At 62.0% G+C, this 115,343-nt stretch carries 88 protein-coding genes and 1 pseudogene (2 of these 89 running past the window's edge); 42 read left to right on the plus strand and 47 right to left on the minus strand.

Annotated features, from left to right (window positions below; translation table 11 throughout):
- Positions 1-1,047, plus strand: partial view of a DUF7948 domain-containing protein gene (locus Q5H92_RS15880; protein ID WP_305012528.1) — the 3' portion only. 3,051 nt of this gene lie to the left of the window's left edge; only the last 1,047 of its 4,098 coding nucleotides appear in the window; its start codon lies off the left edge, out of view; its stop codon occupies positions 1,045-1,047.
- A gap of 223 nt (positions 1,048-1,270) precedes the next feature.
- Here the strand turns inward: Q5H92_RS15880 and Q5H92_RS15885 are convergent, their stop codons facing one another.
- From Q5H92_RS15885 to Q5H92_RS15905, 5 genes are all read right to left on the minus strand, one after another.
- Entirely contained in the window at positions 1,271-2,524 is a 1,254-nt protein-coding gene (locus tag Q5H92_RS15885; protein WP_305012529.1) for a lipopolysaccharide biosynthesis protein, read from the minus strand.
- A 204-nt stretch (positions 2,525-2,728) separates the two neighbouring features.
- Complete coding sequence (locus Q5H92_RS15890) at positions 2,729-3,931, minus strand: glycosyltransferase (RefSeq protein ID WP_305012530.1); 1,203 nt, start codon at positions 3,929-3,931, stop codon at positions 2,729-2,731.
- A 24-nt stretch (positions 3,932-3,955) separates the two neighbouring features.
- Positions 3,956-4,708 carry an HNH endonuclease family protein gene (locus Q5H92_RS15895; protein ID WP_305012531.1) on the minus strand — a complete coding sequence of 251 codons (753 nt, stop codon included), beginning with the start codon at positions 4,706-4,708 and terminating at the stop codon, positions 3,956-3,958.
- Complete coding sequence (locus tag Q5H92_RS15900) at positions 4,705-5,949, minus strand: AAA family ATPase (protein WP_305012532.1); 1,245 nt, start codon at positions 5,947-5,949, stop codon at positions 4,705-4,707. Before Q5H92_RS15900 ends, Q5H92_RS15895 begins: the two co-directional genes overlap by 4 nt.
- 127 nt (positions 5,950-6,076) lie before the next feature.
- A complete protein-coding gene (locus Q5H92_RS15905; protein WP_305012533.1) occupies positions 6,077-9,529 on the minus strand; it encodes a TonB-dependent receptor in 3,453 nt (1,150 codons plus the stop codon).
- A 259-nt stretch (positions 9,530-9,788) separates the two neighbouring features.
- Here Q5H92_RS15905 and Q5H92_RS15910 point away from each other — a divergent pair, with 259 nt between their 5' ends.
- Positions 9,789-12,578 carry a TonB-dependent receptor gene (locus Q5H92_RS15910; RefSeq protein ID WP_305012534.1) on the plus strand — a complete coding sequence of 930 codons (2,790 nt, stop codon included), beginning with the start codon at positions 9,789-9,791 and terminating at the stop codon, positions 12,576-12,578.
- 125 nt (positions 12,579-12,703) lie between these two features.
- A complete protein-coding gene (locus Q5H92_RS15915) occupies positions 12,704-14,224 on the plus strand; it encodes a beta-helix domain-containing protein (protein WP_305012535.1) in 1,521 nt (506 codons plus the stop codon).
- 198 nt (positions 14,225-14,422) lie between these two features.
- Here the strand turns inward: Q5H92_RS15915 and Q5H92_RS15920 are convergent, their stop codons facing one another.
- Positions 14,423-14,860, minus strand: coding sequence for an energy transducer TonB (locus tag Q5H92_RS15920; RefSeq protein ID WP_305012536.1), 438 nt, complete (start codon positions 14,858-14,860; stop codon positions 14,423-14,425).
- A gap of 259 nt (positions 14,861-15,119) precedes the next feature.
- Here Q5H92_RS15920 and Q5H92_RS15925 point away from each other — a divergent pair, with 259 nt between their 5' ends.
- A complete protein-coding gene (locus Q5H92_RS15925) occupies positions 15,120-16,022 on the plus strand; it encodes a YicC/YloC family endoribonuclease (protein WP_305012537.1) in 903 nt (300 codons plus the stop codon).
- 381 nt (positions 16,023-16,403) lie between these two features.
- Entirely contained in the window at positions 16,404-16,898 is a 495-nt protein-coding gene (locus Q5H92_RS15930; protein WP_305012538.1) for a hypothetical protein, read from the plus strand.
- Positions 16,899-16,971: 73 nt separating this feature from the next.
- Here Q5H92_RS15930 and Q5H92_RS15935 read toward each other — a convergent pair whose 3' ends face one another.
- The 9 genes from Q5H92_RS15935 to Q5H92_RS15975 form a co-directional block, all read right to left on the minus strand.
- Positions 16,972-18,735, minus strand: a complete 1,764-nt coding sequence (locus Q5H92_RS15935; RefSeq protein WP_305012539.1) for a M28 family peptidase — start codon at positions 18,733-18,735, stop codon at positions 16,972-16,974.
- A gap of 60 nt (positions 18,736-18,795) precedes the next feature.
- Positions 18,796-19,176: a glycine cleavage system protein GcvH gene (gene gcvH, locus Q5H92_RS15940; protein ID WP_305012540.1), complete on the minus strand. Its 381-nt coding sequence runs from the start codon at positions 19,174-19,176 to the stop codon at positions 18,796-18,798.
- A 98-nt stretch (positions 19,177-19,274) separates the two neighbouring features.
- Positions 19,275-26,810: a T9SS outer membrane translocon Sov/SprA gene (sov, locus tag Q5H92_RS15945; protein ID WP_305012541.1), complete on the minus strand. Its 7,536-nt coding sequence runs from the start codon at positions 26,808-26,810 to the stop codon at positions 19,275-19,277.
- Positions 26,811-27,046: 236 nt separating this feature from the next.
- The gene (ruvA, locus tag Q5H92_RS15950) at positions 27,047-27,652 is read right to left on the minus strand and encodes a Holliday junction branch migration protein RuvA (RefSeq protein WP_305012542.1); all 606 of its coding nucleotides are present in this window, start codon (positions 27,650-27,652) and stop codon (positions 27,047-27,049) included.
- Positions 27,653-27,941: 289 nt separating this feature from the next.
- A complete protein-coding gene (locus Q5H92_RS15955) occupies positions 27,942-30,212 on the minus strand; it encodes an NADP-dependent malic enzyme (RefSeq protein WP_305012543.1) in 2,271 nt (756 codons plus the stop codon).
- A gap of 167 nt (positions 30,213-30,379) precedes the next feature.
- Positions 30,380-32,539, minus strand: a complete 2,160-nt coding sequence (locus Q5H92_RS15960; protein ID WP_305012544.1) for a LysM peptidoglycan-binding domain-containing protein — start codon at positions 32,537-32,539, stop codon at positions 30,380-30,382.
- 150 nt (positions 32,540-32,689) lie between these two features.
- A complete protein-coding gene (gene gatA, locus Q5H92_RS15965) occupies positions 32,690-34,120 on the minus strand; it encodes an Asp-tRNA(Asn)/Glu-tRNA(Gln) amidotransferase subunit GatA (protein WP_305012545.1) in 1,431 nt (476 codons plus the stop codon).
- 28 nt (positions 34,121-34,148) lie between these two features.
- Complete coding sequence (locus tag Q5H92_RS26690; RefSeq protein ID WP_369811155.1) at positions 34,149-34,619, minus strand: Sec-independent protein translocase subunit TatA/TatB; 471 nt, start codon at positions 34,617-34,619, stop codon at positions 34,149-34,151.
- A gap of 43 nt (positions 34,620-34,662) precedes the next feature.
- The gene (locus tag Q5H92_RS15975) at positions 34,663-35,022 is read right to left on the minus strand and encodes a Sec-independent protein translocase subunit TatA/TatB (RefSeq protein ID WP_305012546.1); all 360 of its coding nucleotides are present in this window, start codon (positions 35,020-35,022) and stop codon (positions 34,663-34,665) included.
- Between the two features lie 276 nt (positions 35,023-35,298).
- On the opposite strand from Q5H92_RS15975, the gene Q5H92_RS15980 reads away from it, so the two are divergent.
- The gene (locus Q5H92_RS15980; protein ID WP_305012547.1) at positions 35,299-36,243 is read left to right on the plus strand and encodes a GAF domain-containing DNA-binding protein; all 945 of its coding nucleotides are present in this window, start codon (positions 35,299-35,301) and stop codon (positions 36,241-36,243) included.
- A gap of 414 nt (positions 36,244-36,657) precedes the next feature.
- Here Q5H92_RS15980 and Q5H92_RS15985 read toward each other — a convergent pair whose 3' ends face one another.
- From Q5H92_RS15985 to dut, 5 genes are all read right to left on the minus strand, one after another.
- Positions 36,658-38,220, minus strand: coding sequence for a murein hydrolase activator EnvC family protein (locus Q5H92_RS15985; RefSeq protein WP_305012548.1), 1,563 nt, complete (start codon positions 38,218-38,220; stop codon positions 36,658-36,660).
- A gap of 24 nt (positions 38,221-38,244) precedes the next feature.
- Positions 38,245-39,021, minus strand: a complete 777-nt coding sequence (gene lolB1, locus Q5H92_RS15990) for a lipoprotein insertase outer membrane protein LolB1 (RefSeq protein WP_305012549.1) — start codon at positions 39,019-39,021, stop codon at positions 38,245-38,247.
- Positions 39,014-40,834 (minus strand): tetratricopeptide repeat protein, encoded by a 1,821-nt coding sequence (locus Q5H92_RS15995; RefSeq protein WP_305012550.1) that lies wholly within the window; start codon positions 40,832-40,834, stop codon positions 39,014-39,016. The genes lolB1 and Q5H92_RS15995 overlap by 8 nt, the downstream gene beginning before the upstream one ends.
- Before the next feature lie 237 nt (positions 40,835-41,071).
- Positions 41,072-42,082, minus strand: coding sequence for a sugar phosphate nucleotidyltransferase (locus tag Q5H92_RS16000; protein WP_305012551.1), 1,011 nt, complete (start codon positions 42,080-42,082; stop codon positions 41,072-41,074).
- A 126-nt stretch (positions 42,083-42,208) separates the two neighbouring features.
- On the minus strand, positions 42,209-42,646 hold the full coding sequence (gene dut, locus Q5H92_RS16005) for a dUTP diphosphatase (protein ID WP_305012552.1): 438 nt from the start codon (positions 42,644-42,646) through the stop codon (positions 42,209-42,211).
- A 256-nt stretch (positions 42,647-42,902) separates the two neighbouring features.
- Between dut and Q5H92_RS16010 the strand changes: the two genes are divergently transcribed.
- Entirely contained in the window at positions 42,903-43,394 is a 492-nt protein-coding gene (locus Q5H92_RS16010; protein ID WP_305012553.1) for a hypothetical protein, read from the plus strand.
- Between the two features lie 3 nt (positions 43,395-43,397).
- Here the strand turns inward: Q5H92_RS16010 and Q5H92_RS16015 are convergent, their stop codons facing one another.
- Entirely contained in the window at positions 43,398-44,903 is a 1,506-nt protein-coding gene (locus Q5H92_RS16015; protein ID WP_305012554.1) for an oligosaccharide flippase family protein, read from the minus strand.
- A gap of 143 nt (positions 44,904-45,046) precedes the next feature.
- On the minus strand, positions 45,047-45,838 hold the full coding sequence (locus Q5H92_RS16020; RefSeq protein WP_305012555.1) for an enoyl-CoA hydratase/isomerase family protein: 792 nt from the start codon (positions 45,836-45,838) through the stop codon (positions 45,047-45,049).
- A 230-nt stretch (positions 45,839-46,068) separates the two neighbouring features.
- Between Q5H92_RS16020 and mscL the strand changes: the two genes are divergently transcribed.
- Both mscL and Q5H92_RS16030 read left to right on the plus strand, forming a co-directional pair.
- Positions 46,069-46,506, plus strand: a complete 438-nt coding sequence (gene mscL, locus Q5H92_RS16025; protein WP_305012556.1) for a large conductance mechanosensitive channel protein MscL — start codon at positions 46,069-46,071, stop codon at positions 46,504-46,506.
- A gap of 241 nt (positions 46,507-46,747) precedes the next feature.
- On the plus strand, positions 46,748-47,203 hold the full coding sequence (locus tag Q5H92_RS16030; protein ID WP_305012557.1) for a hypothetical protein: 456 nt from the start codon (positions 46,748-46,750) through the stop codon (positions 47,201-47,203).
- A 201-nt stretch (positions 47,204-47,404) separates the two neighbouring features.
- Here the strand turns inward: Q5H92_RS16030 and infB are convergent, their stop codons facing one another.
- The 4 genes and pseudogenes from infB to Q5H92_RS16050 all read right to left on the minus strand — a co-directional run bounded on the left by infB (position 47,405) and on the right by Q5H92_RS16050 (position 56,080).
- A complete protein-coding gene (infB, locus tag Q5H92_RS16035; RefSeq protein WP_305012558.1) occupies positions 47,405-50,497 on the minus strand; it encodes a translation initiation factor IF-2 in 3,093 nt (1,030 codons plus the stop codon).
- Between the two features lie 335 nt (positions 50,498-50,832).
- Positions 50,833-52,065 (minus strand): annotated as a pseudogene (gene nusA, locus Q5H92_RS16040) (transcription termination factor NusA); the annotation flags it as partial.
- Positions 52,066-52,081: 16 nt separating this feature from the next.
- Positions 52,082-52,552, minus strand: a complete 471-nt coding sequence (locus tag Q5H92_RS16045) for an LSm family protein (protein ID WP_305012559.1) — start codon at positions 52,550-52,552, stop codon at positions 52,082-52,084.
- Positions 52,553-52,666: 114 nt separating this feature from the next.
- Positions 52,667-56,080, minus strand: coding sequence for a DUF7948 domain-containing protein (locus Q5H92_RS16050; protein WP_305012560.1), 3,414 nt, complete (start codon positions 56,078-56,080; stop codon positions 52,667-52,669).
- A gap of 310 nt (positions 56,081-56,390) precedes the next feature.
- Between Q5H92_RS16050 and Q5H92_RS16055 the strand changes: the two genes are divergently transcribed.
- The 3 genes from Q5H92_RS16055 to Q5H92_RS16065 all read left to right on the plus strand — a co-directional run bounded on the left by Q5H92_RS16055 (position 56,391) and on the right by Q5H92_RS16065 (position 58,707).
- Positions 56,391-56,948, plus strand: coding sequence for a DUF2911 domain-containing protein (locus tag Q5H92_RS16055; protein ID WP_305012561.1), 558 nt, complete (start codon positions 56,391-56,393; stop codon positions 56,946-56,948).
- A gap of 112 nt (positions 56,949-57,060) precedes the next feature.
- On the plus strand, positions 57,061-58,098 hold the full coding sequence (gene selD, locus Q5H92_RS16060; protein WP_305012562.1) for a selenide, water dikinase SelD: 1,038 nt from the start codon (positions 57,061-57,063) through the stop codon (positions 58,096-58,098).
- Positions 58,099-58,113: 15 nt separating this feature from the next.
- Positions 58,114-58,707 carry a PH domain-containing protein gene (locus Q5H92_RS16065; RefSeq protein ID WP_305012563.1) on the plus strand — a complete coding sequence of 198 codons (594 nt, stop codon included), beginning with the start codon at positions 58,114-58,116 and terminating at the stop codon, positions 58,705-58,707.
- A gap of 143 nt (positions 58,708-58,850) precedes the next feature.
- On the opposite strand, the gene Q5H92_RS16070 is transcribed toward Q5H92_RS16065, so the two are convergent.
- The 6 genes from Q5H92_RS16070 to Q5H92_RS16095 form a co-directional block, all read right to left on the minus strand.
- Positions 58,851-60,260: a hypothetical protein gene (locus Q5H92_RS16070; RefSeq protein ID WP_305012564.1), complete on the minus strand. Its 1,410-nt coding sequence runs from the start codon at positions 60,258-60,260 to the stop codon at positions 58,851-58,853.
- Between the two features lie 124 nt (positions 60,261-60,384).
- A complete protein-coding gene (locus tag Q5H92_RS16075; RefSeq protein ID WP_305012565.1) occupies positions 60,385-61,155 on the minus strand; it encodes a porin family protein in 771 nt (256 codons plus the stop codon).
- A gap of 45 nt (positions 61,156-61,200) precedes the next feature.
- Complete coding sequence (locus tag Q5H92_RS16080; RefSeq protein WP_305012566.1) at positions 61,201-61,959, minus strand: hypothetical protein; 759 nt, start codon at positions 61,957-61,959, stop codon at positions 61,201-61,203.
- Between the two features lie 23 nt (positions 61,960-61,982).
- Positions 61,983-62,930: a hypothetical protein gene (locus tag Q5H92_RS16085; RefSeq protein WP_305012567.1), complete on the minus strand. Its 948-nt coding sequence runs from the start codon at positions 62,928-62,930 to the stop codon at positions 61,983-61,985.
- On the minus strand, positions 62,927-63,628 hold the full coding sequence (locus Q5H92_RS16090; protein ID WP_305012568.1) for a hypothetical protein: 702 nt from the start codon (positions 63,626-63,628) through the stop codon (positions 62,927-62,929). The genes Q5H92_RS16085 and Q5H92_RS16090 overlap by 4 nt, the downstream gene beginning before the upstream one ends.
- Complete coding sequence (locus Q5H92_RS16095) at positions 63,625-64,170, minus strand: RNA polymerase sigma factor (protein WP_305012569.1); 546 nt, start codon at positions 64,168-64,170, stop codon at positions 63,625-63,627. Before Q5H92_RS16095 ends, Q5H92_RS16090 begins: the two co-directional genes overlap by 4 nt.
- Before the next feature lie 172 nt (positions 64,171-64,342).
- Here Q5H92_RS16095 and Q5H92_RS16100 point away from each other — a divergent pair, with 172 nt between their 5' ends.
- The 13 genes from Q5H92_RS16100 (at position 64,343) to Q5H92_RS16160 (ending at position 79,756) form a co-directional block, all read left to right on the plus strand.
- The gene (locus Q5H92_RS16100) at positions 64,343-64,765 is read left to right on the plus strand and encodes a ribosome-binding factor A (RefSeq protein WP_305012570.1); all 423 of its coding nucleotides are present in this window, start codon (positions 64,343-64,345) and stop codon (positions 64,763-64,765) included.
- Between the two features lie 91 nt (positions 64,766-64,856).
- Entirely contained in the window at positions 64,857-65,666 is an 810-nt protein-coding gene (locus tag Q5H92_RS16105) for a class I SAM-dependent methyltransferase (RefSeq protein ID WP_305012571.1), read from the plus strand.
- Positions 65,667-65,769: 103 nt separating this feature from the next.
- Positions 65,770-67,002 carry an ABC transporter permease gene (locus Q5H92_RS16110; RefSeq protein WP_305012572.1) on the plus strand — a complete coding sequence of 411 codons (1,233 nt, stop codon included), beginning with the start codon at positions 65,770-65,772 and terminating at the stop codon, positions 67,000-67,002.
- A gap of 119 nt (positions 67,003-67,121) precedes the next feature.
- Positions 67,122-70,100 (plus strand): SNF2-related protein, encoded by a 2,979-nt coding sequence (locus Q5H92_RS16115; protein WP_305012573.1) that lies wholly within the window; start codon positions 67,122-67,124, stop codon positions 70,098-70,100.
- Positions 70,101-70,349: 249 nt separating this feature from the next.
- Positions 70,350-70,919: a CsgE family curli-type amyloid fiber assembly protein gene (locus tag Q5H92_RS16120; RefSeq protein ID WP_305012574.1), complete on the plus strand. Its 570-nt coding sequence runs from the start codon at positions 70,350-70,352 to the stop codon at positions 70,917-70,919.
- 32 nt (positions 70,920-70,951) lie between these two features.
- Positions 70,952-71,377: a curli production assembly/transport component CsgF gene (locus Q5H92_RS16125; protein ID WP_305012575.1), complete on the plus strand. Its 426-nt coding sequence runs from the start codon at positions 70,952-70,954 to the stop codon at positions 71,375-71,377.
- Positions 71,378-71,432: 55 nt separating this feature from the next.
- A complete protein-coding gene (locus Q5H92_RS16130; protein ID WP_305012576.1) occupies positions 71,433-72,851 on the plus strand; it encodes a CsgG/HfaB family protein in 1,419 nt (472 codons plus the stop codon).
- Between the two features lie 254 nt (positions 72,852-73,105).
- Positions 73,106-74,089 (plus strand): hypothetical protein, encoded by a 984-nt coding sequence (locus Q5H92_RS16135; protein WP_305012577.1) that lies wholly within the window; start codon positions 73,106-73,108, stop codon positions 74,087-74,089.
- A gap of 128 nt (positions 74,090-74,217) precedes the next feature.
- Entirely contained in the window at positions 74,218-74,892 is a 675-nt protein-coding gene (locus Q5H92_RS16140) for a hypothetical protein (protein WP_305012578.1), read from the plus strand.
- Positions 74,893-75,050: 158 nt separating this feature from the next.
- On the plus strand, positions 75,051-75,410 hold the full coding sequence (gene csgH / locus Q5H92_RS16145; RefSeq protein WP_305012579.1) for a curli-like amyloid fiber formation chaperone CsgH: 360 nt from the start codon (positions 75,051-75,053) through the stop codon (positions 75,408-75,410).
- Between the two features lie 4 nt (positions 75,411-75,414).
- Entirely contained in the window at positions 75,415-76,971 is a 1,557-nt protein-coding gene (locus Q5H92_RS16150) for a carboxypeptidase-like regulatory domain-containing protein (protein WP_305012580.1), read from the plus strand.
- Between the two features lie 192 nt (positions 76,972-77,163).
- Entirely contained in the window at positions 77,164-79,167 is a 2,004-nt protein-coding gene (locus Q5H92_RS16155) for an OmpA family protein (RefSeq protein ID WP_305012581.1), read from the plus strand.
- Between the two features lie 148 nt (positions 79,168-79,315).
- Positions 79,316-79,756 (plus strand): SRPBCC family protein, encoded by a 441-nt coding sequence (locus tag Q5H92_RS16160; protein WP_305012582.1) that lies wholly within the window; start codon positions 79,316-79,318, stop codon positions 79,754-79,756.
- A gap of 110 nt (positions 79,757-79,866) precedes the next feature.
- On the opposite strand, the gene Q5H92_RS16165 is transcribed toward Q5H92_RS16160, so the two are convergent.
- On the minus strand, positions 79,867-80,337 hold the full coding sequence (locus Q5H92_RS16165; protein ID WP_305012583.1) for a GNAT family N-acetyltransferase: 471 nt from the start codon (positions 80,335-80,337) through the stop codon (positions 79,867-79,869).
- An 82-nt stretch (positions 80,338-80,419) separates the two neighbouring features.
- Here Q5H92_RS16165 and Q5H92_RS16170 point away from each other — a divergent pair, with 82 nt between their 5' ends.
- A complete protein-coding gene (locus tag Q5H92_RS16170; protein ID WP_369811159.1) occupies positions 80,420-81,616 on the plus strand; it encodes a class I SAM-dependent rRNA methyltransferase in 1,197 nt (398 codons plus the stop codon).
- Between the two features lie 196 nt (positions 81,617-81,812).
- On the opposite strand, the gene Q5H92_RS16175 is transcribed toward Q5H92_RS16170, so the two are convergent.
- Entirely contained in the window at positions 81,813-83,159 is a 1,347-nt protein-coding gene (locus Q5H92_RS16175; RefSeq protein WP_305012585.1) for a hypothetical protein, read from the minus strand.
- A gap of 217 nt (positions 83,160-83,376) precedes the next feature.
- On the opposite strand from Q5H92_RS16175, the gene crtD reads away from it, so the two are divergent.
- The 4 genes from crtD to Q5H92_RS16195 all read left to right on the plus strand — a co-directional run bounded on the left by crtD (position 83,377) and on the right by Q5H92_RS16195 (position 88,159).
- Positions 83,377-84,879, plus strand: coding sequence for a 1-hydroxycarotenoid 3,4-desaturase CrtD (crtD, locus tag Q5H92_RS16180; RefSeq protein ID WP_305012586.1), 1,503 nt, complete (start codon positions 83,377-83,379; stop codon positions 84,877-84,879).
- Positions 84,880-84,981: 102 nt separating this feature from the next.
- Positions 84,982-85,680, plus strand: coding sequence for a carotenoid biosynthesis protein (locus tag Q5H92_RS16185; RefSeq protein WP_305012587.1), 699 nt, complete (start codon positions 84,982-84,984; stop codon positions 85,678-85,680).
- Between the two features lie 105 nt (positions 85,681-85,785).
- Positions 85,786-86,400 carry a TetR/AcrR family transcriptional regulator gene (locus Q5H92_RS16190; protein WP_305012588.1) on the plus strand — a complete coding sequence of 205 codons (615 nt, stop codon included), beginning with the start codon at positions 85,786-85,788 and terminating at the stop codon, positions 86,398-86,400.
- A gap of 37 nt (positions 86,401-86,437) precedes the next feature.
- On the plus strand, positions 86,438-88,159 hold the full coding sequence (locus Q5H92_RS16195) for a M28 family metallopeptidase (RefSeq protein WP_305012589.1): 1,722 nt from the start codon (positions 86,438-86,440) through the stop codon (positions 88,157-88,159).
- A 153-nt stretch (positions 88,160-88,312) separates the two neighbouring features.
- Here the strand turns inward: Q5H92_RS16195 and Q5H92_RS16200 are convergent, their stop codons facing one another.
- The 3 genes from Q5H92_RS16200 to Q5H92_RS16210 all read right to left on the minus strand — a co-directional run bounded on the left by Q5H92_RS16200 (position 88,313) and on the right by Q5H92_RS16210 (position 90,910).
- Positions 88,313-89,818 (minus strand): hypothetical protein, encoded by a 1,506-nt coding sequence (locus Q5H92_RS16200; RefSeq protein ID WP_305012590.1) that lies wholly within the window; start codon positions 89,816-89,818, stop codon positions 88,313-88,315.
- Positions 89,819-89,879: 61 nt separating this feature from the next.
- Positions 89,880-90,248: a hypothetical protein gene (locus tag Q5H92_RS16205; protein ID WP_305012591.1), complete on the minus strand. Its 369-nt coding sequence runs from the start codon at positions 90,246-90,248 to the stop codon at positions 89,880-89,882.
- A gap of 233 nt (positions 90,249-90,481) precedes the next feature.
- The gene (locus Q5H92_RS16210; RefSeq protein WP_305012592.1) at positions 90,482-90,910 is read right to left on the minus strand and encodes a hypothetical protein; all 429 of its coding nucleotides are present in this window, start codon (positions 90,908-90,910) and stop codon (positions 90,482-90,484) included.
- 171 nt (positions 90,911-91,081) lie between these two features.
- On the opposite strand from Q5H92_RS16210, the gene Q5H92_RS16215 reads away from it, so the two are divergent.
- The 3 genes from Q5H92_RS16215 to Q5H92_RS16225 all read left to right on the plus strand — a co-directional run bounded on the left by Q5H92_RS16215 (position 91,082) and on the right by Q5H92_RS16225 (position 96,274).
- Positions 91,082-92,716, plus strand: coding sequence for an NADP-dependent glyceraldehyde-3-phosphate dehydrogenase (locus tag Q5H92_RS16215; RefSeq protein ID WP_305012593.1), 1,635 nt, complete (start codon positions 91,082-91,084; stop codon positions 92,714-92,716).
- Positions 92,717-92,841: 125 nt separating this feature from the next.
- Positions 92,842-94,077 (plus strand): TPR end-of-group domain-containing protein, encoded by a 1,236-nt coding sequence (locus Q5H92_RS16220; protein ID WP_305012594.1) that lies wholly within the window; start codon positions 92,842-92,844, stop codon positions 94,075-94,077.
- Positions 94,078-94,225: 148 nt separating this feature from the next.
- Entirely contained in the window at positions 94,226-96,274 is a 2,049-nt protein-coding gene (locus tag Q5H92_RS16225; protein WP_305012595.1) for a M13 family metallopeptidase, read from the plus strand.
- Between the two features lie 84 nt (positions 96,275-96,358).
- Here the strand turns inward: Q5H92_RS16225 and Q5H92_RS16230 are convergent, their stop codons facing one another.
- The 4 genes from Q5H92_RS16230 to glyA form a co-directional block, all read right to left on the minus strand.
- Positions 96,359-98,314 carry an ATP-binding protein gene (locus tag Q5H92_RS16230; protein WP_305012596.1) on the minus strand — a complete coding sequence of 652 codons (1,956 nt, stop codon included), beginning with the start codon at positions 98,312-98,314 and terminating at the stop codon, positions 96,359-96,361.
- 118 nt (positions 98,315-98,432) lie between these two features.
- Positions 98,433-98,861, minus strand: coding sequence for a ribose 5-phosphate isomerase B (gene rpiB / locus Q5H92_RS16235; RefSeq protein ID WP_305012597.1), 429 nt, complete (start codon positions 98,859-98,861; stop codon positions 98,433-98,435).
- Positions 98,862-99,008: 147 nt separating this feature from the next.
- Positions 99,009-99,890, minus strand: coding sequence for a twin-arginine translocase subunit TatC (gene tatC / locus Q5H92_RS16240; RefSeq protein ID WP_369811156.1), 882 nt, complete (start codon positions 99,888-99,890; stop codon positions 99,009-99,011).
- 182 nt (positions 99,891-100,072) lie between these two features.
- Entirely contained in the window at positions 100,073-101,365 is a 1,293-nt protein-coding gene (glyA, locus tag Q5H92_RS16245) for a serine hydroxymethyltransferase (RefSeq protein ID WP_305012598.1), read from the minus strand.
- A gap of 271 nt (positions 101,366-101,636) precedes the next feature.
- Between glyA and Q5H92_RS16250 the strand changes: the two genes are divergently transcribed.
- Positions 101,637-102,125 (plus strand): RNA polymerase sigma factor, encoded by a 489-nt coding sequence (locus tag Q5H92_RS16250; RefSeq protein ID WP_305012599.1) that lies wholly within the window; start codon positions 101,637-101,639, stop codon positions 102,123-102,125.
- Between the two features lie 189 nt (positions 102,126-102,314).
- Entirely contained in the window at positions 102,315-103,109 is a 795-nt protein-coding gene (locus tag Q5H92_RS16255; protein WP_305012600.1) for an anti-sigma factor, read from the plus strand.
- A gap of 4 nt (positions 103,110-103,113) precedes the next feature.
- Here Q5H92_RS16255 and Q5H92_RS16260 read toward each other — a convergent pair whose 3' ends face one another.
- The 5 genes from Q5H92_RS16260 to Q5H92_RS16280 form a co-directional block, all read right to left on the minus strand.
- Positions 103,114-103,653, minus strand: a complete 540-nt coding sequence (locus Q5H92_RS16260) for a Riean_0653 family protein (protein ID WP_305012601.1) — start codon at positions 103,651-103,653, stop codon at positions 103,114-103,116.
- 525 nt (positions 103,654-104,178) lie between these two features.
- Positions 104,179-106,728 carry an autotransporter outer membrane beta-barrel domain-containing protein gene (locus Q5H92_RS16265; protein WP_305012602.1) on the minus strand — a complete coding sequence of 850 codons (2,550 nt, stop codon included), beginning with the start codon at positions 106,726-106,728 and terminating at the stop codon, positions 104,179-104,181.
- Between the two features lie 536 nt (positions 106,729-107,264).
- Complete coding sequence (locus Q5H92_RS16270) at positions 107,265-107,963, minus strand: metallophosphoesterase family protein (protein ID WP_305012603.1); 699 nt, start codon at positions 107,961-107,963, stop codon at positions 107,265-107,267.
- Positions 107,964-108,123: 160 nt separating this feature from the next.
- Positions 108,124-108,339, minus strand: coding sequence for a hypothetical protein (locus Q5H92_RS16275; protein WP_305012604.1), 216 nt, complete (start codon positions 108,337-108,339; stop codon positions 108,124-108,126).
- Positions 108,340-108,388: 49 nt separating this feature from the next.
- Positions 108,389-108,892, minus strand: a complete 504-nt coding sequence (locus tag Q5H92_RS16280; protein WP_305012605.1) for a hypothetical protein — start codon at positions 108,890-108,892, stop codon at positions 108,389-108,391.
- Positions 108,893-109,034: 142 nt separating this feature from the next.
- Here Q5H92_RS16280 and Q5H92_RS16285 point away from each other — a divergent pair, with 142 nt between their 5' ends.
- The 7 genes from Q5H92_RS16285 (at position 109,035) to Q5H92_RS16315 (ending at position 114,319) form a co-directional block, all read left to right on the plus strand.
- Positions 109,035-109,286 (plus strand): 4a-hydroxytetrahydrobiopterin dehydratase, encoded by a 252-nt coding sequence (locus Q5H92_RS16285; RefSeq protein WP_305012606.1) that lies wholly within the window; start codon positions 109,035-109,037, stop codon positions 109,284-109,286.
- Positions 109,287-109,430: 144 nt separating this feature from the next.
- On the plus strand, positions 109,431-109,922 hold the full coding sequence (locus Q5H92_RS16290) for a TlpA family protein disulfide reductase (RefSeq protein WP_305012607.1): 492 nt from the start codon (positions 109,431-109,433) through the stop codon (positions 109,920-109,922).
- Between the two features lie 21 nt (positions 109,923-109,943).
- Positions 109,944-110,723 carry a 16S rRNA (cytidine(1402)-2'-O)-methyltransferase gene (gene rsmI, locus Q5H92_RS16295; protein WP_305012608.1) on the plus strand — a complete coding sequence of 260 codons (780 nt, stop codon included), beginning with the start codon at positions 109,944-109,946 and terminating at the stop codon, positions 110,721-110,723.
- Positions 110,620-112,389 (plus strand): apolipoprotein N-acyltransferase, encoded by a 1,770-nt coding sequence (gene lnt / locus Q5H92_RS16300; protein ID WP_305012609.1) that lies wholly within the window; start codon positions 110,620-110,622, stop codon positions 112,387-112,389. The genes rsmI and lnt overlap by 104 nt, the downstream gene beginning before the upstream one ends.
- 117 nt (positions 112,390-112,506) lie before the next feature.
- Positions 112,507-113,325, plus strand: a complete 819-nt coding sequence (locus tag Q5H92_RS16305) for an inositol monophosphatase family protein (RefSeq protein WP_305012610.1) — start codon at positions 112,507-112,509, stop codon at positions 113,323-113,325.
- A gap of 307 nt (positions 113,326-113,632) precedes the next feature.
- Positions 113,633-113,854 (plus strand): hypothetical protein, encoded by a 222-nt coding sequence (locus Q5H92_RS16310; RefSeq protein WP_305012611.1) that lies wholly within the window; start codon positions 113,633-113,635, stop codon positions 113,852-113,854.
- A gap of 123 nt (positions 113,855-113,977) precedes the next feature.
- Positions 113,978-114,319, plus strand: coding sequence for a hypothetical protein (locus Q5H92_RS16315; RefSeq protein WP_305012612.1), 342 nt, complete (start codon positions 113,978-113,980; stop codon positions 114,317-114,319).
- A gap of 105 nt (positions 114,320-114,424) precedes the next feature.
- Here the strand turns inward: Q5H92_RS16315 and Q5H92_RS16320 are convergent, their stop codons facing one another.
- Positions 114,425-115,343: the 3' portion of an SPASM domain-containing protein gene (locus Q5H92_RS16320; protein ID WP_305012613.1), read on the minus strand. 101 nt of this gene lie beyond the right edge of the window; the window shows 919 of its 1,020 coding nt (coding positions 102-1,020); the start codon falls outside the window, past its right edge — the gene reads right to left on this strand; it ends in the stop codon at positions 114,425-114,427.

Genomic DNA, 115,343 nt, shown 5'->3' on the forward strand with positions numbered 1-115,343 from the left:
ACGCTGGGCGGCAGCTGCTCCAGCAACCGCCTGGTGACGGTAACGAGCCCGCCGACGGTAGTTTTCAATCCCTTGCCGCAGGCTTCGTACTGCCTGCCGGCCTTTGGCGGCTCGCCGCTGCCGGCGGTGTCTCTCACGGGCACGCCGGCCGGCGGCACATTCAGCGGGCCGGGCGTGAGCGGCAGTTCGGGCACGGGCTTCGCCTTTTCGCCCACCCTGGTGGCCGGCACTTACCAACTGACTTACACGGTGGTGGCCAACGGCTGCACCGTGCAGGCCACGCAGGCGGTGACGCTGGTGAACGCGCCCGCTCCCACCCTGCCGGCTGATACCGTGCTCTGCCCGGGCAGCAGCCAGGCGTTCCGGCTGCGGGGCACGCCAGTGGGCGGCACCTTCAGCGGCACGGGCGTGACGGGCAACGTGGCCACGGGCTTTGTCTTCACGCCGCCGGCCAGCTTCCCCGGCGCCATCACCGTGACGTATAGCCTCGGCAATAGCGCCGGCTGCACGGGCAGCGCCACGCGACGCATTTCGGTGGCCGCGGTGCCGCAGCTGGCCCCCACCTGGACGCCGGTGGCTTGTACTGAAACCCGCCTCGCGCCCCTTACCCTGCGCTTTACTTTAGCTGGCTCGGGCATCCCGACGCCGCCCAACGTGGTGTGGGATTTTGGCGATGGCACGCAGTCGACTGAAGCCAGCCCGACGCACACCTACGCCGCGGTTGGCTCCTACCGCCCCACTCTGCGCGTGCGCTACAACGCCGACCGGTGCGAAATCCAGACCGCCCTGCCCGTGGTGGAAGTGCTGGAACGCAAAATCCCCAACATCATCACACCCAACGGCGACACGCAGAACCAGTTCTTCCGCCTCGGCCCGGACTGCCCGCCGCGTCTGCAAATCTTCTCCCGCTGGGGCCAGCAGGTACTCGATGCCCCCGCCTACCGCGACGACTGGAAAGCCGAAGGCCAGCCCGATGGCGTGTATTACTACCTCCTCACCTACCCCGACGGCCACCGCCTCAAAGGCTGGGTGGAAGTGGTGCGATGATGACGTCTGGAGCGCAGTGAGGCGCCTGTCATTGCGAGGCGGCGCAGAAGCAATCCGTTCTGTTCTCAGCGACTAGCCCAACAATGTGACAAAGCCTAATGAGAATCCCCGGTACTGCGCAGTGCCGGGGATTTTGCTTTCCTAACGAGGGCTTTGTCGCAGAAGGGCGTGGCTGGCTTTGACAGGATGGATTGCTTCGGCGCCGCCTCGCAATGACAGGTCCTCAGTCCTCACCAAGCCGAAGCGTCAGGTCTTTCCAGTCGGGCAACAAATCGGCCCAGGTGGCGCCGATGGCGCGGCGGTAGTGAAAGAGCAAATAGCTGGCGCTGGCCGTGTAGGAAGCCGACATGCCCAGCGCCGCGCCCACCATGCCCAAGCGGGGCACCAGCAGCAGGCAGGTGGGCACCGTCACGGCCAGGCCGAGCAGGGCGGCGCGGTTGTTCACCCCATAGCGGGCCGTGCCGCTGAAGTAGCTGCTGGCCTGCATGCCCACCCCATTGAGCAGAACGCCCGGCGCCAGCGCCAGAATCACGTTGTGCGCCGCCCCAAACTCGGGGCCGAAAATGACGGCCAGCCACGCCGTAGGCACGGCCGCCAGCACCAGCACCGCTCCGGCCGTGGCCAGCAGCGTGAGCCGGCTGCTGCGCAGGGCCGCATGGGCCTGGCCGTGTTTGTCGGCCGCATTCACCAGAGCCACATACTGAATGAGGGCCGTGCTGCGCGGAATCAGCCAGATGGCCTCGGCTAGCGCCACGCCCACGGAGAGGATACCCAATGTCTTATCACCAGATAAATAGGCTACCGCGTAGTAGCCAAAGCGGTAGTTGGCGAAGGTGAGCAGGTTGGAGAAATGGGCGCCCCGGCTGTGGCGCATCAGCTCGCGGGTGACCACCCGGCGCCGGGCGCGGCGGCTGGCCCAGGCATCGGGCAGGCGCAGCAGCAGCCCCGTGCTGATGAGCCATGGCACGCCATTGGCCAAGTAGTTGGCGTAGTAATAGGCATCGATGCTCAGCCAATGCGCCGCCGCGAAGGCCAGTGCCAGCGCTCCGGCCAGCAGCGCTGCCTGCACGGTGGTGAGGACGTTGTACGTTTGCTCGCGCTTGCGACCCAGCAGTAGAAACAGGTTGATGGACAGCAGGATTTGCACCAGCGTGACGGCCGCCAGGTGCAGCACGTATTCCAGCGAAACCGGCCGCAGCAAACCCACCACCCCGGCCCCCGCCCCGCTCACCAGCAGCGCCCAGGCGTAGGCTGGCGGCAGCAGGTGCCAAACGTTACGGCGCGGCACTAAGTATATCAGCGAGGAGCCGCCCAGCAGCCCGGCCAGCAGCACCAGCCCCGACATATCGGTATAAAACAAGCTGACCTGCCCGCGCCCGGCCGCCCCCAAATAACGCGCCGTGAGCCACACCACCGCAAAGCTCAGCCCCGCCGTGAGGACGCGCGCCGCGAAGTGGTGAAGGATGCGTTTGAGCATAGGAAAGTGAATGGAGCAACGCAGACGGGCCAGCAAAAGAACGTCATGCGGAGCGCAGTCGAAGCATCTCGCTCGGTCCGTTCTGACGTAGTGCCTCACCCCCGGCCCCTCTCCAAAGGGAGAGGGGAGCCGGATGATTGATTTAGTTGCGCGGCATAAATGCCTCGCCTGCGCTCAGCATGACGTTTTTTTTACTTTCGTCCATCACCCGCCCAGCACCCGCCGGTACAGCGCACCGAACTGCTGCCCCACCGCCTCGTACCCAAACCGGGCAGTTACTGTAGCGACCATCGCGGCGGCATCGGGCCGGTCTGTTTCAGATTCAGATTTGGCCAACAACTGATGCAACGCGGCGGCCAGCGCCGCTTCGTCGCCGGCCGGTACCAACTGCCCATAGGGGCTGCCGTCGGGCACCAGCTCGGGCACGCCGCCTACGCGGGTGGCCACCACGGCCAGGCCGCTGGCCTGCGCCTCAATGAGCACGCAGGGCAGGTTTTCGACGTTGGAAAACAGCACGAAGCCGGTGGCCTGCTGCATTTCAGCGGCCACCGCCGGGTGGTCCAGCTTGCCCAGAAACACCGCGGTGTCGTCGGCCAGCAAGCCGAGTTCAGCGGCTTGTTGGCGCACCAGGGCCTCGTCGGGGCCATAGCCGGCGATGCGCAGGCGCAGGCCCGGCCAGGCGGCCCGCAGCCCGGCTACGGCGCGCAACAGTCCGCATAGGTTCTTGGCCGCTTCGTTGAAGGCCGCCACGTGCAGCAGCGTGCGCCGGGGCCGGGCCGCCGCCGGGCTCGCCGGATGAAACAGCGCGGTATCGACCACGTTCGGAATCACCACCGAAACGGGGTTGGTGGCCCCGAGGGCGGCCATGGCATCGCGCAGGTTGGCGCTCACGGTGTGCAGGGCCGCCGCCCGGCGCACCACCGCGCCCGTCAACCAGCGCCGCAGCCGCGAGATGCCCGCCGCGCGCGGCGGCAGGTAACGCGTCCAGTGCTCGGTGATGATGAAGGGAATACCGCGCACCACCTTCAGCGCCCAGGCAAACAGGCCCGTGCGCAGCAGCACGTGTACGTGCACCAAATCGGGCGCCTGGCCGCCCCAATGCCGCCGCAGCCGCCGGTAACCGCGCCCCAGGCACCAGAAATACAGCAGCAGCTTCAGCGGCTTATCAAGGAAAGCAAGGCCGGTAGGTGCGGCGCGGTAGTAGTAGCGCAGCGTGGGCCAGGGGCCGGCGAAGTCCTCTTCCGCATCAATCAAACCCGGCAGCGGGCCCCGCGCTACGGCGGCAAACAGCACCGCCACTTCCGCGCCGCTGTGCGCGGCAATGGCCGCCACGTGCCGGCACACGAAGTCGCCGTCCTGGTCGTCGTAGCGGTTGGGGTACCACTTGGGGAGGTGAAGGATTTTCACGGTTTGCGAACTTGATTCCAACCGTTAATCCAGTAAGTCTGCGGGCACAAATTCTACCACTGCTGGCATTGCCCGCATCAATTGGGTAAAGGCTGTCTGCTTTGATAATAGGTCCCGAAGCTCCCGACGGGCATTGGCTATTCGCTGGGCATCACCAGTCGCTTCAGCCCGTTGAAAACGAATGATGGCATGGAGCACCCGGTCATATTTTTCAGCGATTGTTACCCGCAGATGACGCGTATTCTGTTGTGATTCTTCATCGCCAGATTTGCCATTATGCAGCAGGTTCAGCAATTCAGCGGTATTGCAGGCGGGTTGGTCAGTTAAATCATTCGCTTCAAAGCGCGGGTTCGTGCCATTTATGCCAACAGTCGCCAGTAGCCGAGCTGCCACGTCGTCGCGGCAAGGGTCGAGCAGGCCACCGGCGGGCCACTGCCGGGGACGCATCATGTTGGCCTTGTGAGCGGCCGGGAACAGGTTATTCCAGTCGTACTTAAGTGCTTCATTTTGGTTGACGGGCACAAAATGGTCCACGTCCATTTCGTACGAGTCTCCGTGCCACTGTTCGGTGAGGTAGCATTTGCTGAAAAAGTGCGTATTGAAAGCCCGCAATACATCGGAGTTCCGGTAGCTCCCTGGCTTAGCTGGGCGAGGTACCACCTTGGGTTCGGGCGCGGCGGCGCAGGCGGCCGCATAAGCCGCGCAGTCGGCTACATACTGCTGCATTTCCGGCGTGTTCAGCGACGCCGGCACGGGCGGGCGTTGGTAGCTAATCATGCGGCCTGCTCCCGCTGCAAGTGAAGCAGGTGGGCCTGCACATCGAGCCGCAACACCGGCGACATATAGCGTCCCTGTTCCTCCAGCAGCTTTTGCATCCGGGCCAGCGCCGCTGCCCGGTCGGGCATCTGCCCAATTTCGGCTACTTCCTCCAGAATCTTATCGGCCACGTTGGAATACTCATTTTCCAGCCCGAAATGCGTCTGCATCAGCTCCGAAAATGAGGAGCCGGCGGCGGTGTCGCCCAGCGCCTGACCGGTGCTCAGGTCAAACACCGTGGCATTTTTGATGCTGGAAGCTACGGCCGGCGAGTGCGTAGCCACAATGAACTGCAGGTTGGGAAACAGGTTCGTGAGCAGCGGCAGTATCTGGTACTGCATCTCCAGGTGCAGGTGGGTTTCCGGCTCGTCGATGAGCACGAAGCCGCAGGGGTCGTATGTGTAGTCGTTGGCTTGCTTGCGCAGGAGGTCCACGCGCATCAGCAGTTCCGTTAAGATGCTTAGAAACGCGGAGAAGCCGGCGGAAAGCTGATTGAACGTGAAGCGACGACCATCAGAGAGACTTATGTAGAACTCAAATTTTTCTCGAATGAATTCTAACTTAGTTGCAGGGTCTTCAAATATTTTAGCAAGTGTATCTTCCAGTTTAGCAAAAAACAGTTCTTGTTGCTTAGCTCCCTCCCGTTTTCCATCCATTGCGTCAAAAACTTGGAAGACCTTCTTGTTTACTAAGTATTGCTTAAAAAACTCAGCAGGTGACTGACCGGCTTGAGGTTGCGCAATCTGTGCTTCTAGAGCATCTTCTCGGGCAACAGTAACGACCTCTTTTAATTGAATTTTTCGCGTTGCCTCAAATAAAGCAATTACAATTTGAGTATTGAATTTCAGAAAACCTGTATAAGAAGCGCCATTTACACTACTAAATATTGCTTTTATCTTATCTAATTTATCAATTGTTTTATGCCAAACATCAACTATAGATTGGGCACTATTCCCCGTAGCAACTGCTGCTCTCAATTGAGGGATGAGCGTTTCTGCTGTTTGGCCATTAGAAGCATCGTGGCGAATAACTTCGACGAATGCTTGTAATACCGTCGTCTTCCCCGACCCGTTCCGCCCCGTCAGCACTAGGTGTTTAAACTCCTGACCCGGCTCGAACACCGGCACGCGCAGGTTTTTCACGGCGTAGGCATCGTTGATGACCAGCTCTTGCAGATAGGGGAATTCCTGACGGGTAATCATAGAAAATAGCGGTTTGGCAGCCTGACAAAGATAAACCCTGTTGTACCTGTATAGGCACAAGCAGTTCGGCCCCGGCCCCGCCATTGCGAAACCGGGGCCGAAGCCTTTATGAGTTAGCCGACGGCTCTTAGAACGAGTAGCGCAGCCCCAGCTGGCCCTGCCAGCGCGAGGCCAGCTGGTCGATGGAGTAGGTGGCCGGGGTGCCGTAGGTGAAGGCCGGGCGGTTGTAGGTGGCGGCGTTGTAGCCGCTGGCCACGGTGCCGGCGCTGTTGATGTAGCCCACCTGGGTGAGGCCGGTGCCCAGCGTCGAGTTGAAGGTGTTGGGCACGAAGTACTGACGGCCCCAGCTGCTGTTCAGCAGGTTACCGAAGTTGATGATATCCAGCGAAATCTGCAGGGTGTGGCCCTTGGGCGCGATGCCGGCCTCGTTGGCGTCGAGGTTGCCGAGCTTCATGTCCAGCATCAGGCGGATGTCGGCCTGGTTGTTCCAGGGGGTGCGGCCGGCGTTGCGCTCGGTGTACTGGCCGCGGCGGGTGCTCAGGTAGCTGTCGTTGTCCACGAAGCTGTTGAAGGCGGCGTTTTTGGCGGCGTCGAGCAGGTAGGGGCTCTGGTCGTTCACACGGCTCACGATGGCGATGTCGTTGGCCGTGGCCGGGATGTAGGCCAGCTGCACGTTGTTCTGCTGGCCGTTGCCGAAGTTGTAGTTGGTGTAGGTCCAGGTGTAGGGCGAGCCGCTGGCGTAGGTCAGCACCGAGGTGAAGTAGCCGGTGAAGCGCTGGGCGAAGGTTTTGTGCAGGTTGATGGACGCCACCACGCGGTGGCGCAGGTCGAAGTTGGAGAAGGCCAGGGCGGGGTCGTTCACGTTCAGGGCCGGGTTCAGCTCCCAGTTGCTCTGGGGCGAGTTGCGGATGCCGTTGCTGATGTCGTAGCTCTTGCCGTAGGTATAAGCCACTGAGGCATCAATCAGGTTGTTGATGGTCTGGCCCACCGAGCCGGTGAGCTGGTAGCGGTAGCCTTTCTGGGTGTTGGTGAGGAAGAAGGCGTTCGACAAGTTAGTGTTTACGCGGTTGCTGCCGCCGGCCGGGGCCGAGTACACGGGGCTCTGCGTGGGGCCGTTGGCCAAGTAGGTCACGTTGTCGGTGAGGTTGATGTTCTCGAAACGCACGTCCTGCAAGGTCTTGGTGTAGAGGCCTTCCACTGAGAAGCGCGTGCCGGTTTTCAGCTTGAAGTCCAGGGCCAGCGACGAGCGCCACACCTTGGGCATCTTGAAGTTGTTGTCAATCAGGTTCACCTCCGTGGGGCCAGCCTTCAGGTTGGTGGCGTTGTAGTTGGCGGCGGGCAGCTGGGCGTAAATCAGGTTCGGGTCGGTATTCAGGTACACGGTTTTTACGCCGGTGTTGGTCGAAGCCTGGATGTTGTTGTAGTCCACCGAGTTGAAATTCACGCCGTTGTTGTAGTAAGCGTAGCCGAACCAGGCAAACGGCACCCGGCCGGTGAAGATGCCCGAGCCGCCGCGCACCACGAACGACTGGTCGCCGTTCACGTCGTAGTTGAAGCCCAGGCGAGGCGAAAACTGCACCTGGCCCAAGTAGTTGTTGTTCAGCTCGCTCCAAGCAGTGTGGGTGTAGGTCTGGTTCAGCGTTTTGGCGTCGTTCTGCGGGTTATTCACCAGGGCCGTGTTCAGGGTGGGCTTGGTGGGCAGCGAGGCGATGTCGAAGCGGATGCCGGGTGTGATTTTCAGCTTGTCGGTCACGTTCCACTCGTCCTGCAGGTAGGCGCTGTAGAAGTTGATGTTGAAGGCCGCCGAGGGGTTGTTATAGTTGTAGGCGTAGGAGTTATCACCCTGCGTTCCATTGTTATACGTGCCCCGGATGCGGCTCGGCCGGTCGTTCAGGAAGTCGTTCACGTTATTGTACTCGATGCGGCCGTTCCAGGAGTTGATGAAGCCGTAGTCGATGTGGTAGAACTCGTTGTGCGTGCCCAGCGTGAGGGCGTGCGAGCCCACGTAGTAGGTGAAGTTGTCGGTCAGCTCAAACGTCTTCTGGCGGGTGTTGAAGATGCTGGCCTCGCGGTCGGAACCGAGCAGAATCTGGTTCGAGCCAGCGTAGTAAGTGGCGGTGCCGGGCGTGCCCACGGTGGTGCCCACGCCGTTAATCTGCACGGCCGGGTAGAGGTTGCCCTGGCCACCGATGAGGTCGCGGTAGTCGTGAATGTTGGTGTAGCCCAAAATCAGGTTGTTCGAGAACTTGCTGCTGAAGTTGCTCTTCACTTCCAGCACCGTCGAGTTCTGCACGTTGTGCTGGGTGTAGTCCTGCGAGCCGAACTTGAACAGGCTGCCCGAACGCTCCAGGTTGGTGGCCTCCGATTTGATGAAGTTGTGGCGCAGCGCGATGCTGGTTTTCTCGTCGAGGTTCCAGTCGAGGCGGCCGAAAATCTTGTTGCTGTTCGCGTGGATGTTGTAGTCGCCGTACTCGCCCACATTGTAGCGGGCGGTGGTGGTGGCGGCCGTGCCGTCGGCGTTGCGCACCACGCCGCCGGCGCCGTTCGAGGTCACAGTATTGTAGTTGTTCAGCTTGTTGGTAATCTGCTGGGCCAGGTCCGTCGTCACCGGCGAGCCGGCCTGGCCGGCGCCGTAGAACTGCGGCTCCTGACGGCGAGCAATTTCGGCGTTGGTGAAGAAGAACAGCTTGTTCTTGATGATGGGCCCGCCGATGCGGAAGCCCGTCTGGTAGTCGTGGTACTCCGAGCCAATTTTGGTTTTGTCGCCATCAATGCTGCGGCCGGTCACGTTCTGGTTGCGGCCGTAGCCGTACACCGAGCCCGTGAACTCGTTGGTGCCCGAGCGGGTCACGGCATTCACCGAGCCGCCGGTGAAGTTGCCCAGTTTCACATCATACGGCGCTACCTGCGCCTGAATCTCTTGGATGGCATCGAGCGAAATGGGGTTGGCGCGGGCCGAGCCGCCGGGCAGGCCGCTGGTGCCGCTCTGGCCGCCCAGCGAGGGCGAGAAGCCGATGGCGTCGTTGTTCACGGCGCCATCCAAAGTCACGTTGTTGTAGCGGAACGAGCTGCCGGCGAAGGAGCCGTTCGAGTTGCGCGGGTCGAGGCGGGTGAAGTCGGAGAGGCTGCGCGAGATGGTGGGCAGCTGCTGAATGGCGGCCGAGCCCACGTTGGTGCCGGCGCCGGTTTTGGTGGCCTGGGTGTTGCCGGTTACCACCACTTCGTTCAGCTGCTGGGTTTCGGTCACCAGCACGAAGTTGAGGCGGGTGGTATTGCCTAGGGTCAGAAATACGTTGTCTACTTTCTGCTCCTTGAAGCCCACGTAGGTCACGGTCACGGAGTAGGGCCCGCCGGGCGCCAGGTTCGGGATGGTGAAGCGGCCGTCTACTTCGGTGCCGGTGCCGCGCTTGGTGCCGGTGGGCAGGTTGGTGGCCACCACCGTCACCCCAATCAGGTCTTCGCCCTTGTCAGACGTCACTTTGCCGGCCAGAGCCGAGGTGGTGACCTGGGCCATCACAAGCTGCGAACAGCCCAACAGCACCAGGAAAAACAACTGCGTAAATGTGTGTCGAATCGACATAAAAATGAGGGAGTTGATTAACACTACAAAGGTCCGGGCGCCTAACCCCGGCCTCACCCTGCCGGGCGTTTCCGAATTGTTGTATTTCACTTTTTGCCATAACCTGCCGGTAACATGAGCCCTCAAAACCCCGCTTTTCGGGCCGTTTCCGGGCCGGTAATTATTTGGTAATTCAGAGGAAATTTCACCGAAACTTCATCCGGGTACTTTTGTCCCCCGAATGGAAAACTCTATTAATTACCGTTATCTGTGTGCTCTATTGCTGAGCCTATTTTTCAGCAGCAGCGCCTTCGCCCAAACCACGGGCACCATTAAAGGCCTCATCAAGGACGCCGCCACCCAGGAAGCCATCATCGGCGGCACCGTCCGCCTCGAAGGCACCACCCTCGGCACCCAGACCGACGTCGACGGCAGCTTCCGGCTGGAGCGCGTGCCCAAGGGCACCTACACGCTGGTCATTTCCTCGGTGGGCTACGTGACGACCACCCTGCCCGACGTGGCCGTGGAAGCCGGCAAGACCACCGTCATTAACACCACCGCCAAATCGGACAGCAAGGCGCTCGATGAAGTAGTGGTGCGCGGCGTGCGCCGCACCAACACCGAAATCTCGGTCATCACCGAAATTCGGCAGGCCAACGTGGTGGTGAGCGGCATCTCGTCGGAGCAAATCGTGAAATCGCAGGACCGCGACGCGGCCGAAGTGGTGCGCCGCATCCCCGGCGTGAGCATCATCGACAACCGCTTCATCCAGGTGCGCGGGCTGAGCGAGCGGTACAACACCGTGTGGCTCAACGACGTGACGGCCCCCAGCTCCGAAACCGACAAGAAGGCCTTCTCCTTCGACATCGTGCCCAGCGCCCTGCTCGACCGCGTGCTGGTGTTCAAAGACCCCTCGCCCGAGCTGCCCGGCGACTTCGCTGGCGGCCTCGTGAAGGTGTACCTGCGCAAGCCGGCCCTCGACGAGCGCAGCTTCACGGCCAGCTACGTGAGCGGCTACCGCGACGGCACCACCTTCAGCAACTTCAACACCGACAAGGGCAGCAGCGGCGACTTCGCCGGCTTCGGCGCCCCGAGCCGCGACTTGCCCGGTAACTTCCCGGTGCTGAACTCGGCCAGCTCGGCCGCCCAGCGCGATGCTTCGGCGCATGACTTGAGCAACAGCTTCGGCATCAAGAGCATCACGGCCATGCCCGACGTGCGCTTCAACGCTTCCTACCTCGACAACATCAAGCTGGGCGAAACGCAGATTGGCTCGCTCACCTCGCTGAGCTACACCAACGCCTTCACGCGCTTCAGCATAGCCCGCAACGTGTACGACGCCGACGGCCAGCGCACCGACCGCCTGCAGGACGAGCAGGCCACCAATAACGTGCGCCTGGGCCTGATTCAGAACTTCAGCGCGCTGCTGAAGGGCGGCACCAAGCTGGAGTTCCGCAACCTGTTCAACCAGTTCGGCCGCAACCAGATTACGACGCGCGACAACTTCTCGGCCGGCGACAACTCGCTGGTGCGCAAGGCCTACGCGCTGGGCTACCAGGGCCGCACCACCTACACCGGTCAGCTGGCCGGCACCCACGTCTTCAACAGTGAGAAAACCAATTTCGACTGGGTGGCGGGCTACGGCTACTCGGCCAAGAACGAGCCCGACCTGCGCCGCGTGGCCTACCGCAACGTGCTGCTGACCGACGGCAGCGTGGGCCAGGAAATCCTGACGCCCGCCCCCGGTCAGGTCGACGTCATCAACGCCGGCCGCCTCTACCAGAAGCTGAACGAAAACGTGTACACCCTGAACGCCAACGGCAAGCACAAGCTGCTGGGCCTGGGCGGGCGCGAGTTTGAGCTGGCCGTCGGCACCTACCTCGAATACAAGAAGCGTGACTTCACGGCCCGCGCCTTCGGCTACTCGCCCTCGGACCCCACCCGGTTTCAGACCCTGAAAAACCTGCCCCTGGCCACGGTTTTTGCCCCCGAGAACGTGGGCGGCACCGGCTTTCAGCTGCGCGAAGACATCAACTCGACCTACCGCTACACGGCCAGCAACGAGCAGGAAGCCGTGTACGCCTCCATCAACGTGCCCCTCACGCCCAGCCTGAAGCTGCTGACCGGCGCCCGCTTCGAGCGCAACGTGCAGGTCATCAACACCGGCCTGAACGGCGTGCCCGTGAACCAGACCGTGACCACCAACTACCTGCTGCCCTCGGCCAACCTGAGCTACAACTTCAGCGAAACCAGCCTGCTGCGGGCCTGCTACGGCCGCAGCCTCAACCGGCCAGAGTTCCGCGAGTCGGCCCCGTTCTACTACTACGACTTTGACTTCAACGTGCTGAACTACGGCTCGCTGTACCTCAACCCCACCAACCCGCTCAAGGTCGCCACCATCGACAACTTCGACCTGCGCTACGAGTGGTACCCCACCCCCGGCGAGCAGGTGCACCTGGGCGTGTTCTACAAGAACTTCACCAACCCGATTGAGAACGTCGTCATCCCGAGCACCAACCTGGCTTACTCCTTTGCCAACGCTCCCAGCGCCTTTTCCTACGGCGTGGAGCTGGACGTGCGCAAGAGCTTCAACTTCCTCGACGACCTGGTTGGCACCTCGGGCCTGAAGAACATCACGGGCGTGTTCAACCTCTCACTCATCAAGAGCCAGGTCGATTTGGGTTCCGGCATCGTGGCCTGGGACAGCAAGCGCGCCCTGCAGGGCCAGTCGCCCTACGTGGTGAACACCGGCCTCTACTACCAGAACGAGTCGGGCAGCTGGCAGGCTTCGGCCCTCTACAACGTGTTCGGCCCGCGCATCCTCTTCGCCGGCTCCGACCAGTACCCCGACGTGATTGAGGCCCCCCGCCACACCATCGACTTGTCATTGACCAAGAGCCTGACCAAGCGCGTGGCCCTCAACCTGGGCGTGCAGGACCTGCTGAACCAGCGCGTAACCCTGCTCCAGGACTTCAATAAGGACAAAAAATACCAGCGCGACATCGACCCCGCCCTGGCCGACTACCGCCGCGGCACCTACACCACCATCGGGGTGAAGGTGGCTTTCTAAACCGCATGTAGCGTGGACTCTGCGAGTCCGCGCCGGGGCGAACGGCCTTTCCCGCCCAGATAGGCGCGGACTCGCAGAGTCCACGCTACAAACAAACTTCAAAACCAACCCCAACCAATTTTAATATGCAACTCCTCAACCCGTTCCGTCAGCGCGCCCTGCTCGCCTTCGCCTTGTTCTCGCTGAGCCTGGCGGCCTGCAAAAAAGACGACGCCACCACCGTGACGCCTGACCCCAACACCGGCACCACCGCAGGCCAGACCGTGGAAGTGACCGAGGTGAAAACCAGCACCACCTGGACGGCCAGCAACAAGTATCTGCTGAAAGGCTACGTGTACGTGCGCTCCGGCGCCACGCTCACCATCGAGCCCGGCACCATCATCAAGGGCGACAAGGACTCGAAAGGCGCCCTCATCGTGGAGCCCGGCGCCAAGCTCATCGCGGCCGGCACGGCTGCCAAACCCATCGTCTTCACCTCAAACCAGCCCAAGGGCAGCCGCAACTACGGCGACTGGGGCGGCGTGATTCTGGCCGGCAACGCGCCGGTGAATAGCATCGTGAACGGCGTGAAACCCGTAGTGGAAGGCGGCCCCACCACCACCTACGGCGGCACCGACGCGGCCGACAACTCCGGCACCCTGCAGTACGTGCGCATCGAGTTCGGCGGCATCGCTTTCTCGCCCAACAACGAGGTTAACGGCCTGACGCTGTGCGCCGTGGGTTCGGGCACCACCCTCGACCACATCCAGGTTTCCTACTCCGGCGATGACTCCTACGAGTGGTTCGGCGGCACCGTGAACGCCAAGTACCTCATTGCTCACCGCGGCTATGATGACGACTTCGACACCGATAACGGCTTCTCGGGCAAGGTGCAGTTTGCCGTGTCCTTGCGCGACCCGCTGCAGGCCGACCAGTCGGGCTCGAAAGCATTCGAGAGCGACAACGACGCCAACGCCTCCGACAACCTGCCCAAAACCAGCGCTGTGTTCTCGAACGTGACCGTGATTGGGCCGCTGAACAACATCAACAACGTGGGCGGTATTAGCTCGCAGTACGTGGCCGCCGCGCACATCCGCCGCAACTCGGCTCAGAGCATCATGAACTCGGTGCTGCTGGGCTACCCCGCCGGCCTGCTGCTCGACCACGCCAAAACCGCCGCCAACGTGGCCAGCAACGACCTGCGCTTCCAGAACAACATCCTGGCCGGCATGGCCGCCGGCACCAGCGCCACCCGCAACCAGAAGAACATCGTCTACCTCGGCCCGACGGGCGGCGCCGGCTCGCTCACGCCCACTTCGACCATGAGCGCCGACACGTCGGCCTTCGGCACGGCCGTGGGCCCGCTGAGCTGGCTCTACAACTCCAACAACAAGAACAAGCGCTACACCAACGCCGACGAGGTGCGCCTGCTCAACCCCTTCAGCCTCACGGCCCCGAGCTTCCTGCCCCTCACCACCTCGCCCATCGTCTATACCTCCACCACCAACGCCAACCCGGTAGTAGCCCCCGCCTTCACCGACAGCAAGGTATCGGACTCGTTCTTCACCCGCACCAGCTACATCGGCGCCTTCAGCGGCTCGGGCCAAAGCTCGGAAAACTGGGCCACCGGCTGGACCAACTTCGACCCCCAGAATACCGATTACTAGTGTGTTATTTTTATTTGACTGCCATGAAAAAGGCTCCTCGAATTCGGGGAGCCTTTTTTGCGTTTGTTGTAGCGTGGACTCTGCGAGTCCGCGCTTGGCTAGGAGATGCCCCGACGATGCGCGGACTCGCAGAGTCCACGCATCGTCGGGGCATCTCCAGTGTCCCCCTTGGGGGTGAGGTGAACGCGGAGGACCACTCTACCGGCTCAGCCGGAACACAATGGGCAGTGTGCGCTGCACCCGCACCGGCCGCCCGGCCACGCGCCCGGGCGTCCACCACGGCATGAGGCGCACCACGCGCAGGGCTTCCTCGTCGAAGCCGTGGCCGCAGCCCTTGGCCACCTCCGCGTCGCGGACGCGGCCCTGCTCGTCCACCACGAAGCGCACATACACCGTGCCCGACAGGTTTTGCTGGTTAGCAGCGGTTGGGTACACGATTTTCTTCGCCAGGTACTGATGCATAGCGCCGTCACCGCCCGGAAAGGCTGGCATCTCGTCGGCGAAGGAGAGGACCTCGGGAGCGGCGGGCGCGGCTTCGGTGGCCGATGTCGGCACGGGCGCCTGGCTGGCCAGTTGGGCGTGCCCGGCCGTGGCGGCTGCCAGCAACGCGCCGGCCGTTAAAACAATGGTTTTCATAGCTGACACGGCGATATAGGAATTGCTCTGGCAAAGCTACCGGGCCGCATCAGCCACCACGGAAGCCCGTCAATTACGCTTTCATCACCCTTTCATTAATCGAACGAGGTAGAGACGGGGTCGTACCCGGTAGAGCCTGCCCCCACCCCTACCTCGTTCAGGATGCGCCCTGCCCGCAAACTGGCTTGCCGGGCAGTTCGGTCCCGCTAGCCGGCCGTTTGCGTCGTTCCTTTGCAGCCTCAATCAGCCTCTCGCTCCCATGCTTATTTCCATGACCGGCTACGGCCAGGCCCACCGCGAAACCGATACCTACACGGCCACCGTCGAGCTTCGTTCCGTCAATTCCAAAACCCTCGACCTCACCCTGCGCCTGCCCCGCTTCCTGATGCCGCACGAGCTGGAAATTCGCAACACGGTGGCCAAAACCCTGCTGCGCGGCAAGGTCAACCTCAACCTCGACTTCGTGCGCCCCGCCGCGGCCACCCGCGCCGCCACCACGCTCAACAAGGAAGCCTTGGTGGCTGCCTTTCACGAGCTAAAAGCCGTGGCCGAATCCCTGGGCCTTCACACCGGCGAAGACACGCTGCTGGCCGCCCTGCGCCTGCCTGGCGTCATCCCCAGCGCCTCCGAAATGCGTGATGCCGAGCCCGCCGCCGAAGAAACCGCCTGGGCCGAGCTGCAGCCGCTGCTTACGGAGGCCTTGGCCGCCATGCAGCAGTTCCGCCACGACGAAGGCCGCACGCTGAGCACTGAGATTCTGGGCTATGTGGCCACCATTCGGCAGCAGCTGGCCGCCGTGGAGCTGCACGACCCGGCCCGCATTGAGCACGTGCGCCAGCGCCTGGCCGGCCACTTGGCCGAGCTCACCAGCCACGAGCACTTCAACGAAACCCGCTTCGAGCAGGAAGTGCTCTACTACATCGAGAAGCTCGACATTGCCGAGGAAAAAGTGCGCTTGGCTGCTCACTTGGCCTATTTCGAGCAAGCCGTACACCAGCCCGACGAAGCTGTGGGCAAGAAGCTGGGCTTCCTGGCCCAAGAAATTGGGCGCGAAATCAACACCATCGGGTCGAAGGCCAACGATGCCACCGTACAGCACTTGGTGGTGGGCATGAAGGAGGAGCTGGAAAAAATAAAAGAGCAGCTGAACAACATTCTTTAGCCGGCTCTTTTCCACTCAAAGGGGCGCAGTCCGCGCTGAGCGAGCAGCGTCGCCACTTGGTCGAAAAAGGAGTATAAATAGGATTATACTTGTAAATTTTACAATTCAATATACAAAAAAAGGCGTTTTTTGGGGCAATGCGACTTGGATGAATAGCCAATTCAAACTGTCGGCAACTTCTCGAATCTTAGTACGTTAATAAAAATACATGCAGCTTAACTGCTGCAGTTCTGGAAAACAAAGCAATATTTGTGGCACCAAAGTTGGATATTTGATTATTGTATCTAACTTGGGTACCCGAATGCCATTTAGTTACTCCACAACCTATTCCCGATTAATATGAAATCTACATTTTTACTCTGTATTCTGGGGGTGCTTTTAATGGCCGCACGTCCCGCATCCGAAATCGAACTGGTGAAGAAGCGCGTGCTCAGCGAGCGGGTGGAAATCCTGATTCCCAAGGGCTTCGAGGTGATGACCGAGCAGCAGATGGACTTTGCCTACGCCAAAGCCCAGAGCCGCCCGAGTGTGATTTTCACCAACAACAACCTGATTAGCCTTGCCTTCAACTACTCCGACAACGACGCCGACCAAGACATGGTCGACATCTACTCGGCCTCGTTTGGCAAGACCTATCACAAGCAATACAAAGACGCCACCTGGTTTGGCGACGGCGTGAAGAACATCAACAACCGCAAGGTGGGCTACCTCGAATTCATGAAGCCCGAGATGGGCCACGAGGTGTACACGCTGGTGTTTTTCACCGATGTGGAAGGCAAACTCATGATTTGCACCTTCAACTGCGCCGACCGCCAGAAGCCCGAGTGGGAGCCCATCGCTAAGCAAATCATGCTCTCGCTGAAAGCCAAGGGCTAAAAGCACGTCATGCAGAGCGCAGTATGACGTGCCAGCGTAATTCATTGGAGCCGGTAGTTGAACGCAGGTTCGGCTACCGGCTTTTTTTTGCGCTGGGTGCAGCGCCTTCTTCGTTAAGGAAATCGCGCACCAAGCCAAAGGCGCCTGGGAAACCGACGAGCGACAGGGCGGCGGGCTGGTCGTTCACATCGTGGTAAGCGGTGCTGCCGCCGCGCGTGTAAATGAAAAAGGCAGGCACACCGGCTTCGGAAAACGGGTAGTGGTCAGAGTTTGCGGCGCGGCCGCGGGCGGCCAGAGCGGGCAGGTAGTGGTGGGCGTTGTTGAGGGCCAGCAGGCGCTGGTAGGGCGCCTCAAACACGCGTCCATTCACCACGGTAGCGCCTTGCTCGCCGGTACCCAGCAGGTCGAGGTTGATAAGGAATTTGATGCTTTTGAGCGGGATGAGCGGGTGGGCCACAAAATAGCTGGAACCCACCAAACCCGCTTCCTCGGCCCCAAAAAGCAGGAAGACCACCGAATAGGCGGGCCGGTTTTCGGGGCGGGCGTAGTGGGCGGCCAGTTCCAAGAGCAAGGCCACACCGCTGGCGTTGTCGTTGGCGCCGGGGAAGTACACGTCTTTGCCCATCATGCCCAGGTGGTCGTAGTGGGCCGATACGACGAGGAAGGAATCGGGCTGGGCGGTGCCGCGCACCACGGCCGCCAGATTCTGGGTTTGGTAGTTGCGCAGGAACTCTGCATCAATCGTAATCCCTACCGATGAAGCCGCCGCGCTGGGCTTGTTAAGTTCGACCGGCTGCAACAAAGGGTGCGGCAATGCCTCGATGCGAATGGCCGTGCCCGGCGCAGAGGCCAGCGAAGCGGTGAGTTTGGGCACTACGCTGATAATGGCCGCTGCGGAGTCGAGCCGGCTGAGGAGCCGGGCCGGCAGGTGCGCCGGCTGCTGCACGTAGCGGTCAAGCATCGTCACACACCACGGCGTTTGGCGGGTGAAATCCATAAAGTAGGCCAGCCGGGTGGGCGTGACTACTGTCGCGCTATCCAGATAGCACATGACCTGATATATTGGCAGATAACCTCCCGTCGAATGAGGCGCGGCAATGAAATCATGCCCGGCCCGCAGCCGGGTACGGCGGCCCAATTGTGGAAACCAGCTGCGGCTCAGCGCCAATTCCATCCGCCCCGGAAATGTGTTGACATCCAGCGTAAACGGCTGGGTGTAGTCGGGTGCCAGCGGCTCGAGTTTCAGTTCCTGCAGGCGGCCGCGCAGATAGGCAGCGGCCAGGTGCTCGCCCTGCTGCACGTAGCCGCGGCCGTGCATGGCCGGCGCCGCCAGCGCCTCAATGGTGGCGCGGGCGCGGGGCATGTCTTGGGCCGCAGCAGGCCCCGTCAGTATCACCACCAGCAACCCCAGCCCCCACCCGCGCCGTTGCAGCGCAGGCGTAGCCAGATGGGCTAGGCCCAGAGCCAAGGCCGTGCCGATGCTGTCGCTCAGCAGGTCGCTCCATTCGCCGTGGCGGTTGAAGGGTAGGGCCATTTGCAGGGCTTCGATGAGGGCGCCGAAGGCCGTGCAGCCCAGCAGCACCACCCAGCCGGCGTGGCGGGCCAGGCGGGGCCATCGGCGCTGGCGGCGCAACGAAAACCAGGCCAGCAACGCCTGCACGGCAAAAAATGCGGCGTGCGCAAACGTGTCGAAGCTCAGCAGCTCCCACACGGGCTGGGTCGGCAGCTTATCGGCCGGGGCCAGGGTGAGGTAAAGCAATAACGCCGCCCAACCAAGTGGCAGGACGGCGTAGGGTTTCGTATTGGTTGTCAGTTTGTCGTTGTCAGTTGTAGGCATCGAGGTATCGTGAACGCGACTTTGCACAAACAACTAACAACAACCAACTGAAACTAAAAACTAGGCGCCCACCAGTTCGCCGTAGGTTTCGGCGGTGAGCAGGGATTCCAGCTCTTCGGGCTTGGCGATGGAAATTTTCACCATCCAGCCGTCGCCGTAGGGGTCGGAGTTTACGGTTTCGGGGGAATCGGCCAGCTTGCCGTTCACTTCGAGTACCGTGCCGGTGATGGGGCTGAACAGGTCCGAAACCGTCTTCACTGCTTCCACCGTGCCGAATACTTCGTGCTGGGCCACGTCTTTGTCGAGCGTGTCGATGTCGACGTACACGATGTCGCCGAGCTCTTTCTGGGCGTGGTCGGTAATGCCCACGTAGGCAACATCGCCTTCAACGCGAATCCATTCGTGGTCCTTGGTATAATGCAGGGTGGCGGGCAGGTTCATAAGATGGTGGGGTGGTGGAGTAGTGGGTTGGTGGATTTGCCGGTCAAAAGTACGCAGCGAACTTCGCCAACCCACCAATCCATTCATCCACCAACCCGCTACTGCGCCAGGCTGTACCGGAGCTGCACGCCGGCCTCGGTGGTGGAGTTGCGGAAGGCGTTGCTGATGCGCGGCGTGGTGATGGTCTGGCTGTAGTAGAGCTGCAGGTTGAGGCGCGTGTTGAGCAGGTAGTCGACGGTGGGGCGCAGCTGCACGGTTTTCGAGCCGTTGGTGATGGTGCTGGTGCTGGTGCCCTCCGAGGGGGTTTCGCCATCGGCATTGCCGGGGTCGAAGGAGTTGTTGATGCTGCGCTGCACCGTGATGTTGTCGCGGATGCTGAGGTCGAGACGGGCGGTGAGGTTGTTTTTCAACACGCGCTGCTCGCCGCCCACCCGGAAGGGCAGCTTGAGGCTGTTGGTGGCGTAGCCGAAGCCCACCACCACTTCATTGGTGTATAGCTCCGTGACCTGGGCGTTGGTGGTGTTCAGCACCACCGAGCGGTCGGTGCGGTATTCCAGGCGGCCGGTCATCTTGCTGATGGTCTGAAAATTAACCCCGATGAGCGGCGATAGGCGCTCCACAATGCTCACTTGGTTCACAATGTAGTACGGGATGTACTGCCCCGACGAGCTGGAGATGACGGCCACGCTGGGCTCGGCCGTGTACTGGTTCGAGGTGGTGTAGCTGCCCACGTTGTAGAGCGAGGAGTAGGCGTGGTTCAGCGTGAAAGTGCTGAAGTAGCGCTTGATGAGCGGCAGCTGCGCAAACCCGTTGTAGTCGACGCGCCAGTTGGGCAACGGCAGCATGGCAAACGGATTGAACTTGTCGGCCTTATAGCCGTCCGACGACTTGCCGTGGTAGGCGTCGTTGAAGCTCTGGATAAGCACGGCCTGCGAGTTGTAGCCGTAGCCGGTCAGGCTGCTAGCCGGGTTGGTGCGGCTGTCGGACGAAAGCTTTTCCTGTACGATTTTCCGGTTGGCCACGAACCGGTCGAAAGAGGCCGATTTTTCGCCGTTGGCACTCAAATCACCAAACAAGGTCTGGATGGTGACGGTGGACGTGCTGAACGAGCCCGAGCCCAGCGACTGCGGCACAATGTCCTCATTCAGCGGCTCCAGCGTGGTTTCGTTCACCTTGCGGCGGTAGTACGACTCGTTGTTGCGGGCCAGCTGCCGGCGGGCATCCACCTGAACGTTGAAGTCGCGGAAGGGCTCCAGGGTGGTGCGCAGCGTAAGCGTTTCGGTCAGCAGCGAGCTGAGGGCCGTGTTGAGGTACTGGCTCTGGTCGGTGTACCAGCCGCGGCTGCTGGCGATGCTGTACAGCTCCGGCAGGCTGTACTGCCGGCCCAGAATGAACGGGATGCCCGGCGCTAGGCCCATCTCATCGCCCACGCCGTAGTTTTCGAGGCCAAACAGCTTGGTTTTGGGCAGGTAGCCGGGCAGCAGCGTGCCGTTGGAGCGGGCGTAGGTGAAGTTGAGGGAGCGGGCCGTCATCAGCGAGCGCAGCACGGCTTTCACGAAGCGGTACTTCTCCTTGGTGGTATCGGCCGGGGCCTTCACCACGTTGCGGCGGGCATCGCCGGGGGCGCCCCGGTTTTCCAGCTCCTCGCGCGGGCGGGCCTTCACGCTGGGCGGCGACGCGTTGTTGATGATGTTGAGAAACTTCACCTTGTTGTAGAGCTTCACCAGGTCAATCTTGCCGTTGGCGCTCAGCTCGGCGTTGTTCTGAATGGTGTTGCCCAGGTCGAGCACATAGGTGGTCGTGTCGATGGGGTCGGTGGGGTGCAGCAAGGCGCGCTGCCCGCGCGAGGCGGCCTGCCAGTTGTAGTTGGCCGAGTAGCGGGTGTCGGCGCTCAGCCAGTCGGTGAGCGGGAACTTGTCGAGCGGCAGGCGGTAGGTCAGGGCCGCCGTCTGGGTGAAGTTGGTGGTGCGGCCGCCGCGCAGCAGGTTTTGCTGCACCTGGTCGCGGTTGCGCACGGCCTCGTCGCTCACGCCGATGGTGCGGCCCGGGCCTTCGTCCACCACGCCCCGGTTGGTGGCGGTGTAGTCGAAAATCAGGCTCTTGGTCAGGTCCCACTTCAGGTCGTAAATCCGGCTGATGTAGAACGACTTCTGAATCACAGGCGCAATGCCGTCGGTGCTGGGCACCTCGCCCGGGTTCAGGATGCGCTGCAGAAACCGCTCGTTGTAGCGCCGGTCAATGTCGGTGCGGAACGAGAAGCGCGACGGCAGCGGCGTGAAGTTGATTTCCTTGAAAATCTTCAGGTACGGGTTGTCCAGGGCCTTGAAGTTGGCCAATGGCGTGTAGTTCTTGGGCGTGGTCTGGTACACGTAGGCCACGGCCGCCGTGTAGGCCTTGGTGTAATCGCGGTCGGTGCGGATGTCGGTGTGCAGGCGGTCGGTCAGCGAGTAGCTCAGGGCCACGTTTTCCACATCCCAGGGCTTGGGCTTGGCTACCGGCGCGCCGGGCTTGGGCTGGCCCCGCTCCTTGCGCGCGTTCAGCACCGAAATGCTGCGGCTGGTGGTCTGGTCAATCACCTTCTTGCGGTACTCGGCTTGCGCCGTCGCATTTTGCGTGTCCGAGCCTTTGTTGAATTTCAGCAGGCTCTGCTCCAGCTTGGTGTCGGGGTCCAGGGGGTCGTAGAGGGGCGTGCGGGTTTCCTGGCCAATTTGCAGCAGCACGGGCAGGCGCACGTTCAGCTGGGGTGGCAGGAACTTCTCGGCCGCCACAGTGGCGTTGAGGTCGCCCCGGAACACGTTGTCGATGGAGCGCTGCTGCACCTTGTCCTGCAATCCGCCGAAGCCCACGCTGGTGAAGCTGCCCGTGGCCGTGATGTTGGCCAGGTCGGCCATTTTCACGTTCAGGCGGGCCGTGGCCGCGTAGCCGGCCTGCTGCTCAAAGTCGAACACCCGGAACTCATCGGCCCACAGGTTCACGGTTTTCGAGGACGTGCTGGGGTCGGCGTTGTCGTTGAAAGGGTTCAGCACCCCAATCATCACGCCCTGCACGGCCGAGAAGTCGGGGTTGCCCACCACCGTAATGGTGGCGCCATTGGGCAGCGTCACGGTGTAGGGCACGTTCAGCGGCCGCTGGGGAATGGCCTGGTTGCGCTTGGCCTTGGCATCGATGAAGTCCTGAAACGACACGTCGATGCGGTTGGCTTCGGGCCACACCTGGTTGGCCTTGTTCTCCTCCGAGCCCGTCACCTGGTTGATGTCCGTGAGCTGCAGCGGCAGCGAGTACTCGTAGTAGTTCTGGGTGTAGTCGGTGCCGATGCGCAGGAAAGCGCGGGTATCGCCGCTGAGCGTGGTGCGGTCCTCGGTGTCGCCGTGTAGGAACATGCGCAGGCGCTTGTAGCGCAGCATGTTGATGGTCAGGTTTTTGTAGGCCGCCTTGGCGTAGCCGTCGCGCAGGTTGGTCACGCTCAGGCGCAGGCTCTGCTCGTTCTGCAGGCGCGAGGTGCTGCTGCTGCCGTACTCCTTGTCGCGCAGAATACCGGGCGGCGAGACGTATGGAATTTTATTCGTACCCACCGCCACGGCCAGGCCGTTTTCCTCCACGCTCACCGTCGAGATACTGAAAGCGTCGGCGTCGGTGAGCTGGTTGGTTGGCAAATTGCCGCCCTGGCCGCTGTCCACAATCCGGTAGTTGAAGCGGCGCCACTGGTTGGCCACAAACTGCGGCTGCACCATGCGCAGCACCACGGGTTCGGTCCAGTTGGTCATGTACATGCGCAGAAAGCGGATGGACTTGAAGCCGAACGCCTGGTTGTTATTGCCCCGAATGGCCGTGAAGCCGTCCCGAATCGGAATGCGGAACTGGTACCACGTCACTTGGTCGCCGTTCACGGTGTTCGTCACCTTGTCGATGATGTAGTTCGAGCCCACGTCGAGGTCGCCGGGCTGGGCGCCCAGCCGAATACGGTACTCGTAGTAGCGCTCCACGTCCTGCACCACGTTGTCGCGGTTCAGGTCTTCCTTGTCGGGATAGGCCGTCGAGCTGAGCTGGCTGTTTTCGGGCGAATTGCCGTCGTAGCCATCGTAGTTTTTGTAGCGGCCCAGCAGCTTGGTGTTGGTTTGGTCGTAGCTCGGGTCGAGGTGGTGGCGGAAGTCATCGGCCGAGGGGTCGGGCAGGCTTTGGTAGGCCGGGCCATACGGAATTTCGGGGGCCGCGGCGGTGGCTTTGGCCCGCTCGCCGTCGTTGTTCAGGCCGTCGAGGCCCACGTCCTGGGCGGCGCGGGCGCCCGGCGAGGCGTTGAAGGCATCGGTCAGGAACTGCTGGCGCGATACGATGCCGTAGGGCGTGGTGGCCGTCAGGCCGGTCGGGTCCACGCCGGGCGCGGGCAGGCCGTTCTCGAACTCGTACTGGCTGTTGTCCTTCAGCACGTCCTCGCTCACGTTGCCGAGGTTGATGATGAGGTCGCCGCCGGTGGTGTTGGGCGCGTCGTTGCCGTCCTGGTCGGTGATGTTCACCCGCTCGGCCGGCGCGCTCGGGTTCGTCGCCTTTAGAAACGGGTCCATCATCCAGAACTCCAGGTACTCGATGTTGGCGTTGTCAAAGTCGGTATCGAAGGTGATGGCCCGGCTCACCCCCGCGAAGTTGTTGACGTTGAGCCCCGGCTGCGTGGGGTTCAGCCGCTTGCCGTCGGCGCTCACGTTCGGGTTGTAGTTGTAGGCGCCCCGCTCGTTGGGGTAGTAGGCCATGTCGAAGGTGTACTCGAAGCCGTTGCCCGTCGAGCCCAAATCCTTGTTTGGAAACACCTCGTCGCGCTTCACCCCGCGCACGTAGTGGTTGTTCAGGTCGGCCGCGCTGATGTTGCCGGGCACGTTGGGGCCGCCGGTGTAGTAGCTCTGGTCGATGGTGTACCAGGCCAGCTTGGCGCGCTGGTAGTTGTAGCCCAGGCCCACGGCCGCGCTGCTGGCCTGCGGCAGCGGCGTGCTGGCCAGGCGCCAGGCCGGAATGCTGGCCAGCCCGCCCAGCGTGTAAGGCGTGCGCGCATTCTCAAAGTCATCGACGTACGACACGCCGTTCTCGCCGTTGCCCAACTGCGAGCGGCCCGGCAGCAGCTTGGCAAATTCCCCGCTGAAGGCAATGGTCGAAATCTCCTTCGTCGACACGAAGGGCAGCATGTCGAGGTACTTGGTCAGCACCCGGCTGTCTTTCCGAATGGCGCCATCCAGGCCAATGAGCGTGTTGTTGCCCGGCTCGTCGCCAATGTTCACGCGGTTGATGCCCGGCGCCTGGTTTTCCAGCAAATGCAGGGCCGTGCCGCCGATGGTCACGTCGTTGTTCAGCTTATAGTCGAGGCGCACGCCCACCAGCTTGCGCGGCTGCACCTGCACCAGCGCATTCTTCTCAAAGCTCACCTTCAGCTCATTGGCCGAGTTGAGGTAGGCCGGATTCAGAATTTTCACCTTGGCCTGGTCGTAGAATACCTGGTAGTCCACGCCCTCGGTCAGCAGCGTCGAGCCCGACGTGACGCGCACCGACCCCTGCGCAATGCCGATGCCCGGCAGGTTGATTTCGTCGGAGCTGGAGCCACCCTGGAAGCGCCCGCGCAGGAAGAACTTGTCCTTCTCCTGCACCTGCTGGGCGTCGCTCTGCGTCTGGTTGTACAGTTCCTGGTAAACGTATTTGGTAATGTTATCGGGCTCGCCCGCAAACTGGGTTTGCAGGTAATTGCCGAACGGCTGCACGTTCGGGAAAATGATTTTACCCAGCTCCGGGTCGATGGTCACGCCCGGGAAGTAGTCGAAGTTGCCATCCGGCAGCTTGTCGTTGTTGGAATTCACGTGGTCGAGGTTCAGCACCTCAATCAGCGGCCGATTGGCAATGCGGGCGCCCTCCTTCAGCGAAATCAAATCGACGCCGGTAGCGTCGTCCTTATAAATAATCTGGAGCTGGAAGTTGTCGCGCTGCAACTGCGAGGCGTTCAGGGGATAGATGTTTTTCATCATCAAATCCCAGGTCGGCGTGTTGCGCGTCAGCAGGTTGGGATTGTTCGGGTTGGCCGCCGGGTTGGCCAGGCCCACGCCGGGGTTGCTGGCGCGCAGCATCTTCAGGAAGATGACCTGGTCGGGGGTCACGTTGTTGTAGTCACCCGACAGCTCGCCCACTTTGTAGGTCTGGCCATTAAAGATGTACTCGTAGCTCACGCCCAGTACCTGGTCGGGCAGCAGGGCGGTGTTCAGCGAGATGTAGCCGAGCTGGGCGTTGAAGGTGTATTCGCGGGTGTCGAGCTTGCGGGCCCGCACCCGTTCGTAGTCGATGTTTTTCAGCAGGCCCTGCGCGCCCTGCAGATAGTTGTCCACACCTAGGTTGTCGCGGCTGCCGGCGGCACCGGTCACCGCTCCAAACAGCCGGTTGGCCTCGTTCTTGGCCGGCGTCTGAATGGTGGGATTGCCTAGGCTGTATTTACTCTGATAGAGCCGGAACGGCTCGGCCAGGTCCATCAGCGTCACCACGTTGCGCAGGCTTTCGGTGGTGCGGTTGTCGTTGGTCACGTACACCTCCAGGCGGTTGATGGTCACGCCGCTCTGGATGGTGGGCAGGTTGCGCAGGGCCTGGTCGTACCGGTCGCGGAAGAACTGCGACAGAAAAAAGTGCCGGTCCTTCTCGTACTGGCTGGCCTTGATTTCATACTGCCGGCTCTGCGCCCCGTTCTGGATGCGCACTTCGTCGGCGGTGCCGCGCACGGTAGCGGCCACGGCCGTCACGCCCAGCTTGCCAAACTGTAGCTGCGTCTTGATGCCGAACAGGTTCTGGCCGCCCTGCACCAGCGAGTTGGTGAGCGGCAAACTCACGTTGCCCAAATCCACCTTCCGGATGATGTCCGTTTCCTCACCGGCGTAATCGAACTTCATCTGGTTGTCGAAGTCGAACGAGGCTTTGGTGTCGTAGTTGAACACCAGCTTGAGCTTGGTGCCAATGGCGCCCGTCAGGTTAACGTTGATGTTCTGCTCAAACAAAAAGTCGCCCACGCTCTGCTGGCGCAAGGTCAGGGCTGGGTTTTCGTTCTTGTTAAAGCGGGCCCCAAACTTGAGCGTCACCGAGCCCGCCGGCCGGATGTCCACGTAGCTGCCCCCGAAAATGCGGTTGGCAATGGGCCCGAGGTAAATCTTGGGAATCAGGCGCTGGGCCTGCGGCGTGCCGGGCGCGGCAGCCGGGCCCGTAATGCCGCCCTTGGCCTTCTGGCGGTAGTAGTCGGCCACGGCCTGACGGCGCTGGTACTCCTCGTACTGCTTGTAGGTGAGGGCGCTGGGGTCGCGGTAGTCGATGTCGGAGCCAATTTTCTCCTGCACCTGCACTTTTTGCAAGCTGTCGTCAACCGTGACGCCCAGTTTTACGTTCTTAGGCAAGGGCAGCACCAGCGGCGACTCGCGGCGGTGCGGCCCGAAGGGGCTACCCGGCCGGTCGTGGGCCCGTACTCGGGGCCGTTTGCTGGGCTTGTAGGGGCCCGTGGTATCGGCCACCGCGCCCTTGGGGCGAGGGGTATCCTGGGCCAGGGCCCGGCTGGCGCGCAGCCACAAGCGGCCGAGACGCGGCGCCGCCACAGGCGAGGCCTGGGCCCACCACGTCAGCAACGACGCAACCACAACTACCGACGCGGGGAGTAATTTCTGACCGGATTTCAAGCAGGATAAGTGGATAAAGCTATTGCAGCAGTTAGCCGATAGCAGTTAGCTGTTAGCCAGTAAGATACCGGCGGCAATCAGGTAGCTCTTCGATACCGAAGCACCTTGGGCAAGGAAGCTTGTCGCCCCGATGAGGGCGCAGGCACGGTCGGCTAGCAGCTAAAAGCTGTTGGCCAACCGCAAAAAACCGTCCAGACTCAATGCGACTTCAAAGCAAATTTAATCAATTCCTCCACGCTCAGCTCCCCACCGTGTTTGTGCTGAATCTGGTCCAGCTGCTTCTCGGCGGCGGCCCGCGCAAAGCCGAGGGTCACCAAGGCCTGCAACGCTTCGGCGCGCCGCGTATTGTGCTGGCGGGCCAGCGGCACGGTGTCGACACCGGCCTTGGCCAGTAATTCGTCCTTGCGGAGCTTGTCCTGCAGCTCCAGAATCACGCGCTGGGCGGTTTTTGGCCCCACGCCCTTGATGGCCTGAATGGCGCGCACGTTGCCGCTCACAATGGCCTCGCGGATTTCGCCCACGCTCATGCTGCTCACCATCACAATGCCCGTGCCCGGCCCAATGCCCGACACCGAAATCAGCTGCATAAACAGCGCCTTCTCGCTGGGGTCCAGAAAGCCGTAGAGCGTTTGGCCGTCTTCTTTAATGTGCTGGTAGGTGTAGATTTTCGTGGCCGCGCCTTCGGCCGGCAGCTTGGAAAACGTGGCCAGCGAGATGCGGACTTCGTAGCCCACGCCCAGAATATCCACAATGGCCTGGGTGGCGTCTTTGTAAGCTAATTTACCGTCGAGGTAGGCAATCATAGGGAGGGAAAGGAGGAACAAAAATGTGCTTCAGCAGCTGGGCAACACCCGTGACGGGGTTTTCCCTCCCAAATTTACTGGCTTTTCGGCCAAAAATTTTGGGTGAAATGAAGAAGTTGTGAAGCGGTTGTGATGGGCAACAGAATCAGAAAAAAAGAACGTCATGCTGAGCGCAGCCGAAGCACCTCTACCGCGCAAGTAATCAGATTTACTATTGCGGTAGAGATGCTTCGGCTGCGCTCAGCATGACGTTCCTACGTTTGTTCTAAATTGTTCTAAAACACCGCCCCTACAGCGCCTTGCTGCCCATCTGCGCATCGACCACGGCAATGGAGGCCATATTCACGATGTCGCGCACGCTGGCACCGAGCTGCAGGATGTGCACCGGCTTGCGCATGCCCATCAATACGGGCCCAATTACCTCAGCACCGCCGATTTCCTGCAACACCTTGTAGGCAATGTTGCCCGATTCCACGTTCGGAAACACCAGGGTATTGGCGCCTTTCTCGGCCAAGGGCGAGAAATCGTAGTGCTCCTGGAGCAGCTGCGGGCTCAGGGCCACGTTGGCCTGCATCTCGCCGTCAATCAGCAGGTTGGGAAAGCGGGCTTTTGCCAGCTCGGTGGCACGGCGGGTCTTTTCGGGCAGCACGCCGGAATTGGAGCCGAAGTTGGAGTAGCTGATGACAGCAATGCGCGGCTCGGTGTCGAAGAAACGCACGGCGCGGGCCGTGAGGCCGATAATCTCCACCATTTCCTCGGCCGTGGGGTTGATGTTCACCGTGGTATCAGCAAAGAAGTAAGGCCCCTTTTTGTGCTGAATGATGTACATCGAAGCCACGCGGCGCACCCCATCCTCAGTGCCGATAACCTGCAGCGAGGGAATAATGCTCTTGCCGTAGTCCTTGGTGAGGCCGGTGATGCAGGCGTCGGCCTCGCCGGTTTCCACCATCATGGCGGCGAAGTAGTTGCGCTCCCGCATCAGGCGGCGGCCTTCATAAAGCGTCATACCGCGGCGCTGACGCTTATGGTACAGCAACTTAGCGTACTCATCGCGCTTGGCGTCCTGCTTCAGAATGTTGATGATTTCACAGCCTTCCAGGTCCACGCTGTTTTCGCGGGCAATGGCTTCAATCTTTTCCTGCGGCCCCAGCAGAATGGGCCAGCAAATGCCCTCGTCGCGCAGAATCTGGGCAGCTTTGAGAATCTTGTAGTTGTCGGCTTCGGCAAATACCACGCGCTTGGGGTTGGCGCGGGCGGCCGAGGTCATGCGGTTCATCAGCTTCTGGTTCACGCCGAGGCGGGCGCGGAGCTGGTCTTCGTAGGCCGCCCAGTCCTCGATGGGCGCTTTGGCCACCCCGCTTTCCATGGCGGCTTTGGCCACGGCGGGGCTAATGCTTGTGATGAGACGCGGGTCGAGCGGCTTGGGAATGAGGTAGGTACGCCCAAACGCCAGCGTGTTGTCGCCGTAGGCCTTGTTCACCATCTCGGGCACGGGCTCCTTGCTGAGTTCGGCTAGGGCGTGCACCGCCGCCAGCTTCATGGCCTCGTTGATTTCGGTGGCGCGCACGTCCAAGGCCCCCCGGAAAATGTAGGGGAAGCCCAGCACGTTGTTCACCTGGTTGGGATGGTCGGAGCGGCCGGTTGCCATGATGAGGTCGTCGCGCGTGGCCATGGCCAGTTGGTAGCTCACCTCGGGGTCGGGGTTGGCGAGAGCGAAGACGATGGGGTTCGGCGCCATTTTCAGCAGTAGGCCGGCCGGCAGCACGTTGGCCGCCGACAGGCCCAGAAACACGTCGGCGCCTTCCATAGCTTCCTCCAGGTTGTTCACCGAGCGGTTGGTGGCAAACTGCATCTGAATGGGCGCCAGGTTGGTGCGCCGCTCGTGGATGAGGCCGTCCTTATCGAACACCACCACGTTTTCCTTTTTCAACCCCAACGCCAGGTACAGCCGCAGGCATGACACAGCCGCCGCGCCCGCGCCGCTCACCACCAGCTGCACTTCGTCAATCTTTTTGCCCACGATTTCCAGCGCGTTCAGCAGCGCCGCTGAGGTGATAATGGCCGTGCCGTGCTGGTCGTCGTGCATCAGCGGGATGTTCATCTTCTCGCGCAGCTCCGTCTCAATGCGGAAGCACTCCGGTGCCTTGATGTCTTCCAGGTTGATGCCGCCGAAAGTGGGTTCCAGCGACTTCACAATCTTGATAAACTCGTCGGGGTCGGTGGCGTCTATCTCAATATCGAAGCAGTCGATACCCGCAAACTTCTTGAATAGCACACCTTTGCCTTCCATCACCGGTTTGCTGGCGGCCGGGCCAATATTGCCCAAACCCAGCACGGCCGTGCCGTTTGAGATGACGGCCACCAGGTTACCCTTGGCGGTGTATTTGTACACGTCATCCGGGTTTTCGGCAATGGCTTTGCAGGGCTCGGCCACGCCGGGCGAGTAAGCCAGGGCCAAGTCGAGTTGGGTGCTGACGGGTTTGGTGGGGATGACCTCAATCTTGCCGGCGGGCTCCTGCGAGTGGTAGTCGAGGGCGTCTTGCTTGTTTATTTTCAGCATCGGGGAATTCTTCGGGAAATGAAAACGGCCGCGCGGGCAGCGCGGCCGTGTAAGGCGAAATTAGGTCGAAAAGCGCGGCAATGCCGGGTTTTGTTTGTTTTTGGTTTTTGGTTCTTGGTTTTCAGCTGCGAACCGAAAACCAAAAACCAGCCACCAATAACCAGAAATCAGCTCTGCGGCACGACCAGCTTCTGGCCCAGCTTCACTTCATCGGAAGTGAGGTGGTTGACTTCGCGCAGTTGCTGCACACTCACCCCAAACCGGCGCGAGATATTGAACAGCGTATCGCCCGGCTGCACCAGATGCACCTTCGAGGCCAGGTCGTGCTTGCTCAGCGCGGCTTTGGGCGCGGCGGCTAACTCTTTCGCCGCCGTTTTCGGCTGTTTGCGGGGCGCTTCGGCCACTGCCTCAGCTTCCACAGGCGCGCTGAATACCAGCCGCTGGCCCATCACCACATTTTCGGAATTCAGCTTGTTCCAGGCCACCAGCTGCGCCACACTCACGTCGTGCGCCCGGGCCAGCTTGGTGAGATTATCGCCCCGGCGCACGGTGTAGGGGCCGGAGTTGGCGGGCTCTTCATTGGCCGAAGCGGTTTCAATGGCAACTTCCGGCTCAGCGGCGACTACAGTTGCTTTGGCTTCGTTGCGGCGGGTTTCGGCGGCCTGGGTCTGGGCCAGGCGACGGGCGGCCGCGCGGGCCTGCGCATCAGCGGCGGCCTGCTGAATGGCCTGCCGCTGCCGAATAGCCACTAAGCGAGTTTCCTGGAGCTTTTCCTGCTTAATTAATTCCTGCACCCGGGCTACCTCGCGGGCGTTGGCAGCGGCTTGCTCCTTGCGGGCCAACGCTTCTTCATCGGAAACGACCGGACGAACCGATTTCGGCGCGGCAATAGCCAAAGCTTCGGCCGGCGCTTTCGGCACGCTGGGCGCCGCCGTGGGCATGGGCACAAAAATCACCAGCTGCTTGCCCGGCTTCAATGCCTTGCCCTTCGGCAACTCGTTCCAGCGGCGCAGTTGGCTTTGGCTTACTTCAAACCGCTCAGCCAGGCTGGCCAGGGTTTCGCCTTTCTTCACCTTGTGCGGCACCCGCCGGTAGCGGGGCGCAGCAGATTCATCCTCGGCCCGCGGGCCAGCGGTGGCGGCCAGCAACTGCTTGCTCACCCAAGGTTCCACGCCCTCCAGGCGGGGCGGCAGCACCGCCAGGGGCCGCGGCAGCTCTGCCGTGGGCTGGCAGTAGTCCAGCAAGGTATTGCGGTCCACATCGCCAAAATGCTCGGCCGCCGAGGCAGGAAACCGTACCACGTAGGATCGGTAGCCGGCGGGCAGCGCCGCGCGCCGCAGCTCCGGGTTGAAGCGCGTGAGAAACAGCGAGTCGTCGTAGCCGCAGGCGCGGCTCAGACGGCGCAGGTCGAAGGCGCGGCCGCGCAGGCCCAGCGTGTCCATGGGTTCGGCGTACTGGTAGCGCAGCTTGTCGCTGCGCAGGCCGTGGGCCTCAGCATATTTCATGCTGTACATGATGGCTGTGAAGGTGGGCACGTAGTTGCGCGTTTCGGCCGGCATGTGCGGATACAAGTCCCAGAAAGTTTTTTTGCCGGTGCGGCGCATCACGCGCTGCACGCTGCCTGCACCCCAGTTGTAGGCGGCCAGCACCAGCTCCCAGTCGTGAAACACGCCGTAGAGGTAGCGCAGGTGCTTGCAGGCGGCTTCGGTGGCCTTTTCTGGGGCCATGCGCTCGTCCACCCATTCGTCGCGCACCAGGCGCAGGTCGCCGGCCGTGGGGCCCATAAACTGCCAGAGGCCGGTGGCGCCCACCGGCGACTTGGCCGTCGGAATCAGAGCCGACTCCACCACGGCCAGGTATTTCAGGTCGGTAGGAAGGTTGTATTTGGCGAGGTATTTCTCGAAGGTGGGGAAGTAGAGGTTTTCGCGCTCCAGCACGCGCTGCAGGTAGCTGCGGTTGCGGGCTGTGAATAAGGTCACGTAGGCCATAACCGAGCTGTTGAACTGGTGGGGTGCATCGGTTTCGAAGCAGCCCACCCGGTCGCCTACCAAGTCGCGCAGAGTGGGCGGCGTGCGCAGCCACTCCAGCCGGGCCGAGTCGACCGGCACGGGCGCGGCCACCAGCGTGTCGGGCTGCAGCTCCAGGCGCACCCGCACGGTGTCGCCTAACAGCGCTGGCATCGTGGAAATTACCTGGCCATTTGGGTCTGGAGCGGGCACCTCCTGGGCCATGGCTTTGGGCAGCGGCAACAGCAGCCCCAGTAGCCCCAGGCCCAGCCAGCGGCGGCTGTTACGAGGCGTTTTTGCGTGCTTAATCCCTTGCTTCATAGCACTAAGATAGGCGGTGGGTAAAGAACTTGTAGAGATGAAAGCAAAAATTTCCATACGAGTCTTAACCAGCATTGGATAGTGCCCAACCAAAAAAATGCCCCGACCAATTGGCCGGGGCATTTCTCATTTATTTAAACAGACTTGTTCTTACGCCACAACTTCCTCGGTCAGCGCGCTGGCGAAGGCCAGCAACTCGGCCTCGCGGAAGGCGCCGGCCATTACCTGCAGGCCGATAGGCAGGCCGGCAGCGTCCTCCCCTACCGGCACCGAAATGGCGGGCACGCCGGCCAGCGAGGCCTGCACGGTGAAAATATCGGCCAGATACATCGAAACCGGGTCTTGCTTCTCGCCGATTTTGAAGGCCGTGGTGGGCGTGGTAGGCAGCACTAGGAAATCGTACTGGCGCAGCAACTCATCGGTTTTTTCCTTGATGAGCCGGCGCACGCGCTGGGCCTTGGTGTAGTAAGCGTCGTAGTAGCTGGCGCTGAGCACGAAGGTGCCCAGCAGAATGCGCCGCTGCACCTCGGCCCCGAAGCCTTGGGCGCGGCTTTTCTTGTAGAGCGACTCCAGGTCCGTGGCATCCGGGGCGCGGTAGCCGTACTTCACCCCGTCGAAGCGGCCCAGGTTGGAGCTGGCTTCGGCGGTGGTGAGGATGTAGTAGGTCGGAATCATGTAGTCGAGGTAGGGGAAATCCACCGCTTCCACCACGTGGCCCTGGCCGCGCAGCAGTTCCAGCTGGGTTTCCAGCGCCGCCTTGATTTCGGGGTTCAGGCCCTCGTTGTCGATGGCATCAGCAATGTAGCCGATGCGATAGTGCGGCGCGGGCGTGAGGAGCTGGCTGTAGGCGGGCACTTCGCGCTGGCTGGCGGTGCTGTCCATGCCATCGGGGCCGGCCATTATTTCGGTCAGCAGGGCGGCATCAGCCACCGAGCGGGTGATGGGCCCAATCTGGTCGAACGACGAGGCGAAGGCCACCAGCCCGTAGCGCGAAATGCGCGAGTAAGTGGGCTTGAAGCCCACCACCCCGCAAAACGCCGCCGGCTGCCGCACCGAGCCGCCCGTATCGGACCCAATCGAGGCCAGGCACATATCGGCCTGCACGGCCACGGCCGAGCCGCCCGACGAGCCGCCGGGCACCCGGCTGGGGTCGGCCGCGTTGCGGGCGGGGCCGAAGTAGGAAGTTTCGTTCGAGCCGCCCATGGCAAACTCGTCGCAGTTCTGGCGGCCGATGAGGATAGCGTCGGCATCGAGCAGGCGCTGCACGGCCGTGCCGGTGTAGAGCGACTTGAACCCGTCGAGCATCAGGCTGCTGCTTTGCAGCGAGTGGCCGGCGTAGGCCAGCACATCCTTGAGGCCGATGACCATGCCGGCCAGCGGGCCGGCGGTGCCAGCGGCCAGCTTAGCGTCGACGGCGTCGGCCTGGGTGCGGGCCTCGTCGGGCCACACTTCCAGGAAGGCGTTGAGGGTGGGGTTCTGGCGCTCGATGTTGCCCAGGTAATACTCAACGAGCTGGCGGCAGGACGTGGTGCCCGCCGTCAGCTCGCTACGAACTTCGGATAAAGACTGAAAACGCTTCAAACTACTTGCAGATTAGGTGCGCCCAAAGTTAGGCATCAGCGCCAGGACTAGCATTAGCCGGAATATAGGGCTGCCGGGGCTGGGTGCCCTCCGGCGCCAGGTTAGGCGGCAGCTGGTGCGCCACGGGCGGCGCGGGCTCCTCGGTTTTATGCGTAATGGGATGTTCGGGCGTAGTGGCCGCAGCTACCGTAGTGGGCGCTACATAAGCCGGCGAAGCCCAGGGGTCGAAACCTGAACCGGGCTCGGCATCCGCCACCGGCAAGGGGGCCGGGTACTGGTTTTGGGGGCCGTACTGCTGCTGGGCCGCGTAGTTGTTCGCGGGCGGCGCGGGCTGGCCGGCCTGCTCAAATTCGCGCCGGATTTCGGTGCTGGCGTCTTTGAACTCGCGGATGCCTTTGCCCAGGCCCCGGGCTAACTCAGGAATTTTATTGGCTCCAAAAAAAATGAGGATGACAACCATTATCAGTATCACCTCGGAACCGCCGATATCACCAAACATAAGAAAGTGGGGTTTGAATGACTAGAATAAGAAAAGCGCGGCGCTACTGGCGCGGCTGCGAAGCCGGGTCGTTGGGGTTGTAGGCGGGCGGCGCGGGCTGCTGGTAGCCGGTTTGCGGAGCACCTTGCTGCGGGTAACCCTGCTGGGGCTGCTGGGGGTAGCCTTGCTGAGGATACGGCTGCTGATAGGGCGGCTGCACGGGCGGCGCGGCCGGCTGGTCGCGGTACTGCGGCTGCTGCTCCTCAGGCCGGGTGCTGGCGTCTTTGAACTCGCGCACGCCCTGGCCCATGCCCCGGAACAGCTCCGGAATGCGTTTGGCGCCAAACAGCAGGATAACAACGAAAAGAATGAGCAGCATTTCGGTGGTACCAAAGCTGCCAATCAGAAACAGGGGATGATGCATGAGCGCAAGGGCCGCCAAGGCCCGTTTAGGATGATAAAGGAGGATATACGCAGCCAAACGCGTTTTGGAGTATCAAAGATACCGGATAGCAGGTGTTTGCTGAATGAAGCGGCGATTTGGCGGGTAAATCGGTGCGGTTGGCCGGGTGAAAATCAGGATTGAACGGAATGCCCACTGCGGACATCAACACTTAACTAGTTTTGTTAAGTTTTTCACTTTGAGCTTTATTATTACCAAAGCTCTGGGTGAAATTTCCACTCCTTGCCACTATTCGCTGTGAAATCACCCAAATTCGCCACGCCGACCGATGCTTCCCTGCGTCAGGTGAACGAGGCCGACCGCCTGGAATCGCTGCAAAGCTACCAAGTGCTGGATACGGCCCCGGAGCAGGTGTTCAACGACATCGCGCAGCTGGCCGCCTTCATCTGCGGCACGCCCATTTCGCTGGTTTCCCTGATTGACGGCGAACGCCAGTGGTTTAAAGCCCGCGTGGGCCTCAACGTGCAGGACACCCCGCGCGAACACGCCTTTTGCCAGTACGCCATGCGGGCCAATAACGTGTACGAAGTGCGCGACGCCACCGCCGACGCCCGCTTTGCCGACAACCCGCTGGTGACCGGCGAGCCCAACATCCGCTTCTACGCCGGGGCCCCGTTGCTCTCGCCCGAAGGCCAGCCCCTGGGCACGCTCTGCGCCATCGACACCATTCCGCGCGAGCTCACCACCGACCAGCGCGACGCCCTCCGCATCCTGGCCCGCCAGGTAATGGCCAATCTGGAGCTGCGCCGCATTCGCCTGCAGCTCGAAGACGAGCGGCAGAAGCTCGAAGGTGTGCTGCGCATGGCCAACAACGTGAGCGACAACATTTACATTAATACCCGCGCCGAAATATTCGTGAAGCAGGACCAGCGCCTCGTGCGCGTGCCCACCGCCGACCTGCAGTACGTGGAAGCCCTGGGCGACTACGTAAATCTGCACACCATTCGCGAGCGCCTCACCATGTACGGCACCATGAAGGACCTTGAAACCAAGCTGCCGGTGCGCGATTTTGCCCGGGTGCACCGCAAGTACATCGTGCGCCTCGACCGCATTGTGGCCATTGAAGGCGACGTGGCCCTGCTCGACGGCGTGCGCGACGGCACCGCGGCGCGTACCGCGGTGCGCGTGCCCATCGGCAGCTCCTACAAAGCCGGTCTGCTGGGCCGGTTGAACCTAGTTTGATTCGGCAGGGTGCTGTACCGTTTCAGCACTGCGCCCAGCCGAATGCGACGTTCACCGTGCCGGAGGCTCCATTCGCCGAGTTGCCCTGTTATGAGCCCCGCGCCGCCCCCAATTTTGAATCGGTTATCGGTTGCAGCACGCCTCAAAAGCCGCTCCTGCCGACAGCTAAGTTTGTTTTCATAGCTCAGAAAGACACCGCGCTTTGCTCGGTGTTTTTTTTTGCCCGGTTGGTTTCGGTTGTCATTGCGAGGCCACAGGCCGTGGCAATCCGTCCTGCTCTGAGCGACCAGCCTTTTAATGCGATAACCCCCGATAAAAGCCCCGACACTGCACAGTGCCGGGGCTTTCTGGTAGAAGAGCATGATTGGGTTTGAGAGGATGGATTGCCGCGGCCTAATGACAGGCGCCCTCTGCCTACTTGTGCCCCAGCCAGCTCTCCGGGTTGAGGTTGGCCGAGTTGTGCCATACCTGGAACTGCACTTCGGAAGTGCCTTCCGAATCGGTGGCTACCGTGCCGATGACTTCGCGGGCACTCACGCGTTGGCCTTCGTGCACGTTCACGGAGCGCAGCTTGGCGTACACTGTGAAGAAGTCGCCGTGCTGAATCATCACGATGGTATTCATGCCGGCAATGTTGGCGATGGTGAGCACCTTGCCATCGAAGCAGGAACGCACCTCCTCGCCGGCCGCGGTTTGAATGTCGACACCGCGGTTTTCCACGGTCACGTTTTTCAGCACCGGGTGCGGGTGGCGCCCAAAATGCTGGCTGATGAAGCCCCGGCTCACCGGCCAGGGCAACCGGCCCCGGTTGCCGGAAAAGGACGAGGACGCCAGCGCCGACTCGGGCGTGAGGGCAATGCGCACGGCGCGGCGGTCGGCAGCCGCTTCGGCGGCGGTTTCGGGCGCGTCCGACTCGGGGGCGGCCGTGGCGTTATCGGCGTCGCTGGCGTCTTCGCTGGCGGCGGCTGTTTCGCGGCGCGGGCGGGCGGGTCCGGCCCCACCGGCGGCGTTGCGGGCAGCGGCGGCGCGGCGGGCGTCGCGGGCAGCGGCCAGCGCGGCCTGGCGACGGGTGGCCAGGCGGGCCGCCCGGGCGGCGCGGGCAATTTCTTCGCGCACCCGCTCGGCAATCAGGTTATCGAGGCGGTTCACGGCCTGGCGGCGCTCTTCCAGTTCCTGGCGGAGGCCCTGCTCCTGCTGGCTGAGCTGCTGCACCATCTCATCTTCTTTCGATTTGAGGGAGAGCAGATTTTTATTCTCATTCAACTGGTTGTTCAGCAGACTGCTTTTGCGTTTCTGCTGCTGCGTGAGGCCCGAAAGTTGCTGGTGCAGCCGGTACTGCGTGCCCATGATGCGGGCCGCCTGCCGCTGCCGCTCCTCGGTGTATTGGCGGATATAGCGCAGCCGCAAGGCAAACTGATTAAACGACTCCGAAGCAAACAAAAACATCAGCCGGTTGAAGCCGTTGGCCGTTTTCGAGGCCGTGTAGAGCAGCCGGGCGTATTCGCCTTTCAGTTCGCGCAGGGTTTGCTGGGTTTGCAGTACCTGCGTGGCCGTTTGGTGCACGTTGGTTTCGATGCCGTGCAGCTGCGTCGAAATGCCCTGAATGACCTGCTTTTTCTCGGTCAGCTTTTCCTTAATGACGTTGAGCTGTCCCAGGCTGGCTTTTTTCTTCTCCTGCGTCTGATTCAGGGCCTGGCTGGTGGCCTGAATCTGGCGCAGGTTGTTCTGCCGCTCGCGCTCCAATTGTTCTTTGGTTTTGGGGCGCGCCGGGCGGGTAGTGCGGGATTTGCTGGTGGTCCGGGTTTTGGCTTTAGTCTGCGTGGTTTTAGCCGGCTGCTTTTTCTTGCGCTGCTGGGCGGCGGCCGGCAGGGCCAGCCAGATGCTCAGCAAACACAGCAGCAGGCCGCGGCCGGGCCGCAACGCACGCCATAGCGTTATTATCAGCTTTTCAGCTTGTTCTATCTGTTTACGCTTCACCGGGTACCAGTCAAAAACCACTGCTTATTTCTGGCGCTTGTAGCCCTTGGGCACGGCAAAGGGAAATGCCAGCCGCTCGCGTCCCACGTTCACCTTGCTGTAGTTGATGGCCGCCGTGACAGCCCCCGCCGACGGCTGCTGCGCCTGAATAAAGGCCGAATGCGCGAAAGGCAGGTTGCCGGGCTCTTCCAGGGGCTTGAAATCGGTGTAGTCCACCGTCAGGTTGCGCTGGGTGGCGGCGTCGCTCACCTTAAGCTGTTGCACGCGGCCGGTGCCGGGTTGCAGCAGCCGCTCGATGAGCACGCCGGCCATGGGGTAGCTCACGCGCTGGCGGTTGGCTTCTTCGGTGGCAATGGTAGGCGTAGTGCCGGCGGGCGCGGGCAGGTAGTCGCCCAGCAGCAGGGCCTGCATCTGGGCGAAGCTCACGGGCACGTTCAGCAGCTTGCTCAGGTAGTCGTAGCCACCGGTGAAGTAGGTCTTTTCCAGTTTATTCACCACCCGCACCGAGTCGGGCGTGAGCACGGCGCGCACGCCCTCCACGCCCAGCAGCCCGGCCGTGACCCAGATAATGCTGTCGCGGCGCATGCGCAGCGAAATGTTGGCGCCCTGCTTGTTGCCCTTCATCGTGATTTGGGCCTTGCCTTTGGCATTCAGATACAAAAACGAAGTATTGGTAGCGCGCACCGTGGGCTCGGCCACCGACACCGAAGTGCCGGGTTTGGTCGAAACGGTAGGCGTCGCTTTGCGGGTGCAGCTGCCCACGAGCAGCCCCAGGGCCAGCAGCAAGGTTATTTTATTCATACAGTTTGTGGTCTTTCAATTTGCGCTCCAGCAGGTCGGAGGTGCCGCCGGCTTTGCGGGCGCGCTGCCATTCGGCCACGGCCTTGTCCTTCTCGCCGAGCTGGTACAATACGTCGCCGTAGTGCTCGATGATGGAGCCGTCCTTGGTGGTTTGCATGGCTTTGTCGAGCGTCGCTTTGGCGCCGGCGTAGTCTTTCTGCTTGTAGAGCACCCAGGCGTAGGTGTCGAGGTAGGTATCGTTGTCGGGAAACTGCTTCACCACCTTGCCCGACATCTGCTTGGCCTTGTCGAGCTTCTCGCCGCGCAACGACAGGAAATAGCTGTAGTTGTTGAGCACCTGCACGTTGTTGGGGTCGCTGGTCAGCGCCGCCTCATAGGCCGCGTCCGACTTTTCGTACAGCCGCATTTCGTGGTAGGCATCGCCCAGCTGCGCGTCGAACTGGCCCAGCAGCTCGGGGTTGTTCACTACCAGTTTGCGGCCGTGCTCCAAAGCCTTCACGCCCTTCTGCGGCTGTTTTTTCAGCAAATGCGCCGCGCCGTTGTAAAACCAGAGCGACGCCTGGTTGGGAAATAGCTCCAGCGCCCGGTCGGTGTGGGTTAGCAGCGAATCCGTCTGGTTCAGCTCGGCATCGATGAGCACCACCTGCTGCCAGATTTGAAACTTGGAGTTATCGAGCCGTAGGGCTTTCAGATACGTGTCGCGGGCGTCTTTCTTATGGTCGGTTAGGGTCTGAATGTCGCCGGCCACGGCGTAGGATTTCGCGTCCTTCGGGTAGGTTTTGATGGTTTCGGCCGCCAGGTCGCGCGCCAGCTGGTTGATGGATTCTTTAGGATTCGGCAGCTGCTTGATGTAGCCCACCAGAATGCGCACCCGCTCATCGATGTCCAGCGCCGGACTGGCGAAAGCCAGTTTGAGCTGCTGGGCGGCCTCGTCGGGCTGGCTTTGCTGGCGGTACACCTCGGCCAGAATCATGTGGGCCTGCGGGTTGTCGGGGTCCACGCGCAGGGCCTGCTGGGCCACGCGCAGGGCGTCGGGCAGGCGGTTGTTGCTGGCGTACATCTCGGCCTGGGCCAGCACGTAGCGGCTTTCGGTCGGGTTGGCCTTAATGAGCTTTTCGCCTTCGGCCAGCGCCAAATCCAGCTTGTTCTGCTTCAGAAAAATCTGCTGCTTCTTGAAGGAAATCTCGTCCACTTGCCCAAACTCCTTTTCGGCCTGGTCGAGGGTGCTCAGGGCCTCGGGCAGCTTATTCTGGGCCAGGTACAGGTCAGCCAAATTAAAGAGGTAGCTTCCCGAATTCGGCACCTGCTTGATGAGGGCCGCGTAGGTTTTGGTAGCCCCATCGTATTGCTTCTGGGTAGCCTGAATCTGGGCCAGCAGCAGGTAGTAGTAGGCGTTTTTAGAATCGAGCCGAATCGAGGCTTCCGCGTAATTGGTGGCGTCGCGCAGGTTGCCGCTCAGCAGGTTAGCCTCGGCTATCTTGTAGTTGATGGCCGCGTTGTCGGGGCTCAGCGAATACGCTTTCAGCAACTGCTCCAGGCCCTTGGTGTAGTCTTCCAGCAGCACATACTTCACCCCTTCCACAAACAACGCCTCGCTCATCTCGCGCTCGCGCTCCGTGAGCGGCGGCGCGGCGGCGCGCTTGGCCTTGGCGTCGGCCAGCTTCTTGTCCAGTTCGCGCTGCTCTTTTTCCAGGGCACGCTGCTCCTTGCGGCTCAGCTTGGCCGGCGGCTGGGGAGCGCCATCCGTGGGCTGGGCGTGGCCTACCACCACCATCCCACACCAAAACAACAGGCTTAGAGCAACTTGACGCATATACAACAAAACCGGACCTTGGGCCCGGCTCACGAATTTACAGGAAAACAAAGGGAGTGGGGGAGGATGGGAGATGGGGAGGAGGCTGAAAGGCCGGAAGCCGGGAGGCGCGCCAAAAGGCGCTTTGGCTGGAAACGCCACACGCAGAAAATAATTTCAACGCGCCTCCCTTAAGTTTTCCGCTTCCTATTTCACTGCCTCTCTCTCCACCTTGCTCACTACCCCTCTCCCCTCAAATCACACCCGCAGCTGGTTATAATCGCCGAGGCTCAAATCGTCGGGCGTGCCGGTCACGCCGGCGTAGTTGCCAATCATCGAGTTCGTAATCACCGCATTCAGCACCGAAGCCGACTGCTGCACGATGGAGTTCGACAGGCGCGAGTCGCGCACGTTGGCGTGGTCGCCCAGGCTCACGTGCGGGCCCACCACCGAGTCGGTTACGATGGCGTTTTCGCCGATGTAAACCGGCTCAATCAGCACCGAATTGGTGATTTTGGCCGAGGCCGCCACCAGCGACTCGCCCCGCTCCTTGAGGTACTCCAGGTAGCGCTGGTTGGTGAATACCGTGGCGTCCTTGTTGCCGCAGTCGAGCCACTCAGTCACGCGGCCGGGCACGAACACCGTGCCCTTGTTCTTCATGTTTTCGAGGGCGTTGGTGAGCTGGTACTCGCCCTTGTCTTTGATGTCGTTGTCGAGCAGGTATTGCAGCTCGCTGCGCAGGTACTCGCCGTCCTGGAAATAATAAATGCCGATGATGGCCAGGTCCGACACGAATTCCTGCGGCTTCTCCACAAACTCTGTAATCTGGCCTTCCGCGTTCAGCTTCACCACGCCGAAAGGCTTGGGGTCGTCCACTTTCTGCACCCAAATGGTGCCGGGCACGCTGGAATCGAGCGTGAAATCCGCCTTAAACAGCGTGTCGGCGAAGGCCACCACCACCGGGCCGGTCAGCGACTCTTTGGCGCAGAGAATGGCGTGGGCCGTGCCCAACGGCTCGTCCTGGTACACGATGGTACCCTTGGCGCCCACCGATTCGGCAATTTTCACCAGGTTTTTCTCTACCTCGGCACCGAAGCGGCCGATGATGAAGGCGACTTCGTCCACCGGCTCGCCGCACACTTTGGCAATGTCCTCCACGAGGCGCTGCACAATGGGCTTGCCCGCAATCGGAATCAGGGGTTTGGGAACGGTGAGGGTGTGGGGGCGCATGCGCTTGCCCATGCCGGCCATCGGGACGATGATTTTCATGTGTTTAACGAGTAGTCAGGTGTTGGTAAAGTTCGGTCAGATGCGCAGAATGTCGGCCTTGCCCGCCCGGCAGCCGTTTGGCGGCCCGAAGCTAGGGCCTGTCCGCCAACAACCAATTGCCGGATATTAGCTTTTTCCTGTACTGCCATACCCACCCGTGCCCCGTTGGGTTTCGCTCAGCAATTCCACGGGCTGCCACACAATGGTTTCGTGCCGGGCAACTACCAGTTGGGCAATGCGTTCGCCGTCGTTCACCACAAACGGCTCGTTGGATAAATTCACCAGCAGCACCCGGATTTCGCCCCGGTAATCGGCATCAATCGTTCCCGGGCTGTTCACAATGCCGATGCCGTGCTTCACCGCCAGGCCGCTGCGGGGCCGCACCTGGGCCTCGTATCCCACCGGAATTTCCAGGCTCAGGCCGGTGGGAATGAGCTGCCGCTCCAGCGGTTTCAGCGTGACCGGTCCATCCACGAGGTGCGCCCGTAAATCGAGCCCGGCGGCATGGGGGGTTTGGTATTCGGGCAGTGGGTGGCCCGAGTGGTTGATGACGGGAATAAGCATGAGGCAACACAGAAATAGCGGGCAAAGATAGAAGCCCACCCTATGCACTCGCTAGCGTCAGGCTGGCCATGCCAAAGCCAAATCGATTATGTTTATGCTTCTGCCTTCCTAATAGCGCCCAGCCACTATGCGCACCAACTACTTCTTTGCTTTTAGCCTTACTGGGCTGCTGTTGCCGGCCGTCGCTTTTTCCCAACCTACTGCTCCAGGCCAAACTGGTTTTCAGCCCCGCTTAGGTCTGAAAGTCGGGCCCGCCTTGGCCAGCTATTCACCTGGCGGCCCAGCTATTATAAGCCCGGCCGTCACGGCCATTGGGGGAGTAAGCAAGGCTGATGCTCCAATAGCCCTTTATGGTGGCTTTGGGTGGGAGCAGCACGACAACCCCTTGGGTGGCCGCACCGACTATTTGGTCGTACCGCTCTACCTGCGCTTCCTCAAGCCGGCCTCCGTATTTCATTTATCGGCTGGCGCGGCCTATGCCTGGGCCCTGAACGGGCCTTCCACCCGTCAATCACCCTACAGTACCTATCGGGAGAAGGTATATGAGCGGGAATGGTCTGTTTTTCTGGAAGCCGAATTTGAGTTGCAGCGCCGGACGCGGCACGAATACACCATTGCGCTGTCTTCCCGCTACGCCTTCACCCCCACCCTGACCACGGCCTCGCCCCGGCCCGACCCTATTATAGTATATGGCCGTTTCTTGGCACTCACGTTCAACGCGTACTTCTCGCTGGGAAAGGCCCAGTAAGGGTTAGGCCGCGGCGGCCGTTTGCCGTGGCCGCTCCACCACGTACAGCGCCGCCAGAAATAGCACGGTCAGCCCGGCGTGCCAAGTGTGGCGCGCCCACCAGCCGGCTGGCACTATCCACTGGCCCAGCGCCACCAGCCCCACGGCAAATAGCAGCCACAGCCCCAGCCGCAGCGCCGGGTAGGGCACCGGGAAGTGCCGCTCGCCCAGCCGCCAGCACAGCACGGCCATCATAAAATAGCAGGCCAGCGTGGCCAGGGCCGAACCCATATAGCCCAGCACCGGAATCAGCAGGAAGTTGAGCACGATGGTGAGCACCGCGCCGCCAGCGCCGATGTAGGTGCCGTAGTACGTCTTATCGGTTAGCTTAAACCACACCGACAGGTTGTAGTATACGCCCAGAAACAGGTTGGCCAGCAGCAGTACCGGCACCACGGCCAGCCCCTGCAGGTACTCCGGCCGCTTCAGAAACTGCCCGGCAATGTCTTCCACGTTCAGGCTGATGCCCACGAAAATCACCGCGCAGCACAGCGTGAACCACTTCAAAATAAGCGCAAACGTGGCCGGCGAGTTCTTCTCGGTGCTTTGCGAAAAGAAGAACGGCTCGGCCGCGTAGCGGAACGCCTGAATAACCAGCTGCATAAAAATACTCAGCTTGTAGCAGGCGCCATAGATGCCCACCGCCGTGAGGCTGCTCTGGCCCGGGTAAAAATTATCCGGCAGCCACTTGGGCAGCAGAATGCGGTCCAGCGTCTCGTTCACCATGCCCGCCAGGCCCATCAACATCAACGGGTAAGCATACTGTAGCAGCGGCTTCAGAAAGCTCAGGTTCAGGCGGAAGCGGAAGTCCAGCAGCTCGCGGCCCAGCAGCAACAGCGTGAGGCCGCTAGCTACCAGGTTACTCAGAAACACGTAGCCCACGCCCATGGTGGGGTCGTGCACCCGCGCCACCAGTGGCTGCAGGGCGGGCAGCCACTTGCCGCTCATCACCGCCGGGCACAGCACGATGAAAAACAGGTTCAGCGCCACGTTCACCACAATGCCCGCCAGCTTGATGCCGGCAAACTTGCGCGCCTTGTTTTCCAGCCGCAGCCGCGCAAACGGAATAGCCGACAGCGCATCCAGTCCCAGAATCAGCGCCACCCAATAGGCATATTCCTCGTGCCCCGGCGGAATTTCCAGCAGCCCCAGCAACGGCCGCGCCAGCAGCATCAGCAGCACCGAGAGGGCTACCGTGCTCAGCAGCAGCAAGCTCAGCACCCGGTCGTACAGTTCGCGCCGGTCGGTGCCCGCGCGATTGGCAAAACGGAAATACGTCGTCTCCATCCCGTAGGTGAATACCACGTTCAGAAACGACACGTAGGCATACAGCCCCGTCACCACCCCGTACTCGGCCGGCGCAAATGCCTTGGTGTAGAACGGCACCAGCAGGTAGGTGAGCACCCGGCCCACAATGCTGCTCACGCCATACACGGCCGTTTGAGAGGCCAGTCTTTTCGCTACACTCATTCTTGGTTAATGAAGCTCGTTTGTAGTCAGCTGTCATCCTGAGCGCAGCGAAGGACCTTCTCACCGCTGAACAATTCAGGTTCGAACGTGAGAAGGTCCTTCGTTGCGCTCAGGATGACAGACGTTAGCTATTCAACCCTATTTTATTTACCAGTGAACACCGCCGCCCGCTTCTCCACAAACGCCGTAGTGCCTTCCTTAAAATCCTCACTGTCGAAGGCCCGGCCAAACGCCTCGGCCTCGGCCTTGTAGCCGTCGGCGCCTTTGGCATAGTGCGCGTTCACGCATTCCAACACCATGCCCACGGCCAGCGGCGCCTTGCCCAGGATTTTGCCCAGCAGTTGCTGGCAGAAAGTCAGCAGCTCGGCCTGCGGCACCACGTGGTTCACCAAACCCAGGCGCAGGGCTTCGTCGGCCTTCACCATGTCGGCCGTGAGCAGCAGCTCAATGGCCTTGCCCTTGCCAATGAGCTGGGGCAGGCGCTGCGTGCCGCCGTAGCCTGGCAGCAAGCCCAGGTTCACCTCGGGCTGGCCGAAGCGGGCATTGTCCGAAGCCACGCGCATGTGGCAGGCCATGGCCAGCTCGCACCCACCGCCCAGCGCGAAGCCGTTCACGGCCGCTACCACGGGCTTGGTGCTGTCCTCAATGCGGCAGAAGGCCTCCTGGCCCAGCTCCGAGGCGCGGGCCGCCTGCGCAGGCGTAAGGGCCGCCAGCTCGGCAATGTCGGCCCCGGCCACGAAGGCCTTGTCGCCGCTTCCGGTCAGAATGATGCCGCGCACGGCCGCATCGTTCAGCGCCTGCTGCACGGCCGCGTCGATGTCGGCGATGGTGGCCGCGTTCAGCGCGTTGAGCTTGCTGGGGCGGTTGATGGTGAGGGTGAGGATGCCGCTGGCGGCGTCAAGGTCGTAAAGCAGGTTTTCGAACGAAGCAGACATAACGAAAAGAAGGTGGGTTTGACTTAGCCCCGCCAAAGATAGCGCCCCGGGCCGCTGGGGCTGGTCGGGCCAGCACCGGGGTTGAACGCCGTTTCGCCCCAGCCGACCGAAATCAACCGCCTGGTACCACCGGGAACACCCACCTTTGCTACGGTAATGCTGCTATGTATTTGTTCCTAAATAAGTAGCTTTAGCGCAAACTCTTCTTTCACCCTTCAATCCCGACTGCTATGGGCTTCGTCTCCGAATTCAAAGAATTTATCTCCAAGGGCAACGTGCTCGACCTCGCGGTCGGCGTCATCATCGGCAGCGCGTTTGGCAAAATCGTGACCTCGCTCACCGACGACATCATCATGCCCGTGCTGAGCGTCTTCACCAGCGGCATCAACTTCAACGAGAAGTTCTTCACCCTCGACGGCAAGCACTACGACACCCTTAAAGCCGCCCAGGATGCCAAAGCCGCCACCATCGCCTACGGCAACTTCATCAACGCCGTCATTTATTTCCTCATCATTGCCTTCGTTATCTTTTGGGTTGTAAAAGGCGCCAACAGCATCAAGAAGAAGCCCGTGGAAGTAGCCGCCGTGCCCGCCACCCCGCCGCCACCCACCACCGACCAGCAGCTGCTCATGGAAATCCGCGACGCCCTGCGCACCGGCCGCGCCTAAAAAAAGGAGCGTATCCGTTCACCCAGAAAAAACCGCTGTCCACCGTGCTGTGGGCAGCGGTTTTATATTTTTAGCTCAAGTTTAGGTTTTAAAACCGGACAGTAATTTGCCGATTCAAAATAAGTTACGAACTTAGGCCCGACTTATGGCCGAATGTGCAAAATTGCATCATTCAGTGAACCACCCCTCGCTTCCAACCGTTAAGTCGCATCTTCCCCCCACCCACTTCCTTTCACCCCATATGAAATTCTTCTTTGCTGCCGCGCTGCTCAGCGGGCTAAGTTTCGGTGCGACCTCTGTCGCTCACGCCCAAACCGGGCCCGCTTTCCCCACCGCCGGCCAAGGCAGCAGCGAAGCCAACGCCCGCAGCACCTCGGGCACCAACGCCATGGAACTGGCCCGCAACCAGCGCCGCGCCGCTATGACGCCCGAAGAAATCAAGCGCGACCAGCAGCTCGAACTCCTCGAAGCCCGCACCGGCAACACCAGCTTCGGCCGCAACGGCAGTCCCGAGCGCCAGTTCGATTCTAACCGTAGCGGCGGCGGCTTCATGGTGAAGAAATTCAAAGCCAAACCCGGCAAGCCCGGCTACATGGAGCAGAAGCGCGGCCAAAGCCACGCCATCGGCGGCGCCAACCCTGCTGGCAAGCCGCTGGTGCACAAGCACAAGAGCAAGCATAAATTCCTGTTTTTCTAAAACACGAATCTGTTAGAAACAAAAGCCCCGGCTGCATCCTGCAGTCGGGGCTTTTGTTTATTATCCATTACTGTGCTGCCTTGGGTTTGCAACAATATTTACTTGTCAATTGATGATTCTTCGTGAAGCAATTGACCCAAAACAAAGCCCCGACTGCGCAATGCAGTCGGGGCTTTTTCACCTTTGCAGGTTGCGCTTGCCTTACAGCGTACGCTTGATTTCCTTTTCTTCGAAGCCTTCGATGTTGTCACCTTCCACCAGCTCGTTGAAGCCTTTGATGGAGATACCGCATTCGTAGCCCTGGCGCACTTCGCTCACGTCGTCTTTGAAACGCTTGAGGTCCTGAATGTCGCCGGTGTACATCACGATGCCGTCGCGCACCACCCGCACCTTGGTTTTGCGGGTCATGGTGCCTTCAGTCATCATACAGCCGGCAATAGTGCCCACTTTGGTGATGTTGAACACCTGGCGAACTTCGGCGTTGGCCACCACCACTTCCTGCACCGTCGGGGCCAGCATGCCTTCCATGGCATCCTTCACCTCGTTGATGGCGTTGTAAATGATGGAGTACAGACGGATATCAATCTGCTCGTTCTCCGCCAATTTGCGCGCGCTCTGCGAGGGCCGCACCTGGAAGCCGATGATGATGGCATCAGAAGCCGAAGCCAGCAACACGTCGCTTTCCGAGATAGCGCCCACCCCTTTCGAGAGAATGTTCACCTTCACTTCCGGCGTGCTCAACTTGAGCAAGGAGTCAGCAAGTGCTTCCACCGAGCCGTCCACGTCGCCCTTCACCAAGATGTTGAGTTCCTTAAACGAACCGATGGCCAAGCGGCGACCGATTTCGTCCAGCGTGATGTGCTTCTTGGTCCGGATGGTTTGCTCCCGGGCCAGCTGCAGACGCTGGGTCGCAATTTCGCGGGCTTCGCGCTCCGTCTCCATTACTTGGATGCGGTCGCCGGCCTGCGGGGCGCCGGTCAGACCGAGCACCTGCACCGGCGTAGCGGGCGGCGCGGTCTTCATTTTCTTGCCGCGGTGGTCGGTCATGGCCTTCACGCGGCCAAAGTGCGGGCCAGCGAGGATAATGTCGCCCACGTTCAGCGTACCGGTTTGCACCAGCACGGTGGTCACGTAGCCACGGCCTTTGTCCAGCGAAGCTTCGATAACAGTGCCGATGGCGCCGCGGTCGGGATTCGCTTTCAGGTCGAGCAATTCGGCCTCCAGCAGCACCTTTTCCAGCAGGTCTTCGATACCAACGCCCGATTTGGCCGAAACCTCCTGGCTCTGGTATTTGCCACCCCATTCTTCCACCAGAATGTTAATCTGAGAAAGCTCCTCGCGGATTTTCTCGGGGTTGGCCGTCGGCTTGTCAATCTTATTGAGGGCGATGATAATCGGTACCCCGGCAGCCTGCGCGTGGTTGATGGCTTCCTTGGTCTGCGGCATTACCGAGTCATCGGCAGCTACCACGATAATGGCGATGTCCGTCACCTTGGCACCACGGGCACGCATGGCCGTAAAGGCTTCGTGACCAGGCGTATCAAGGAAGGTAATGGGCTGGCCCGATTTGGTACGCACTTCATAAGCACCAATGTGCTGCGTGATGCCGCCGGCTTCGCCCTTGGCCACACTCGCGTCGCGGATGTAGTCAAGCAGCGAGGTTTTGCCGTGGTCGACGTGGCCCATGATGGTGACGATGGGGGCACGGGGCTTGAGGTCTTCCTCAGCATCGCCGGCATCCACATCAATCTCTTCTTCTTCAGCCGATAGGAATTCCACGTCAAAGCCGAATTCGTCGGCAATCACGGTAATGGCTTCGGCATCAAGGCGCTGGTTGATGGACACGAACATGCCCATGCCCAAGCACACCTTGATAACTTCATTCACGTTCACGTCCATCAGCGAAGCCAGGTCATTGGCCGAGATGAATTCGGTGAGCTTGAGGGTCTTGGCGTCGAGTTCGTTCTGTGCGCGCAGGGCTTCGCGGTCCTCCGCCAGCATGCTGCGCTTGTCGCGACGATACTTGGCGCGGTTGGCCTGGCCGGTGGCTTTGTTGCCGCCGAGCTTGGCCAGCGTGGCCTTAATCTGCTCCTGAATCTGCTTTTCAGCCTGTTCCGGCGTGAGAGCAGGTGCATTCGGCTTCGGAGCCGACTGGCCGGGGCGGTTGCCTTGGCCACCCTGACCGGGACGATTGCCCTGACCGGGGCCGCCGGGGCGGTTGCCCTGGTAGCCGCCACCACCCTGGCCACCGGCCGGACGGTTGCCCTGGTAGCCGGGGCTGGGCGGCGACGTGGTGCTGCCGGGAGGGCCGGGCAAGCGCGTACGCTTCTTCTGGCCGGGGCCAGCGGGCAGGCCGCGCTTGCTCACATCCGACGAAGCAATGGGGCGGGGGCCACGGCCACCCGGCCCGCGCCGGTCGTTATTGAGCGACGACAAGTCGATTTTGCCGAGCACCGTGAGGCCCTTCAGCGTATCCGACTTGGCGACGATGGTGCTGGTATCTTCCGGCGCCGCAGCTTCAGGAGCGGCGGGAGCAGATGGAGTAACAGTAGCAACCGGGGTAGCCGGCGTGGCTGCCACAGGAGCGGCCGGAGCAGGCGTAGGTGCCGGAGCGGCGGGCTGGGGAGCCGGCGTCGGTTCGGCTTTGGCTATGGGCTGGGCGGCTACGGGAGCAGCCGGAGTTTCCAATTTGGCCGGGGCGGGCGCTTCTACTTTGGGAGCTGCTGGCGCGGGAGTGGGCGTCGGCGCGGGAGCGGGCATCGGAGCTACCGGGGCAGCGGCGGCCGGAGCCGGGGCAGCAGCGGGCGCGGCCGGACGGGGCGGCACCACGCGGCCACGGCTGTCCAACTCGATTTTACCCAGCACTTTGAGGCCGGGCGCCGAGGGGGTTTCAGCGGCGGGCGTGGGAGCCGGAGCGGCAACCACGGGCGCAGCCGGCGCGGGGGCCGGAGCAGCCGCAACGGGCGCTGCAGCTACCGGAGCCGCTGGAGCAGCCGGCTTGGGCGCAGGGGCCGGAGCAGCCTGCACGGGGCGCGGAGCCGGGGCAGCGGGCTTGGGGGCCGCTTCAAGGTCGCTCTGACGCTTCGCCTGGATGACCTTCTGGGCCTCCTGACGGTCGTGAGCTGAGGCTGCAAATTCCTTTTCAAGCGAGGCCACTTGCTCACCGGTGAGCTTCGTGGTCGGCTTGTTTTCTACTTGTATGCCTTTCTTGGCCAGGGCCTCGACCACCCTGTCCATTCCAATGTTCAGGTCTTTGGCCGCCTGTTGTAGCCGTTTCGGGGTTGCTTCCGCCATTCTATCTGTTACTCGCGTACGATACGCTTCTAAGTGCAAAGGTATTACATTAAATCTTGCCAGCAGGGCGCAAACCGCACCTACTGGCGCGATTTGTTACCCTTGCCGTACCGGCCGCGGGGCCGTCATTGGGCTGGCTCGGCGGGAGAGCCTTCGCCCGCTTCCTCAGTCGTGGTGTTGTTTTCGGTGTCCAGCACCGAATGTTCGGCCGCCGTGGCGGTGGCCGAAGCGTGCGTTACGGCCGCTTCTTCGGTAGCCGAATCGTCCGTTTTGCCGGCGGCAACGCGGTTTTTGGCGGCTTCCAGGGAGCTTTCGTCCAGGTCTTCGTCGTCGGCAAATTCCTGACGGATGATGCGGTACACATCGTCCACCATTTCTTCTTCGAGCTCCGTGCGGCGCACGATGTCGTCTTTCTTCACCGCCAATACGGCGCGACCGGTGTCCAGACCGATTTTTTTCAACTCGGCCAACACCCAGGGCTCGATTTCGTCCTGGAACTCGTCCAGCGAAATGTCTTCTTCGTAGTCTATGGCTTCACGGAAGACGTCGATTTCCATGCCCACCAAGCGGCTGGCCAGCTTGATGTTGGCGCCGCCGCGGCCGATGGCCAGGCTCACCTGGTCGGGCTTCATGAAGACGGAAACCCGGCCGTTTTCCTGGTTTATCTTCATAGAACCCACCTTGGCCGGCGATAGTGCCCGCGCAATATAGAGTTCCAGGTTATCGGTGTAGTTGATGATGTCGATGTTCTCGTTTTCGAGCTCGCGCACCACCGGGTGGATGCGGCTGCCCTTCATGCCCACGCAGGCGCCCACCGGGTCGATGCGCTCGTCGTAGCTCTCCACGGCCACTTTGGCGCGCTCGCCGGGCTCGCGCACCACGTTTTTGATGGTGATGAGGCCGTCGTAAATTTCGGGCACTTCCAGCTCAAACAACCGCTCCAGGAAAGCTGGGGCGGCGCGGGAGAGGATGATTTTCGGCGTGCCGTTAATGACTTCCACGCGGTGCACTACGGCGCGCACGGTGTCGCCCTTGCGGAAACGGTCCTTGGGGATTTGCTCGCCCTTGGGCATCACCAGCTCGTTGTCGTCCTTGTCCATAATGAGGGCCTCGCGGCTCCACACCTGGTAGACTTCACCGGTGACGATTTCGCCTACCTGGTCCTTGTATTTCTGGTACAGGTTGTCGCGCTCCAGGTCTTTCACGCGCTGAATCAGCGTTTGGCGGGCCATGAGCACGGCGCGGCGGCCGAAATCCTCCAGCTTCACGCCTTCGGCTACGGATTCGCCGACCTCAAAGTCGGGCTCGATTTTTTGGGCTTCGGCCAGCGGAATTTTGTCGTGGTCCCAGATATCCTCCGAGTTGTCGTCCACGATTTCGCGGTTGCGCCAGATTTCGAGGTCGCCGTTATCGGGGTTGATGATGACGTCGAAGTTTTCGTCCTGGTCGTACTTCTTCCGAATCATGGTACGAAACACGTCGTCCAAGATGCTCATCATCGTGGGCCGGTCGATGTTTTTGCTCCGGGCAAATTCGCCGAAGGATTCAATGAGTTCGTGGCTGTTCATAGAGGCAGAACTGTATTTATTTGAAAGAGATAACAACCTTGGCTTCCTTAATGTCCCCGAAGGAATAAAAAGCGGCGGGCAGGGTGGTTTTCTTGGTTTTTTGCTTGATGACTTCCTCGATTTCGACGCCTTCGGGAGTGGCGGCAGTGAGGATGCCGGTTTTCTCGGTGCCGTCGGCCAGCTTCAGGGCCAGGGAGCGGCCGATGTGGCGCGGGTACTGGCGCGGGTCGGTGAGGGGCTGGTCGGCGCCGGGGCTGGTGACTTCCAAGGAGTAGGCCGATTCTTCGCCGTAGTGCTCGTCGATGCGGCGGCCCAGGCGGCGGCTGATGGTGGCGCACGACTGGATGGCGAGGCCCTGGGGGCCGTCGAGCGTCACGGTGACCTTGGGCAGCACCGAATCGGAGACGGTGAGGCTCACGATGAACAGCTCCTCGTCGCCGATGGCGTCGTGGAGCATTTCCAGCAGCAGGTTGCGGTCGAAGTGCATAGAGTTTGAAACAAGCGGGCAAAAAAAGAGGGGACTGCGCGTCCCCTCTTTATCAGATTGAATACCAACTTCGGGGCAAAGGTACGATAATAAGCCGCCGAATGCAAGACGGGCTTAGTGGCGCACTTCCAGCCAGCCCTTCACGGTTTGGCGGCGCTCGCCTTCGAAACGGTAATAGTAGACGCCATCGGGCAGGCCGGCGGCGTTCCAGTCGTTGCGGTACTGGGCGGCGTGGTACACTTCCTGGCCCCAGCGGGAATACACGCGCAGGGTAGGCAGTTCGCAAAACTGGCGCTGAATGAAGAACTCATTTAGTTGGTCGCCGTTGGGCGTGAAGATGTTGGGCAACGGCTGGGGCTCGCCTACAACCACCGGCGGCAACGTGATGGTGCGGGGACAGCCGCCGGCGTAATCGATGCGCAGCACCGGCACGAAGGTGCCCGCCGTGATGTAGGTATGCGACTCAATGGCCGGACGCTGGAAATAGCCGCTGACTTCGCCATCACCAAAATCCCAGGAATAGCGGGCCACATAGTCGTTAGGCAAAGCGGGCAGTTTGAGCGTGAAAGGCGGAAAACCAGCTATATCGGGGCGCAACGGGCAGGAGGGTGGTGGTTGGTCGAGGACCGGAGCATCCGGCACCAGCAGAATGCGCACGGCGCGCTGGCTTTTGCAACCATCGGCGCTGTTGAAGCTGTAGGTGGCCACAGCGTAAGTGGCACCGCCGCTGGTTGATATCTGGGCCGGGTTGAACAGGCCCGTGGTACTCACTCCATAGCCGGCCCAGGTACCCCCGGCCGGCGACGCCCGAAGCTGGAAGGCGCGGAAAGGCTTGCCGCACAAAGTAGTATCGGCGCTCACCACCAACGGCTGACCCAGCACCCTGACATTGATTGAGCCGCTGCCGCACCGGCCGTCGACGTTGAAGGAGTAGGTGATGGTATAGGTACCGGGACCGACCATATAGGGCCTGAAATAGCCCTGGCTAACGCCGGGACCCGAAAATTCGCCCCCGGCGGGCCGGGCTTGCAGCAGGATGCTGCTCAGGGTGCCGGGCGCCGCCACGCAAAACGGCCCGATGGGGTCGATGATGGCGACCTCGGGAGCTATTAGATTAATGGCCAGCCTGGTGGATGCGCAACTACTGCCCGCTGGTGGGGTGTACGTCAGCGTATTGGTGCCGAGCAGGGCCGGCGTGGGCACAAACTGAAACCCGCCGCCCGGCGCAGGCGCCACGCCGGGGCCAGTCCACACGCCGCCGGCCGGGTTTCCGCCCAATGGCAGGGGGCCGGCCCCCACGCACAGCTGCCGGGTGCTGGTGCCTGCCACCGGGGCTACGGCAATTTTCAGGGAAGCATCGTTGCAGTTGCTAGCCGGGGCGGTGCTGGAATAATAGTAGGCCAGCAGAGGGATGACAAAGGAATTGCGGCTGGTCTGGCAATGAGCGCAAATGGCCTGATATAAGGCCCCATCGGGCCCAAAACGGCTGATGCCGTGGGTGTGGTCGCCGGTGTAGCAGGCGCCGAAATCGAGGGTGCGGCCGCGGGCGCTGAGCTGGGCAACGTAAGTCGACTCGTAGGGCCGGGCGCCTGTAGTGAGCGGCAACCCCTGGGTGAAGCCAACGGCGGCCAGGTAGATGGCGCCGCAGTCATCAACCCGAAAGGCGCTTAGGGTAAGGTCGTTGAATGTATGCAAAGCCCCCAGGCTGGTGGTGAAAAGGCTGGTACCTAAATCGGCCGAGAACTGCTGCACGAAGATGCCGCCATCGCCCAGGCTGCCCGGGGTGGTGGGCAGCTGGCCGTTGCTAAGGCCGGCGATGTAGATGGTGGACGCGGCATCGGCCTGGATGAATTCGGCCGCGTCGGCGTCGGCGGTGCCGGTGCGGCAGAGGTAGCGCAGGGCCTGACCGTCGGAAGTGAGGGCGGCCACAAAGCCGTCGGCCCCGCCTTTGTTGGCGGGCTGGAAGGCGCCCGCAGTGATGGGCAGGTCGGCGCTGGTGCTGCTGCCGGCCACGTACACCAGCCCATTGGGAGCTAGGGTGAGGCCAAAAGCCGCATCGGCCGACCGGCCACCGACGAATGCGCTCCATTGCAACGTCTGCAAATCCGGCGACAGCCGGCACACCACGGCATCGGTGGCGCCGCCGCGGTAGGTGGTTTGGAAGGCATTCAGGCCCGGGAAATCAGCGCTGGCCGTGCTGGTGGCCACGTACACATTGCCTTGGCCATCGACCTGCACATCGCCCCGCCAGGCGGCGAAGCCTAGCTGCGGCAGAGCCGTGGTATTGGCATTGCCCGTGGTACTGGAGCCCGCAAACGGCAAGCCGTCGGTGCCGGAACCGCCCAGGTAGGTGCTGCCCACCAGGCGCCGGCCGTCGGCGCTGAGGCGGGTTACGAACAAATCGGCCCCTTCGGGGTAGGCTATTCCGTACTCCGGGATGACGGGAGGGCCGCCCTTGAAGCGACGAAGCGAAAAGAAGGAATGCGGAAAATTGGCCGAGCCAGTGGTACCCAACACCACCAGCTCGCCAGCGCCATCTACGGCCAGGCGGTGGGGCACGTCGGTGCCGCCGCCGCCCAGGTAGGTGGCGTAGACGCGGGCCGCGGGGCCAAACTGCCGGGGGTCGTACTTAATAATGGCGACATCGATGGAGCCGTTGAAGCTGGGGTCGAAAGCGCCAGGGCTGGTGGGGTAGCCCTGGGCGAAGACCGTTCCGGCCGAGTAGAGGTTGCCCTGGGCATCGTAGGTGGCGGTGTGGCCCCAGTTGTCGGCCGTGGAGCCGGTGAAGGTGGCGAAGACCACCACCGGGTCGATGACCAGCGGGCGCCGGGCGTCGTACGGGCCCAGGGCAAACGTGACGGTGCTGCCCGCCAGCGCAAACGCGCAGGCCACCGGCTGGTGGCGGCCGGCGGCATCGACCTGCCAGGCGCGGGGCGCCTGCTCCGTGACCTGGCCCACGCGGGTACTCACCACCAGGTTGCCGGCGGCGTCGAGGCGCAGGCCGTCGGTGCCTTCGTACTGCAGCGCAATGGCGGCGGGACGGCCTTCGGGCTGCACCGTGAAAGTGTATTCGAGCTGCTGAGAAGCGTTTTCGTAAACGCGCAGGCCGATGCCCGGATACACGGCGGCGTACTGCACGGCGCGGAAACTGGGCACATCGCGCGCCCAGCGGGCCGAGTCGTTGCCGCAGAAGTAGTTGCGCCGCTCGGCGGTTTGCTGTTCGCCGACCGGGCCGCCGGGCAGGGCGCCCAGCAGCCGCACCCGGTAGGCGTGGCCTTGCGGCCGGGCGGCGGTGTCGGAAGCGGCGGCGTGGTGCCGGCGGGGGGTGAGGAGGGCGTAGGTGAAGCCGTTGTTTTCGATGAACAGCTGCCCGGCGGCCAGAGGCGCGGCAAACCGCACTGCCGCCGGCCACTGGCCTTTGTTCTGAATAAATTCGGCCGTGGCCGGTGGCGTTGGGGCGGGCGAAACCCGCCCGACGGCCATTCCCACGCACCCGAGCCACAGCAGCAGCGTAATCGTTTTAATCATAGCCAGAACCGATGTGAGCGTGAGGGCGCAAGTACCGGGACCAGCTACAGGCACGCAAGTCGACTTTGCAGCTTTTCAGACTTTGCCGGAATTGAAATTCATGCTGAAAACCGGCCTTACAGGCTTGCTGACAATCTTTTTAGCAGACTTTTCATTGTGGCTGTCGCACGCGGTGGCTTATGGTTCGTGAGCTTAGCCATGTCCTTTTCAATTTGGCGGCCCAAAACCTGCGCCAGCTGCCGCGGTTGCTGAGGGCGCGGCCCGTAGCTTGCTGTCGATTTTCATTCCCATCCCCATTTTGTTTAACTCCATGAAAACCAAAATCCTGTTCCGCCACCTTGCTCTGGGCTTGGCCACGGCCCTCACCACCAGCGCGGCTTACGCCCAGGCTACTCCGGCCGCGCCCGCCATGCCGGCAGCGCCAGCAAAGGAAAAACCCAGCCCGGCCGCCACGGCCACCGGCAAAATCGGCAGCACCGACGTGACGGTGAAATACAGCAGCCCGGGCGTGAAGGGCCGCAAAATTTTCGGCGGGCTGGAGCAATACGGCAAAGTGTGGCGCGCCGGGGCCAACGAGGCAACCACCGTGGAATTCAGCAAAGACGTGAAGGTGGAAGGCAAGGCCTTGCCGGCCGGCAAGTACGGCTTCTTTGTGATTCCGGCCGAGAGCGGGCAGTGGACGGTCATCTTCAACAAAGTGCCTAACCAGTGGGGTGCCTTCAAATACGACGAGAAGCAGGACGCCCTGCGCGTGATGGTGACGCCCCGCAAGAGCGCCAGCCTGACCGAGCGGCTGGTGTACGAAGTGAAATCGCCGGGGCTGGTGCTGCGCTGGGAAAACGTGGAAGTGCCGGTGGCTATTAAATAAGTACCTGAATAACTATAGCGTGGACTCTGTGAGTCCACGCATGGCGCGCTCCATACGCGGACTCGCAGCGTCCACGCTACATACTTTTGCGCCAATCCCAACCTGACATCTCATGGAATACAAGCTCACCCAATACAGCCACGGCGCGGGCTGCGGCTGCAAAATCGCGCCGGCCGTGCTCGACCAGATGCTGCACACCAGCATCGCGCAGCCCCAACACCCCAAGCTGATGGTGGGCAATGCCAGCCGTGACGACGCGGCCGTGTACGACATCGGCGGCGGGCAGGCAGTGATTTCGACCACCGACTTCTTTATGCCCATCGTGGATGATGCGTATGATTTCGGGCGCATTGCCTCGGCCAATGCCATTTCCGACGTGTATGCCATGGGCGGGCGGCCGCTGCTGGCCATTGCCGTGCTGGGCTGGCCCGTGGATAAGCTGCCGCCCGAGGTAGCGCGCCGCGTGCTGGAAGGCGCCCGTAGCATCTGCGCCGAGGCGGGCATTCCGCTGGCCGGCGGCCACAGCATCGATTCGCCGGAGCCCATTTTTGGGCTGGCCGTGACGGGCATGGTCGACATTAAAGACCTGAAGCAGAACGACACGGCCACGGCCGGCTCAGAGCTGTTTCTCACCAAGCCGCTAGGCGTGGGCATCATGACCACGGCGCAGAAAAAGGGCATTCTGCGCGATGAAGACGCCGCCCTGGCGCCGGCTCAGATGATGCAGCTCAATAAGATTGGAGCCGAGCTGAGCAAGCTCTCCGCCGTGACGGCCCTGACCGATGTGACCGGCTTTGGCCTGCTGGGCCACCTGGCCGAAGTGTGCGAAGGCAGCCACCTGACGGCCGAAATCGACTTTACGAAAGTTCCGCGCATTGCTGCCGCCGAAAGTTACCTGAAGCAGGGCAGCGTGCCCGGCGGCACCGGCCGCAACTGGGCCAGCTATGGTCATAAAATCGGTAAGGTGACGGACGAGCAGCGCGCCTGGCTCTGCGACCCGCAGACCTCGGGCGGCCTGCTGGTGTGCGTGGCGCCGGGCGGCCGGGCGGCGGCACTGGAAGTATTTGAAAAGCACGGGCTGGCGCTGGAAAGCTTTGGGCACTTGCGCGAGCACGCGGAGGGCGAGGCCTGGGTGCAGGTGAGCGCCTAACGCCGGTTTCGCTGGATGAAGACTTCCCTTTTCCGCCCGCTGCTGGAAGTGGCTGTGGTGCTATTCGTGGTGCTGGGCGCGGCGCGCTGGCTGAGCGGGCTGTTTTCGAAGCGCACCCAGGTGTACCGGGCCACGGCGGCGCGGCAGCTGCGGCTGCTGTTCTGGCCGCTGCTGGCGCTGGGCGCGGGCCTGAGTGTGCTGCCCACCCTGGCTTTGGGCGACGAGCCGGCCAGCGCTTTTGAGTGGGCCCTCACGGGCGGCTTCCTGCTCTTCACGCTGCTGCTGAGTGGCCCGGCGCTGCTGCTGCACCTGCGCTACTGGACGCTGAACCACGAAACCACGCTGGTTTTTCAGCCCAATGAAAATCGCTTCGAAGTGTACGAAGCCGGCCAGCGCCTACCCTTTGCCCGGCGCGACCTGGCCCGCATCGAGCGGGTGACGTGCCGGGCGCGCCGCACCTTCTGGTCGAAATACGATTACCTGCGCCTGCACCTGGTGGATGGCCGCGTCATCGTCCTCACCTCGCTGCTCACGGAGCTGGAGCCGCTGGCGGCCTTTCTGCGGAGCGTGCCCACGGAGCGGCGCGCGGCAGCGTGGTGCTGGGTGTAGAGGCTGGCAATCTATAATCGACTGTCATCCTGAGCACAGCGAAGGACCTTATCACGCCAAAACGTTTTGCAGTAAACCAATCGATGCAGACGTGATAAGGTCCTTCGCTGCGCTCAGGATGACAGTTTTGCCCTATGTTCCCTCTACTTCCGCCTATACAAGCCCGGCGTGCTGGTGGGCTCATACGGCCCAAACACGCCGGGCAGCAACTGCTTGAGGCGCAGCACGTGCCGGCCCTGGTCGAGCAGGTAGGCGGGTGGGTTTTCGCCCATTTTCTGCGCCACGCGCACCACGGCGGCGTACTCGTTGAGGTGGCCGAAATCGGCTTGCGAGAGCGACCAATCGAGGTAGGGCGTGGCGGGATGGTTGTGGAAATAGGCGCGGTCGTCGGGGCCGAGGATGAGCAGTGTTTGGTCGTGCAGGGCGGCGTAGCGTGGGTCGGGCGCGAGGCCGAAGCGGCTTTCGGCGGGCATGTGCAGCAGGCTTTCGAGGCGGGGCACGTGGGCCCGATAGCGCAGCACCACTGCCGCGTTGATGATGAGCAGCAGCAGAAGCTCCTGTAGCAGCGGCCGGGGGCTGCGCTGCCACAAAAACAAGCTGAAATACGCCAGCGGCGACAGCAGCAGCACCAGCACGCCCGGCGCCGTGCCGCGCTCCACGGCGGCCGTGGCAATGGCCACCACCAGCCACACCAGCATCAGCTGCCGGAACTTGGCCTGAAACACCAAGCCCAGCGACGTACCCAGCGAGCGCAACAGCGCCAGCACCAGCACCACGCCCGGCACAATGAGCAGGCGCAGCTGCAAGCCCGCCGGCAAGCCACTGGCAATCAAATCAGTCAGGCCCGGCTGCAGATGAAACTGCACAAACCCCGGCAGTGCCCCGATGTAGAAAAAGAACGTGGCCACCAGCGCGTATGGGAAGAAAAATCCGCACAGCAGCAGCAACGAGCTCCGAAAGGAATTTGCCGCAAAAATGACCACCGCAAACAAGCCTACTATCAGGAACAAGGCCAGCGGCAGGTAGCACAATGCCCCCAGCCCAATCAGAAAACCGGCCCGAAACAGGCGGCGGTTGTCGTAGCCCTCGCGCGAGGTGGGAAGGAGTGCGCTCAGGGCAAACACCACGAACGTATTGCCCAGCAGTAGCGGCGACAGCGCGTCCAAATCGGTGCTGACGCTTCCCAGCAGCAGGTAGGTGAGGGCGGCCACGTAGCCGCGCTCGGGGTGCACGTCGTAGCGGTTGAACACGAGGTTGAGCCGCAGCGCCTGCACCAGCAGCAGCCCCAGCGCCACCACCCGATAGAGCCACACCGGCCGGGCCAGCACCGCATCGAGCCCGCCGAAGAAGGCGGCGGCCAGTGGCGCGGTGCCATCGTAAAGGTCGCGGTATGGCATGGCGCCGCCGTGCAGGCGCTCGCCCACCAGCAGGGCGCGCAGCTCGGCGGCCGTCACGGGCAGGCCGGCCCACAGCAGCGGCAGGCGCAGGGCCAGCACCAGTATCAGCAGCGCCAAGAGCTGGGCGGGCAGGGAGCTTTTGAAAAAGCGGAGCAATGGAAGAAGCGCGAAGTTCGGACTGCAAAGCTAGCGCGGGGGCAGCGCGCACTTTCTTTTCGCGTCCTTGCACTGCCAAGCCGTTGTTCCGCGGCGCGAACTGGAATTTCGCGCTACTACCGCGCTAGTCGGCGCGCCAAGGCCGGTGGGCGTCGAAGAGCAAAAAGCCCAGGTTGAGAATGACCTGGCTGGTGGCCTGGTGGTAGTCGTAGGTCTGGCCGGCGTAGGTGAAGCGCTGCGTGTAGGGCGTGAGGCTGTGTTCGTAGCGGGCGTTCAGGTCGAAGCGCCAGATTTTCATACCGATGCCGGCCTGGGCCAGCAGCTGCACCGGCCGCACGCTGCGGTAGAGGCTTTGCACCAGCGGCACGTACACCTCGCCCCCGGTTTCGGGGCCGTAGGTTTCGCGCAGGTTGTAGGCCAGTACCGGGCCGGCCAGCAGGTAGCCCCGGCGGCCCAGGCGCAGCCCCGCCAGCGCCGCCACCTCGAACCGCTGCAGGCGCGGCGTGAAGATGACTAGGTTAGGCCACGGCGCCGTCGGCTGGCTATAGTAAGCAATTCCATACGCCTGCCCCAGCACCGAGCTATAGGCCACTTCGGGCTGCACAAACAGCCGCCCCACGCCCAGCCCCACCCGCGCGTAGGCGCTGAAGCGGTTGCCGGTGTCGTCGAGCCGCGAGCCGTCGATGTCCGTCTGCAGCTGAAACTGGGCCACGTCGAGGCGCGTCTGGCGGGCCAGCGTCTGGCCCATGCTGAAGCTGGCCGCTACGCCCGCCTCCTGCAGCCGCTGGGCAGCGGCCCCGGCCGAAGCACCCAGCAACACCAGTAGCAGCAGCGCTGCCCGGCGGGCCAGAGCATTCAGACTATTCGTTAAATAAGAGAGAGAAGAATTGTTCATGTTATTTATAAAGCATTGAAATCAATGAAAAGGAAGCCCATAGCCCTAGCGGCCAATGGCCAACCCGATGCGTAGCAGGCCTGTGAGCCGGAGGTGGAGGCCACCGGGCGAGGGCTCGGTTGGCACGGGCTGGTCGGTGAGGTGGAAGGGCAGCGCCAGCGCCGCATCGATGGAGCCGTAGCGGCCCAGGCGGCGCTGCAGGCCGTACACCAGCGCCGCATCGAGGCGCACCACGCGCCCGCCGTAGTCGTAGCCGAAAAAGGGCGTTTCCTGCGCCTGCCGGCCCACGCTGCTGCCCAGGGCCAGCGACAGGTAATTGGCCGAGAAGTTACTGGCGCTTTTGCCCTTCCGAATGCGGCGGTTGAGGTTGTAGTAATAGCGCCCGGCCAGTTGCGAGCGCAGGGCAAAGCTGTTGGTCAGGCGCTGCGTCGGCATCTCCCGAAACCGGATGAAGTCGGGGCTCACCTCCCCCATCACCGACCACGCCGTGCCCACTTTGCGCTCGTAGCCGAGGTGCACACCGGCGCGCAGGTAGTCCAGCCCCAGGCTGCCGGCCGTGGTGGTAAAGTTGTTGAGGCCCAGCTTCCAGAGGCGCTGCTCCTCTATTTGCAGGCGCGCGATGCGGCTGTAGGTGGCCTGCAGCGAACCTTCGGCGGGCAGCGGCTCGCGGGTGGTTTCCTCGCTGTAGCTGATGCGCGACGAATCGGGCGGGGCCGTTTGCGCGGCGACGGGCCGCATCATTCCGCTAAGGCCCAGCACGAAGGCTGCAAACTGAAGAGGTTTAACGTTTTTAAAAACCGACATGACTAATGAAATGAGGCAGTAAATCAGGGCCGTGCCGTGAGCGACTGCGGCTGTTGAATGGAAATAGGCGCGTAGGAAGTGCTCACGCGCAGCAGCGGCAGCGGCGCCGGGCGCGTGAGCTGCAGCACGTGGCGGCCCGCGCTCTGGCGGGCGGCGGCGGCCAGCTCCGGCGGCAGCTGCAGCGGCCCCTGGCTGCAGCTCAAGCGGTAGCTGAACCGCTCGGGCCGGGCCAGCACCAGCTTCACTTCGGTGCGCTCGGCTTCGATGTCGAGGCTTTTCAGGCCCTCGGCCGGCTCCACCGCAATGGTGCCGTAGCGGTTGCGAATGGTGTAGCGGCCGGCTGCCCCCAGCAGGCTCACGGCCGATTTATCGGCGTCGCAGTCCAGGGTCAGGTCGGTGTCGCGGCCGGTCAGGTCGGCGTATTTGGCGGTCACGGTCAGGCTGCCGCGCAGGCGCAGCAGGGTAATCGGGCCAAATTCCTGGCTGATAGTCTGCCGGCCGGTCAGGCCCGTGAAAGCGGTCTGGCCGTAGGCGTTGCGCAGCTCCACGGCCACGTTGGCCGGCACCATGAGCGTGTAGTCGGCGCGCAGGTCGCTGCGCAGGGCCGGCGCGCTGGCGGCCAAGGCAAAGTAGTTCACCACGTCGATAGTGCGGCCGTGGGCTTCAAACTGGTAGCGCGCTACCGGCAGCTCCTGCTCGGCCACGGCCCGCTCGGGGTGCCGGGCACTGAGGCGCAGCACCAGCCGCACAGTGGGCTGGTCCCAGCCCTGCACCCGCACGGCCGCCTTTTCGGCCCGAATGCGTACCAGCGTACCCGCCGGGCAAGGCAGCTGCTGCTCGATGGTGCGCGTCACGACCTGCACCGTGCGCGTCGCCGGCGCTTGGGCCCGGGCCGTGGGCACGGTGCCCGCCGAGCTCAACACCAGCCAGAAGCACCAAAGCCACGGATGATAAAAGGAGAGGGATTTCATGAGACGATGAGTAAGCGAATGAGTTCGCGCGTGACGGTGGCTTTCAGGGTGGCGACCTGCGTTTGGTGCTGCACCAGTTCCGGGCTGTTGCCGTGCTGGCGGGTGTACTGGGCCAGTCCTTTTTCTTCGGTTTCCAGCTCCAGCAGCTGGCTGCGCAATGATTGAAAATTAGCCGACTGGCACACCGCCGGCAGCGACTGGCAGTGCGCGTCGATGAAAGCCCGGCCCTCGGCTTCCAGCGGGTCAGCAGCCAGGGTTGTGGCGGCGGGAGGCAATGTTATTTGCTCTTGCGTGTAAGCCACGGTTTCGCGTGGCCCGCTATCGGCAGCGGGGGCCCGCAGGCCCCACCAGCCAGCCAGCACCAGCAGCACGCTGGCCGCAAGTGCGGCCAAGTGGCGCGCGGTGGCCGTGGTCGGCCACAGGCGCCGAACCACCGCGCCGGCGGGCTGCTGGGTGGCCGGCGCTACTTCCGGTTCGGCAGCCGGGGCATCCAGCCGGGCGGCAATGGCATTCCACAGCGCGTCGTCGGGCTGGTGAATGGGCAGCTCAGTGACGGCGCGGGCCAGCGTTGCCTCAGCATCCAGCGACGCGGCGATGCGGGGCCACAGCTCATCGGCGGGCTCGTGCTGGGGCAGCTGGGCAATGGCGCGGCGCAGGTGGGGCCGGCCGGGTTCGGGTAGTTCGGACGGGGCGCTCATGCGGAATACAGGTATTGAAGTTTGACTTGCAGCTGCCGCTTGGCGTGGTAGAGCTGCGATTTGCTAGTGCCCTCCGACACGCCCAGCAGCTCGGCCACTTCGCGGTGCGAGTAGCCCTCCACCTCCACCAGGCAGAACACGCTACGGTAGCCGGCGGGCAGCTCGCCGATGGCTTTGTCGAGAGCCTCGCCGGTCAGGCCGTCGTGCCAGGCCACCAGCGGTTCGGCGTGCCGCAGGGGGTCGTACACTTCCATCTGGCTTTCGCGGCGGAGCAACTGCAGGGCCTGCCGCACCACGATGGTCCGAATCCAAGCCCCCAGCGTGGGCTCCCGCCGGAAGGTGTCGAGCTGCCGGAACACCCGCACGAAGGCCTCCTGCAAGGCATCGTGGGCCAGGTCGGCATCGCGCAGAATGCGCAGGGCGCAGGAAAACATGGCCGCCTTGTAGCGCTGGTAGAGCTGCTGCTGCGCGGGCCGGTGCTGGGCCAGGCAGCCGGCCAGCAGCTCAGGTTCGGAAGTAGCAGCGGTGTACGGGTGGGACACAGAAGGGAGATTTGCCGCAAAGTGCCGGGCCGCGGGCCAAAGGTTGGTTGGGTGGCAAAAAATATTTCTGAACCGCCGCCCTTGGCGAGCTGCCCCGCCGGGCTTTCGGCCGGGCAAAGCCGGTTATTCACCGCAACCCTGGCAATCGTACCTTTGCCAGTCAATCAGTGTTATGGAAAGCAAACGACAACAGAAAATGGCCAGCCTGCTCCAGCAGGAATTGGCCGCCGTGCTCCAGCGCGACCTGCCGCACCTCTTCGGGGGTGGGCTGGCGCCCAGTATCAGCACCGTGAAAGTGACGCCCGACCTGGGCCAGGCCCGCGTGTACCTCAGCCTGCTGCTGGGCAACAACGCCACCGACCGCCTCGAAATCATCAAGGACAACGCCAAGGAAATCCGCCACGCCCTGGCCAAGCGCATCCGCCAAACGGCCCGCGTGGTGCCCGAGCTCATTTTTTTCCACGACGACAGCGCCGCCTACGCCGCCCACATGGACCAGGTCCTCGGCACGCTCTCCATCCCGCCCGCGCCCAAAGAGGAGCCCGGCGAGGACGACGACAAACCCGCCCGCCCGCGTTTGTTCAAGGGTGAATGAGTGAATGGGTGAATGGGTGAATGGCTCTAGGTCTTGCACTCATTTGCCCAACTGCCTTATTCACCCATTCACCTATTCACCCATTCACCCATTGTACTACGACCCGATTAAGAAGACGCTCGGCGACGTTTTTAACCGCACGCCGTGGCTGCGCCGCCTGTTTTATCACCTGCTCGACCTCTTGCTGCTGCGCACCTGGCACGTGCACCGCGAGCTGCGCCGCTGGGCCAAGGGCCGCACCCAGGAGCCGCTGAATATTCTGGACGCCGGCTCCGGCTACGGCCAGTACACCTACTGGATGAGCGGCTTGAGCGACAAGTGGAACATCCTGGCCGTGGACGTGAAGGAAGACCAGGTGGCCGATTCCAACGCCTTTTTCCGCCAGATTGGGCGGCGCAATGTGCAGTTTGCGGTGCAGGACTTGGTGCTGTACCAGGAGCCGAACTCGTTTGATTTGGCTTTGTCCGTGGATGTGATGGAGCACATTCTGGAAGATGTAGAGGTGTTTCGCAACATCCACGCCTCGCTGAAGGACGGTGGCATGCTCCTGATTTCGACCCCCAGCGACCAAGGCGGCTCCGACGTGCACGACGATGGCGAAACCAGCTTCATCGAAGAGCACGTGCGCGACGGCTACAACATCCGCGAAATCCAGCAAAAGCTCACTACCGCCGGTTTCGAGCGCGTGGAAGCCCGCTACTCCTACGGCGAGCCTGGCCAGATTTCCTGGCGCCTGAGCATGAAATATCCCATTTTGATGCTGGGCAAGTCGCGCCTGTTTTTCATCCTGCTGCCGTTCTATTACCTCCTCACCTTCCCGTTCTGCCTGCTGCTCAACTGGCTCGACGCCCGCACCGTGCACGACTCAGGCACGGGCCTCATCGTAAAGGCCTGGAAATAGCGCCAACGCGCCGGAGCCGGCCCGCGTTAGCCGGTTTTCAATAGTTTTACCCGAACTTGCTCCCTCCCAGACGGCCCGCCTTTCTGCCCGCTAACCCCCATTCGTGAGAGTCCCCCTCCTCATTGCCCGGCGCTACTTCCGCTCGAAGAACAAGCGCAACATCATCACCATCATTTCCAACATTTCGATGATTGGCGTGGCGGTGGGCACCATGGCGCTCATTATTGTGCTGTCGGTGTTCAACGGGCTGGAGGATTTGGTGCGCACGCTCTACGGCAAGTCGGACCCCAACCTCGTCATCTCGGCCACAAAAGGCAAGGCCTTCCCCGTCGACCGCACCTTTCTGGTGAAGCTCGAAAACACGCCCGGCGTGGCCCTGCTCACCGAAGTCATCGAAGACAATGCCCTGCTGCAATACCACGACCGCCAGATGGTGGTGAAAATGCGCGGCCTCTCGGACAATTACTTCGGCCAGAGCCAGATTGACGCCAACATCCGCGAGGGCGACCACCGCCTGCGCCGCGACAGTCTGGAGTTGGCCCTCGTCGGAGCCGGCGTGCAGCACGAGCTCAGCATCACCCTCAACAACCGCCTGGCGCCCATGCGCCTGCTGTACCCACGCAACACGCCCGGCAAAAAGTCGCTCAGCATCGACCCCAGCAAGGCCTTCAACGAGGAAGACCTGATTGCGGGCGGCGTGTTCCTCATCGAGCAGCACATCGACGACAGCTACATTTTCGTGCCCCTCGAATTTGCCCAGCGCCTGCTCGGCTACACCAACCGCCGCACGGCCCTCTACGTGAAAGTGGGCCAGAGCTTCGAGATTGAAAAGGTAAAAAACCAGCTCCGCAAGCAGCTCGGGCCTGCCTTCAAAGTGCAGGATTCCGACGAGCAGCACGTGAGCCTGTTCAAGGCCATCAAGGTGGAAAAGCTGTTCGTTTTCATCACCTTCACGCTCATTCTGCTCATCGCCTCGCTCAACATCTTTTTCTCGCTCTCGATGCTGGTCATCGACAAGAAAAAGGACATTGCGGTGCTGCTGGCCATGGGCGCCAGCCAGAAAACGGTACGCCGCACCTTCCTCTACGTGGGTGCCATTGTGGCGCTGGTGGGCGCGGCCACGGGACTCGTGCTGGGCGTCACGCTGTGCTGGTTGCAGCAGCGTTTCGGCTTCGTGAGCATGGGCATGGCCACGAGCGTGGTAGATGCTTACCCGGTAAAAATGCAGTCGTCGGATATCATTTTTACCTGTATGTCCATCATTCTTATCACGCTGGCCGTGAGCATTCGGCCTGCCCTGAATGCCAGCCGCCTCGATGTGCGCGAGAATTTATAGCCCTGGCGGCATCCCAGCGGCCTTTCAGCCGTAAGGACGAAGCCGCCCCTTGGGCCGCCAAGCTCTGCCGTGCACATTTCCGCTTTCGGCCCTAACTTGCGCCCTCCGCGTGCCCGGCTATGAAAGTATCTACCGCAGAACCGTTTCAAATCGTTTACTCGCTCTTCGAGCACGAGTTCCTCGGCCATTTGTTTGCGGCCTACGTGGTGCAGCTCGGCCCGCGGGGCCAGCTCACGCTGCAGCACCAGACGGTGTCGGGCAAAAACGCCCACGAATTTGCTGCTGGCCTCGATGCCGTTGATTTTGAATTGGTTGAACTATGCGACCAGATTCAGCAGGAGGCCGTGGTGAAGGAATTCTGGCCCCGTAAAATCGCGACGGCCGAGTTTTTCCTGAAGACTTACAACGCCGAAAAGGGCGACAAGCCGCTGCAGGAAGTCATTTCCCGGCACGTGCAGAGCCGCATGGCGGGCATCCTGAGCCGACTGGCAGGCAAGCAGGTTTTCATCATGGGCCGCGACGGCGAACCCACTTGGAAGGAAATCGGGCTGGCACCGGCCAAAGCGTCCATCCTGTTCCACTTCCGCCGCAACGAAGAAGGCACGCACTACTTCCCCACCATTCAGTACCAGGGCCAGAAGCTTGATTTTCAGTATAAAGACGCCGTATTGGTGTGCCTGCAGCCGGCCTGGTTGCTGCTGAACGACTTGCTCTACACCTTCCGGACGGAGGTAGACGGCAAGAAGCTGCTGCCGTTTTTGAAGAAGAAATTCATCGTGGTGCCGCGCAACGTAGAGGAAAGCTATTTCCAGAAGTTTGTGGCGCCGCTCATGGAATCGTTCGAGGTGCACGCCCGGGGGTTCGACATTCGCTCGGAGCGCTACGTGGCCCGGCCCCGCCTCACGTTCAGCGATACCCTGCCGGCCCTGCCCGCGCCCGAGGCGCCCGTACGGCCCCCTGGCCCGCCGCGCCGGGGCCGCATTCCGCTGCCCAAGCCCATTGCGCCCTTGCTCACCGGCGCCGAAACCGAGCAGATTCACTTCGAGCTGAGTTTCCGCTACGGCCCGCACCTCATGCCGCTGGGCACCAGCAAGCCCGTGAGCGTGCACCTCGAAAAGACGCCCGACAGCTACGTATTCCACCGCCTGCTGCGTAACCCCGAACAGGAACAGGCCACTGTAGAAGAGCTGCGCGCCCGTCAGCTCACCGTCGAAAACGGCCACGCCACCCTGCCCAAAGGCGAAGCCTTTAAGTGGCTGCACGACAACACCCCGGCCCTGGCTGAGCTGGGCTACACCATCGAAGCCGCCGACTCGGCCACCAAAAGCTACTTCATTGGGCCCACCAGCGTGCACGTGGGCATTCAGGAAGCCGGCGACTGGTTCGACGTGCGCGGCACCGTGCGCTTTGGCGACATTGAGGTACCGTTTATCCGGCTGCGCGGGCACATTTTGCAGCGCCGCCGCGAATTTAAGCTGCCCAACGGCCAGATTGCCATCATTCCCGAGGAATGGTTTACGGACTACCTGGAGCTGTTTGCCTTCGGCGAAGAAACCGAGGAAGGCCTGAACCTGCGCCGCCACCACCTGGCACTAGTGGCTGATTTGCAAAGCAATGAGCTGGCCACCGTACGTATGGGCCGCAAACTGGAAAAGCTGCGCGACTTCGCCGAGGTGGAAGACCACCCGCTCCCGCTGGGCTTCCTCGGCGAGCTGCGCCCCTACCAGAAGGCCGGCTACAACTGGCTGCGCTTCGTGCAGGACTTCCATTTCGGCGGCTGCTTGGCCGACGATATGGGTTTGGGCAAGACCATACAAACGCTGGCCATGCTGCAGCACCGCCACGAAAGCGGTGAAAATCAGGGCGCTGCCTCGCTGCTGGTGCTACCTACGTCGCTGGTATTTAACTGGCTGGCGGAGGCTGAGAAGTTCACGCCTGACCTGCGCATTCTGGCTTACACCGGCACCTACCGCGACAAAAACCCCGACCGGTTTGCCGATTACGACGTGGTGCTGACCAGCTACGGCATCGTTCGCCTCGATACCGAGCTGCTGGCTAGCTACAAGTTTGATTACGTGATTCTGGATGAGTCGCAGGCCATCAAAAACCCATCGAGCACCACCTCGCAGGCGGTTCGGCAGCTGCGCTCCAAGCACCGGCTCATTCTTACGGGCACGCCGGTGGAGAATAGCACGATGGATTTGTGGTCGCAGATGTCATTTATCAACCCGGGCTTGCTGGGCACGCAGGCGTTTTTCCGCAAGGAATTCCTCAAGCCCATCGAGAAGCACCAGGACGAGGGGCGCACCCGGCGCTTGCATGCGCTCATCAAGCCATTCATTCTGCGCCGGCACAAGGCCCAGGTAGCCAAGGAGTTGCCCGAGAAAACCGAGCAGCTTAGCTACTGCCCCATGACGGAGGAGCAGGCCCACGCGTACGAGGAAACCAAGAGCTTCTACCGCAACAAGATTCTGCAGAATCTGGACGAGCACGGGCCGGCCAGCACGCAGTTTCTGTTGCTACAGGGCCTCACGCGCCTGCGCCAGATTGCTAACCACCCGCGCTTGGCCGACGAGAATTATATCGGCGAATCGGGCAAGTTGCGCGAGGTGCTGCGCATGATTCGCAACGTGGTAGCCGAGGGACACAAGGTCTTGGTGTTCAGCCAGTTTGTGCAGCACCTGGCACTGGTGCGCGCGGCGCTCGATGAGCGGCAGTTGGAATACGCCTACCTCGATGGGGCCACCCGCGACCGGCCCGCCGAGGTGGCCCGCTTCCAGAACGACGAAGAGCTGAAAATCTTCCTCATCAGCCTGAAAGCCGGCGGCGTGGGCCTCAACCTCACCGCCGCCGACTACGTCTTCATCCTCGACCCGTGGTGGAACCCAGCCGTGGAAGCCCAAGCCGTGGACCGCGCCCACCGCATCGGTCAGCTGCGGCCGGTATTCACCTACAAGTTCATTTCGCAGGGCACAGTTGAGGAGAAAATCCTGGCTTTGCAGCGCCGCAAACTGGCCTTGGTGAGCGAACTTATTGCCACGGACGAGGCCGTCATCAAGCACCTCACGCGAGCCGATATTGAGGAATTGCTCGGTTAAAGCATCACTGACCTAATCATACCGCGAAGCTCGGGCATTCCTGGTTTTATATAAGGTTTGAAACAAGGTATTTGTACGACTATGCGCTTTCCCTCATGGCGTGCGAAACGGGGGTTTAGCACATTTCTGGGCTTTGTTTTAAACAGTCAAAATCAAGGATTTTATTTAATCTTTCTGGTTTCTAGTTTAAATTTTCCATATTTGCCCTCTGATTTTTACTTACTGCCCTACGCTTAACCAGTCCCACTTATGATTTGCATCGACTTCTCGCAACACTGGCCGCGATTAGTCCTTGCCCTAGGTATGGTAGTGGCCGGGCAGCACGCAGGGGCTCAGCCCAATCGGCGGCTACCGGAAAAAAAGACGACATCGCCCTCGCCGGCTCCGGCACCATCAAACCAGCTCTCGGCCCTGAAAACGGAAGAAGCTTTGCGCATGCTTCTGCGTGCCGATTCGGTTGCGTCGCAACGCCAGCGGGCAAAGCTGGGTCCGGAGTCCAGCGGCTTGGTCATCGACCAAACCATCACAAAAATTGGCCACGATTTCTACGACCAATTTTATAGTCGTTGGGAAGCACCGGCCGGCATCGGTGACTTTACAATAGCGGTGGGGGAAAAACCTGCCCGCGGCAACAATGCCATTATTACGCTGACGGTCAACGACGAGCAGCTGCTGGAGTTCCCTTTGCAAGGCAAGGAGGAAATGATTTCGGATGCTTCCCAGCAAGCCATTGAAATTGCTGCCAATTCTCTGCAGCAAGCCTTCAACCTCAGCCAGCAGCTGGAGCGCGGCAATAAACAGGCACTGGAAACATATTAGACTTTCTACTCCCACCATTCTTTTCCTTCACCATGAAACCATTATTTACGCTTGTGGGTCTGCTGGCCCTCCTACTATCCGGCCACAGGGTTTGCGCGCAGGACTTTGTGTACGAGCCCAAAAACCCGGCTTTTGGTGGTGGCAACACCTTTAACTACTCGTGGCTTCTGAGTTCGGCCCAGGCCCAGAGCACCATCGTGGACCCGGCCACTAAAACGGCCGCGGCCACTCAGGACCCGCTGGCCAATTTTGCGGCCAACCTCAACCAGCAGGTGCTGGCCCAGTTGAGCAGCCGTCTCATTGCCAATCAGTTCGGGCAGGGCGCTATCAAACCTGGCAACTACACTGTCGGCACCTACCAGATTCAGATAACGCCCGGCGCAACGGGCATCGGCGTGCAGGTCACCGACACCTCCACCGGCAACCAGACCACCATCACCATTCCCAACGGGTTTTAATTCGCGGCGGCTGAACCCTACCGAAAACCTTATTTCACCCCATTTTTCTGCTTCCATGCTCCTGCGTCGCTTGCTGACTGCCGTAGTGCTCCTGCTATTGGCAGGGCTCGGCGGCTGCGCCTCCTATTTTCATCAAACATTTATGAACCCCGACCGCGCCCGGCTCGGGGCCGAGGTCAACGGCAACGAGGTATGGCGCCACCTGCCGCCCGCCCGGCAGCGGGTGGTGGTGGCGGTATATAAATTCCGGGACCAGACGGGACAGTACAAGCCCCAGGCCAACGGTTCCAGCTTCTCGACAGCCGTGACGCAGGGGGCCACCACCGTGCTGCTGCGGGCCCTGGAAGAGTCGCAATGGTTTGACCCCATTGAGCGCGAAAACCTGGGCAACTTGCTGAACGAGCGCAAAATCATCCGCTCAACGCGCGATGAATATGCCCAGCAAACCGGCCAGCGCCAGCCCAATCTGCCGCCGCTGTTGTTTGCCGGCATCATTCTGGAGGGCGGTATCATCTCCTACGATTCCAACATTCTGACCGGTGGGGCCGGCCTGCGCTATTTCGGAGCTGGGGCCTCGGGCCAGTACCGCCAGGACCGGGTGACGGTGTACTTGCGCGCCATCAGCACCAACACGGGCAAAATTCTTAAGACGGTTTACACGTCCAAAACCATTTTGTCGCAACAGGTCGACGCCAGCCTCTTTCAATTCGTGGCCTTCAAGCGCCTGCTCGAAACCGAAACCGGCTTTACCTACAACGAACCGAGCGAGATGGCTGTGAAAGAAGCCATCGAGAAATCGGTGCAGGCGCTCATCTACGAAGGCCTGCTTTCCCGCATTTGGACGTCGACCGATACGGCTGCCACCCGGGGCCTGCCCATGCAGGCATATCTGCGTGAGAAAGACGAAAACCTGGCTTACGACCCTCTGGGCCGCCAAACCAACTATCGCCGGCGCCCCCTTGGCGTGGGCTTTAATGGGGCCGTACAGCTATACCAAGGCGACTTTGCCCTGCCCCAATACCGGGCTGCCGGTGAGGCGACACTGCGCTACCGCTTGGGCGATGGCTATTTCAGCACCTTCTTGAACGCAGGACGGGGCACGCTGGCAGCAGGGCCACAGGGGCAGTACTTTACCCAGCACTTCAACTACGCGGAAGCCGGGCTGCTAGCCTGTCTCTTTCCTTATGACCGGTTTTCGCCCTACCTGTGGGTTGGCGCAGGGGCCTCAGCCAAAGGTTTTTCCAACTTTAGCGACGCCAATAATCTAGTTCCGCACGCCGTAGCAGGCATAGGAGGGGAATTTTTAGTTACACCCAGACTGGGTATCAATGTCGGTATCGATAACCATTTCTACTTATCTGACCGGATTGACCAAGTGGTGCAAGGGAGGTACAATGACTACTATTGGGGTGGCCGGCTAGGTGTTATCTTCTATTTGGGCAAAGGCAATTCAGAAAATTTTTATAAAAAATAAACTTTTTTTTATAAAACACTAAATTGCTGAAATTCAGCAATTTTTAAAATAGTTGCGTCATATATTAAATAGGGAAAATTATATCAAAATTGAAAATGTATAACTTTTAGAACTATTATTAAAATTATTTTTATGAAGAGGATTTGGATTTGGTAGAATGTCAATATACATTTGTCATGTCCTCTGAAAAAGGCAATTGATTCTTGACTGAAAAACAAACCCAATTCCCAACCCAAACCCAATCCAACACTCTCATGAAAAAAATTACCATCCTCGTTGCCACTTTGATGGCTTTCGGCTTCGCCGCCAACGCTCAGTCGTCGCAGGTTTCGACCGCAGCAAGCACCTACCGTAATCCTGCTTTCACGCCTCTGGCTCCTTTCGCTCCGGGTGGGGTTACCCACAACGCCGCGGTGACGGGCGCTGCCGCCGGCACTCCCGCCACTTCCTATGGTTCCTATAATCAGGATTCGCGGGTAGACCAGTCGGGCACGCACAACGAAGCCGCCATCGACCAGGTTGACGCCCGCTCGGGTGCCAATGCCGGTAGCACGGCCAACCTCGTGCAGAGCGGTGACTACAACACGGCTACCCAGAACCAGGCAAGCGCTGGCAACACGGGCTCAGGCCGCAACACCATGTATGCCACCCAGGCTGGTACGTATAGCCAATCTAACCAGTCGCAATACAACGTTGCCGATGCTCACGCTCAGGTAACCCAGGCTGCCGGTTCGTCGGCCAACCTCGCCAGCCAGACGCAGAGCGGCGGCTCGGATTTGAGCGCCTTCATCAGCCAGACGGGTGCTTCCAGCGGCAACCACGCCGACCAAACCCAGAGCAACGCTACCTTCACGACGGCCGTTGCCATTCAGAACGGCTCGAACAGCCACTCCACGCAGAGCCAGAGCGGCTACGGCAACGACGCTGGTGTGCACCAAGGCGTTGGCAGCGGCAACACGGCCATGCAGTCGCAGTCGGGTAGCTACCTCAACGCCAGCATCAACCAAACCGGTGCACTTGCCAGCGGCAACTATGCCAAGCAAGACCAGACGGGCTACAGCAACAACGCTTCGATTGAGCAGCACAGCGCCAACAACTACGCTCAGCAGGCTCAGGGCAACAACACCGGCACCTACCAGAACAACACGTCGGTTATCATGCAGAACAACGTGTCGTCGGCAGCCTTCACCAGCCAGACCGGTGGTGCTTACAACACGGTGGTTGTTAACCAGCACTAATCGTTTGGCGGCTTAGTAAATCAAGCCTGCGAACTAAAATGCGCCAAGTCTTGAGTACCTTCAGGGGTACCCGGGGCTTGGCCCATTTGGTATTATCTTTCCTGCCTTTCTAATCCATCTTTTGCTCCATGAAACAGCTCTCTATTTGCACACTCGCGGGTATGTTAGCCTTGGTTGCCTATTCGGCGCAGGCCCAGCAGCGCATGCCCAGCGAGGCGGCTACATCGGAGCAACGCTTGGTTGAGGACATTGGTTTGGACCAGTTGCCTACAACATCAGGCAGCACGCGCAACAACTCCGTGCTCATTCAAACCGGCACGGGCAACGTGTCCAGACTTGACCAGCAAAGCCTTGCTTCGCCGGAAAACCAAGCTTATCTGGAACAGGTAGGCCTCACCAACACCGCAGGCATGAGCCAGATTGGCGGAGGGAACCGCGTTTATCTCTTGCAAAATGGCGCCAGCAACACGGCGGGATTTACTCAAAGAGGACAGGGCAACACCACGACCATTTCGCAGCAGGGAACTGGCAATAAGATTACCGGCGCCTCCGGAAACAGTGAATTCATTCTGGAGGGCGAACGCAATACCCTCAAAATTTCCCAAACCGGCGTCAATAATACGGTAAAAGGAGAAGTTCGCGAAAGCGACCGGACCTATGACATCCGGCAATACGGAGTCAATAACACCCTCACCCAGATTGAAACTTCTTCGCAAACCCCCAAGGGTTACAGCGTCGAAATGCGCGGCCAAGGCATAAACCTCACCATTGAGCAAAGCAAGGTGGTGCCCGGCGTTCGCTAGGCCTTCCTTGTGCCTGGTACCAAAAGAGGCTTAGTGCGTTCGCGCAGGTAGCCTCTTTTTTATTTTCCGCCATTCGACTTGCTAAATTAACAGGCTCCATTTACTTGGCAAGCCTTCATCTCAACACGGGTTGTTCTAACTCCTCACTTATTATTCCCATGCTGCAACTACTCCTTTTTCTAATGAGCGGGCAAAACCCCGCTGTCCCGCCCTGTCAGGCCCGGCTGGAACTGCACCAACAAGAAGGGATGATGACCGTGACGGGACATTGCCGCAACCTGTTGTCCACGGCCAGCCACTACCGCTACGAATTGCTGACGATACGCGAAGGCGCCAGCGGACGCTCACAGAACACGCAACGCGGCGAATTTGAAGTAGCTCCCCAACAAGAAATATCGTTGTCGCAAACACGGGTCAATGTTTCGGCGCAGGACAAGTACGAGATTCGCTTGCGGGTACTGGATATGGCCGGGCATGCCGTGGCGCAGGATTCCGCTTTTCAAAACGCGGCTCGTTAACTTTATGATTCCATTGTTTGACGCTGTGACGAATACGAGCTTTTTATCTCATACCTGGCAACGGCTGGTATCTGCCTTTGGGTTGTTGTGCTGCCTGTGCGTACTCGGTGCCTGCCAGGAAGACCAAGTAGTGCCGGCTTACTACGGCACCGTGACGGGCACGGTTCTGGACGGGCGCACAAACCTGCCAGTGGCCAATGCCTCGGTGACAACCAATCCGGCCACCAGTTCTTACCTAACCAACGCGCAGGGCAAGTTTCAAATCGACAACGTGCCAGCCGGCCGCTTAGCCATCACCGTTACCAAGACCGATTACCAACAGGTATCGGCCAACGTTACGGTATATGATACGCAGGTAGCTGACGTTTCGCTGGTGCTGACAAAAAGTAGTTCGGCAATTCCGACGGCCCCCACTCGGCCTTCGCCTGCCAACCAAGCCACTGGGCAGCCTACCACGGTAGTATTGGCATGGCATCCCGTTAATGCCACGGCAAGTGACTCGTTGCGCTACGACGTGTTGCTTTTCGAGAGCAACAATGTTAACGCCACGGCTTTGCTCACAAATTCAAAAGACACTACCGTGACGGCCGCTAATCTGAAATATGGCACCACTTATTACTGGCAGGTGACGGTGCGCAACCCGGCCGGCGGCTCCGCCCGTGGCCCAGTATGGAACTTCCAGACGGCCAGCCTGCCCAACAACCGCTACCTGTATGCTCGCACCGTGGCCGGCAACACGGACATTTATTCGTCTGACGCCGCGGGCAACAATTTGCTCCGTCTTACCAGTGCGGCGACGGCCGAAACAGCTCCTCAATTGAGCCCAAATCGTGATTTGATAGCCTACGCGTCCAACGCCAGCGGCCAATACCAATTGTATACCATGAACCGGGACGGGTCGAACCCGCGCCAGATTACTACTCTTTCGGTGGAAGGGTACAATAATTCCGGCATCGGGTACCGCTGGTCGCCGGATGGGGCCCAGCTGGTATATGCGCATTACGACCAACTCTACCGCATCAACCGCGATGGCACGGGTCTGACGCTGTTGGCCACCGCTCCAACGGGACGCCACTTCCGCGAGTGCGACTGGACGGTGCAAAACGGCGGCCGTTTAGTGGTGCAAACCGTGGGGCAGAATGTATACGACGCCGAACTATATCTCTACAACGTAGATGGCAGCAACCCTACCCTGTTGGTGAGCAACCTACCGGGGCGGCTCGATTCGCCGAGCTTTAGCTTAGATGGTCTGTCTGTGCTTTATTCCCGCGACGTGGCCGGATTCAACGACCCCGGTGGACGGCAGCTGGATGCCCATATTTTCACGAGGCGCATCGACGGCACTTCGACCCTTGACATAACTGCCAACACAACCGGCACTCTGGGGAAGGTATTGGGCACCAACGATATTCAATGCCGTTTTTCGCCCGATGGCTTCCGCGTCATTTTTGTCAACCGCGTGAACGATGACCTTACCCCTCCGGAGATATGGACCATGGACATCGACGGGCGCAACCGCAGCAAGCTCTTCTCCAACGCTTTCTGGCCGGACTGGAAATAACAGGCTCGTAGCGTAGCCGGTTGAGCGAGGCGAAGGCTTGAACAATATTGGCCAGATGCCCCTTACTGAAGGTGCCTGCCGGAAAATGCAATTGGTTGCATGCGTTGGCTAAGCGCAGACAAAGGAACGGGCTCCGTCTCACGAAAAAGGTCTTACTTTACAAGAAATGGGAATTTTGCTTCCTCTTTTCTCGTGTTGTTGACGTCCGAGCTGCTGCGTATGAAGGCCTTTTTGGCGCTGGTGCTGGTTATGTTTCCCTGCTGGCTGCGTGCGCAGCCGGAAAAAACCGCGCCTACCAGCCTGTACACCGACGCCCAGGGCCGTTACCAGTTGAGCTACCCCCGCGCCTGGCAGCTGCGCCGCGACGTGGGAGATGCCGAAGCGGCCTTTTACGCGCCGGCTACCGGGCAGCCGGTGCCGGCCGTCGTCACGCTCATCGCCCGCCCGCTCCCCGATGCGTTGCAGGACCGCAAGCTAACCGCGCCCGGCGCGCAGGACTCGCTCTGGCGCAGCATCCGGCGCCTATCCAAGGTCCAGGTGGTGCGTTTGGAGCAAAAGGACTACGGGCGCTACGAAGAGGTGCGCTACGAATACACCTACGCCCCGAACCCGGCTCAGCCGGCCCGCACGCGCGTGGCGGGCCGACGCATCTGGCGCGTGGGCTACGAGTTTCAGGTTGAATACCGGGCTGAAACCTCCCAAGATGCGCGATACCTGAGCGAGGGCCAGCAGCTGCTCGATTCCTTCACCTTCACCGACAAATCCATCAGCAGCCGGCGTTACGCTGACCAAGTGTGCGACAGCAAAATGTACGGCATTGCAGCCGTGAGCCGGCGCACCGGCCAGTGGGAAGACGACTGCCGGACCATTCACGAGTTTTCGACCGATGACATATCCGAGGCGCCTACGGTGCACCGGGAGGTGCTGCCGTTTCAATCCTACGCGCTGGCCAAGGGGTTCGATAACTGCCTGTATTCAGTAACCAAAGCGCCGACCGACCGGCCGGAGCTGGTGTATCGCTACGACCCCGCCGCCCGGCGCGGTGCCTACACCACCTGGCAGTTGCCGGCCCAAGGCCTGAACAACATCTGGATTTCGGCCGCGACCGACGAGCGCGGCGACCTGTATTTCCTCACCTCCGACGCCAAGCGGCTGGTGAAAGTGAGCCCCAGCGAAGGCGGCGCCGTGACGGTGGTGTGGACCAAAGACCCCACGCAACTGACGGCCTATTACCCCGATATCGCCTTTCCCGGGGCGGGCACGCATGGCAACTTCTGCCTCGACGCCACCAATACCATGTACCTTGTGTACAGCACCGACGGCTCGCTGCTGAAAGTGGACGTGAAAACCCAGCGCCCCTTCCCCGAGCTGCTGCCGCTAACGGGCCTGCCCAAGCGCGGCGGCTACAGCGACCTGCTGCTGCAAAACGACGAATCCGGCCGGCGGCGCTTGTATCTGGCCGGCCCGCACAGCCTCTACAAGGTGGACCTGGCCCGGCAAAAAGCCCATTTTGTGCGGCGCGGCACTTACACCGATTTGGCGGGCTGCAACGTTTTCCACGTCGTCTACCGGTCGCCCCCGCCCCTGCCCAGCGCCAGTGCGCCGTGGCGCGGCCGCGTGCTGAATGCTGCCACCTACCAGCCGCTGCCAGCCACCGAGCTGCACATTGGCAGCGAGCGGGCCAGCGCGGTGGTGCCGCTCTCCGCCGAGGGCAGTTTTTCGTACGGCGCCGCGTTGGGCAAGCCGTATTATTATCGGGCGCAGCTCCCCGGTTTTGTCGATGCCGATAGTAGCTGGACCATGGGCCCCGGCGCGGCGGTGCATGATATCCTGCTGCGGCCGCTGGCCGTAGGCACCACCCTGCCGCTGGCCAACGTGCAGTTTGAGCAGGGCCAAGCCGTGCTGCTGCCCACTTCCTTCACCGCCCTGAACCAACTGGTGGAGCTGATGACCACCAACCCGGGCCTCACCATCGAGGTGCGAGGCCACACCGATAACGTGGGCGAAGCCGCCAAAAACGTAGCCCTCAGCGAAGAACGGGTGGCCGCCGTGAAAACCTACCTCACGGCCCACGGCGTGGCCGCCGCGCGTATTACGGGCATCGGTTTCGGCGGGGCCAAACCAGCTGCCAGCAACGCCCAGGAAATTACCCGCAAGCTCAACCGACGGGTAGAGTTTCGGGTGACGGGAGTTTGATTTAGCGGTTGAAGAAAGGCTGTCATGCAGAGCGCAGCGAAGCATCTCGCGTGCCGCCACTAATCCTTTTCATTGAATGATGGGTTTACTGCCTGCGGGCAAGATGCTTCGCTGCGCTTTGCATGACGTTCCGTTATCACCTTTAACGATGTTTCTCACTCTCAAAACCGCCGTGCCGAAGTCGCCGGCCCAGGTAATGGCCGGCTTCACGCGGGCGCTGTTTGAGGCGCTGGCGCCGCCGTTTCCCAAGCTGCTGGTGCTGCGCTTTGACGGCTGCCGCACCGGCGACGAGGTTGAAATCGAGCTGAATACGATAGTGAAGAAATTACGCTGGACTTCACTGATTGTGGACGACGGCGTGCTGCCCGACGGCACCCATTTCTTCGTTGATGAAGGCCAGATTCTGCCGCCGCCGCTGCGCTACTGGCGCCACCGCCACCTGCTGCAGCCGGGGCCGGGCGGCACTTGCATCATCGTCGATGCGCTGGAATACCGCACCGCCTCGCCCCTGCTCGACCGGCTGATTTACCCGGCCATGTGGGCGCAGTTTGCCTGGCGCCGGCCCATCTACCGGCGCTGGTTTAAATAGCACTTGTAGCGCGGACTTTGTAGTCCGCGACCCCGCGCTGTGTAGCTGACGTTCGGGTTTCCGGCGGAGGCGCGGACTACAAAGTCCGCGCTACAAGTGCACTTCAAGCGCTACAAATCCAGCACCATGCGCACGTCACCGGGTTGCTCGGGCATCAGCGAAGCGGCCCGGAAACCCAGTTTATCATAAAGTTTGAGGGCTGGCAGTAGCGTTGAAATTGTCAATACTTCGACGCGGCGCGCGCCCAGCTGCCGGGCTTTGCCTAGCATGCCCTGCCCCAGCGCCCAGCCAATGCCGCGGCGTTGCGCGGTGGGAGCCACGGCCAGCCGGGCCAACTCGTACACGCCGTCGTGCTCTTTTACCAGTGCGCAGGTGCCCACGATTTCACCGCCGCACACGGCCATCAGGATGTGGCCGCCGCGCTCCACGATGTACTGTTGCGGGTTGTCAACCGGTTTTTGGTCAGAGCCTTCGATGTAGAAGTAGCGAGTAATCCATTCGGGGTTCAGCTCGTGGTTGAGCGCTTCAAAGGCCGCCCGGTGCGCGGGCTCAAAATCGATAATGGCAACATCGGTGGGCATGGGTGGGATTGGGAAAACGGAGGGCGGGGAGAACGGGGCTGCAAAGTTCGCACACAGCAGGCCGTACCTTTACGGGCCTATGCTGAATCCTGCCACCATCGTCCTCAAAAACGGAAAAGACCACTCCCTGCGCCGCCGCCACCCGTGGGTGTTTTCGGGCGCCATTGCCCGCGTGAAGGGCGACGCCCACGAGGGCGACCCCGTGCGCGTGGAAGCCATCGACGGCGAGCTGCTGGGCGTGGGTCATTTCTCGGGGGGCGGTTCCATCGCCGTGCGAATGCTGGATTTTGGCGTAAATGCCATGCTGCCTACCGCCGAGTATTGGGAAGCCAAGCTCGGCAACGCCTACGCCCTGCGCCAGCGCCTGGGCCTGACGGGCACGGCCGACACCAACGTATTCCGCCTCGTGCACGCCGAGGGCGACGGCCTGCCCGGCCTCATCATCGACGTGTATGGCGACGTGGCCGTGGTGCAGGCCCACAGCATCGGCATGTACCGCGCCCGGCCCGAAATCGCGGCTGCCCTGCGCGTGGTGTTTGGCGATAAGCTGCGCGCTATTTATGACAAAAGCGCCGAAACCATCCCCGGCAACGCCGTGCCCGATGTGAAGAATGGTTACCTCTTCGGCGAGAGCGACGGCCAGGAGCATGTGGTGAGCGAAAACGGCCACTGGTTTGCCGTGGACTGGGAAACCGGCCAGAAAACCGGCTTCTTCATCGACCAGCGCGATAACCGCGCCCTGCTGGCCCGCTACTCGCCCGGCCGCAAGGTGCTGAATACGTTCTGCTACACCGGCGGCTTCTCGGTGTATGCCCTGGAGGCCGGCGCCGAGCTGGTGCACTCCGTGGATAGCAGCAAGAAAGCCATTGCCCTCACCGAGCGCAACGCCGAGCTTAGCCACCACGCCGACCGCCACGCCGCCTACCCCGACGACGTGCTGGGCTTCCTCAAAAACCACTCGGCCGAGTACGACCTGCTCGTGCTCGACCCACCCGCCTTTGCCAAGCACATGGGCGCCCGCCACGCCGCCCTCATGGGCTACAAGCGCCTGAATGCCGCTGGTATTGCGCATCTGGCGCCCGGCGGGCTGCTGTTCACATTCTCCTGCTCCCAGGTGGTTAGCCCCGAATTATTTGAGGGCGCAGTGCTGGCGGCAGCCATCGAGGCGGGCCGGCCGGCTCGCATCCTGCACCGCCTCACCCAGCCCGCCGACCACCCGGTGAGCCTCTTTCACCCCGAAGGCGCTTACCTGAAAGGGCTAGTGCTGGCGGTGGAATAGGGCGGCATTAGCTAGGTACAGACCAGAATATTAGCACGTCATGCTGAGCGCAGCCGAAGCATCTCGCGTGTGGTAGTAAATCAATCGTGAAAACGGTCTTGATTACTTCTGCACGCGAGATGCTTCGGCTGCGCTCAGCATGACGTTCTTTTTTGCTGCTTCACTTAACTGTCATTCATCCTCAAGAAGCCCGCCGCTACTTCTGGCGGCTCGCCTCGGCATTGCCGGGAGCGGTGATGGCCACGCGCTCCACTTCCAGCGTGCGCCGGCCGGCGTCTTGTTGGTAAAGCAGCATAAAGTCACTGCCCACGTGCCATACGTCGACATCGCCCACCACTGGTTTCTGGCGTACGCTGGTGAGCTGCTGGGTGACCAGATTGAGGGTTTGCACCTGCTGCGGGCTGCGCAGCACCAGCATGTTTTTGCTCGATGAGTTCACGCCCCGGTAGCGGAATGCCCCATACTGAAACGCCAAATCGGCCAGAATGCGGCCCTGCAGATAGGTGGGCCACACGAATGAGCCCCGCTCCTGTCGCAGGTCGACCACGCGCACGTCGTGCACGACGCCGGCCGGGTCCAGCTTCAGGCTGATGAGGTCGCGCGGGCGCAACACGCTGTAGCCTAGTATGCCGATGGAAAACATCGAGCGCAACAGGCAGGCGCTGTAGGGCGAGCTTTGGAAGGTTTCGCCCACGAGGCGCACGTCGCCATCGGCTTCGGGCTGCACCAGCGTCCAGTGCACTTTGCCGCCGCGGGCGGCCTTCAGCTCGGCGGTGCGGGCCAGGGCGGTGCGGCGCTCGGCCACGGGCTTGCCCTCGGGGCTCAGGCGCAGGTAGAACAAGTCGCCGGTGCGGGCGCGGCTGGCGGCGTGCTCGAAGGCGTAGCCGGCTAGCAGCAGCTCGTGGCCGGCGCCCACCTCCATCACGGCGGGCACCCAGGCACTGGCGGTGGGGCCAATGTTGGCCCGGCCCAGCTCCTTGCCCGTACGCAAATCCAGGCACACGGCCTGGCTGCTAGGGTGGCGGCTGAGGGCATTGGCGGTGACCATTACCCAGAGATGGCTGCTATCGGCGGCACTGGCCACGATTTCGGTGCTGGCCCCGAAGGTGGTTTCCCAGGCCAGGCGCATGTCGGGCGTGCGGTACTCCAGGCGGTAGCGGCGCTCCTCGGCGGGCACCGTGGAGGCGAAGCCGGGGGCATTGGGCAGGTCGAGGCTGGTGTATTGGGGGCCGCGGGCGGCGGGGTTGAGGCGGCGCGTGCGGTGCACGGCCACGGTGCGGCCCAGCGTATCGGCCACCACGCTGATGAGGCTGTCGGAGCTGCGCCGCCGGAACTGGTAGAGCACGTGCGCGCGGCTGCGCAACAGGCCCTGCAGCAGGTAGGGGCCGCGCAGCACCAGCGGCCGGGCGTAGCGCAGCTTCATCTGCTCATCGAGCCAGTATTGGCGCAGGATGGTGCTGTCGCGGTGGGCTTTCTCGGCGTAGAAGAGCAGGGCGCGCCGGGCACCGGGCACAGCCAGGCCGCCCACACGGGTCGACTTCACATCCGTCAGCGTAAACTTCTGAGCCGAAGCCTGCTGGCTTAAAACCGCGTACAGCAACGCAACAATGACCCCTACTCGATGGATAGTAGTACAACGCATAACGGCAAACCGAAGGGTAGAAAAACGATTGGCGCCCCATGCGGACGCTGGCAACCGTCAAACTTACTGCGCGGGTACGTTAGCCGCTACTTTTACTCGCTGATAATTCTCTGTGCCTATGGCCCGTCGCGCCCGCGCTTCTGCTCCTCGTCAACCCGTCGCCGTCATCGGTGCGGGCATTGCCGGCATTGCGGCGGCAGCGCGGCTGGCCGTTGCCGGGCACCCGGTCACGGTGTTTGAGGCGGGCCCCACGTTTGGCGGCAAAATGCACCAGTTTGCGTTGCCCGGCGGCTACCGTTTCGATGCCGGGCCCTCGCTTTTCACCCTGCCGCAGCTGGTGGACGATATTTTTCGGCTGGCCGGCCGCAACCCGTCGGATTATTTCCGCTACGAGCGGCTCGACCCCATCACCCACTACTTTTTTGCCGATGGCACCCGCCTGCACGCCTGGGCTGATGCGGCAAAATTTGGCGCCGAAGTGGAGGCGAAGCTGGGTACCCCGGCTACTGAAGTAACCAAGTTTCTGCAGCGGGCGGGCCAGGCCTACGAGGCCACGGCGGGCACGTTTCTGCACAAGTCGCTGCACAAGGCCGGCACCTACTTCAGCCCCGAAACGCTACGCGCCGTGGGCGCCCTGCCGCAGCTGGGCCTGCTGGGCACTATGCACCAGCGCCACGAAAAGGCGTTTGGGACTGACCCGCGCCTCGTGCAGCTTTTCGACCGCTACGCCACCTACAACGGCTCGGACCCCTACCAGGCGCCCGCCACGCTGAGCATGATTCCGCACCTGGAGCACGGCATTGGCGCGTTTTACCCCGAGGGCGGCATCTACGCCATTGCCGAAAGCCTGGTGCGGCTGGCCGAGGAGTTCGGCGTGAAATTCCGCTACAACGAGCCGGTGGAGGAAATCATCACCGCCGAAAAGCGCGTGACGGGCCTGCGCACCGCGCTGGATGTGTACGATTTCGGCCGGGTGGTGAGCAACATGGACGTGGTGCCCACCTACCGCCGCCTGTTGCCCCGCCAGCCCGCGCCGGAGCGCACGCTCAGCCAGCCCCGCTCCTCCTCGGCGCTGATTTTTTACTGGGGTATCACCCGCGAATTTCCCGAGCTGGATTTGCACAACATCTTCTTTTCGGCCGACTACAAAGCGGAGTTCGACGCCATCTTCCAGCAAAAAACGGTGGCCGACGACGTGACGGTGTACGTGAACATCACCTCCAAAAAAACGCCCACCGATGCCCCGCCCGGCCACGAAAACTGGTTTGTGATGGTGAACGTGCCCCACGACCAGGGCCAGGATTGGCCCGCCCTCACCACGCAAACCCGCGCCGCCGTGCTCCGTAAGCTGCGCCAGGCGCTGGGCACCGACATTGCGCCGCTCATTGCCACCGAAAAAGTGTGGACGCCGCCGGGCATTGCCGCCGATACCTCGTCGTTTGGCGGCGCGCTCTACGGCAGCTCTTCCAACAACGCGCTGGCGGCCTTCCTGCGCCACCCCAATTTTTCGGGGCGGCTGGAGGGGCTGTACTTTTGCGGCGGCTCGGTGCATCCCGGCGGCGGCATTCCGCTCTGCCTGCTGTCGGCCAAAATCGTTTCGTCCTTAATTAATGAGGGATAAGGAATAGGGAATAAGAAATACTGCACAGGACTTCCAATAGCCCTTTGCTTTTCAAATTCTTACCGCCCACTTATCCCCTATTCCCTATCCCGTTTTCCCTCCATGGTTGACCACACCGAGCCGCTTGCGGCCGCTCACACCCGCCGGCTCCGCATCGCGCAGGGCCTGGTGCTGCTGTTTCACGTCACGGGCTTTCTGGGGCTGGCTTTTTCCAAAAATCCGGGTTTCTATCTGCAGTTCACGCCGCTCACGCTGGGCCTTTCGGCGCTGCTGCTGCTGGGGTTTCAGCGGGAGCGGAATGCCAGTTTCTGGGGGTTCTGCATTACGGTGGCGCTGCTGGGGTTTGCAGTCGAACTCATTGGAGTGAACAGCGAAGGGCGGCTATTTGGGCACTACACGTATGGTGACACGCTGGGCTTTAAACTCTTTGAGAAGGCATCATTTGGCAGCACTTACCTTAACGGTGTGCCGCCGCTCATCGGCCTCAACTGGCTGGTGATGACCTACGTGTGCGGCATGCTGGCCGGCTACCTACCGCTGCCCGAGCTGCCCCGCACCCTGCTGGCGGCCGTGCTCATGGTGGGCTTCGATGCCTGCGTGGAACCGGTGGCCGGCACCTACGACTTTTGGCACTGGACGGCGAACGTGATTCCGCTGCAAAACTTCCGCGACTGGTTTATCGTGGCCTGCATCCTGCAAATGCTGTTCAACCGGGCCGAGTTTCCGAAGCACAACGCGCTGGCGCCGTTGGTGTACCTCACCCAGCTGCTGTTCTTTTTTCTGCTGGGCGCGGTGCAGTAGGCAAAGGCACGGAGGAGCTAATTCCGGCATTTGGGTATTGCGGGGAATTAATCTGCGCGTTGGTGGGGTTTTCGGGCCTTAATTCGCATTCCTTTCCCCTTGCCCATGCCCGATTTTACGCTTAACGCCGCTTCGCTTGAGGCAGCGATGCCCGTTTTTTACGCCCACGGCCTGCGCACCGCGTCTGATGCCACCCTGGCCAAAGCCCTGCACACCAGCGAGGCCGACCTTGCGGCCCAGTTTCCGAGCCGCGAACTACTGGTGTACCACACCATGCTGGCCGACCTGGAACGGCAGAAACGCGACCATACCAAGCTCTACGCCGAATTTCCGACGGCGGTGGAACGCCTTTATGGCCTACTCGACCTCGGCCTGCGCGACCTGACCAAGATTCCGGGCACCTTCTACGGCGAGCTGCAAACCGGCTTCCCCCAATCCTGGGACGCGGTGATGGACCACCTCAATACTTACTCGGCGCCCCAGCTCCAGCAGCTGCTCAATGACGGCATTCGCAGCAAGCTCTTCCGGTCCGACATCAACATTCAGCTGGTTACCAAGATATTGATTGAACAGCTGAACATGCTGCTCAACCCGCTGGTGTTCCCGCCCGACCGCTACAACATGCGCGAAGTTTTCCGCAGCATCTTCCTGTACTACATTCGCGGCATCTGCACCGACGACGGCGCGCGGATTGCGGCCGAGCATTTTGCCCGGCTGTAGGCAGCCCGGCCCCGGCCGGGCCTAACTACTTGTAGGGATGCGTTTATCATCATTGCGCGGCTGGCTGGTGCCGGCTGCGGCGGGCCTGCTGTTAGCCGGCTGCCAGGGCAAAACCTCGTCGGATTCGGAAACGGCCTCCCAAACGGTCATCCGCGACGAAACCGTGTCGACCGACACCGCCAGCGTGCCCACGCCGAAAGACGGCATCACGGCGGCGCTGCTGGCCCGGCACATCAAGGTGCTGGCGTCGGACGAGTTTCAGGGCCGGCGGCCCTTCACGGTGGGCGAGGAGAAAACCACCGCTTACCTGGCTTCGGAATTCAAGAAGTTGGGGCTCAAACCTGGCGCCAACGGCAGCTATTTCCAGGCCGTGCCGCTGGTGGAAATCGTGGGCACGCCCGACTCGGTGGCCACCGTGACGGGCAACGGCAAGAGCCTGACGCTGAAGTACCGCGACGACTTCATGTTCCTCACCGAGCACGAGCAGCCCACGGTAGCTATCAGGAACTCGCCGCTGGTGTTTGCCGGCTACGGCGTGACGGCGCCCGAGTACGGCTGGGACGACTACGCCGGCCTCGACGTGAAGGGCAAAACCGTGGTGGTGCTCATCAACGACCCCGGCAACGCGGGCAACGACAGCACGATGTTCAAGGGCAAGGCCATGACCTACTACGGCCGCTGGGGCTACAAGTACGAGGAGGCCGCCCGCCACGGCGCCACCGGCCTGCTCATCATCCACGACACCAAGCCCGCCGCCTACCCCTGGACGGTGGTGCAAAGCAGCAACGGCGGCGCGAAGCTGCGCCCCCAAACGGCCGACAAAGGTGCCAGCAAAGTGAGTCTGGAAGGCTGGATAACGCTGGATGCCGCCAAGCGCCTCTTCATGGCCGCCGGCCAGAACTACGACGAAGCCTATGCCGCCGCTAATAAGAAAGGCTTCAAAGGCACGGCGCTGGGGCTGAATCTGACCACGACCATCCACAACAAAATCACGCGCAAAACCTCGAAAAACGTGGTGGCGGTGGTGCCCGGCACTACCCGGCCCAACGAGTACATCATCTACTCGGCGCACTGGGACCACCTCGGCATCGGCAAGGCCATCAACGGCGACTCCATCCACAACGGCGCCCTGGATAACGCCAGCGGCTGCGCGGCCCTGCTGGCCATTGCCAACGGCTTTATGCAAGCCAAAGAAAAGCCCGGCCGCAGCATTGTGTTCCTGGCCGTGACGGGCGAGGAGCAGGGCCTGCTGGGCTCGGCCTACTACGCCGCGCACCCGCTGTTTCCGGTGGCCAACACGGTGGCCGACATCAACATGGACGAGCTACTGGCCTTTGGGCCGATGCGCGACGTGACCATTACGGGCTACGGCCAGTCGGAGCTTGACGACTACGCCCGCGCCGCCGCCCGGGAGCAAAACCGCTACGTCATCCCCTACCAGCACCCCGAAACCGGCAGCTTCTACCGCTCCGACCATTTCAGCTTCGCCAAAGTGGGCATTCCGGCCCTCTACGCCAGTGGGCAATTTGAGAGCCGCCTGCACGGCAAGGCTTTCGCCGAGCAGCAGCGCAAGGATTTCGAGGAGAAAAACTACCACCAGCCCTCCGACGAGTACGACCCCAGCTGGGACTTGCGCGGCGCCGAGCAGGATGCCCGCCTGCTTTTCCGCGTAGGCCAGAAGCTGGCTGCTGAAACGACCTTTCCGAAGTGGAAAGAAGGGTCGGAGTTCAAGGCGACGCGGGAGAGGAGCGGGCGGTAAACCTCACCCCCTGCCCCCCTCTCCTGCGGAGAGGGGGCACCGGTTCGGTTACAACGACTTTCAAAATTCAGAAAGCCTGCTTGTTAGCGAGCTTTTTATTCATCCGGTTATCCTCCTTCACGAGCCGGTGCCCCCTCTCCGCAGGAGAGGGGGTCAGGGGGTGAGGTGAACCAGCGGCGCCTTTAGGTCCAGATGTCCCTGCGCCTCCAGCAGCTTGGCGGCGGCGGTGAGCTGGGCTGCATCGTGGGCATTGACGAGGATGAGCGGGCCGCTGGGGCCGGTGGTACTCAGCACGAAGCTTTGCTCGGGGCGTAGGCGCTGCTTGCGCAGGGCGGGCAGGTTGTCGCGCAGGTATTTAAGGGTGGCGGCGTGCTCGCGGGTGATGAGAATGACGGGCAGCACCTCGCCGCTCTGGGCACGGGCCAGGCCCCTAGCCGAGTTTAGGATGGGTATGGCGGAGTAGGTGAAGTTGCTACGAAACCGGTCGCTAAAGGGCTGCACGGCGGCCTGGAAGTCGTCGGCATTGGTCCAGTAGAGCACGTTGCGAAACAGGTTCACGTAGCTGGTGGCGGCCTGCGGAAACGTCTGGTCGAAGAGGCCAACGGCTTGGTTGACGAAGGCGCTGTCGATGGTGCGGCCGCGTTCCACGTAGCTCGTCATTAAAGGATAAATCACCTTAGCGTAGCGGTTGATGTAGTCGTCGAAGTACCACTCCCCGCTTTCGGGGCGGCCCTTTTGCTGGGCGTAAATCCACTCGCCGGCCACCGTGGCCAGGGCTTCTTCCATGAGATTATAGGCGTAGCGGCCGTTGGGCGAGGGGTGGTGCAGGTACCAGCCTTCGAGCTGCTGCTGCAGGTCCAGCCGCTGCTGCGCCGAGAGCGTATGGCTCATTTCGTGAAACACCACGCCCGCGCCGTCCACGAACATGCGCGAAGTGGGGCGGCAGTCGAGCAGCACTAGGTTGCCCACGGCCGTGGCGTGGTTGGTGAACACCAGGTCACCCATGCCCGGCTTGGAGTCGAGTTGTGGCGTGAGCAGCACGCGGTACGGCAGCGCATCGGGCCACACGCTGCCGTAGAAAGTGCGCAGCTGCCCGAACTTCTGCATGAGTTGGCTTTTGGCCAGAAACTCGGTGTAGGCGGGGCGCAGGCGGGCCAGCTCGGCGGCGTAGGGCTGCCAGGCCAGGGTGTCGAAGGCGGGCGTGAAGTAGCGGTACACGCTGTCGAGGCTTACCAGTACCTCGTTGGGCAGCAGGCCAGCCGTGCGGCGCTGCAGGTCGGGCAGGTCCTGGGCGTCGGCGCTGGCGGCCAGGTACGTGGGCACGATGGAACCCACGCTGCCCAGGCGCCCGGCCGGGTAGCCGTCGCGGTCGAACCCGGGGTCGCGGTCGAGGCTTTGGTAGCGGCGCAGCCAGCGCCGGGCGGCGGGCGTATTGAAGCGACTGGCTTCGAACGCCTTGCGGCTGCCCCTGTAGGTATTGTTATCGCCAGCCAGCGTTTCCACGAAGCGCGCCAAGGAGTGCGTGCGGCTGACTTCCACGCTGACGGCCGGGCCGGGGTCGTACCCGGCAGGGCTGGGGGCAGTGGGATTGGTAGACGACGTTTGGGCTCTAATTGGGGCGTTGCCCAGCAGAAACAATAGCAACAACAGGCGCTTCATGCGGCTAAAAATACTGGCCTTTTGTGAACGGCTGCCGGACGAATGCCTCTGGCCGAAATTATCAGTAAGGAGATTGGGCCGTTGCGTAAGTGATGCTGGCCCCAAGGTATGCGTTGGCAATGGCTGCCAGTAGGTCGAAGGCAATCTGTGGCAATTGGCCTCGCTGGGCGGTGTTGGTCCCCTCTTCGCCGGGGTAGTGCACCTTGCGGCCATACGGGCGGGCGGCCGTGGGCCCGGCCAGCCGGTGCAGCTTCCTCAGATTGGGGATGCCGGTGCTGCTCAGCACCAGAACACCCGGGAATTTCGCGTCCGTAACGGCCGTCACGCGCACGCCGGCGCCCCCCTTCAGCCGTAATGAGTCGGGCAGTGTGCGCCCGGCACTCAGGTTGTTAGACGCCGGAAATTCAACTGAGAAGCCCCTTTTTTGCAAGAGACCAGCCAAGGTTTGCAACGCAACGCGGGCACTATCGGCCGTGTGCATTATCACCCGGTTATTTCCCATCTTCGGGACGGCACTGGGAGTTGTCCAACTCTCCGGCAACCACGCTTCGCGGGTTTGCGCAGCTGCCTTTCCGTTCAGCAACGCGACGAGTATGAGGATGGTAAAAAGTACCTTCATATAAAAGCCATAACCGTCTGCATTGAGCTTCTATTGTGCACCAGCTACAGCAGCAGCCAGCCTAGTAACGCGGCCCGGGCCGTCCAGGCCAGCGTGCGCAGCCAGTTGGTGCGCGTCAAGCCATCGATGGCGATGTAGTCGAACCCGTGTTCCAGCCGGTTGTGGAAAGGCACGGCGATGAAAAAGGTAGCCGCCCAAATTACTAAAGCCAACGCCAGGCTCCACCAGCCCGCCCCGCCGGGCAGCGCCGCACGCCCGGCCCAGGCCAGCCAGATGGCGAGGGCCAGCTCCACCACCATCGGGGCCATCACCACGAAGCCCATGCGGCGCGTGTGAGCCGCGTGGAAGGCCGGCCACGCCGCTTTCGGGACCAGCCCGAAGCTAGGGTAGTGCACCACCTGCACCGTCCAGATGAGGCCGGTGAGGTAGGCGGCAAAGGCGAAATTGAGCAAAAGCAGGAGGTGAAGCGACATGAGCGGAAAAATAATTTCGACGGCAACATAGCGGTTTTTACGGGCCTGCGCGGTACGCAAACGTTCCCGTGAAAACGCCCTGAAACCACCGCTAACGGCCAACATTTCGGTACCCATACGCTGTTGCGTAGGTTCGCACCGCACTTTTCCCTGTCGGTACCCAATCCAGCCATGTCTGTTACCACCGAAACCCTGACCCAACTCTTCCCGCCCGACGCGGCGGCCATTCCCGAAGCCTGGCGCCTGCCCGAGCCCCTGCACCAGCGCGAGTACCTGCTCGACGGCGAGCTGCGCGAATGGGCCGGCCCCACCCAGGAAGTCATCTCGCCCATGTTCGAGCGCCAGCCCGACGGCACGCTGAAGCCCCGCGTCATCGGCTCCTACCCGCTGCTCGACGAGGCCGAAGCCCTTAAAGCCCTCGATGCCGCCGTGCGCGCCTACGACCACGGCCGCGGCGAGTGGCCCACCATGAGCGTGGCCGACCGCATTGCGGCCGTGGAGAAATTCACCCGCCTCATCGTGGCCCGCAAAAGCGAAATCGTGAAGCTGCTGCTCTGGGAAATCGGTAAATCGACGGCCGATTCTGAGAAGGAGTTCGACCGTACCGTTGACTACATCCGCAACACGATTGACGCCCTCAAGGACATGGACCGCGACTCGTCGCGCTTCACCATCACCGAGGGCATCATCGGCCAGATTCGGCGCTCGCCGCTGGGCGTGGTGCTGTGCATGGGCCCCTTCAACTACCCGCTGAACGAGACGTTCTGCATGCTCATCCCAGCCCTCATCATGGGCAACACCGTCCTCTTCAAGCCTCCGAAACACGGCGCCCTGCTGCACTACCCGCTGCTGCAGGCCTTCACCGAAGCCTTTCCCAAGGGCGTGGTGAACACCGTGTACGGCCGCGGCAACACCGTGGTGCCGGCCCTCATGGCCTCGGGCAAGATTGACGCGCTGGGCCTCATCGGCAGCAGCCGCGTGGCCGATTCGCTCAAGAAAATGCACCCCAAGAGCAACCGCCTGCGCGCCATTCTGGGCCTCGACGCCAAGAACGCCGCCATCATCATGCCCGACGCCGACCTGGAAGTGGCCGTGAAGGAAGCCGTGCTGGGCGCCCTGAGCTTCAACGGGCAGCGCTGCACGGCGCTGAAAATGTTCCTGGTCCACGAGAGCATTGCCGACGACTTCGTGGCGCGCCTCGCCACCGAAATCAACAAGCTGAAGCCCGGCATGCCCTGGGATGCAGGCGTGAACATCACGCCCCTGCCCGAGCCCCAAAAGCCGGCCTACCTGGCCGAAGTCATTGCCGATGCCGAGGCCCAGGGCGCCCGTGTGATGAACGAAGGCGGCGGCACCGCCAGCGGCCCGCTGGTGTACCCCGCCCTGCTCTACCCCGTTAAAGAGGGCATGAAGGTGTGGCGCGAAGAGCAGTTCGGCCCGGTGGTGCCGGTGGCCCGCTTCGCCAGCACCGACGAGGCCATCCAGTATATCATCGACTCCGACCACGGCCAGCAGGTGAGCATTTTCGGCTCCGAATCGGAGGAAGTGGCCAGCCTCGTCGACCAGCTGGTGAACCAGGTGAGCCGCGTCAACATCAACGCCCAGTGCCAGCGCGGGCCCGACACCTTCCCCTTCACCGGCCGCAAAGACTCGGCCGAGGGCACCCTCTCGGTGTACGACGCCCTGCGCTCGTTCAGCATCCGCACGGTGGTGGCCACCAAGATGACCGACGCCAACAAGCACCTGCTCAATGAAATAGTGGACGGGCAGGAAAGCAGCTTTCTCAGCACCCGCTTTATTCTGTAGAGCACGCCGCGCCAATCCGGCTCTTCATACGAGCCCATCTGATGTCCGAAGCAAGCAACTTTATGCTGGTTTCGGGCATCTTGGCGTTTCTGGGCCATCTTTTCTCATTTTAACCGCTGATTTCTATGTTTCGCTTGTTGCCGCTGCTGGTTGCATTGCTGCTTTTTAACTCGGTATCGCGGGCCCAGTCGGCCCAAAGCAAAGAACAGTTTGAAGCTTACTGCACAACGTTTTTCCCCAAAGTGCAAGCCCTATCGGCCGCCAAGGAATACCGCCAGATTTTGGACCGCTACGCCGAATGGGAGCAGCAGTACAATGCCCTGGCGCCGGCCACAAAGCAGCCGTTTCGCGGCACCCTGGCCAACGTGGAGTACAACCGCGCCTGCTACTACGCCCTGTTGCAGGACCGGCCCAACGCGCTACGCAGCTTCCAGCGCGCCGTGGCGAGCGGCTACCACGACTACGCCAACGCCAAAGTGGACAGCGACCTGGACCTGATGCGCGGCGACAAAGGCTTCCAGCAGCAGCTGGCGTCCATTCGGGAGTTCGGCGACTACGTGTATGTGTTGCAGCAAGCCAAAGGCTACGCCCCGAGCGAGGCCCGGCCGCTGCCGGCCTTTACCTATCAAAGCGCCGAAGACGCGCACCTGGTGGCCTTGCGCAAGACTCATAAGCTCGATTCCATCGCGGGAGCGGGCAATGAGGTATCGCGCTTCATCAACCTGCTGCACTGGGTGCACGAGCAGGTGCCCCACGACGGCAACCGCGAAAACCCCGCCGTGCGCAACGCCCAGGATTTGCTGCGCGTGTGCCGCGCCGAAAAGCGTGGCTTGAACTGCCGCGGCCTGGCCACCATCCTCAACGAAGCCTACCTGGCCATGGGCTACCGGGCCCGCTTCGTGGGCTGCCTGCCCAAAGACAGCACCGACCAGGACAGCCACGTCATCAACGCGGTGTACTCGAACACCCTGCAAAAGTGGCTGTGGATGGACCCCACCAACGACGCCTACGTGATGAACGAGCAGGGCCAGCTGCTCAGCATCGAGGAAGTGCGCGCCCGCCTCATCGACGGCCGGCCCCTGCTGCTGAACCCCACCGCCAACTGGAACCACCGGGTTTCCAAAACAAAAGAGGATTACCTGTACCGGTACATGGCCAAAAACCTCTACAAGCTGCAATGCCCCGTGAGCAGCCAGTACGACCTGGAAACCCGCACCCCGGGCAAGGCCCTGCAATACGTGACGCTTCTGCCCGCCGCTGTGAGCGCCACCAGGCCGGCGGTGAGGAACACGCAGGATGGCACCACCAGCTTCACACTCTACAACACCAGCAACGCAGCGGCCTTCTGGCAAAAGCCCTGAGCCAACCGGCGCGAGCCAAGCCGCAGGGCCGTGTGCCCGAAACCCGGTGAATGCAACCGCTATGGCCTAACATTGTCGTTGCTAGCCCGCTGGCAAAACGCTGGCTGGCCCGTCGTTCCTCAACCAAACCGACCCTGTGCGCTTCCGCATGAAAAAAACCTTGTTCCTGCTGCCCCTGCTGGCCGCTTTCGTCACGGGCTGCCCGTCGAACTCCCTGAAAACGGCCGACTCCGAAGCCAAGCCCGACCTGCTCTACGCCGCTCTGGACACGACCGTGGCCCCCGGCGACGATTTTTTCTCCTACGCCAACGGCACTTGGATTAAGAACAATCCCATTCCGGCCTCGGAAAGCAACATGGGTATTGGCCGCAAGGTGCAGGATGAGGTGTACGCCCGCCTGCGCCAGACCAGCGAGGAAGCTGCCAAGGCCAACGCCGCAGCCGGCAGCAACCAGCAGAAAATCGGTGATTTCTGGGCCGTAGGCATGGATTCGGTGAAGGCCGACCAGCTGGGGGCCGCCCCCATTCAGCCGGAGCTCGACCGCATTGCGGCCCTGAAATCCGTGGCCGAGGTACCGGGCGTCATCGCCCACGAAATTCCGCTGGGCGTGCGCGCGCTCATTGGCCCGCGCGTGGGCCAGGACGATAAGAACAGCGACAAGATGGTGCTCTACCTGCGCCAGTCGGGCCTGGGCCTGCCCAACCGTGACTACTACTTCAACACCGATACCCGTACCAAGAATATTCGGGCCGAATACCTGAAGCACGTCGCCAACACCTTCAAGCTGCTGGGCCAGGACTCGACCACCGCGAAGGCCAACGCGGCCCGCGTGATGGCGCTGGAAACCAGCCTGGCCAAGTCCTCGCGCAAGCTCGAAGCCCTGCGTGACCCGTATGCCAACTACCACAAGATGAGCATTGCGCAGCTTGATAAGCTGACACCGGGCCTCGACTGGAAAACCTGGTTTGGTCAGATGGGCGTGCCCAATGCCGATACCGTCATCGTGGGCCAGCCAGAGTTTTATCAGACCGCGGGCCAGCTGCTGAAAACCAAGCCGCTGGAGGACTGGAAAGCCTACCTCACCTGGCAGCTCACGGCCACCTTCGCGGCCCAGCTCAGCCAGCCGTTTGTGCAGGAAAACTTCCATTTCTACGGCACGGTGCTGCGCGGCGCCAAGGAAATCCGGCCCCGCTGGAAGCGCGTGCTCGACATGCAGGAAGACGCCTTGGGCGACGCGCTGGGCCAGCTTTTCGTGAAGGAATACTTCAAGCCCGAAGCCAAAGCCCGCTACGACACGCTGGTGAAAAACGTGGTGGCGGCCTTCGCCGAGCACATTCAGAAAGTGGATTGGATGAGCGCGCCCACCAAAGTAGTGGCCCTCGACAAGCTCCACAAAATCACCCCCAAAGTGGGCTACCCCAACAAGTGGAAAGATTATTCGAGCCTGAAAATTGACCGCAGCTCGCTGGCTGCCAACGTGATGCGCGCCAACCAGTGGCAGTGGCAATACCAGCTCAACAAGCTGGGCAAGCCCGTGGACCGCACCGAGTGGGAAATGACCCCGCAAACCTACAACGCCTACTACAACGGCTCGAATAACGAGATTGTGCTGCCCGCCGCCGCCTTCGCCGTGCCCGGCCTGCTCGACGCCGACGCCGACGACGCCTTGGTGTACGGCTACGCGGGCGCTAGCACCATCGGCCACGAGCTTACCCACGGCTTCGACGACGAGGGCAGCCAGTACGACGCCCACGGCAACCTGCACGAGTGGTGGAGCAAGGACGACCGTAAGCGCTTCAACCAGCGCGTGGCCGGCATCGTGAAGCAATTCAACGGCTACACCCTGCTCGATTCGCTGCACATCAACGGCCGCGCCACCGCCGGCGAAAACATCGCCGACCTCGGCGGCATCGTCATCGGCCTTGATGCCTTCAAAAAGACCAAACAGTACAAGGAAGGCAAGAAAATCAAAGGCCTCACGCCTACGCAGCGCTATTTCCTGGGCTACGCGCTGGGCTGGCAGATGCATGTGCGCGACGAAAGCCTGGCCTCGCAACTGCTCACCGACGTGCATTCGCCCGCCCAGTACCGCGTAAACGGCCCCATGGCCGACGTACCCGCTTTCTACGAAGCCTTCGGCGTGAAGCCGGGCCAGAAGCTCTACCGGCCGGACTCGACGCGGGTGGTTATCTGGTAAGGTTTAGGGCAGAAGGGTAAGAGAGTGTGGGGGTAAAAATCAGTTTTTCAAACTCCTACCCCCACACCCTCTTACCCTCCTGCCCTAAACTTTTGCCGCCGGCAGGCTTACCGTGACGTTGGTGCCGGCACCGGGACGGCTCTGGATGACGAGGGTGCCGCCGTGGCGGTGCACGAAGGCGCGGCATAGCGCCAGGCCCAGGCCTAGGCCGGTGGCGCGGGGCGTGGGGCTGGGCGTGGGCTCGGGCAGGGCAGGGCCGCTCATCAGCGACGATACGGTGGCGGCGGTCATGCCCGGGCCCGTGTCGGTGCAGCTAATGAGCACCATTTGCGGGTCGTCGGGGTCGGGGGCGGCTTCGAGGTGCACGTGCCCGCCCGAAGGCATGAATTTGAGGGCATTGCCCACCAAGTTGCGCAGAATGGTGCGCGTCATGTTGCGGTCGGCCAGCAGGCGCAGACCGATGGGGGCGGCCATGGTGATGTGCTGCCAGCTGGCGGCCGCCGTGGTTTGGTACAGGGCCTGGCACTCGGCAAACAGCTCCGACACCAGAATGGGCGTGGGCCGGCATTCGAGCTCGCCGGTTTGGCTCACAGCCCAGTTCAACACGTTGTCGAGCAAGTGGTTGAGACTGTCAGCAGCCTGGCGCACCATGGCGGGCAGACGGGCCAGGCCGGCCTGGTCGTTTTGGGCGATGTAGGAGTCAATCAGGCTCGTAACGCCGGCGAAGGCCGTGACCGGGCCGCGCAAATCGTGCGCCACAATGGCGTAAAGCTTGTCTTTGAACGAAGCCACACTGCGCAGCTCGACCGATACTTTCTCCAAAGCGCGGTTGTTGGCGGCCAGCTCGGAGCGGCTGCGGCGCAGGTTGCGGTAGAAATACGCGGCCACCAGCAGCGCCAGCGTGAGCACTGCCACCGCCCCAATCAGCACCTGGCTGTGCCACACCTGCTCGTCGTGCTGCTGCGTGAGCAGGCGCAGGCGCCGGGCCCGCTCCTGCGACTCGGAGCTGACCTGCGCCGCGGCCAGCGTTTGCATGGTCTGGCGGTTGTTGAGCGTGTCATTCAGTTCCACGTAGCGCTGGTTCCACTCGTAGGCCTGCTTGTAGTTGTTGCGGTCGGCCGCCTCGGCCGACAGGATGCTGTAGGCATCGAGCACGCGCTCCAGGTAGTTGCTCTGGCGGGCCAGCGCCAGGGCTTCGCGCGCGGCGGCATCGGTGCGCTCGGGCTCGTCCATCTGGATGTAGTACATCGCAAACATGATGAGCTGGTTGGCCTGGCTGCGAATGGCGTGCTGCCGCCGGCTGATGGCCAGCGCCTGGGTCAGCAGGCGCTTCACGCGGCCCATGTTACCGGCCCGCATCTGGTAGTTGGCCAGGCTTGAGAGGTAGTTGGCCTCGGCCGTAGAATCGGCCTGCCGACGGGCCAGCGCCAGCGCCAGCGAGTCGTAGTGCATGGCCTGCGGCAGCTGCTGCCGGAAATAGAACAAGCCCCCCACATTGCCCAGCAGGTGCATGCGCGTGCCCGGCGACACGCCCGGCTGGTTGGCCAGACGCAGAGCCTTGCGGTAGTGGCGCCAGGCGGTAGTCGAGTCGCGCCGCTCGTGGTAAATGCTGCCTTGCGCCGTGTAGGTCCGGGCCAGGCCGTCCACGTCTTTGAGGCGGCGCGCCAGGCTTTGGGCTTCTGTAAGCAGGCTCAGCGCCTCGGGGCCGTTCGAGAGGTTGGCGTAGCAGCTGGCCAGCACCAGCAGGCTACGCAACAGGGCCGGGCCCTGCTCGTCGGCGGGCAGGGTGCGGGCCAGGGTCACGGCGGCTTCGCCGTAGGGCAGGGCGCGGGCGGGCTGCTCGTTGTGCAGCGCGTAGCACAGGGCGTTCAGCAGGCGCAGGCGCGTGGTATCGGGCAGCGAGGTAGCCAGTTTTTGCCGCATTGCCTCGGTGCCCAGGGGTGCTGGCTGGCTGGCCTGCACACGGGCAGGCAGCGCCAGCCACCCAAAGGTGAGCAGCCAAAACAGCAAAAATCCGGGCCGGGTCATAGAAGGCTGCATAATGCTAGCCAAAGATAAGCACAAGCCGGCCAACTTTCACGCTTTAATGCTATTTCGATGTATTGCAGGGCACTGATTTTTCAGACCCCCTATTTTGCAAAAGCGCGCCGAATCAACCTCAGCAGTTGATTTTTGCCACCCGCAGCTGGTGGCGCCCGCCTTCAAAATTTGTTTCCAGGAAAGTTGATACAATTTCGCGGGTTAGCTTTTCGTCCACGTAGCGGGCCGGGATGCACAGCACGTTGGCGTCGTTGTGCTGCCGGGCCAGGGCCGCCAGTTCGGGCAGCCAGGCAATAGCGGCGCGCACGCCGGCGTGCTTATTGGCCGTGATGCACACCCCATTGGCCGAGCCACAGAGGAGAAGGCCCAGGTCGAATATGCCCGCCTCCACGGCCGCCGACAGCGGGTGCGCCACGTCGGGGTAGTCCATCGAATCGGCGGAGTGCGTGCCGAAGTCCTGCACGTCGTGGCCTTGCGCGCGCAGCCAGTCGCGGAGCATTTCCTTGTGCGCAAAGCCGGCGTGGTCGGAGCCGAGGGCAAGTTTCATAGCTTGGTTAATGAATGGGGGAAAGCGCGGAAGAACGTCGTGCAGAGCGTAGCGAAGCATCTTGCCCGCCACCACTATTCTTTATTCTGGCAATAGATTACTTACTGCGGGCAAGATGCTTCGTTGCGCTCTGCATGACGGCCAAATTTACCCGTTCTGCGGTTGCGCGGCGTCGCGCGCGGCCTGCCGGGCCAGCTTGGCGTTCAGTCGGGCGGCGTCGCCGCGCCGCACCACGCGGGCAATGTGAATGCTGAGCTCGTAGAGCAGCAGAATGGGAATGGTGACGATAATCTGGGCCGAGATGTCGGGCGGGGTGATGATGGCCGCGATGATGAGGATGACCACAATGGCGTGCTTGCGGTACATCTGCATGATTTCGGGCGACACCACGCCGGCCTTGGCCAAGAAGAACACAATCATGGGCAGCTCAAACACGAAGGCGCACGAGAGGCTCATGGTGGTGAGCGTGCTCAGGTAGCTCTGCATGTCAATCTGGTTTTCGATGGTAGCATCTACCACGTAGCCGGCCAGGAAGTTGATGCTCAGCGGCGCGGCGATGTAGTAGCCGAACAGCAGCCCCAACCCAAACAGCACCGACACAAAAAACACCGCGCCCTGCGAGTTCTGCCGTTCGTGCGGGTAGAGGCCGGGCTTCACGAAGCGCCAGATTTCCCAGAACAAATACGGAAACGCCAGGCAGATGCCCGCCATAAACGAGGTGCTGATGTGCATGGTGAGCTGCCCGCTCATCTGCCGGTTCTGAATCACGAAGCCGATTTTATCGATGCACAAATCCGGCGCGTGCACCCACGCCCCAAACTTGCAGAACATGCGGTACGTCCAGAAATCGGGCCGCGAGGGGCCCAGCAGCACGTCGTGAAACAGGAATTCCTTGGCAAAAAACGCGACGGTGGTGAACACCACCACCGCAATGGCCGCCCGGATGATGTGCCAGCGCAACGCCTCCAGATGGTCGATGAAGGACATTTCGTGCGGTTCGGCCGAAGGGGTTGGTTGTTGAGGTTGCACGGAGGGAAAGAGGAATTTAGGGTTTAGAGAGCTGAATAGGCAGAACGTCATGTCGAGCGTAGCCGAGACATCTCGCGTGTGGCAGCAACCCTTTTCTTGTGATTGGATTACTTCCCCGAGCGAGATGTCTCGGCTGCGCTCGACATGACGTTCTGCCTATTCAGCCCTACCTACGTAAAAACTTACGCAAACAGCGGGTAGTCCTGCAGCCAGGCATTCACGCGCTGGCGCACCTGCCCGATGCGGGTGTCGTTGTCGTGGTTGGTCAGGGTTTCGTCAATCAGCTCCACGATGCGGTGCATGTCCGACTCGCCCAGACCGCGGGTAGTTACGGCGGCCGAGCCAATGCGGATGCCGCTGGTCACGAACGGCGACTTGTCGTCGAAGGGCACCATGTTTTTGTTGATGGTGATGTCGGCGCGCACCAGCGTGTTTTCGGCCAGCTTGCCGCTGATGCCTTTCGAGCGCAGGTCAATCAGCATGAGGTGGTTGTCGGTGCCGCCCGAGATGATGTCGTAGCCCAGGCCCACGAAGGCTTTGGCCAGCGCCTGCGCGTTGCGCGCCACCTGCTGGGTGTAGGTTTTGAAATCATCGGTCAGCGCCTCGCCGAAGGCCACGGCCTTGGCCGCAATGACGTGCTCCAGGGGTCCGCCCTGGGTGCCGGGGAATACGGCGCCATCAAGCACGGCCGACATCGGGCGGATTTCGCCTTTCGGGGTTTTCAGGCCGAAGGGGTTTTCGAAGTCTTTGCCCAGCATGATGAGGCCGCCGCGCGGGCCGCGCAGGGTTTTGTGCGTCGTCGTCGTCACGATGTGGCAGTGGTCGAAGGGCGAGTTCAGCAGGCCTTTGGCGATGAGTGCCGAGGGGTGCGAAATGTCGGCCAGCAGTAGGGCGCCCACTTCGTCGGCGGCTTCGCGCAGGGCTTTGTAGTCCCAATCGCGCGAATAGGCCGAGGCGCCGCAGATGATGAGCTTGGGCTGCTCGCGGCGAGCTATTTCTTTGATTTTGCTCCAGTCGATGAGGCCGGTTTCGCGCTCCACGCCGTAGAAGCTGGGCTGGTAGAGCTTGCCCGAGAAGTTGACGGCCGAGCCGTGGGTGAGGTGGCCGCCGTGGCTCAGGTCGAAGCCGAGGATTTTGTCGCCGGGGCTCAGGCAGGCCAGCATCACGGCGGCGTTGGCCTGGGCGCCGGAGTGGGGCTGCACGTTGGCCCACTGTACGCCAAAGAGCTCCTTCACACGGTCGATGGCCAGCTGCTCCACTTGGTCCACGATTTCGCAGCCGCCGTAGTAGCGCTTGCCGGGCAGGCCCTCGGCGTACTTGTTGGTGAGCACGGAGCCCTGGGCGGCCATCACCTGTTCCGAAACGTAGTTTTCGGAGGCAATGAGCTCCAGGCCGTGGGTTTGGCGGGTTTTCTCCTGGGCAATGAGGTCGAAAACGGCGGTGTCGAGAAGGCGAGCGGGGGCGGCTGTTTGCATGGGCGTAAAGGTAAGGGGGGAGGGGGGAAGATGGGAAATGGGGGAGAGAGAGAGATGGGGAGGCGGGAAGGAAGAACGTCATGTCGAGCGCAGCCGAGACATCTCGCGTGTGGTAGTAATTCAATCGTTGAATCGGTTTTGATTACTTCGGCACGCGAGATGTCTCGGCTGCGCTCGACATGACGTTCCCATTCTCTCTCCCATTTCCCACCTTCCCCCTCCCCCAATTCCCCGTTTCCGTCGTTACTTGCTACTGCCTTTGCTCCCTGCCATGTCTGCGCCTCTTGCCGAAACCCTTACCCAGCTGCGCGTCGGCAACCAGAAGTTCCTGGTTGACTTTTACCAGCGCAGCCGGCACCTGTTTGCCCGCTGGGCCCAGCGCCAGTACCAACTTGATGCGCCCCAGGCCCACGGCCTGCTTCAGGATACGCTGCTCGATTTCTACGACCAGGTGGCCGACGGCCGCATCACCAAAATGCCCGACGACCTGCGCGCCTTCCTCTACGGCATGGCCCAGCAGCGCCTCGAAGCCAACGTGCCCGCCCACGTGCCCCTGCCCGCCGCCGAAGCCGGCCGCCGCCAGCGCCTGCTGGCCCAGTTCAACCAGCTCGGGGCCGATTGCCAGCGAGTGCTCACCTTCTTTTATTTCCGCGGCTACCACTTCGAGAAGATGGGCGGCAAAATGGGCTTTCCCAACGCCACTGTGGCCCGCCTCCAGAAAAGCGCCTGCCTGCGGAAGCTGTATGATTTGCTGCGGTAGGCTAGCGAATATGAAAGAGGAAAAAGGCCGTCATGCTGAGCGCAGTCGAAGCATCTATACCGCAAGAGTAAATCCAATGGTTGGGATTAGTTGCGCGGTAGAGATGCTTCGACTGCGCTCAGCATGACGTTCCTCTATCTTCCTGCCCGCCTCCCCTCCTACCCCACTTCCCTCCTCCCCTAAAACCCCATGGACCTCCGCCCTTACTTCGACGAGCTGGAACGCTTTGCCGACGGCCAGATGGCCCCGGCCGAGCAGGAGGCCTTCGAGCTGCGCCTGGAAGAAGACGAGGCCCTGGCCGAAGCCCACGCCGCCTACGAGCAGCTCACCGCCGACCTGCGCTGGGCCGCCGGGCACGACACCCTGCGCCTGCGCCTGCAAGCCCTCGATGAACGCATGAACGAGCGCGGCACCGCCCTGGCCCGCACCGAGCGCCTCACCAAGCTGCGCCAGCGCCGCTGGACCATTCTGGGCACGCTGGGCGCGTTTGTGCTGCTGGCCGCCGGGGTGGCGGCCTGGTACTTCAGCCGCCCCAGCCCCGCCCGGCCCGCCCGCAGCTGGGAAGCCTACTACCAGCCCGACCCGGGCCCCGTCGTCACGCCGGCGCTGCTGCACAGCCGCCCGCTGCTCTCCGAAGCGCTCGACCAGTACCAGTCGGGCCACTACCCGGCGGCGCTGCACTCGCTGGGCCGCATCTCGCCCGCCAGCGTGGGCGCCGATACCCTGCAGTACCTGCGCGGCCTCATTTTGCTGCGCCAGGGGCAGGGCAGTGCCGCCCAGCTCTACCTGCGCCGCGTGAGCGAGGAAGACGGCGCCTCCGCGCTGGCCCGCCGCGCCCGCTACCACCTGGGCATGGCCTATTGGCAGGCCAAGGAGCTGGCCCCGGCCCTCACCGAGTTGCGCGCCGTGGCCGCCGACTCGCTCAACCCCTTCCGCGCCCCGGCCCGGCGGGCCGTGGCGGCGGGGGTACTGGAGGGGCAGTAGCGGCTTAAAACCGGCAGTCAAAGCGGCCATTGGTGGCCGTTATTTTGCCGCAATTCGGCGTTTCAAGCGTGAAGGCAAAGCGCCCCGATACGATGCGCGCAACCGGGTCCAGACGTGTGATTTCCACTGTAGCCGGATGCGTTTTATCAGTGTAGTATGTACATGCAGTCACTAAATCAACAATATTTACAAATCTCTTTGTTGAATCAGTAAGTGTATAGGTTCCTATTGAATTTATTTTGTCGATGTTTATTTGAATACCTTGTACTGTTCTTACTCCGTCCACCGTGGTGCTTCTGTTTGCCGACACGGTCAATTGTTGGCTGAAGTATTGAGCAGATAGCAGCGGCCCGCCGAGCGGGCTACCGGCCTGAGTCCACGCCTGGCCGTTGACCAAACAGCCGAAGGTGCGCTGGCCGGTCTGGGTTTCGGCCGGCAGCTGGCTCAGCGGGTCTTTCGGCGGGTCGGGCGTGGGGTCTTTGGTTTTGCATTGGCTCAGGCCTAGCAGAGCCGCCAGCATTAAGGCAGGGAGTTGTGTTTTCATGACGAGAAACGGTTTACAAGCTTAAAAACGAAAAGCTGCTGGAACTGCCGGGCAACAGGTGCCGGCCATGAATAGCCAACGCCTCATGGCGGCTGCACGCAAACGGCAACGAGTTTCAGGGCGCGGCAAGCGCCCCGCATAGGGGCACGGCCGGCGGGACAAGGCCCCGGTATCGGGGCGCTGGTGCTGCGCAAAGCAGGCGATTGGTTCATGGCGAAAGGATGGGTAGAATCCGGAGTGCCGCAGGTGCCGGGCAGTGGAGGCCGGGCACTTCTCAAACGTAGGAGACTCCAGCGCCAAACGCAAATAAATAATTATGACAATCAGAGATTTACGAGTGTCACAGCAGCACCTTTTCGGCTATGGATTCGTCCATGCGACGGGCGTGGCGGGGTTTTACCAGCGCGAAAAAAGGACTTTAGAGCAGCCGTGCGCAAATGATTTAATAACGCAAAAAGCCCCGGCCGCTCATGCAGCCGGGGCTTCTCAACAAGGCGGGACGGCGCAGGCGCGCGGCCCTCGGCCTCAGTCTTTCACCACGCGCTGGCGCAGCACCTGGCCGGCCACCGTGGCGGTGAGGGTGTAGGCGCCGGCGGGCGCCGCGGGCTGCACGTGCAGCGGGGTGGCGCCGGGCACCACCTCCTGGCGCCACACCTCGCGGCCCAGGCCGTCGAGCAGGCGCAGGGTGGCGGTGGTGGCGCTGGGGTGCGTGAGGGCCACGGTCAGGTCCGGCCCGAACTGCGTGGGGTAGGCGGCGAAGGACGCAGTGGGCGCCTCAAAGACCAGCTGGCGGGGGCCGAAGTAGCGGGGCTCGCCGGGGGTGCGGTCGTCCTGGCGCAGGCGGTAGTAGCGCACGCCGGCCTTGCCCGCGCTGGCATCCACGAAGCGGTAGTGGCGGGCGGTGCTGCTGTTGGCCGCCTCGGCCGCCACGAAGCCGATTTCCTTGAACGTCTTCCCATCCGTGGAGACTTCGATGCCGAAACCGCGGTTGTCCTGCTCGGTGGCCGTGGCCCAGGTCAGCACGGCGTTGTGACCCTCGCGCGCGGCCTCGAAGGCGGTGAGGCTCACCGGCAGCGGGGCGTTGAGGTCGCCCAGCGTCCAGCGCGAAAAGCCGTCCACGGCGTTCAGCACGGCGTAGCCGGTGCCGGCGGGGCTACCCGCGCCGGCGCTGCTCACGCCCTTGTTCACCCAGGTAGCGCCCAGGTTCGAGGACTTGAAGAAGCGCAGGTTGCCGCGCGTGATGCCGTTGAGCTCGTGGTCGAGGTAGCGCAGCGTCATCGTCAGGTCGAGGCCGGTGAGCACGTCGGCGTCGATGTCGAAGTAGCGCAGAATGCCCTGGCGGCCGGCGGCGCCCACCGGGGCCGTGCCCGTGATGCGCGTCACGAAGGTGCTGCCGGGCAGCGTTGAGTTGCTGGCGGACAGCATTTCCAGGCCCACGCCGCCGAAGTCTTCGAGCGCGCCGGCCGTGGGCGTGCGGTTCACTTCCACGCGGCCCAGCACGTAGCTGGCGTCGGTTTCGCTCAGGTTGGCCAGGCGGTCGAGGGTGAGGCCGTAGCGGCCGGTGGCCAGCACGCCGGCCAGCATTTGCACGCCGTTGTAGATGGTGGCGTTGCCGGTGAGGGTTTTGGTGCCCGCGCCGTTCACTTCCAGGTTGAAGTAGAGGCCGCCGCTCACGGTCTGGGGGCCGGTGCCGGTGAGCTTCACCTTGCCCGTGGAGCAGGTGAACTGGCCCGTGTTGGTCATGTTGCCCTTTATTTCGAGGTCGCCCAGCGTTTGGGCAAAGGTGCCCGAGTTGATGAAGTTGCCGGTCACGAGCATGTCGCCGCCGGTGTGATTGAGGATGCCCGCGTTGGTGAGGTTGCCCAGCACCACGGTCAGGCCGTTTTCCACCACCATCAGCTGGCCGCTGCTCACCGCGAAGTTGCCCAGCACGGTGGTGGCGCGGCTCACCAGGCTGTTCACGCCGCTGGTGCCGGTGTTGCTCACGCCCGACACAGCATTGCCCGACAGCTCGTTGCGGCCAGCATCGACGCCGAAGGCCGTGAGGGCCGCCGAGCTCGTGCCCGTCAGACTCACGTTGCTCACCGTGTTGCCCATCACCTCGTTGGTGAGGCTGGTGCTGCTGCCGCAGCTCATCACAATGCCGCGGAAGCTCTGCGTGCCGGCGTTCACCCAGGTGCCGCCCGTGGCGCCGGCCGCCTGCCCGCCGATGACGTTGTTGGCCACCAGCACATCGTTGGCGGCACTGCCCGGGGCGAAATCGATGCCCGACTGGGCCGACGTCGGCACCGCCGCGGCGTTGTAGTAGATGCTGTTGTGGCTGATGGTCCACTCGTCGCCGTTGCCGGTGGTCACCAGCACGCCGGTGCGGGTGAAGTTCGACAGCTCGTTGCGCGTGAGGGTGAAGCCGTCGTTGGTGCCGCCGCCGGCGTTGGCCGCATACACCAGGTTGGCGGGCAGCTGCGCGGGGTTGGCGTTGCTCACCAGGCTTTGGGTCAGCGTATTGTAGTCGTTGCCCGTCGCGTCGCCGTCGCCGATGACCACCACGCCGCTGGTCCAGGACGACGCGGCGCCGCGCACCAGGGTTTCGCTCACGGTGTTGTGCGAGGCGTCGGCGCTGAACACCAGCGTGGGGGCCAGCTGGCTGGTTTGGCGCAGGGTGAGGGCGCGCGGGCCGCCGTTGTTGCCGCTGAGCGTGACGTAGGCACTGCCCGCCCCAAACGTGAACGTGCCGTTGATAACCGGCGCCACGCCCTGCCCGGGCCTGATGGTGAGCGTGTTGGTGGCCGTGCCGGTTTGGGTCACCAGCACGTTCTCGCTGTACGAGCCGCTGAGCAGCTCCAGCTCGTAGGGCTGCGTGAGCGGCGAGGGTACCGCCGCCAGCGCCTGCGCAATGGTGGCGAAATCGGCCGGGGCGGGGCCCACGGTGATGACGACCGTGGCCTGCGCGCGGCTGCCCAGCAGCAGGAGTCCGGTCAGGAGCAGGGCCACCAGCTGCCAGCGGCGGCGCTCCCACCAGGGCTGGGCCGGCAGCGGCCCAAATGAATGAATGGCGGAGGGTAAGGAGTGTTTCATGACAGTTGTTGAAAAGAAGGATGATGGTGGCAACCGGCCAGTCCGGTGAGGACGGGCATTGCTATCAGCCATCAGGCACTCACACAACCAGCCATAGTTCAATCAAGGCGTTGGGCCAGCTACAGGACTGGCGTTGGTGGTGCAAGTGGTCAGACAGTGCTAAATAGCATTTATCAAACCTATTCTCCTCTCCATCAAAACGCAATAGCCACGTCAACGTCAAAAAGGCATAATCCTATTTATCGGCAATATTGTTTCCAGCATTCTATTGATTTCCAATTATTTTCCAATTATATTTTTTATTACCAAACAAAATAACCCATTTCATTAAAAATATTTCAATTCATCATCTTCCCATCCAAAAGCCTTCACAATGATTCCGAAAAATATAATTTTTCTGTCCGGCCGTTTATTATAAATATAAACCTTGCTTAAACAAATCTATAATAGCCAAGAACACCTATTCATATAATGCAAAAATCTGCTTCAGCCCTTGCGCGACCGAAGCGGACTCTGAGGAAAGCAAACCGGATGGCCTACCGCTTGCCGATGGCGTAGGCGGGCTCGCAGTTGGGCACCAGCGTCAGCTCCCAGCTATCCAGGTTCAGGGCAGCGAGGTGGGCCAGGTCGGCGTTGTGCCGGTACACGCAGCCGGTGTCCAGGCCCAGGGCGCCGGGGCGGGTGGCGGCCTTGCCGCGCACCTGGGCCGTGGGGGTGGGCACGTGGCCGTGCAGCAGGCGCCGCCCGCCCAGCCGCGAAGCGTCGTACACGAACTTCTTGACGTTCATCATCGTGGCGTGGTCCTGGCGCATCTCGGCCGGGGGCAGGGCGAAGTTGTAGCCGGCGTGGACGAGCAGAAAATCGGGCAGCTCAATCTCAAAGGGCAGCGCGGCCAGCCAATTGAGGTAGGGCGCCGGAATGTCGGCCATGCGCCGCACGCCGAAGCTGCGCAGGGTGGGCTGCCGGCCGCGCGGCCCCAGCCAGTCCCAGCGCCAGCGGTGGCGCGCGGCGTCGAGCAGGGCCTGGTCGTGGTTGCCGCGCAGGCAGTGTACCTGGTAGCCGCCGGCCTGCAGCTGCATGAGGTAGTCGAGCACGCCGCGGCTGTCGGGGCCTTTGTTCACGTAGTCGCCCAGCAGGTAAAGCTCGTCCGAATGGGTGAGCTGCAACTCTTCTTCTACCAGCTTGCGAAAGGTGTGCAGGCAGCCGTGCAGGTCGGTGGTGGCAAAACGGCGCATTGAGTAGGAAGAATTGAACCAAGAAGCTTAAAACGGAACGTCATGCTGAGCGCAGCCGAAGCATCTCAACCGCAATAGTAAATGAATTACTACCACACGCGAGATGCTTCGGCTGCGCTCAGCATGACGTTCTAAGGCTGCGTTTTGCTACAACACTGGCCTAATGCCCGCCGCCGTAAGCCGGCTTGTCGAGGTCGGCCTTGTCGTAGCTGCGGTTGGGGTGGCGCAGGCCGGCGTCGAGGGCATCCTGTTCGAGCTGGTCTTCGGTTTGCTCGGTGGCGTCACCGGCGGGCAGGGCGTCGGCTTTGGGCGTGCCCTCGGCTTTGCGCTCGTTGGGGTGCTCGCCGGTTTTCTGGTCGTTGTGGTGCGTGGACATGGCGGAAAGGAATTGAAATGTGGAAAGGAAGGAATGAAGAAGCCGGGGGCTATTGGTCGATGGCCGTGTCGGTGGCGTTCGGGTCGTTCAGCTCGGCGTTGGTGTCGGTGCCGGTGATGGGCTGGATGGGGCGGGGCTCCATCTGGCCCATGCCCACGCGGGAGTTGGGGTTCTGCATCTCGTCGAGGCCGGGGCGGCGGTCGTGCGCGTCGAGCTCATCGACGGCGCGGCCGCTGGGCTCGATGGTTTGGGTGAGTTCGTCGTCGGCGGGCATGTCCTGGTTGGGGCGGTCGGGGCGGCCCTCGTCGGTCGAGCGCATGTTGTCGCGGGGCGGGGCCATGTCGTCGGCGGTTTCGTTCACGCCCACGGCCGTTTCGCCGCCCGAGGTATCGGAGCCGAAGCCTTCCTTGCCGTCGCGGTTGCCGAAACCGCCGCGTGCGGCGTCGTTCTTGGGCGGGTCGGCGTTGGGGATGTGGTGGCCGGCCTCCATTTCTTCGTTGGTGGTGTCGTCGTTGATGACGCGAATGGGGCGGTTGTTGGGGTCGATGGCCATTGAATTAGGAAATGAGGTTTAGAAGGGATGGGGCAGGAAGTGTGGATGAAAGGTGTACTTTGGTTTGGCCGTTTGGGTTTACGCGCCCAGCCGTAGCGGCGGCAAAAGCCACAATGTTTCCCCCTTTTTCCGCATCCAACCTATGTGGACCGAAACCGATAACAGCCTGCGCCGCAGCTTCCGCTTCGCCGATTTCAAAACCGCCTTCGCCTTCCTCACCGAAGTAGCGGTCGAAGCCGAGCGGCTCGACCATCATCCCTGGCTCAGCAACGAGTACAACGTGGTGGAATTCCGCCTGCGCACCCACGACGCCGGCAATACCGTGACCCGGCGCGACCACCGGCTGGCCGAAGCCATTGATGCGGTAGCGGCACGGTTTCAACCCCAGAAATAGCCCCATCCCATGAGCAAAATCAAAAGCTTTACCCTTGGCTTCGGCGCCGGCTTCCTCACCTTGCTGGTGCTGGGGGCTCTTGTCTTCGCGTTCGCATTCGAGCGGCACTAGCCCGCCCCGTTTCCACTCCTGCCATCTGGCTCCATGATGCACAAACCTTCTTTTTGGCGCGGCTACCTGCTGGGCCTAATGCTGCCGCTGGCCCTGGGCCTGGGCGCCATTTACTACCTGTTTCTGCGGCAGCCCGACATTGCTCTGGCCGACATGGGCTTGCTGGATTTGAACGGGCAACCCGTGTCCGTGCGGGAGTTTGCAGGCCAGCGCGTGGTGGTCGACTACTGGGCCACCTGGTGCGGCCCGTGCATTGAGGAGTTTGCCGTGTTTGAAAAAATAAAAAAAGACCTGCCGCCGGGCGTGGTTTTGCTGATGGTGTCGGACGAGCCGGCCCCAAAAATTCAGGCTTTTTTGCGCAAGCGCCCGTTCAGCTTCCGGTTCTTGCGGGTGCGCCGGCCGCTGCCGGGCGTCAATTCCCGGCCCGTTACCTACGTCTACGACGCTAGCGGTGCCCTCGTGGCCAAAGATGCGGGGGCCATTGAGGCGCCAGCCCGGTTGCGGGCGCTGGTGCTGGCGCAATAACCCACCTGCTACCTTTGCCCCATGCCCAACACGGTTCTGTACCTCGTGCCCACGCCCATCGGCAATCTGGAAGATATTACCCTGCGGGCCATCCGCGTGCTGGGCGAAGTGGGCACCGTGCTCTGCGAAGACACCCGCACCAGCGGCCGCCTGATGCAGCACCTGGGCCTGAAAAAGCCGCTCCTCTCCTACCACCTGCACAACGAGCACCAGCAAGTGCCCCGCCTGCTGGAACGACTCGAAAAGGGCGAAACCATGGCCCTGATTTCCGACGCCGGCACGCCCGGAATTTCCGACCCCGGGTTTCTGTTGGTGCGCGAGTGCCTGGCCCGGGGCCTGGGCGTGGAGTGCCTGCCCGGCGCCACGGCCTTCGTGCCGGCCTTGCTGAAATCGGGCTTCGGGGCCGAGCGGTTCACCTTCGAAGGCTTTTTGCCGGTGAAGAAGGGTCGGCAGACGCGCCTGGCGCAATTAGCTTCCGAAACGCGGACCATGATTTTCTACGAGTCGCCGCACCGCATCGTGAAAACCCTGGGCCAGCTGGCCGAAGTGCTGGGCCCGACGCGCCCGGCTTCGGTGAGCCGGGAGTTGACTAAATTATTTGAAGAAACCGTGACCGGCACGCTGGCCAGCCTGGAGGCTGACTTCGCGGCCCGGCCCGCTATTAAAGGAGAAATTGTCGTTGTCGTCGAAGGAAACCTTGCCCCGCCCGCCCGCGAGCCCCGCCCCGGCCGCGAAGACCGAAACCGCCGCCCCGCCGATGACACCGACGACGCCGATGACGACTTCGACGGCCAGGACTAGCCTGCTGCGCCTGCGCACGCCCGTGCTGGCCGGGCTGGGTGCCCTGCTGCTGAGCGGCGGCTGGGCGCCGTGGCCCACGGCCTGGCTGGTGCCGCTGCTGTTCATCGGCTGGCTGCCCTACCTCGCCATGGAGCGCAAGCTCACGCTGGAAGGCGCGCGCAAAGGCCGCGTCTTTGCCGGCACCTACCTGATGCTGGTGCTCTGGAACGCCCTCACCACCTGGTGGGTGAGCTACGCCGAGCTGGCCGCCGGCATCGCCGCCGTGGTGCTGAACGCGCTGCTGATGTGCCTGCCGCTCATGGCCTTCCGCCAGACTAAAAAGCGCCTGGGCAGCCGCTGGGGCTACCTCTCGCTGCCCATCTACTGGATTGCCTTCGAGCAGCTGCACCTGCACTGGGACATCACCTGGCCCTGGCTCACGCTGGGCAACGGCTTCGCGGCCGCGCCCGGCTGGGTGCAGTGGTACGAGTACACGGGCTTCCTAGGCGGGAGCGTGTGGGTGTGGGTGGTGAATTTGATGCTGTTCCAGTTCCTGTTGCATTGGCAGGATATAAAGCCCAACAATTCCGATAAGTCATTCGCAGCCAGCCCTTTTCACCTTGGCCAACGCCTTCGCCCGCTTTACCGCGCCTTATTCGCGCTGTTTCTGCCGCTTGCCATATCCTTTTCCATCGGAAAGCATTATGAGGAAAAAGGCCCGACGGCCGAAGTCATCGTGGTGCAACCCAACCTCGACCCCTACGTGGAGAAGTTCGAGGGCGGCGCGCAGTTCGTGCCCTACGAAGAGCAGCTGACGCGCCTGCTGAACCTTTCGGAGCAGAAGCTCACGCCCGAAACCCGCCTCATCATTTGGCCCGAAACAGCCTTGGAAGAGCCGTACTGGGAAAATACGATTGAAAGCCACCCCAAAATCCGCCGGGTGCGGGCGTGGCTGGCGCGCCACCCCGGCGTGGCCCTGCTCACAGGCATCACCACGCTGGGCTCCTACCCCAACAAGGAGGCGGCCAGCGAATCGGCCCGCTACCGCGACGACCTCGGCTACTACGATTTCTTCAACACGGCCGCTTACTTCGCCGATGCCACCACGCCCGTGGCCTTCTACCACAAATCGCGCCTCGTGCCCGGCGTGGAAAAGGTGCCGCCGGTGCTGGTTTCCATCGTCTCGCACATCGACTTGGGCGGCACGGTAGGCAGCGTAGGCACCCAGGCCGAGCGCACGGTATTTGCCGCGCCGGCCAACGCGCCCGCCATGCGCGTGGCCCCCATCATCTGCTACGAGTCCATTTACGGCGATTTTGTGGCCGAATACGCCCGCAACGGCGCCACGCTGCTGGGCCTGCCCACCAACGATGCTTGGTGGCACGACTCGCCTGGCTACCGCCAGCTGCTGAGCTACGGCCAGCTGCGCTGCATCGAAACGCGCCGCGACCTGGCCCGCTCGGCCAACACCGGCTTCACCGGCTTCATCAATCAGAAAGGCGAAATCACCCAGCGCGAAACGGCTTGGATTCCGACAAGCAGCCGCGCCACCGTGCACCTCAATTCCGAGACGACGTTCTACGTCCGCTTCGGCGAGTTGATTGGGCGCGGGGCGCAGATTCTCGCGGTGCTGTTGCTGCTGGTGGCTATTGTGGTGGGCTGGCAGCGGAAGCGGCTGGCGGTGTAGAGACGCATATTTGCGTCTCGTCATTGAACGACCGAGACTGCACCAAACCGCCATGATAAGCAATATCAGCAACGATTGAGACGCGAATACGCGTCTCTACGCCGTTCAACAACCCTTATGATTCCTGACTTCACCCAACTCTCCCTCGACCTGGCCGCCCTGTGCCGTAACACAGCCGGGTTCATCCACCAGGAAGCCGCCACATTCGACCGCGCCAGGGTTGAGCACAAAGGCCTGCACGACCTAGTGAGCTACGTGGACCAGGAAACCGAGCGCCGCCTCGTGGCCGGGCTGCGCGAGCTGCTGCCTCAGGCCGGCTTCATCACCGAGGAAGGCACCGCCGGACCGGATTCCCAGACTGAGGAATTCACCTGGATAATCGACCCGCTCGATGGCACCACCAACTTCGTGCACGGCTTGCCGGTGTATTCCATCAGCGTGGGGCTGATGCACGGGCAGGAGTTGGTGGTGGGCGTAGTGCACGAGGTGAGCCGCGACGAGAGCTTCCGTGCCGTGCGCGGTGGCGGTGCGTTCTGCAACGACCAGCCCATCCGCGTCACCGATACCGACGACCTGCACGGCTCACTCATTGCCACTGGCTTCCCTTACAAGGACTTTGGTAAGCTCGATGCCTTCCTGCAAATTCTCGGCGCCTTCATGACGCGCACCCACGGCGTGCGCCGCCTCGGCTCCGCCGCCGTCGATTTGGCCTACGTGGCGGCCGGGCGCTACGAGGCATATTTCGAGTTCAACCTGAACTCCTATGATGTGGCGGCCGGCATCCTGCTGGTGCGCGAGGCCGGCGGCCACGTCACCCAGTTTCTGACGGATGGCGACCCGCTGTTTGGGCGCGAGGTGGTGGCCAGCAACGGCGCGCTGCACACGCAGGTGCAGGGTGTCATCGGCGAGTTCTGGCGGCAGCATGATGTTAGTTGAACGTCATGTCGAGCGCAGCCGGGACATCTCGCGTGCGCAATGCAATTCTGTCGATGGGTTTACTTCGAAGTTGTTTAGAAAGCCCATTGAACGTCATGCTGAGCGCAGTCGAAGCATCTCTACTGCGCAACTAACTCAATCAAATGGATTACTTCTGCGGTAGAGATGCTTCGACTGCGCTCAGCATGACGTTCTCGTAAATTCCGACGACTTTCTAAACAACTTCTTCAGTACGCGAGATGTCTCGGCAAGCTCGACATGACGTTCTAACCGCAAACTTTTCCGCCCGCCACACAGTTTTCCCGCCATGCTCCTGGCCATTACCTCCGTCGAAATCCAGTATTTCCTGATTGCCGCCGCCTTTGTAGCGGCGGCGTTCTACGTGGGCCGCATCCTCTGGCGGGCTTTTTTCAGCAAGACGGCGGCGGGCTGCGCCAAGGGCTGCGGCGGCGCCTGCGGGCAGCTCGATGTGGAGCGCCTGCAGGCCACTATTGAGGCGCGGGCGGCCCGCGAAAAGGCCACTGCCTGAGCCGCCGCACTTTCTTCTGAGCGCAGAATAACCCGCCCCCGCCCCGGCTCCGTATAGCCGGGGCGGGGGCGCCTGTTTTGGCCCCTTTCGCACTTCCTTTCTATTACCCAAACACCCCACGCCATGCAGGACAAAGAAGAAGAACGGTCGCTTGTAAACGTTGAGAACCGGCTGACCAAGGACGGCTTCACCCAGGATTTTAAAGTGACCGATGGCCGCCTCCATACCCTAGACCCCGCCTCGCCGAAAAGCTACGCGCCCGATGAAGTCACCATCGTGGACTTCTACCGCTTCGAGGGCGAAAGCAACCCCGACGACACGTCCATCCTCTATGCCATCGAAGCCACCGACGGCGTGAAAGGCACCATCGCCTCGGCCTACGGCGTGTACGCCGACTCCGATACCGACGACTTCCTCAAGCAGGTGGAAGACCTCGGCAAGAACCTGGATAAGAAGGACAAGTAGGGTCATTTAACAGTTATCAATTAACATTTAACAGCCGTTCTGCCGAACCAATTAGAGTCCGGCAGAACGGCTGTTAAATGTTAATTGATAACTGTTAAATGAAAATCACCCCCACACTTTCGTGCCCTCGGAGCAGTTGCGGCACATCTCAATCTGGTCGCGGCCTTTGAGGAGGCTGCTGCGGAAGCGCTGGTACTTGGGGCCGCGCCAGAGTTGGCGGAAGGTTTCGGTTTTGAGGTCGCCCTGACGGTATTCGGCGTCTTTGTCGAAGCAGCAGGGCACCACTAAGCCGTCCCAAGTGATGACGCAGGAGTGCCACATCTTCCAGCAGTGGTCCACCAGCTTGTTTTTCAGGCTCCAGGTGCCGTTGGCGTTGTTCTGGTAGCGCGAGTAGTAGTCGATGGTGGGGATGAGGGGCGAGCCGTGCTGGTGGTCGTAAATCTGGGCAGTTTTGAACCACACGTCGTCCACGCCCAGGGCTTCGGCCAGCTGCTTGGCGTCGTCAATCTGGTGCTCATTGGGCCGCACCACCAGAAACTGGAAGATGATGCGCGGCGTGGCCGACTTCAGTTCCTGGCGCCATTTCACCACGTTGCGGGTGCCCTCCAATACCTTTTCCAGCTTGCCGCCCACGCGGTACTGCTGGTACACGTCCTGGGTGGTGCCGTCGAGGGAGATGATGAGGCGGTCAAGGCCGCTTTCCACGGTTTTGCGGGCGTTCTGGTCGTTGAGGTAGTGGGCGTTGGTGCTGGTGGCGGTGTAGATGCCCTTGTCGGCCGCGTACTTCACCAGTTCCAGAAACTGCGGGTGCAGGTAGGGCTCGCCCTGAAAGTAAAAAATCAAATACCACAGCCGGCTGGCCACCTCGTCGATGGTGCGCTTGAACAAATCGCCCTGCAGCATGCCGGTGGGCCGCGTGAAGGAGCGCAGGCCGCTGGGACACTCGGGGCAGCGCAGGTTGCAGCTCGTGGTCGGCTCAAAGCTCAGGGCCATGGGCAGGCCGCGCATCCGGGCCTTACCGGTG

This window comes from Hymenobacter mellowenesis, assembly GCF_030581005.1.
GTDB lineage: Bacteria > Bacteroidota > Bacteroidia > Cytophagales > Hymenobacteraceae > Hymenobacter > Hymenobacter mellowenesis.

Bases quoted from the DNA above. Each gene is read 5' to 3' on its own strand.
- Q5H92_RS15960 (WP_305012544.1), bottom strand. From the start codon at position 32,539: ATGAAGCAAGGGATTAAGCACGCAAAAACGCCTCGTAACAGCCGCCGC.
- Q5H92_RS16055 (WP_305012561.1), top strand. From the start codon at position 56,391: ATGAAAACCAAAATCCTGTTCCGCCACCTTGCTCTGGGCTTGGCCACG.
- Q5H92_RS16230 (WP_305012596.1), bottom strand. From the start codon at position 98,314: ATGCAGCCTTCTATGACCCGGCCCGGATTTTTGCTGTTTTGGCTGCTC.
- Q5H92_RS15930 (WP_305012538.1), top strand. From the start codon at position 16,404: ATGGCCGCACGTCCCGCATCCGAAATCGAACTGGTGAAGAAGCGCGTG.
- rsmI (WP_305012608.1), top strand. From the start codon at position 109,944: ATGCCCAACACGGTTCTGTACCTCGTGCCCACGCCCATCGGCAATCTG.
- Q5H92_RS16305 (WP_305012610.1), top strand. From the start codon at position 112,507: ATGATTCCTGACTTCACCCAACTCTCCCTCGACCTGGCCGCCCTGTGC.
- Q5H92_RS16085 (WP_305012567.1), bottom strand. From the start codon at position 62,930: ATGAAATCCCTCTCCTTTTATCATCCGTGGCTTTGGTGCTTCTGGCTG.
- Q5H92_RS15995 (WP_305012550.1), bottom strand. From the start codon at position 40,834: ATGCGTCAAGTTGCTCTAAGCCTGTTGTTTTGGTGTGGGATGGTGGTG.
- Q5H92_RS26690 (WP_369811155.1), bottom strand. From the start codon at position 34,619: ATGTTTGGTGATATCGGCGGTTCCGAGGTGATACTGATAATGGTTGTC.
- Q5H92_RS16285 (WP_305012606.1), top strand. From the start codon at position 109,035: ATGTGGACCGAAACCGATAACAGCCTGCGCCGCAGCTTCCGCTTCGCC.
- ruvA (WP_305012542.1), bottom strand. From the start codon at position 27,652: ATGATTGCCTACCTCGACGGTAAATTAGCTTACAAAGACGCCACCCAG.
- Q5H92_RS16045 (WP_305012559.1), bottom strand. From the start codon at position 52,552: ATGCACTTCGACCGCAACCTGCTGCTGGAAATGCTCCACGACGCCATC.
- Q5H92_RS16310 (WP_305012611.1), top strand. From the start codon at position 113,633: ATGCTCCTGGCCATTACCTCCGTCGAAATCCAGTATTTCCTGATTGCC.
- Q5H92_RS16130 (WP_305012576.1), top strand. From the start codon at position 71,433: ATGCTCCTGCGTCGCTTGCTGACTGCCGTAGTGCTCCTGCTATTGGCA.
- Q5H92_RS16280 (WP_305012605.1), bottom strand. From the start codon at position 108,892: ATGGCCATCGACCCCAACAACCGCCCCATTCGCGTCATCAACGACGAC.
- Q5H92_RS16250 (WP_305012599.1), top strand. From the start codon at position 101,637: ATGTCTGCGCCTCTTGCCGAAACCCTTACCCAGCTGCGCGTCGGCAAC.
- Q5H92_RS15900 (WP_305012532.1), bottom strand. From the start codon at position 5,949: ATGATTACCCGTCAGGAATTCCCCTATCTGCAAGAGCTGGTCATCAAC.
- Q5H92_RS16185 (WP_305012587.1), top strand. From the start codon at position 84,982: ATGGTTGACCACACCGAGCCGCTTGCGGCCGCTCACACCCGCCGGCTC.
- Q5H92_RS16255 (WP_305012600.1), top strand. From the start codon at position 102,315: ATGGACCTCCGCCCTTACTTCGACGAGCTGGAACGCTTTGCCGACGGC.
- Q5H92_RS15925 (WP_305012537.1), top strand. From the start codon at position 15,120: ATGCTTATTTCCATGACCGGCTACGGCCAGGCCCACCGCGAAACCGAT.
- Q5H92_RS16225 (WP_305012595.1), top strand. From the start codon at position 94,226: ATGAAAAAAACCTTGTTCCTGCTGCCCCTGCTGGCCGCTTTCGTCACG.
- Q5H92_RS16260 (WP_305012601.1), bottom strand. From the start codon at position 103,653: ATGAAAACACAACTCCCTGCCTTAATGCTGGCGGCTCTGCTAGGCCTG.
- Q5H92_RS16125 (WP_305012575.1), top strand. From the start codon at position 70,952: ATGAAACCATTATTTACGCTTGTGGGTCTGCTGGCCCTCCTACTATCC.
- rpiB (WP_305012597.1), bottom strand. From the start codon at position 98,861: ATGAAACTTGCCCTCGGCTCCGACCACGCCGGCTTTGCGCACAAGGAA.
- Q5H92_RS16050 (WP_305012560.1), bottom strand. From the start codon at position 56,080: ATGATTAAAACGATTACGCTGCTGCTGTGGCTCGGGTGCGTGGGAATG.
- Q5H92_RS15920 (WP_305012536.1), bottom strand. From the start codon at position 14,860: ATGAAAACCATTGTTTTAACGGCCGGCGCGTTGCTGGCAGCCGCCACG.
- Q5H92_RS16315 (WP_305012612.1), top strand. From the start codon at position 113,978: ATGCAGGACAAAGAAGAAGAACGGTCGCTTGTAAACGTTGAGAACCGG.
- Q5H92_RS16195 (WP_305012589.1), top strand. From the start codon at position 86,438: ATGCGTTTATCATCATTGCGCGGCTGGCTGGTGCCGGCTGCGGCGGGC.
- Q5H92_RS16190 (WP_305012588.1), top strand. From the start codon at position 85,786: ATGCCCGATTTTACGCTTAACGCCGCTTCGCTTGAGGCAGCGATGCCC.
- glyA (WP_305012598.1), bottom strand. From the start codon at position 101,365: ATGCAAACAGCCGCCCCCGCTCGCCTTCTCGACACCGCCGTTTTCGAC.
- Q5H92_RS16015 (WP_305012554.1), bottom strand. From the start codon at position 44,903: ATGAGTGTAGCGAAAAGACTGGCCTCTCAAACGGCCGTGTATGGCGTG.
- Q5H92_RS16210 (WP_305012592.1), bottom strand. From the start codon at position 90,910: ATGTCGCTTCACCTCCTGCTTTTGCTCAATTTCGCCTTTGCCGCCTAC.
- Q5H92_RS16120 (WP_305012574.1), top strand. From the start codon at position 70,350: ATGATTTGCATCGACTTCTCGCAACACTGGCCGCGATTAGTCCTTGCC.
- Q5H92_RS16075 (WP_305012565.1), bottom strand. From the start codon at position 61,155: ATGAACAATTCTTCTCTCTCTTATTTAACGAATAGTCTGAATGCTCTG.
- Q5H92_RS16065 (WP_305012563.1), top strand. From the start codon at position 58,114: ATGAAGACTTCCCTTTTCCGCCCGCTGCTGGAAGTGGCTGTGGTGCTA.
- Q5H92_RS16160 (WP_305012582.1), top strand. From the start codon at position 79,316: ATGTTTCTCACTCTCAAAACCGCCGTGCCGAAGTCGCCGGCCCAGGTA.
- lolB1 (WP_305012549.1), bottom strand. From the start codon at position 39,021: ATGAATAAAATAACCTTGCTGCTGGCCCTGGGGCTGCTCGTGGGCAGC.
- Q5H92_RS16265 (WP_305012602.1), bottom strand. From the start codon at position 106,728: ATGAAACACTCCTTACCCTCCGCCATTCATTCATTTGGGCCGCTGCCG.
- Q5H92_RS16140 (WP_305012578.1), top strand. From the start codon at position 74,218: ATGAAACAGCTCTCTATTTGCACACTCGCGGGTATGTTAGCCTTGGTT.
- csgH (WP_305012579.1), top strand. From the start codon at position 75,051: ATGCTGCAACTACTCCTTTTTCTAATGAGCGGGCAAAACCCCGCTGTC.
- Q5H92_RS15915 (WP_305012535.1), top strand. From the start codon at position 12,704: ATGCAACTCCTCAACCCGTTCCGTCAGCGCGCCCTGCTCGCCTTCGCC.
- Q5H92_RS15905 (WP_305012533.1), bottom strand. From the start codon at position 9,529: ATGTCGATTCGACACACATTTACGCAGTTGTTTTTCCTGGTGCTGTTG.
- Q5H92_RS15955 (WP_305012543.1), bottom strand. From the start codon at position 30,212: ATGCTGAAAATAAACAAGCAAGACGCCCTCGACTACCACTCGCAGGAG.
- mscL (WP_305012556.1), top strand. From the start codon at position 46,069: ATGGGCTTCGTCTCCGAATTCAAAGAATTTATCTCCAAGGGCAACGTG.
- Q5H92_RS16030 (WP_305012557.1), top strand. From the start codon at position 46,748: ATGAAATTCTTCTTTGCTGCCGCGCTGCTCAGCGGGCTAAGTTTCGGT.
- Q5H92_RS16165 (WP_305012583.1), bottom strand. From the start codon at position 80,337: ATGCCCACCGATGTTGCCATTATCGATTTTGAGCCCGCGCACCGGGCG.
- Q5H92_RS15975 (WP_305012546.1), bottom strand. From the start codon at position 35,022: ATGCATCATCCCCTGTTTCTGATTGGCAGCTTTGGTACCACCGAAATG.
- Q5H92_RS15935 (WP_305012539.1), bottom strand. From the start codon at position 18,735: ATGCCTACAACTGACAACGACAAACTGACAACCAATACGAAACCCTAC.
- Q5H92_RS16150 (WP_305012580.1), top strand. From the start codon at position 75,415: ATGATTCCATTGTTTGACGCTGTGACGAATACGAGCTTTTTATCTCAT.
- Q5H92_RS16200 (WP_305012590.1), bottom strand. From the start codon at position 89,818: ATGAAGCGCCTGTTGTTGCTATTGTTTCTGCTGGGCAACGCCCCAATT.
- infB (WP_305012558.1), bottom strand. From the start codon at position 50,497: ATGGCGGAAGCAACCCCGAAACGGCTACAACAGGCGGCCAAAGACCTG.
- Q5H92_RS16100 (WP_305012570.1), top strand. From the start codon at position 64,343: ATGGAAAGCAAACGACAACAGAAAATGGCCAGCCTGCTCCAGCAGGAA.
- Q5H92_RS15885 (WP_305012529.1), bottom strand. From the start codon at position 2,524: ATGCTCAAACGCATCCTTCACCACTTCGCGGCGCGCGTCCTCACGGCG.
- gcvH (WP_305012540.1), bottom strand. From the start codon at position 19,176: ATGAACCTGCCCGCCACCCTGCATTATACCAAGGACCACGAATGGATT.
- Q5H92_RS16275 (WP_305012604.1), bottom strand. From the start codon at position 108,339: ATGTCCACGCACCACAACGACCAGAAAACCGGCGAGCACCCCAACGAG.
- dut (WP_305012552.1), bottom strand. From the start codon at position 42,646: ATGCTTATTCCCGTCATCAACCACTCGGGCCACCCACTGCCCGAATAC.
- Q5H92_RS16270 (WP_305012603.1), bottom strand. From the start codon at position 107,963: ATGCGCCGTTTTGCCACCACCGACCTGCACGGCTGCCTGCACACCTTT.
- Q5H92_RS16220 (WP_305012594.1), top strand. From the start codon at position 92,842: ATGTTTCGCTTGTTGCCGCTGCTGGTTGCATTGCTGCTTTTTAACTCG.
- Q5H92_RS16090 (WP_305012568.1), bottom strand. From the start codon at position 63,628: ATGAGCGCCCCGTCCGAACTACCCGAACCCGGCCGGCCCCACCTGCGC.
- Q5H92_RS15895 (WP_305012531.1), bottom strand. From the start codon at position 4,708: ATGATTAGCTACCAACGCCCGCCCGTGCCGGCGTCGCTGAACACGCCG.
- Q5H92_RS16000 (WP_305012551.1), bottom strand. From the start codon at position 42,082: ATGAAAATCATCGTCCCGATGGCCGGCATGGGCAAGCGCATGCGCCCC.
- Q5H92_RS16290 (WP_305012607.1), top strand. From the start codon at position 109,431: ATGATGCACAAACCTTCTTTTTGGCGCGGCTACCTGCTGGGCCTAATG.
- Q5H92_RS16135 (WP_305012577.1), top strand. From the start codon at position 73,106: ATGAAAAAAATTACCATCCTCGTTGCCACTTTGATGGCTTTCGGCTTC.
- Q5H92_RS16080 (WP_305012566.1), bottom strand. From the start codon at position 61,959: ATGTCGGTTTTTAAAAACGTTAAACCTCTTCAGTTTGCAGCCTTCGTG.
- crtD (WP_305012586.1), top strand. From the start codon at position 83,377: ATGGCCCGTCGCGCCCGCGCTTCTGCTCCTCGTCAACCCGTCGCCGTC.
- Q5H92_RS16020 (WP_305012555.1), bottom strand. From the start codon at position 45,838: ATGTCTGCTTCGTTCGAAAACCTGCTTTACGACCTTGACGCCGCCAGC.
- selD (WP_305012562.1), top strand. From the start codon at position 57,061: ATGGAATACAAGCTCACCCAATACAGCCACGGCGCGGGCTGCGGCTGC.
- Q5H92_RS16115 (WP_305012573.1), top strand. From the start codon at position 67,122: ATGAAAGTATCTACCGCAGAACCGTTTCAAATCGTTTACTCGCTCTTC.
- Q5H92_RS16215 (WP_305012593.1), top strand. From the start codon at position 91,082: ATGTCTGTTACCACCGAAACCCTGACCCAACTCTTCCCGCCCGACGCG.